Origin of the sequence: Enterobacter asburiae (genome assembly GCF_001521715.1) — a bacterium.
Taxonomy (GTDB): domain Bacteria; phylum Pseudomonadota; class Gammaproteobacteria; order Enterobacterales; family Enterobacteriaceae; genus Enterobacter; species Enterobacter asburiae.
On the sequence record NZ_CP011863.1, the window covers coordinates 2219553 to 2334895 of the forward strand.

Consider the following 115343-nt stretch of genomic DNA (forward strand, 5'->3'; position numbering starts at 1 on the left):
AAGACTTTGACGCAGCAACCCGTGACGAAGTGATGTGGGTTGCTGCTCAGAACGGTCATCGCCTGGGTTTTGCCTCCGTCTGGACGAACGATAACTTCCTGCACAACCTGTTTGTCGATCCGCAGTATCAGAGCATGGGCGTCGGGCATGAGTTGCTTGAACACGTACAGAAAACGTTTACCAGTACGGGTTCGCTTAAGTGTCTGGTGAAGAATACGCGGGCTATTGCGTTTTACCAGCGGCACGGCTGGCACATCGAGGCGACGGGTGATTCTCCGGACGGAGAGTACTATCTGATGCACTATCGGTTGGGTTAAAGTCGGGTGGCGGCTTCGCCTTACCCGACCTACGTGATGGTCCCATTTCTAGGCCGGGTAAGCGAAGCGCCACCCGGCAATTCGAGCTGAGGAATTACACCGCGCGGAACGCGATTTCGCCTGGGATGATTTCGCCCTGCCAGTAGAGCTGCGCCGCAACGCGTCCCGCCAGCTGGCGATACATTTCCGCGAATTCGCTGTCCGGGCGGCTGACCACCGTCGGCTTTCCGCTGTCCAGATCTTCACGCAGGGTAATGTGCAGCGGCATCTGTCCCAGCAGTTGGGTATGATACTTCGCGGCCAGTTTTTCTGCGCCACCCGTACCGAAGATAGGCTCATGGTGACCGCAGTTGCTGCAGATGTGCATGCTCATGTTCTCGACGATACCGAGCACCGGCACTTCCACTTTCTCGAACATCACGATGCCTTTTTTGGCGTCGATCAGCGCGATATCCTGCGGCGTAGTCACGACGACCGCCCCCGTGACCGGAATGTTCTGCGCCAGCGTCAGCTGAATGTCACCGGTGCCCGGCGGCATGTCCAGCACCAGATAATCCAGATCCGGCCACATTGTCTCCTGCAGCATCTGCAGCAGCGCTTTGCTGGCCATCGGGCCGCGCCAGACCATGGCGTTATCGTCGGTCACCAGGTAACCGATCGAGTTGGTCGCCAGACCGTGAGCCATAATTGGCGCCATGTGGGTCCCATCCGGTGAGGTTGGGCGCTGGTTTTCCGCGCCCAGCATGTTCGGAATAGACGGACCGTAGATATCCGCATCCAGAATACCGACCTTTGCCCCTTCCGCTGCCAGCGCGAGCGCCAGGTTTACGGCGGTAGAGGATTTCCCCACCCCGCCCTTGCCCGAACTGACGGCGATGATGTTTTTCACGCCGTTCACGCCAGGCTGGTTTTTCACGCGCTTCAGCGTAGCGATGCTGTGGCTCAACTTCCAGTCGATCGCCTTCGCACCGGTAATGCGCAGCAGCTCAGAGCTGGTCTGCTCTTTCAGCGCGTCAAAGGCGCTGGTCCAGACGAACGGCATCTGCAGCTCAATATGCAGCGTATCATCGAGCCAGGCAACGTGGTGTAACGCTTTCAGCGTAGTGAGATTGTGCTTCAGGGTTGGATGCTGAAAGTTAGCCAGCGTCCCGGCGACCATTGCTCGTAAGGCTTCCGGTGATTTGGCCTGGGATTGAGAACTCATCCCGACTCCTTTGTTCTTGTGAATAAGACCTTAGATGAACAAGTTTACCTGAAAGCCCGTGGTTTGTGCTTACTTAATAATGCCCCTTTTGGTAATATCAAAAACCCTTTTCACAGTTAAAAGAAGTAATGCCTACTATGACTCAAGTCGCGAAAAAAATTCTGGTAACGTGCGCCCTGCCGTACGCCAACGGCTCAATCCACCTCGGCCACATGCTGGAGCATATCCAGGCTGATGTCTGGGTCCGTTACCAGCGAATGCGCGGCCACGAGGTTAACTTCATCTGTGCGGACGATGCTCACGGCACGCCGATCATGCTGAAAGCGCAGCAGCTGGGGATCTCCCCGGAGCAGATGATTGCCGAAATGAGTCAGGAGCATCAGACCGATTTTGCTGGCTTTGACATCAGCTATGACAACTATCACTCCACGCACAGCGACGAAAACCGCGAGCTGTCGGAGCTGATCTACACCCGTCTGAAAGAAAACGGTTTTATCAAAAACCGCACCATCTCTCAGCTGTACGATCCGGAAAAAGGCATGTTCCTGCCGGACCGTTTCGTCAAAGGCACCTGTCCGAAATGTAAATCCCCGGACCAGTACGGCGATAACTGCGAAGTGTGCGGCGCGACCTACAGCCCGACCGAGCTTATCGAGCCGAAATCCGTGGTTTCCGGCGCCACGCCTGTGATGCGTGACTCCGAGCACTTCTTCTTCGACCTGCCGTCCTTCAGCGAAATGCTGCAGGCGTGGACCCGCAGCGGCGCGCTGCAGGAGCAGGTGGCGAACAAAATGCAGGAGTGGTTCGAATCCGGCCTGCAGCAGTGGGATATCTCCCGCGATGCGCCGTACTTCGGCTTTGAAATCCCGAACGCGCCGGGCAAATACTTCTACGTCTGGCTGGACGCGCCAATCGGCTACATGGGCTCCTTCAAGAACCTGTGCGACAAGCGTGGCGACACCGTCAGCTTCGACGAATACTGGAAGAAAGATTCCACTGCCGAGCTGTATCACTTCATCGGTAAAGATATCGTTTACTTCCACAGCCTGTTCTGGCCGGCGATGCTGGAAGGCAGCAACTTCCGCAAGCCAACCAACCTGTTCGTGCACGGCTACGTGACGGTGAACGGCGCCAAGATGTCCAAGTCCCGTGGGACGTTCATCAAAGCCAGCACCTGGCTGAACCACTTCGACGCGGACAGCCTGCGCTACTACTACACCGCGAAGCTCTCTTCCCGCATCGACGACATCGACCTGAACCTGGAAGATTTCGTGCAGCGCGTGAATGCGGACATCGTCAACAAGGTGGTGAACCTGGCGTCCCGTAACGCGGGCTTTATCGCCAAGCGTTTTGACGGCGTGATGGCGGCTGAACTGGCCGATCCTGCCCTGTACAAAACCTTTACCGACGCGGCGACAACCATTGGCGAAGCCTGGGAAGCGCGCGAGTTCGGCAAAGCGGTACGTGAAATCATGGCCCTGGCTGACCTGGCGAACCGTTATGTCGACGAGCAGGCGCCGTGGGTTGTCGCGAAACAGGAAGGCCGCGATGCTGACCTGCAGGCCATCTGCTCCATGGGCATCAACCTGTTCCGCGTGCTGATGATCTACCTGAAGCCGGTTCTGCCCCAGCTGGCAGCCCGTGCTGAAGCGTTCCTGAACACTGAACTGACCTGGGATGCCATGGCGCAGCCGCTGCTCGGCCACAAGGTGAACACCTTTAAAGCGCTGTACAACCGCATCGAGATGAAGCAGGTTGAAGCCCTGGTGGAAGCGTCTAAAGAAGAGGTGAAGGCGGCTGCGGCACCGGTCACCGGCCCGCTGGCAGACGATCCGATTCAGGAGACCATTACCTTTGACGATTTCGCCAAAGTCGACCTGCGCGTGGCGCTGATCGAAAACGCGGAGTTCGTGGAAGGTTCTGACAAGCTGCTGCGCCTGACGCTGGATCTGGGCGGCGAGAAGCGTAACGTCTTCTCCGGCATCCGTTCTGCGTACCCGGACCCGCAGGTGCTGATCGGTCGTCAAACCGTGATGGTGGCGAACCTGGCGCCACGCAAAATGCGCTTCGGCATCTCTGAAGGGATGGTGATGGCCGCAGGCCCTGGCGGGAAAGATATTTTCCTGTTAAGCCCTGACGAAGGCGCGAAGCCTGGCCAGCAGGTGAAATAACAAAAAAGCCGGAGATTATCTCCGGCTTTTTTTATGGCGTTTTGTTTTCTCCCTCTCCCCGTGGGAGAGGGTCGGGGTGAGGGCATCAGGCCGCACCCTACCGACTTTACGCCTTCGGGTGATGCACCCGGTGGGTCAGCCCGCGCAGGAAGTTACGCAGAAACTGATCGCCGCACTCGCGGTAGTTTTTATGATCCGGCGCGCGCATCATGGCGGTCACTTCCGGCACGGATACGCGGTATTTTTGTTCCGTCATGATCGCCACGATATCGTCCGTTTTCAGCGAGAACGCGATGCGAAGCTTTTTCAATACCGTGTTGTTGTTCACGCGACGCTCCAGCGCCAGCTCTGGCGCAGCCGGATCTTTGCCACGCTTATCGTAAATCAGGCCATTCAGGAAACCCGACAGAATAATGTCCGGGCAGCGAACGAAGCCCTCTTCGTCTTCTTTGGTCATCCAGGTATCGAAACCTGCAGACGTGGATTCCATGTCCGACAGCGCAAGAATGCGCACCATGTCGTTATTGTTTGCTTTCAGGGTGTAGCGCAGGCTACGAAGAATGTCGTTACTTAGCATAGAGCCTTCGAATGTCGATGATGCAATGGCGCGCAGTGTACCAGTTTTACAGGCCAATCGCCTCTTTCAAACTCTTCAGATAGCGACGGCTGACGGGTACCGTTTGCCCGGCACGCAGCACCAGCTCGGCCTGGCCGTTATCTTCCAGGCGGATCTCCTTCAGGTGCGCCATGTTCACCAGATACTGGCGGTGGCAGCGGATCAGCGGCGTGCGGCTCTCCAGCGTGCGCAGGGTCAGCTCGGTGAACCCTTCGTTCCCTTCCGCGCTGGTGACAAACACCCCGCTCAGGCGGCTGCTGACGAACGCCACATCATCCATCTGCAGAAGATAAATCCGGCTGTGCCCGGTGCAGGGGATAAACTTCAGCGGCTGCTGATTTTCCGGCAGCAGCGTGACGTCCTGTACGGTTCGCTCCTGGCGTAAACGGGTGAGCGTTTTTTCCAGACGCTTCTCTTCAATCGGCTTGAGTAAATAGTCAAACGCGTGCTCCTCAAAGGCCTTAACGGCATATTCGTCGAACGCCGTCAGGAACACGATGTAGGGGCGATGCGCCGGGTCGAGCATGCCGACCATCTCCAGCCCGCTGATGCGGGGCATCTGAATATCGAGGAACAGCACGTCCGGGCGAAGTTTGTGCACCGCACCGATGGCCTCAATGGCGTTCGCGCACTCCCCCACAATCTCTATATCAGGCTGCTCCTGCAGCAGAACGCGCAGGTTTTCCCGTGCCAGCGGCTCGTCATCCACGATCAGCACTCTTAACATGCGTTTTCCTCCAGCGGCAGTCGTACGGTAATACGGGTAAATCGGTCTGGCTCACAGGCGACGGTAATGCCGCAGTCGTCGCCAAAATGGGCGCGCAGGCGTTTATCCACCAGGCTCATCCCTAAACCGCCCGAGGCGGAAGGCTGGTAAAGTCCGGCATTATCTTCAATATCCAGCACCAGATGGTGGTTGAAACGGCTGGCGGCAATGGTGATCTCCCCCGTTCCCAGAAGCTGTGATGTGCCGTGTTTGATGGCGTTTTCGACAATAGGCTGCAGGGTAAAGGCCGGGAGATGCTGATACGCCAGCTCGTCCGGAACGGAGAGCGACACCTGGAGGCGCGACTGGAAACGCGCCTGCTCGATCTGCAGATAGGCATTCACGTGCTCAATCTCATCGGCGAGGGTCACGATCTCGGACGGCCGTTTCAGGTTCTTACGGAAAAAGGTCGACAGAAACTGCACCAGCTGCGCGGCCTGATCGCTGTCGCGGCGGATCACCGCTTTGAGCGTGTTGAGGGCGTTAAACAGGAAATGCGGGTTGACCTGGGCATGCAGCAGCTTAATTTCGGACTGCGTCAGCAGGGCTTTCTGCCGTTCATACTGCCCGGCCAGGATTTGCGCGGACAGCAGCTGGGCTATCCCCTCTCCCAGCGTGCGGTTGATGGAGCTGAACAGACGGTTTTTGGCCTCATACAGCTTGATAGTCCCCATCACCCGCTGATTTTCCCCGCGCAGCGGAATCACCAGCGTGGAGCCCAGCTTGCACTGCGGATGCAGCGAGCAGCGGTAAGGCACTTCGTTACCGTCGGCATACACCACCTCACCGGTTTCGATGGCGCGCAGTGTATAGGCTGAGGAGATCGGTTTACCCGGCAGATGGTGATCGTCCCCGGTGCCGGTAAAGGCCAGCAGCCGCTCGCGGTCGGTTATGGCCACCGCGCCGATATCCAGCTCCTTGTAGAGCACCTGCGCGACCTTCATGCTGTTCTCTTCGTTAAACCCCTGGCGCAGGATCCCTTCGGTCGAGGCGGCGACCTTCAGCGCCGTGGCGGAAAACGCCGAGGTGTACTTCTCAAACATGGCGCGCTTGTCGAGCAGAATGCGCATAAACAGCGCTGCGCCTACGGTGTTGGTTACCATCATCGGGGCGGCAATACTGCTGACCAGGTGCAGCGCATCCTCAAACGGACGGGCAATGAGCAGAATGATCGCCATCTGCGCCACTTCGGCCACAAAGGTAATGGCACCAGCGGTAAGCGGGCTAAAGACTTTATCCGGGCGGCCGCGTTTGATCATGTAGCTGTGCACCAGCCCGCCGAGCAGCCCTTCCACGATCGTCGAGATCATGCAGCTGAGCGCCGTCATCCCGCCCATGGAATAGCGATGCAGCCCCCCGGTTAAGCCGACAAGGCCACCGACGACGGGACCGCCCAGCAGCCCGCCCATCACCGCGCCGATCGCGCGCGTGTTGGCAATAGAGTCTTCGATATGGAGACCAAAATAGGTCCCCATGATGCAGAAAATAGAGAAGGTGACGTAGCAGAGCAGCTTATGCGGCAGACGTACGGTGACCTGCATCAGCGGGATAAACAGGCGCGTTTTGCTCATCAGCCAGGCAATGACCAGAAACACGCACATCTGCTGAAGCAACAGCAGCACCAGATTAAACTCGTACATACTCAAAACCGCACACGCTAAAAACGCGTAACATACACTGATGCGGGTTTACTTTCTTTGAAGCATCCCAAAAAAGCGCAAAATCGTGTCCGTTATCACACCTTTTTCTGAATATCGCGCATGCTTCGCATTGTTTGTTCAAAAATCAACCAATCCTTCCTGGTTCGCCAAAGTGGGTCTACAGTTAAGCTGGGAACGCGTAAGCCAGGGGGCGAATATGGCGCTTTACACAATAGGTGAAGTGGCACTCCTTTGTGATATCAATCCCGTTACCCTACGGGCGTGGCAGCGACGGTATGGATTGCTTAAACCGCAGAGGACCGACGGTGGGCATCGCCTTTTCAATGAGGCCGATATCGACCGCATCCGCGAAATTAAAAGCTGGATCGACAACGGAGTGCAGGTCGGCAAGGTGAAGTCCCTGCTGAGCCATGATGACCCGGACACGCAACACCTCTGGCGCGAACAACAGGAAACCCTGCTGCGACTCCTGCAGGCGGGCAATCTTCAGCGCCTGCGCGCATGGATAAAAGAGCAGGGCCGCGACTATCCGGCACAGACGCTGATCAGCCATCTTTTCATTCCGCTCCGTCGACGCCTTCAGTGCCAGCAGTCCACCCTGCAGGCGCTGCTCAGCATACTCGACGGGGTGCTGATCAACTATATTGCCGTCTGCCTTGCCTCAGCGAAGAACAAAGCCGGAAAAGATGCGCTGGTGGTCGGCTGGAACGTGCACGATACCACCCGCCTGTGGCTGGAAGCGTGGATTGCGACCCAGAAGGGCTGGCGCGTGGATGTCCTGGCGCACTCGCTGGCGCAGCTTAAGCCCGAGTTTTTCGACGGTCAGACCCTGCTGGTCTGGTGTGGCGAAGTGCCATCCGCCACGCAGCAGCAGCTGCTGACGGAATGGCGAGAGAATGGTTACCCGGTTTATTCCCTTGGCCCGGATGAGCCATAACGGCATTTAATGGTTCATTAACAGCTGCGCTTCACCGTATAATTGTTCCGTTAACAACAGGAGCACATGATGAAGGCAACCAAACTGGCCATTATTACCCTTTTTGTCCTGATGGCCGTGAGCGGTATCGGCGGCGTGATGCTGGCAGGATACTCGTTTATTGTTCGCGGCGGTGTCGGCTGAGGTACAGCGCCAGCCGCTCAAACAGGCGATCGACGACGATTGCCGCCAGCGCGACCAGCACAGCCCCCTGCACAATGTAAGCCGTATTAAACCCGCTCAGGCCGATTATAATCGGCGTTCCCAGCGTATTGGCACCGACCGTAGACGCAATGGTTGCCGTCCCGATGTTAATAATCACCGACGTGCGGATCCCGGCAATAATCACCGGTGCCGCAAGCGGCAGTTCAACCTTGCGCAGCCGCTGGCCGCGACTCATGCCCATCCCTTCAGCCACGCTCAGCACCGACGCCGGTACCGCCGCGAGGCCCGCCAGCGTGCCCTGCAGCACCGGCAATACGCCGTATAAAATCAGCGCAATAATGGCGGGCTGCTGACCAAAGCCCATCACCGGAACCGCTATTGCCAGCACGGCCACCGGGGGAAACGTCTGGCCAATCGCCGCTATCGTCTCCACCAGCGGACGAAACTCCTTGCCCGCAGGCCGCGTGACCGCGATGCCTGCCCCTACCCCCAACACAACCGCGATGGCGCTTGAGAGCGCCACCAGCCAGAGATGCGCCAGAGCGAGATTAATAAAGCTCTCCTGCTGATAAACCGGCCGCGGCAGGCCCGGGAAAAGAGCGTTAAACAGCGCCGCGCTGTGGGGCATCAAAAACAGTAAGGCGACAAAGAGCGCTACCAGCCAGAGGAGCGGATCACGCAGAGCCTTCACGCGTCACCTCCCCGGCCAGCAGATCGCGAAAATGTAAGGTTCCGCACGGCGTACCGCGCGAGTCCGAGACGGGCAATACCTCGCACTGGCGCGCGACAAACGCCGAGAGGGCATCCCGCAGGCTCATCTGCGCCTGCAGCGGTTCGCCGCTCACCGGTACCTCCTCCCGACGCATATAGTCGCTGACCGTCCGCAGGGAAAGCAGCCTCACGCCCAGCTCGCTGCGACCGAAAAACTCGCGCACAAAGTCGTTCTTCGGCCATGTTAATAGCTCAAGCGGCGAGCCCTGCTGCACCACTTCACCATGATCCATCAGCACCAGATGGTCTGCCAGGCGCAGGGCTTCATCAATATCGTGCGTCACGAGAACGATCGTGCGTCCGAGAATGCGGTGAATGCGGGTCATCTCTGCCTGCAGCGCCCCGCGCGTGACCGGGTCCAGCGCGCCGAAGGGCTCATCCATCAGCAGCACCTGCGGGTTAGCCGCCAGCGCGCGCGCCACGCCCACGCGCTGCTGCTGGCCTCCGGAAAGCTGGTGCGGATAGCGGTCGCGCAGCGCGGACTCCAGCCCCAGCAGAGACATGAGTTCATCCACCCGGTCAGCGATTTTCGCCCGCGACCATTTCTCCAGCTGCAGCACGGTGGCGATGTTCTGCGCAACCGTCCAGTGCGGAAACAGGCCGATAGACTGAATGGCATAGCCCATCCGGCGACGCAGCTCCAGCACCGGCAGGCTGCGGATCTCTTCTCCGGCAAAGCGGATCAGCCCGCTGTCATGCTCCACCAGCCGGTTGATCATCTTCAGGGTGGTGGATTTTCCCGAGCCCGAGGTGCCAATCAGCACGGAAAACGCCCCCTCGGCAAAGTTCAGGTTCAGATGGCTCGCCGCCGGGCGACCGGCAAAGGTTTTACTGACATCATGAAATTCAATCATTGGCTCTTCTCCTGAGCAGCGCGAGCCATAAGGCAAACAGCGCGTCGACGACAACCGCCAGCGCAATCGTGGGCACAACGCCCAATAACACCAGATCGAGAGCACTGCTCAGCAGACCCTGGAACACCAGCGCGCCAAAGCCGCCCGCGCCAATCAGCGCCGCAATCACCGCCATGCCGACGGTTTGTACCGCCACCACCCGCAGGCTGCGCAGCAGCAGGGGCAGCGCCAGCGGGAGCTGAATTTTCCAGAAACACTGCCGCGCGCTCATCCCCATCGCATGGGCGCTTTCCAGCACATCCGGCGCGACCTGGCCCAGGCCCGCGACCACGCCGCGCACCAGCGGCAGCAGCGCATACAGCACCAGCGCGATAAGCGCGGGCGTTAACCCCGTTCCGGCTATGCCGAGCGTTCCCAGCACCGGAAATGACTTCACCAGCCCCGCCAGCGGGGCAATCAGCAGGCCAAACAGCGCGACGGAAGGTATGGTCTGGATCACGTTGAGTACGGCAAAGATCCCGCCCTGGCGTGAAGGATGGCGATAGCACCACATGCCGAGCGGTATCCCGATCAGCAGAGCCGGGATCAGCGTGCCAAAAAGGATCGTCAGGTGTTGCGCCAGGGCGTCATCAAACACCTCCTGACGGTTGGCGTACTCTTTCAGCAGCGAGAGATTGTTCAGCTCACCGCTGAACAGCAGGAACAAGGGAATGCACCATATCTGCGCGTTGAGCACCCAGCGCCAGACGGCGCTGGAGATGAGTCGACGAATGGCATCGCTGCTGGCCAGCAGACACAGCGCCAGCCACAGCCAGAGGCCGCTGCCCACCGAGGTTCTCGCCAGCGGACTTTCCGCTGACGCCATATGCGTCGCCGCCTGCCCGGCCCCCAAAACAGGATGATAAACAGCCCTTCAGCGAGGAGCAGCGTCAGCCACTGCGCCGTGCGCCCTTGCCAGAGCGATAGCGCAACCCACGCGGCCAGCGCCGCCGCCAGCCACCGCGGCGTGAACGCCCACACTTCCCAGAGATAGCGCCCCTCCCCTGACATCAGGCGGTTAGGGGCGACATTTACAAACGGCAGCGCGACCGCCGCGATGGCCACGCAGGCCAACAGGAGCAGTACGCGGTTATGACATTTTATTGGCACAGCCCTTTCCCGTTACTTCACAAGCCCTTGTTGTTTCAGGAAGTCGGCGGCCACTTTTTTGGCATCCAGCCCCTCGACGGCAATGCTGGCGTTCAGCTGCTGCAGCGTTTTTTCATCCAGCTTTTCGAAGACCGGTTTGAGCCAGTCGGCAATATCCGGATAGGCTTTCAGCACCGCCTCACGCACGACCGGGGTCGGAGCGTAAATCGGCTGTACGCCTTTTGGATCGGTCAGGGTTTGCAGGCCGAGCGCCGCCACCGGGCCGTCTGTGCCGTAGGCCATTGCCGCGTTAACGCCAGAAGTCTGCTGCGCCGCCGCCTTAATGGTTACCGCCGTATCCCCGCCCGCCAGCGAGAGCAGCTGCGCCTGGTCGAGCTTGAAGTCGTAGGCTTTTTCAAACGCCGGGAGCGCGTCAGGACGCTCGATAAACTCCGCGGACGCTGCCAGCTTAAAGTCGCCCTTCTCTTTCAGATAGCGGCTGAGATCCGCCAGAGACGTCAGCTTACCTTTCTCCGCCACGTCCTTGCGCACGGCGATAGTCCAGGTGTTGTTGGCCGGGGCCGGCGTCAGCCAGACCAGCTTGTTCTGTTCCGCGTCGAGTTTTTTGACTTTCTCATACCCGGCTTTGGCGTTTTTCCATGCAGGATCGTTTTCATCTTTGAAGAAGAATGCCCCGTTGCCGGTGTATTCCGGATAGATATCCAGCTCGCCGGAGGTGATCGCCCCGCGCACGACGGGCGTGGTGCCGAGCTGAACTTTATTGACGGTTTTCACGCCGTGGCTTTCCAGCACCTGCAAAATAATATTGCCGAGCAGCGCGCCTTCGGTATCGATCTTTGAGCCCACTTTTACCGGCTCCGCGGCCTGTAACGGCAGGCTCAGCGCCGCCAGCAGCACCGCAGATCCCAACATCCCCTTTGCAATCGTCATTCCGCTATCCTCATTTTTTTATCGCCTTTTTCAGGGGCTTTAGAGAAAAGCGTAGCTTAAAACAGCGGATTTACCCGGCAAAATGCCTTTTTAGCATAACGTAAGACGCATCCCCCGGAAGTCGGGGATGCAAAGGAAGGAAGGTTACAGCAGCTCGAACTCGCCTTTATTCACGCGGGCGGAATCCACCCCGATAAAGACGTTAAACTTGCCTGGCTCCGCATCGTATTTCATCTGCTGGTTCCAGAACTTCAGCGCCTCCACGTCAATCGGGAAGCTGATGGTTTGGGTTTCGCCAGGCTTCAGATTGACCTTCTCGAAGCCGCGCAGCTGCTTAACAGGACGGCTCATCGACGCAGTCACATCCTGCACGTACATCTGAATCACCGTTGCCCCTTCGCGCTTGCCGGTGTTGGTCACCTCAACGCTGGCGGTAACTTTGCCGTCACGCTTCAGGGTCGGCGCCGACATTTTCACGTCAGAAACCTTGAAGGTGGTGTAGCTCAGGCCGTAACCAAACGGATACAGCGGGCCGTTAGCTTCGTCGAAGTAACGGGACGTGTACTTGTTCGGCTTGTCGGCGTTATATGGGCGACCGGTGTTCAGGTGGCTGTAGTAGACCGGGATCTGCCCCACGGAGCGCGGGAAGGACATCGGCAGCTTGCCCGACGGGTTGTAATCACCAAACAGCACGTCGGCGATGGCGTTACCGCCTTCGGTACCGGCGAACCAGGTTTCCAGAATGGCGTCAGCCTGCTGGTCCTCTTTCACCAGCGCCAGCGGACGCCCGTTCATCAGCACCAGCACCAGCGGCTTGCCGGTGGCTTTCAGGGCGGCGATCAGATCGCGCTGGCTCTGCGGGATGGTGATGTCGGTACGGCTGGAGGCCTCGTGCGCCATACCCTGCGCTTCGCCCACAACCGCGACAACCACGTCAGACTGCTTCGCGGTATTCACCGCCTCGTCGATCATCTCCTTCGGCGTGCGCGGATCGACCTTCACCGCTTCCTCGTACTGGTTGAGGAAGGTGACGATGTCTTTGTCGTTGGTGACGTTCGCCCCTTTGGCGTACACCACTTTCGCGTTATCACCCACGGCACTCTTAATCCCGGTCAGCACGGTCACGGACTGATCGGCCACGCCTGCCGCAGACCAGCTGCCCATCACGTCGCGCTTGCTGTCGGCCAGCGGGCCCACCACGGCAATGGTGCCGGATTTTTTCAGCGGCAGCGTGTCGAGGCGGTTTTTCAGCAGCACCAGGCTTTCGCGCGCCACTTCACGCGCTTCTTTGCGGTGCAGGCGGCTTTCGGCGTTGGTATCTGCCGGGTCAGAATCCTTCGGCCCCAGGTGGCTGTACGGATCGTTAAACAGCCCCATGTCGTATTTCACGTTCAGCACGTGGCGCGCGGCATCGTCCAGCTCCGCCATCGTTACCTTGCCGCTCTTCACCAGCCCCGGCAGGTATTTGCTGTAGTACTCGTCGCTCATGCTCATGTTGATGCCGGACTTGAGCGCCACGCGCACGGCGTCTTCCGGGTCGGACGCCGTGCCGTGTTTAATCAGCTCTTTAATCGCGCCGTGGTCGGAAACGGTGATGCCCTTAAAGCCCCACTGGTCGCGCAGGACGTCTTTCAGCAGCCAGGAGTCGGACGTCGCAGGCGTGCCGTTCAGCGAGTTCAGCGCTACCATCACCGCGCCGCTGCCCGCATCCAGCCCTGCCTTGTACGGCGGCATGTAGTCGTTGAACAGGCGCTGCGGGCTCATGTCGACGGTGTTGTACTCTTTTCCGCCTTCGACTGCGCCATAGGCCGCGAAGTGTTTGACGCTGGTCATCACCGAGTAGCGGTCCGCCGGGCTTTTGCCCTGCATCGCTTCCACCATGGTTTTACCCATCGTGGAGGTTAAATAGGTGTCTTCACCAAAGCCTTCCGAGCCGCGGCCCCAGCGCGGATCGCGCGAGACGTCCACCATTGGCGCCCAGGTCATGTTCAGACCGTCGTCCGCCGCTTCATAAGCCGACACGCGCCCAACGGTTTTCACCGCGTCGAGGTTAAAGGAGGAGGCTAAGCCGAGGCTGATGGGGAAAACGGTACGCTGGCCGTGCACCACGTCATAGGCAAAGAACAGAGGAATTTTCAGGCGGCTGAGATCCATCACCTGATCCTGCATCTTGCGGATATCCTGGCGGGTGACGGTATTAAAGATGGCCCCTACCTGCCCGTCTTTGATCATCTCGCGGATGGCCTCTTTCGGGTTATCCGGGCCGACGCTGATAAGACGCAGCTGGCCGATTTTCTCATCGACCGTCATTTTTTTGAGCAATTCAGTGACAAACGCGTCCCGTCCTTCAGGCGTGAGCGGGTGATTACCAAACAAATCCTCTGCCAGCGCAGGTTGCAGCGCCAGGCTGACGGCGACACCTACAGAACATAGCCATTTCATGTCGTTTTACTCTCTCATCAATAACCGCCGGACGATCTCGGCCATACCGTGCGAAAAGCGCAGTGTGCCACAAACCCTCGAAACGTTGCAGGGTTATTCTCTGATTTTTCTCGTGAATACTCGACCGCTTAACAGTTAATCGCGCTATGCTTTACAGCGAGAAATTTGCCCCACCACAAGGAGTGGAAGATGACTTCTGTTCGAACAAACGATAACACGGCTTTTATTAACGAACTGTCGCGCCTGGTTGGCTCCTCTCACCTGCTTACCGACCCGGCCAAAACCGCCCGCTACCGCAAAGGCTTCCGCTCCGGTCAGGGCGAGGCGCTGGCGGTGGTCTTCCCCGGCACGCTGCTGGAGCTGTGGCGCGTGCTGAGCGCCTGCGTCGCCGCCGACAAGATTATTTTAATGCAGGCCGCCAATACCGGCCTGACCGAAGGCTCCACGCCGAACGGCAACGATTACGATCGCGACATCGTGATTATCAGCACCCTGCGCCTCGACAAGCTGCACCTGCTGGATAAAGGCGAGCAGGTGCTCGCGTTCCCCGGCACGACGCTTTACTCCCTGGAAAAAGCGCTTAAGCCGCTGGGCCGTGAGCCGCACTCGGTGATTGGCTCCTCCTGTATTGGCGCCTCGGTGGTCGGTGGGATCTGCAACAACTCCGGCGGCTCGCTGGTCCAGCGCGGTCCCGCCTACACCGAGATGTCGCTGTTTGCCCGTATTGACGAAAACGGCAAGCTGACGCTGGTGAACCACCTGGGCATCGATCTCGGCGTGACGCCAGAACAGATCCTCAGCAAGCTTGACGACGATCGCGTGAAGGACGAAGACGTGCAGCACGATGGCCGCCACGCGCACGATCACGACTACGTGACCCGCGTGCGGGATATCGACGCCGATACGCCAGCGCGCTACAACGCCGACCCGGACCGCCTGTTTGAATCCTCCGGCTGCGCCGGGAAGCTTGCCGTTTTTGCCGTGCGTCTGGATACCTTCCCGGCAGAGAAAAAGCAGCAGGTGTTTTACATCGGTACCAATCAGCCTGAGGTTCTGACGGAGATCCGCCGTCATATTCTGGGCGAATTCACCCATCTGCCGGTGGCGGGCGAGTACATGCACCGGGACATTTACGACATCGCCGAGCGTTACGGCAAAGATACTTTCCTGATGATCGACAAGCTCGGCACCGACAAAATGCCGTTCTTCTTCACCATGAAGGGACGCACCGACGCGATGCTGGAGAAGGTGTCGCTGTTCAAACCCCACTTTACCGACCGCTTTATGCAGAAGCTGGGCAACGTTTTCCCGGCGCATCTGCCGGAGCGAATGAAAACCTGGCGCGATAGGTACGAGCACCACCTGCTGCTGAAAATGGCCGGAGACGGAATTGCCGAAGCGCAGTCCTGGCTGACCGAATTCTTCAAAACCGCCGAAGGGGATTTCTTTGCCTGTACGCCTGAAGAGGGCAGCAAAGCGTTTCTGCATCGTTTTGCCGCCGCAGGCGCCGCCATCCGCTATCAGGCGGTGCATTCCGAAGAGGTGGAAGATATTCTGGCGCTGGATATCGCCCTGCGCCGTAACGACACCGAGTGGTTTGAGCACCTCCCGCCGGAAATCGACAGCAAGCTGGTGCACAAGCTCTATTACGGCCACTTTATGTGTTATGTCTTCCATCAGGATTACATCGTCAAAAAAGGGGTCGATGCGCACGAACTGAAGGAGCAGATGCTCGCCCTGCTGCGCGAACGCGGCGCACAATATCCTGCGGAACATAACGTCGGGCATCTTTATAAAGCCCCTGACGCACTTAAGCAGTTTTATCGCGAGAATGACCCTACAAACAGCATGAATCCCGGCATTGGTAAAACAACGCGGAAGAAATACTGGAAAGAAGAGGCAGATGCGGTGCAGCGCGTAACGCAAGCGTCTGATTAATTCCTACAGCCAAATTTGAGAGATTGTTTAGCATGCCTTAATCGTAATAGAGTGACGCTCTGACGCCGGAGGAACGTTTCTCCGGCATTCTATAACGAGGAGCAGGCACATCATGTCGGCTATTGATGTTTTATCCGAGACCGAACTGGAAGTGCGCGATGCCCTTCCCGATGATGTGCATGCCATCGCCGCCATCTATGCCTGGCATGTGCTGCACGGGCGCGCGTCATTTGAAGAAGTCCCCCCTACCATCGACGAAATGCGTCAGCGTATGAAAAGCGTGGCTGAGAGCGGTTTGCCGTGGCTTATCGCGCTGTATCGCGGCATCGTGGTGGGCTACTGCTACGCCACGCCTTACCGCCCGCGACATGCCTACCGCTATACCCTGGAAGAGTCGATTTACGTGGATGCCAGCATCACCGGGCGCGGTTTTGGCTCGGCATTAATGGATGCGCTAATCGCCCGCTGCGAGCAAGGCCCGTGGCGGCAGATGATTGCCGTTGTGGGAGATGGGAACAATAATTCCGGCTCGCTGCGGCTGCATAAAAAGCACGGTTTCGTGATTGTCGGTCAGCTGCGCAGCGTGGGCTATAAGAAAGGCGACTGGCGGGATACGGTGATTATGCAGCGCTCGCTCAACGATGGGGACTGGACGCTGCCGGAATAAAAGCAAAACGGTAACTGGGTTACCGTTTTTTGTGTTTTCTCCCTCTCCCTGTGGGAGAGGGTCGGGGTGAGGGCATCAGCACGCACAAACGACTCAGTCGTTCTGCGCCGTCGCCATCTGTTCCGCTTTCTGCTTTTTATACGTCAATGCTGCGGCCGGAACGGGCTGCACTTTCCCGGTTTCAATCCAGGTACGCAGACGGCTCGCGTCCGCGAAGTGGGTATATTTGCCGAAGGCATCCATCACCACCAGCGCCACCGGCTTACCGTTAAACACGGTGCGCATCACCAGACAGTGTCCTGCCGCGTTGGTAAAGCCGGTTTTCGTTAACTGAATGTTCCAGTTATCGCGGTATACCAGATGGTTAGTGTTGCGGAACGGCAGCGTATAGGCCGGGTTCGCAAAGGTCGCCATCTCTTCACGGGTGGTGCTGAGCTGACCAATCAGCGGATACTGCTTGCTGGCAATCAGCAGTTTCGTCAGATCGCGGGCCGTGGAGACGTTGTTGATCGACAGTCCCGTCGGTTCAACATAATGCGTATTGGTCATTCCCAGCGCTTTGGCTTTCGCGTTCATCGCGCGGATAAAGGCGTCGTAGCCGCCCGGATAGTGGTGCGCCAGGCTCGCCGCCGCACGGTTTTCAGACGACATCAGCGCCAGCAGCAGCATATTTTTACGGCTGATTTCACTGTTCAGACGCACGCGAGAGTAGATCCCCTTCATCTCCGGCGTGTGGCTGATATCCACTTTCAATTTTTCGTCCAGCGGCAGATGTGCATCAAGCACCACCATCGCGGTCATTAATTTGGTAATCGAGGCGATCGGGCGCACCAGGTCCGGATGGCTGGCGTAAATCACCTTATTGGTGTTGAGATCGACAATCATCGCGCTGCCGGACGCAATTTGCGGCTGAGCAGCGGCGGCGGTCACCGCGGGCGTTTTAGCGACGGCCGGCACGGCAGCGGACGCGCCCAGCAGCAGCGCCAGGCTAAGTAAAGAGACTCGGAATTTCAGCATGGTGAGACTTCTGATAATTATTCACGCACGTAATGACGTACACCGCCTGTATCAACGGATAAACACAGGCTGGCTTCGGCATCATAGCGGTCACCGGGCGTTGTCGCCAGCGGATAATCGTGAACAGATGCTGCATTGCTGGCATTTACGCCAGCAATGCAGTGAACTCAGAAGAGACGGTATCCGTAACCCCAAAGAATAACCGTCAGCGCCAATAGCGCCTCCAGCACCAGCACCCCGATAGCGAGTGTTGAACTGGAAAAACTCAGGCCCTCTTCTTTATTGATATTCAGGAAGGTAGGAACCCCCAGATACAGCAGATACCCGGTGTAAAAGAGGGCAATGGTACCGATCAGCGCGCACAGCCAGACCAGTGGATAGAGCGCAACAATACCGCTTAAGAACAGCGGGGTCGCGACATATCCGGCAAAGACCATACAGTGCGCCAGCGATGGACGTTGCGGGTAGTTACGCGCCATCCAGTGAATGACGCGCCCCATTACCGCCACACCCGCCAGCATCAGGCCATAAAAAACGATGGCCAGATAGAGTCCGGTAAACCAGGAAAGCTGAACCACGGTGCCATCACCGAAGTTCCAGCCGATTTGTGTTGTTCCGATAAAGGCGCATATTACCGGCACCGCAGCCATCAGCAGCACATGGTGCGTGTAATGATGCGAGACCGTTTCGTTCTCACTTTTAATGACATGCATTTCACGATCGGGATGGGAGAAAAGTCCCCAGACATGGTTCATAGCGCCCCCTTGTTGTCGGCCCGTCAGCGATACCTTAAGTATAATGCAGGCTTTAGATTATTTTCTGTACAGTGGGAAATTTCCGTTGATTTCCCCGCTGTTGATTCATGGGGTATATGATTAAACGAGGTAAGCAGAGGGAGATAACATTCACGTAATGGATATTAACGCACTTATTGAACAATATGGATATGCCGCGCTGGTCATCGGTAGCGTGGCAGAAGGTGAAACCATCACGCTGTTAGGGGGCGTCGCCGCGCATCAGGGATTGCTGAAATTCCCGCTGGTCGTCGCAGCGGTCGCGCTCGGCGGAATGATTGGCGATCAGCTGCTCTACTTTCTCGGGCTGCGCTTCGGTCCCACGCTGCTTAAGCGTTTCGCAAAGCATCAGAAGAAAATCCGTCGTGCTCAACGGCTCATTCAGCGTCATCCCTATCTGTTCGTCATCGGCACGCGCTTTATGTATGGCTTTCGCATTATCGGGCCGATACTGATTGGCGCCAGCCATCTGCCGCCAAAAATTTTCCTGCCGCTCAATGTTCTTGGTGCGATTGCCTGGGCGCTGATCTTTACGACGCTCGGCTACGTCGGGGGCGAAGTGATTGGCCCGTGGCTGCATAATCTCGACCAGCACCTGAAGCACTGGGCGTGGCTGATTCTGGTGGTGGTGGCGGTGATTGGGGTCAGGCTGTGGCTGAAGCATCGGGATAAGACGCGGGATGAGGAGTAGCCGGATGCGGCCTGATGCCCTCACCCTAACCCTCTCCCACAGGGAGAGGGAACTAAAACACTCTCTCACAGGGAGAGGGGGAACCTACCCCTCCGGCTTAAACTGCGGGTTAGCCAGCATAAAGCCCCCGTCGACAATAAAAGATTGCCCCGTCGTGTAGCTGGCGTCGCTGTCGCACAGCCATGCCACCAGGCTGGCAATCTCTTTGGTGTGGCCCGGTCTTGCCAGCGGGATTTCCGGCATTGAGCCTTCCTTCACTTCGCTGTCGTCCATGTCGTTCATCGGTGTGGCAATGGCTCCCGGCGCGACGGCGTTCACCAAAATGTTGTGTTTAACCAGTTCCATCGCCATGGATTTGGTTAACCCGCCGAGCGCGTGTTTTGCTGCCGTGTAGGCGCTCGCCTCCGGCAGCGGCGTGTGCTCGTGCACCGAGGTAATGTTCACAATCCGCCCTCCTTTCCCCTGCTTCACCATCTGCCGGGCGGCAATTTGTGAACAGAGAAACGCGCCGTCCACGTCGACGGTGAAAATGTTCCGCCAGTCGTCAAACGGCATCTCAAGGAACGGCGCTTTGGTCATCGCACCCGCATTATTGACCAGCACGTCCAGCCGCCCGAAACGCGCAATCAGCGTTTCAATAGCCTTTGCGCCATCCGGCAGCGTGCTTAAATCAAGATGGATAGCCTCTGCGCGCTGCCCCTGCGCTTCAACTTCGCGGCAGGTTTCCAGCGCTCCTTTCTCATCCGAGTGCCAGGTGACGCCAATATCAAACCCGCGCTCTGCGAGCATCAGCGCCGTGGTTTTACCAATCCCGGAATCCGATGCGGTCACTATCGCTACTCTGGTCATACTCACCTCCTGAAAAACTGCAAAGAGGTAAGTATAGATAATGACCTTTTTTAGCCATGATGATAGCCACCGCCCAGCGCCGACGTCAGCTGCAGCGTGGCGTCGACATACTGGCCTTTCAGCAACAATCCGGCGAGGTCTTCCCTGAGTGCCGGGATCCTGGCTTCACTGACCCGCGAGCCCGCAACGATCCCCGCGCTGAAACGCGCCTGCGCCAGCGCCACAACCCGCGCCGCATCTTTTTCGACCTGCTGCTGATGGCGGTTCTTCGCCGTCAGCGTTTCGACTTCACTGGCCGTGCGCGCCACCTGATTGACCGCTTCGACCCCCGCTTTGTTGTAGTTTGCCACCGAGAGATTATTTTGCGCCTGGGCGATATCCAGACTGGCGTTCAGCCTGCCGCTGTCGAAGATCGGCAGCGTCAGCCTGGCGGTCACGCCCATCTGCTGCGCTGAAGCGCGAAACAGATCGCTCAGATGGAGGGCATCCTGCTGTAGGAACGCCATCAGGTTCACGTCAGGATAGAAAGCCGCTCTGGCGGCCTCCACCTCGCTCATGGAGGCTTCGATATACCAGTGCGCCTCCTGAAGATCCGGACGGCGTGCCAGCAGTTCATAACCGAGCGTCGGCGGTAGCGCGGCGTCGACCGTCGGCAACTCATGCCGCGTAAGCGTCACGGAGGAAGAGTTAGTCAGTGCGACCAGGCGCGCCTCTACGGCTTTCATCTTCCCGTTGACTTCTGCCAGCTGCTCTTCGGTTTTGTTGGCGTTGATATCGGTTTCCACACCCTCCACGGAGGAGGTGATCCCGTGCTGGTACAGTTCGCGGTCGGCGCCGATTATGTTGTCCTGCTCATGTTTGATCTGCGCGAGAACCTCCCTCGCGGCGGCCTGAGTTTGCCACTCCCAGTAGAGCCGCGCCACGCTGCTGGCCAGCAGCTGGCGGGTTTGCTCCAGCTCCGCTTTTTGCGCATTCACTTTGCCAATCCGGGCCTCGACCCGGGCGCGATTTTTCCCCCACAGATCGAGCTCCCAGCCAGCGGTCAGGCCGAAGGTGCCGTTGGTGTACCACGGCCCGGTGGTGCCTGCAGCCGGGTCGGTAAGGGCAAAAGGCCCCATCAGCCCTTCGGCGGACATTTTCTGGCGTTCCGCATCGGCGGAAAAATCAATCTGCGGACCGTCAGCGGCCATTGCGGCTTTGGCTTGGGCTTCGGCAAGCGTAATGCGCTGGCGGGCAATCTGCATATCCGGTGCATCGCTCAACGCTTTCGCAATCAGCCCGTTAAGCTGGGGATCGTTATACGCTTTCCACCACTCATTTTTCGGCCAGTCCTGATGATTCAGAACCGTATTCACCGACGCCGCAGCGGTTTGCGTTTTAATGGGAGACACCGTGGCATGTTCAGGCGCACAGGCTGCCAGAATAAAAACGAAGGGTGCGCTCAGAGATAAAATAAGAGAACGTTTCATTACGCCATACACTCAAAAAATAAAGGCGCACGTTACGCTTGATGTTGTTTGTGTTTTTAGTAATGCGTGGCAATCCGCAAATTGTCATATATTTAAATATACAGAAAAATATTCACCAAAATTATTATTTAACTTTAATTATGCAATTTAAAAATAATCAACCCGACAAGTTCACCTCCCGTGTCAGGTTGACCTGTTAATTACGCTTTCAGCGAAGCCCCTTTCGTCGCAATAACCTCTTTATACCAGTAGAAACTTTTCTTACGGCTGCGCGCCAGCGTGCCTTTTCCGCTGTCATCGCGATCGACGTAAATAAAGCCGTAGCGCTTAGAGAGTTCAGCTTTAGACGCGCTCACCAGGTCGATTGGCCCCCAGCTGGTATACCCCATCACCTCAACGCCGTCGTCAATCGCTTCACGCACCTGCACCAGGTGGTCGTTAAGGTAGCTAATGCGATAGTCATCCTGCACCACGCCGTTCGCATCCGGTTTATCCTTCGCCCCCAGGCCATTTTCCACGATAAACAACGGCTTCTGATAGCGATCCCAGAGCACGTTTAACAGGGTACGCAGGCCGATGGGGTCAATCTGCCAGCCCCATTCGGAACTTGCCAGATGCGGGTTAGGCACCATGCTCAGGATGTTGCCGCGCGCCTGCTGGTTGAGGGCCTCATCCGCGGTGACGCAGCCCGTCATGTAGTAGCTGAACGAGATAAAATCGACGGTCGATTTCAGCGCCTCGCGGTCGGCATCCGTGACCTCAAGCTGAATACCGTTGTCGCGGAAAAAGCGCTGCATATAGCCCGGGTAGGCGCCACGGCACTGCACGTCGCCAAAGAATTGCCACGCGCGGTTTTCCTGCAGCGTCTCCAGTACATCTTCCGGCTTGCAGGTCAGCGGATACATCAGGCCGCCCAGCAGCATGTTACCGATTCTGGCATCCGGGATAATCTCGTGGCAGGCCTTCACGGCCAGCGCGCTGGCCACCAGCTGGTGATGGATCGCCTGATACACCTCCCCTTTACTGCTGGTTTCCGGCAGGCCCACGCCGGTCATCGGCGCGTGCAGGGACATATTGATCTCGTTGAAGGTCAGCCAGAGCTTTACCTTCTCCTTGTAGCGCGCAAACACGGTACGGGCGTAGCGCTCGAAGAACCCAATGGTCTGGCGGCTGCCCCACCCGCCGTACTGCTTCACCAGTCCCCACGGCATTTCGTAATGCGACAGCGTCACCAGCGGGGTGATGTTGTGCGCTGCCAGCTCGTCAAACAGCCGGTCGTAAAACGCCAGCCCCGCTTCGTTAGGCTGTTGCTCGTCGCCGTTCGGAAAAATGCGGGTCCAGGCAATGGAGACGCGCAGGCAGCTAAAGCCCATCTCAGCGAACAGTTTGATGTCTTCCGAGTAGCGGTGATAGAAGTCGATGGCGACGTCCTTGATGCCGCTGTCGCCCGCCACGCGCTCAACCACCGGGCCGAAGACACCCTGCGGCTGAACGTCTGAGGTGGACAGCCCTTTTCCCTCCTCCAGATACGCGCCTTCTACCTGATTCGCGGCAACCGCGCCGCCCCATAAAAAATCGTCCGGGAAAGTTTTCATCACGTTCTCCTGTTATTGATGGCTTACGCTGAGTAACGGCGCACCGGCATTGACGGACGTTGCCGCCACGGTCACCACGTCACGATACTCATCGCTGTTACTGATAATGATCGGGGTCGCCAGGTCGTATCCGGCATCGATAATCGCCTGTCGGTCAAACTCCAGCAGCAGATCGCCGGGCTGCACCTTGTCGCCCACCTTCACGTGGGCGGTAAACGGCCTGCCGTCGAGCTTTACGGTATCGATACCCACGTGGATCAACACTTCAATCCCGCTGGTGCTGAGCAGGCCTATGGCGTGTTTGGTCTGGAACAGAGAGGCCACCACGCCGGCAAACGGGGCCACCACTTTGTTATCGGAGGGAATAATCGCGGCACCGCTGCCCAGCAGGCCGCTGGCAAACGTGGTATCCGGCACCTGGTCAAGCGCCAGAACGGTCCCGCTCATCGGGGATAAGACATCGTTTTCCCCTGCCGTAACCGCAGCTTCCGGCGCTGCGCGTCCCGGCATGCCCGCCGCCAGCGTCAGGCCGCAGCTCAGCACCAGCGCTACCGCGGTGCCGATCACGCCGCCCCACAGCGTGGCGTTTACCCCACCCGGCGGAATCATCTGGGCGATGGTAAAGATATTGGCGAAGCCGAAGGAGTAAACGTGGGTATCGCTGAAGCCGACAATCGCGCCGCCGATAGCCCCCGCCACGCAGCCAAAGATAAACGGGCGGCGCAGCGGCAGGTTTACGCCATAAACGGCCGGTTCGGTAATACCAAATATCCCTGCCGTTACCGATGAACCCGCGAGCATCTTCTGACGGGCATCGCGGGTACGCAGAAAGATCCCCAGCGCTGCCCCTACCTGACCAAACACCGCGGGCAACAGCATCGGCAACATGGAGTCATGCCCCAGCACCGCCAGGTTGTTAATCATCAGCGGCACCAGCCCCCAGTGCAGGCCAAAAATAACGCAGACCTGCCACAGCGCGCCCATCGCCGCGCCCGCCAGCCACGGTGCCAGAACGTAAATACTCTGATAGCCGTTCGCCAGCATCTGGCTCAGCCAGGTCGCCAGCGGCCCGATCGCGAGGAAGGTCAGCGGCACGGTTAATCCTAAGCAGATCAGCGGCGCGAAGAAGTTTTTCATCGAGGAAGGCAGCAGCCTGGTGCTCTGTTTTTCCAGCCAGCAGCTCACCCACGAGGCGAGAATAATCGGGATCACCGACGAGCTGTAGTTAAACCAGGTGACAGGAATGCCCAAAAAGGCGTCCGATACCGCGCCCGGCTGCTGGCTGGCGTTAAACGCCGCAATCATCATCGGATGGGTAAGCGCCCCGCCGATCACCATGGTAATAAACGGATTGCCGCCGAATTTTTTCCCGGCGGTATAGCCCAGCACCAGCGGGAAGAAGAAGAACAGCGCGTCGCTGGCGGCGAACCAGATTTTATAGGTGCCGCTTTCGATGGTGAGCCAGCCGCAGACAACCGCCAGCGCCAGCAGCCCTTTCAGAATACCGGACGCGGCCAGAATGCCGATAAACGGGGTAAAGATACCGGAGACGATGTCGATCAGGCGGCCCAGCAGATTCCCTTTTTCGCCCCGCTCTTCCACGACAGGTGCGTCATCGGTAAGGCCTGCCTCATTGCGCACCGCCTGCCAGACGTCGTGAACGTGGTTGCCAATCACCACCTGGAACTGGCCGCCGCTTTCGACCACCATGATCACGCCCGGGTTTTTCTTTAGCCCTTCGGCATCCGCCCGTTGATTCTCTTTCAGTTTGAAGCGAAGCCGGGTCGCGCAGTGTACAAGACTGACGATGTTCTCTTTTCCGCCAACGTGGCCGAGAATATCCTTCGCTAAAGCCTGGTATTCCATCTCGATTTCCTTACATCCGATGCCTGCAGGCACCTGTTGACTGAGTATAAAAAATAAAAAAACCCGAGAACGACCTTCTGACGAAGGCCGCGCTCAGGTTTTGCCTGCGAGATGCAGTAACAATCCTGTTTTGAGGCTTAACGCCCCTCTTTTCTCACCCGCTCAATATGAATGGCGAGGAACATAATTTCTTCGGTCGTCAGCTCACGCTGATAGCTTTTGTTCAGGTGCTGGGCGATTTTCTCGGCGCATTTCCACGCTTTCGCGTAGTTGTCTTTTACCGCGGTATGCAGCGAGACGTCGTCATCTTCCACCACGGTGCGGGTCAGCATCCGCTGGGCAAAAAACTTCAGGTGGGTGACAAAACGCTGATAGCTGAGCGAGTCTTCATCGTACTCAAGCTGCAGCTGATACTTCACCAGCTGCAGGATCTCCTGCATCACCCGCGTCACGTGCATCACTTCCGGCATTTCGCTGTTCAGCTGCGCGGTGACCAGATGCAGCGCGATAAACCCGGCCTCATCCTCCTCCAGCTCGACGTTCAGGCGTCTGGCGATAATGGCCCGCGCCTCCTGCCCTAATTCGAACTCCTTCGGATACAGCCGTTTAATATCCCACAGCAGCACGTTTTTGATGGCCAGCCCGTTCTTCTGCCGCTCAATCGCAAAGTAGCAGTGGTCGGTGAGGGTGATATACAAACTCTCCTGCAGCTTGCCCAGCCGCTGCGCCGCCAGCCCGATGATGCGGTCGCAGGTGGTCATTACCTCCAGCGGAATTTGACTCAGCAGCTCCCCAAGCCGACGCACCAGTTCATCGCTTTGTAACGCAAACACCTTTTCAACCAACGCGGTATCCAGCGCTTCGCCGACGCGCTTCTGAAAGGCCAGCCCACGGCCCATCACCACCTGTTCGCGCCCGCGCTCATCCTGAACAACCACCACGTTATTATTGAGTATCTTGGCGATTTTCATCTGAACCCCAGAAACAAAAAAACCTGACCTCCGGCAGATGCCAGAAAATCAGGTTTTGCCTGCCTAAGCAGTAACAATCCAGTTCTGGCACTCTATCAGTTTCATTCATAGCCTCAATGCATCACGCGTCAGAAACGTGACGCGGATCGAACTTGCTACGGTGATATCAGAAGCTCACCACCGTTTTCAGCTCGGTAACCCAGGCATCCTGGGTGCGACTGACCCCGCCGGGATGGTGCCAGTACTGAATGCCCGGCTGCAGTTCAAGCCACGGCACTGGACGAAAACGGTAGTAAAACTCGCCGTTCAGGGAGTGGCCCGGCACCGGACGATACGCCGGATCGTTATAGTCCGACACGCCGCTCAGGCTGTTCATATAGCGCTGATTGCGGGCGTACTGGCTACTCATATCAATCCAGGTCAAGCCAAAGCCAATCCAGTCTTCCGGTCGCGCGTCAAACAGCCCGCGGTAGCGCAGCGAGGCGGCGTAAACCTGGTGCATGTAGTTGGTACTCTGATCCGCAAGGCTCATGCTGAAAGAGGTGCTCAACCCACGATTCGGATCGTCCTGATGCTGCGTAAGCTGCTGGTTTAGTCCGGCGTACATGAACCAGGTCCGGCTGTGGGTTTCAAACCCGTCCGGATCCGTCGCGCCCGCCCCGCCGGATTTGCCGCGATAGAGATCGGTTTGCGGCGCGTTGTAAACACCACGCCCAGGTTGTACGCGCCCGGCAGGCCGTTAACCAGCGGACGCGCTTCGATTTCAACCGGCAGTAAAACCCCTTTGCTGCCCTTCGTCGACCAGCTCCAGGCGTGGCTGCGGCTGGAGGCGTCCGGGTTTTGCTCCATCACGCCGCCCTTCAGGGTCAGCGTCGGCGTTAATTTATACGCAAGCGTGGTGCCCCAGGTGTGAACGTTCCAGTTGTTCCACGTCAGCGAGTTGGCTGACTTCCCGCCGCACTGCGAAAGCAGCTGGAAATCACAGGGGATGATTTGATCGAAGGTTTGCACCTTGTTCATCATCCCGATGCGCCAGGTCAGACGCCGGTCGTCAAAGCTGCGGGCAAAGGTCAGCCAGCCCAGACGGGTAATGGACTGCCCGCCCCAGCTCTCCTGGGTCAGGTCGTTAAAGTTGACGCGAGGGTCCTGCACGCGTTTGGTGGTGAGGTCGTCATTGTGGTTACGGTTGACGATGTTCCCTTCGATACGCGCATCCGGGATAGCGCTCCAGCGCTCAAGATCCTGGTTGAAGGTCAGCGCAAACTGGTCGATATAGGCCACGTGGGAGTCGTGGTTATATCCGCCACCGCCGTTCCAGCCAATTTCATTCAGGTATCCGAGGTTATAGGTAAAACCGTTATCGTTAAGGATTTTACGTATGCCGAGCATTTCGCCCAGAACAGGCTCCGGCGGAGCCTCAAACCCTAATACCGTTCCGTTCCAGTCCTGCGCCATTGACAGCGGGGATATCGTCAATAAGGCGAACGCATAGAGTTTATTTTTATATGCCATAATAACAACCTGTGATTGAGTATTTTGTGCGTAACCGGCCGCAGGAAACTTTTCTATTTCCTGTCGATATTTCATTTTTTTAAAATCAGTAAAAAGCGCTAAGCCAAATTTCTCTCCTGCGTAAACGAGAGGCAAAAAAAAACCTAAGCGCTCCACAGCGAAAATGCTGTGAAACGCTTAGGTTTTGCCTGTTAGACAGTAACAATCCTGCGTTGAAAACAGTGGCACCTTAACACCGTCGCGCCACGTTGAAAACCTGAACTTTTTTCTGATTTAAAAAAGTGTGAGCAATTTAACGCTTATTATTTTGACTGAATCACCCGGGCAATATCAGACGAAGTCTGTAATGTCCGAATCTCCTGAAATAATCCCAGCGCTTCATCGTACTCTTTGCGTAAATAACTCAGCCACTGTTTAATTCGCGCGACGTGATACAAACCGGTATCGCCTTGCTTTTCCAGTCGGCTGTATTTTTGCAGCAGCGTAACGACGTCTGCCCACGGCATTCGCGGCTCGTTATATTTTACCACCCGGCTGAGGTTGGGCACATTCAACGCGCCGCGACCGATCATCACCGCATCGCAGCCGGTGGCCTGCAGACAGGCCTGCGCGCTCTCGTAATCCCAGATTTCACCGTTGGCGATCACCGGAATGGTGAGGCGCTTGCGGATCTCGCCGATCGCCTGCCAGTTAATGCGCTCGGCCTTGTAGCCATCGTCTTTGGTGCGGCCATGCACCACCAGCTCGGTGGCCCCGGCCTGCTGCACCGCATCGGCGATTTCAAACTGCCTCGCGTCGCTGTCCCACCCCAGGCGCACCTTCACCGTCACCGGCAAATGCGTAGGCACGGCCTCACGCATGGCTTTCGCGCCGCGGTAAATCAGCTCAGGATCTTTCAGCAACGTCGCTCCGCCGCCGCTGCCGTTGACCAGCTTCGACGGGCAGCCGCAGTTGAGATCCACCCCGTAAGAGCCCAGCTCAACCGCGCGGGCGGCGTTTTCCGCCAGCCATTCAGGATACTGGCCGAGCAGCTGAATACGCACCAGCGTGCCGGAAGAGGTCCGGCTCTGGTTGTGCAGCTCGGGGCACAGGCGGAAGAAGGATTTTACCGGCAACAACATATCGACCACGCGCAGAAACTCTGTCACGCAGAGATCGTAATCATTCACCTCGGTCAGAAGCTCGCGCACGAGGGAGTCGAGCACGCCTTCCATTGGGGCCAGTAAAACACGCATAGCAGTACCTGTGAAAAAAGACGCGCTATAGTAGCCGCTCTCTATATCGCTGGGAAGCGCTTCTGTTCAGGGAAAAAGTCAGCTGGCGTTGCCCCGACAACGGCGCGAAACGCCGCCGCAAATGCCGCCGAGCCAGAAAACCCCAGCATCCAAGCCACCTGCTTAGCCGGGTATCCGTTTGCGAGCAGGTCCAGCGAGGCACAAATCCTTGCTCGCTGTCGCCAGGCCCGGAAGCTAAAGCCGGTATCTTTGATAAACGCGCGTGAGAATGTGCGTTCAGACATCGCGACCTGTTCCGCCAGCCTTTCCATCGAAACGTCCCAGAGATTGCTGGCAATGATGTCACAGGCGACGCGATGTAACCGCTCATCCACCGGCATTGGTAATTCGGCCGAAATCTGCTGCGCCTCGCTGAGGATTTCGAGCAGCAAAACGGCCATGCTGCGCTGACTGGCTGGCCGGTATTGCGCACTGAACAGCCCGGCAATGAGCTCTTTGAACAACGCTGTCGCCGTAATCACGTGAACCTCTTCTTTCCGTTTAAAAGGCTCGCATTGCGATATCAGCGCCGGGCTAAACCAGACCGCGCGGAGCTCCGTTGTGGATAACACGCTGTAGGTGTGTTCCTGAAAGGGAGGGATCCACAGCGCGCGCTGTGGCGGTATGACCCAACGCTTATTGCCGGTTTCGACCAGCATCACCCCTTTGATGGCAAACAAAAGCTGCCCCTGTGGATGCTGGTGAGGGGGATCCACTTCGCCGCGCGTATAGCTAATTGCCCCTCTGGACCATCCGATGGCATCGTCGTGAATTGGCGTTTTATCGATAAAGGTTGGCATTTCACATTCCTCCCTTCCTCTTATGATGCTGCTTGTACACGTAACCGGAAAGAGACGCAATGCACATTCAATTTATCATTCATGAACATTTCGAAGCGCCAGGCGCATATGAAATCTGGGGGACAAAGCGCGGCTGTAGTATGAGCTACTCCAGAGTTTATCAGGGCGATCCTTTACCCGAGGATCTGGAGAGCACAGACTTGCTTATCATCATGGGAGGCCCGCAGTCACCTGCCACCACGCTTAAGGAGTGCCCCTGGTTTGATGCGCAGGCGGAAATGCGGCTCATCGGCCGCGCAATAGAGGCGGGTAAAACGGTGATTGGCGTTTGTCTGGGCTCGCAGCTTATCGGTGAAGCGCTGGGCGCAGCGTTTTGCCATAGCCCGGAAAAAGAGATCGGCAAATTTCCCGTCAGGCTCACGGATGCAGGCAAGGCCAACCCGCTGTTTAAGGATTTTGGCCACGAGCTGAACGTCGGTCACTGGCATAACGACATGCCGGGGTTGACGCCGCAGGCTAAGGTGCTGGCTTACAGCGAGGGCTGCCCCCGTCAGATCGTGCAATATGGCGAACGGGTTTACGGTTTTCAGTGCCATATGGAACTGACGCCGGAGGTGGTTGAGCTGCTGATTGAACATTCGCCGAACGATCTCCGCCGCGCGGCTGAATTTCGTTTTGTCGAAACGGCGGAAAAACTTCGCTCGCATGATTATCGCGAAATGAATCAGGTGCTGTTTTCCTTTCTGGATAAACTCGCCGCCCAACGCGAGGCCTGACTCAGAGGTATTTCACTGGCTCGTCACTTCGCCACCGCACTCCCTTTCCTCTAAACTGTAGCCTGCCCCTGTGCGGTGATACCGGACGTTCCATCCTGGAATGTCTGGTATGCTCAAATTTCATGATGTGATCCGTGGCACATTTTTAGGTTTAATTGTATGATGAATTCGTTTCAGCAAGGACTATCACCATGAGCAAATCATTGAACATTATCTGGCAATATCTGCGCGCATTCGTTCTGATATACGCCTGCCTGTATGCCGGGATATTCATCGCGTCGCTGCTGCCCATCGTCATTCCCGGCAGCATTATCGGTATGCTGATCCTCTTTGTTTTGCTGGCGCTGCAAATCCTGCCCGCAAAATGGGTCAATCCCGGCTGCTTCGTCCTTATTCGCTACATGGCGCTGCTTTTCGTGCCTATCGGCGTCGGGGTCATGCAGTATTTTGATTTGCTCAAGGCCCAGTTCGGCCCGATTGTGGTCTCCTGCGCGGTCAGTACGCTGGTGGTTTTCCTTGTGGTGAGCTGGAGTTCGCATCTGGTGCATGGCGAACGTAACGTGGTCGGGGAGAAAACAAAAAAATGATGGCCAATATCTGGTGGTCGCTGCCGTTAACCCTGGCGGTGTTCTTCGCCGCGCGCAAGCTTGCCGCACGTTTTAAAATGCCGTTGCTGAACCCGCTTCTGGTGGCGATGGTGGTGATCATTCCGCTCCTGCTGCTCACCGGCATTCCTTACGAACGCTACTTTGCCGGCAGCAAAATTTTAAACGACCTGCTGCAGCCTGCCGTTGTGGCGCTCGCCTTTCCTTTATATGAGCAGCTCCACCAGATCCGCGCCCGCTGGAAATCCATCATCACCATCTGTTTTGTGGGCAGCCTGGTGGCGATGATCACCGGCACGTCGGTAGCGCTGTTGATGGGGGCCTCCCCGCAGATTGCCGCCTCTATTCTGCCTAAATCGGTGACCACGCCTATCGCGATGGCAGTGGGTGGCAGCCTTGGCGGGATCCCGGCCATCAGCGCGATGTGCGTCATTTTCGTCGGTATTCTCGGTGCGGTGTTTGGTCACACCCTGCTGAACGGGATGCGTATTCACACTAAAGCGGCACGGGGACTGTCAATGGGGACCGCCTCCCACGCCCTGGGCACCGCCCGCTGTGCGGAGCTGGATTATCAGGAAGGGGCGTTTAGTTCCCTGGCGCTGGTGATCTGCGGGATTATCACCTCCCTGCTGGCCCCGTTCATTTTCCCGCTGATTCTGGCGGTGATGGGCTAAAATTTGCGATGCGTCGCGCAAATTTCATTTTGATTTCATAAGTTGCATACATAATGAGAAGTGGATCACATATAAAGCCCTGGCGGCTCCGTAAACTACCGATCCATTAACCTTTATGAGGCAAACGCCATGCACCCACGTTTTCAAGCTGCTTTCGCCCAGCTTGCAGAGAATTTGCAGTCAGCCCTGGCTCCCGTTCTGGCAGATGCACACTTCCCCGCCCTGCTGACCGCGGAGCAGGTCACGATGCTGAAACAAGCAACGGGACTGGACGAAGACGCGCTGGCTTTCGCACTGCTTCCTTTGGCTGCCGCCTGCGCGCGGGCCGATCTCTCCCACTTTAACGTCGGGGCCATTGCGCGCGGCGTCAGCGGAACCTGGTACTTCGGCGGCAATATGGAGTTCCTGGGCGCGACCATGCAGCAGACCGTTCACGCCGAGCAGAGCGCCATCAGCCACGCCTGGCTGCGCGGTGAAAAAGCCCTGAGCGCCATTACCGTTAACTACACCCCCTGCGGCCACTGCCGTCAGTTTATGAACGAGCTGAACAGCGGGCTGCAGCTGCGCATCAACCTGCCAGGCCGCGCGCCGCACACGCTGGGGGATTATCTGCCTGACGCGTTTGGCCCGAAAGATCTGGAGATCAAAACGCTGCTGATGGACGAGCAGGACCACGGTTACGCCCTGTCCGGCGATGACCTGAACCAGGCGGCCATTCGCGCGGCCAACAAAAGCCACACTCCGTACAGCAAGTCCCCGAGCGGCGTGGCGCTGCAGTGCCGCGATGGCCGGATCTTTAGCGGCAGCTACGCGGAAAACGCCGCGTTTAACCCAACCCTGCCTCCGCTGCAGGGCGCGCTTAACCTGCTGAGCCTGAACGGCTATGACTATCCGGACATTCAGCGCGCTATTCTGGCAGAAATTGCCGATGCGCCGCTGATTCAGTGGGATGCGACCGCCGCGACGCTTAAAGCGCTGGGCTGCACGACGATTGACCGCGTACTGCTTGCGTAATCCTTCCGGCGGGCAGAAATGCCCGCCAGTTTGCTGAAAAACCCCTCAGTTGAGTCGCTGTTTCTTGCGCTAACCAGGCGGGTAAAGTAGCCTGAGTTAAATTTCATCCACGAACGAGCCATCTCCATGTTAAAGCGCGTTTTTTACAGCCTGTCTGTCCTGGTCGGCATACTGCTGTTGATCGTGCTGGGTCTCGACCGCTGGATGAGCTGGAAAACCGCCCCCTACATCTTTGATGACCTGCAGGATCTGCCCTATCGTCAGGTTGGCGTGGTCCTCGGCACCGCCAAGTATTACCGCACCGGCGTGATTAACCAGTATTACCGTTACCGCATTCAGGGCGCGCTGAACGCCTACAACAGCGGCAAGGTGAACTACCTGCTGCTGAGCGGCGATAACGCCCTGCAAAGCTACAATGAACCGGTGACGATGCGTAAGGACCTGATTGCCGCGGGCGTGGATCCTGCCGATATCGTGCTCGACTACGCCGGATTCCGCACCCTGGACTCCATCGTGCGCACGCGTAAAGTCTTCGACACCAACGACTTCATCATCATCACCCAGCGCTTCCACTGCGAGCGCGCGCTGTTTATCGCGCTGCATATGGGCATTCAGGCGCAGTGTTACGCGGTGCCGTCGCCAAAAGATATGCTGAGCGTGCGCGTGCGCGAGTTCGGCGCGCGTTTTGGCGCCCTGGCCGATCTGTATATCTTCAAACGCGAACCGCGCTTTTTAGGCCCGCTGGTGCCGATTCCGGCGATGCACGAAGTGCCGGAAGACGCGCAGGGTTACCCGGCCGTCACGCCCGAACAGCTGCTGGATATGCAGAAAAAAGAGAAATAGCAGGGCCGCCTTTATACTTTCTTTACGCCGGGCCTGACGCTTTTTATCCCCCCTTTACATCGGCTCTTTTAAGCTGAGTTCACTGCCGCTACGGCTTCATTGAAGAATGACTATGAACTCAATAATGAATGCGTTTTTCCTCAAAAGTCTCCGTCCGTATTTTAACTTTCCCGGTTTATCACTTCCTGGCGCACTCAATTCCGGTCTCTGGCTTGATGAAAAAATTGACGCCCTGCAGCACAACATTTCAGTGGAAGTGGCAGATTATCTGGAACGTTACCCGCAGACGAAACATGTAGACGTTTACCTGAACGATATCAACGGCACGATGCGCGGCAAGCGTCTGTCGGTGGAGAGCATGCTGAGCCTGGAAAAAGGCTGTTATTTTCCCCTTTCGGTCTACTCGATGGATCAGAAAGGAAAAATCGCCGCCCCGCTTCATGATGAGCCGGACCGACTCTGCGTTCCGGTCGCCGGCTCCCTGCGCCCCTGTCCGCAGGATCCTCAGCACAACGCGCAGATCCTGCTGACGATGAAAGACAGCGACAATACCCCCTGCCCGCTTGAGCCGCGCGTGATACTGCAGAACGTGCTGGCCCGCTTCCATCAGCACGGCCTCTTCCCGGTGATTGCCCCGGAAATCGAGTTCTATCTGACGGGGCATGACGATCGGGATCCGCAAAATCAGGGCTGTTTTCACATGGATACTACGACAGCCCACGCGGCGCTGTTTGACGAGCTGGAACAGCTGGCGCACCTGCAGCGCATCCCGATGTGCGGGATCGTGGCGGAAGCCGAGTCCGGTCAGTACGAATTAAACCTGAAGCACAGCCATCGCGTCGTTGAGGTCTGCGATAACGTGCTGGCGCTTCGTCGCCTGACCCGATACGTTGCCGAAAAGCACGGCCTGCAGGCCAACTTCATGGCTAAGCCTTTCAGCCAGCTTTCCGGCAGCGGCCTGCACTTCCATTTCAGCCTGAATAACAGTCGCGGCGAAAACGTCTTTGCTTCCCCGGTGGACGCGCTTAACAGCATGATGCGTTTGTGCATCGCGGGGCAGCTGGCGCTGATGCCCGCCTCTGTCGCCATTCTTGCGCCGGGCGTTAACGCGTTTCGTCGTCTGCGTAAAAACCTGACGGAGCCCGTATTTAACTCCTGGGGTTATAACACCCGCTCCGCCGCCCTGCGTATTCCCTGCTCGGATGACCACAACCGTCGTATCGAGTACCGGCTGGCCGGGGCCGATGCCAATCCGTATCTGGTGGCAGCCACTATCCTGACCGGCATGCTGTACGGGCTGGAAAACACCGACGACGAGGATTTGCCCGAACCGCAGCACGATCGTCCCGAACTGCCGCTGTTTCAGCAGGAGGCGATTGAGACCTTTGCCCGCTGTCAGTACCTCACCGACAGCCTGGGCGACGCTTTTTCCGAACAGTGGGTCGCCTGCAAGCTCTCCGAACTCGACTGGTTTGAGCGCATTGTGACCCGAGAGGAGTCACAGCTGGCATAAGGCATAAAAAAGCCCGCTCGATGAGCGGGCCGGATAACGCGAGGAGCAATTACTTCTTACGCGCATACTTCAGTGAATCCAGCGCAACCGCGAAGATAATGATGGCGCCTTTGATAATGTACTGCCAGTACGGGTTCACGCCGATATAGGTCAAGCCGTAGTTGATGACGGTGAAGATGATCACACCGGTCACCACGCCCAGTACCGTACCCACGCCGCCGCTGAAGGAGACGCCGCCCACCACGCAGGCTGCGATTGCATCCAGCTCGTACATGAAGCCAAGGTTGTTGGTTGCAGAGCCGATACGGCCCGCTTCCAGCATCCCGCCGAAGGCGTAGAACACGCCGGACAGGGCATAAATGATGAGCAGGTTCAGGGCAACGTTCACGCCGGACACTTTCGCCGCTTCCGGGTTCCCGCCGATAGCGAAGATGTTTTTACCAAAGCGAGTTTTGTTCCACAGGATCCAGACGAAGGCCACCGCAATCAGCGCATAGAAGGTGATATACGACAGGCGGAAGCTGCCCAGCGCGATAAACCCTTGCGTAAAGGTCGAGAAGCCGCTGTCAAAACCCGAGATTGGGGAAGCACCGACAAAGTCGTAGTACAGGGAGTTGATACCGTAAACGATGATCATCGTACCCAGCGTGGTGATAAACGGCGTCACGTTCAGGTAGGCGATGATAATACCGTTGATCAGACCAATCACCGCACCGATGGCGCAGACAATCAGGATCACCACGAAAATCGGCATGGTGGCCATTTCCGGGAAGACCTTATTGGCGTTTTCCATCGACTGCAGCAGGGTTGCCGCGATAACCGCCGCCAGCCCTACCTGACGACCGGCAGAAAGGTCCGTCCCCTGGGTTACGATCAGGCCCGCCACGCCCAGCGCAATGATAATACGCACGGAGGACTGGGTCAGAATGTTACTCAGGTTCAGCAGGCTTAAGAACGTAGGGTCCTGGAAAATGATGATAGCCAGCAGTACTAAAAGAACAACGTAAATACCGCCTTCTTTCAGGTAAGTGAGAAAACTTTTTTTATTTAACGCACTCATGAGGAGCCCCTGATCTTAAAGGTGCAAAGACGCAAGACGCAAAATTTCGTTTTGCGTTGTCGTTTTGGTGTCAACAATACCGGCAACGAGACCATTGCTCATAACCAGAATACGATCCGTGATCCCTAACAATTCCGGCATTTCGGAAGAAATAATAATGATCCCTTTATTCTTTTTCGCCAGCTCGGCAATCAGCTGATAAATTTCAAACTTCGCGCCGACGTCAATACCGCGGGTCGGTTCATCCAGCATCAGAATTTCTGGCTGGGTTAATAACCAACGTCCGATAATGACTTTCTGCTGGTTACCGCCTGACAGCGAACCAATTTGGGTGCGGTGTCCCGGCGTTTTCACGCGCATGGAGTCAATAACCCATTGGGTATCGCTCTTCATGCGGGAGTTATCCAGCAGTCCGACTTTGTTTTTGTAATTGCGAATGTTAGAAATTAACGAGTTAAAGTTAATATCCAGATAAGCATAAATACCGGTCGAACGACGCTCTTCCGTCACCAGCGCAAAACCATTATTAATGGCTTCGTTGGCGTTGTGGTTGTTAATTTTCTTTCCGTGCAGCGTAATGGTGCCCTGAGTTTTCTCACGGATGCCAAACAGGGTTTCCACGATGTCGGTGCGTTTTGCGCCAACCAGACCGGCAATCCCCAGGATTTCGCCCTTGTGCAGGTCGAAGGAGACATCGCGAATAGACGGCTGACGTAACGAGGTCAGATTGCGCACTTCCAGGATCACTTCGCCCGGCTTGTTTTCTTTGTCCGGGAAGCGCTGATTAAGGGAACGGCCGACCATCATGGCGATGATCTTGTCCATGTCCAGCCCTTCCAGCGGCTGCGTGGCAATCCACTGACCGTCGCGCAGGATGGTAATCTCATCGCACAGCTGGAAGATCTCTTCCATTTTGTGGGAGATATACACAATGCCGCAGCCGCGATCTTTTAGCTTACGAATAATGGTAAAAAGGTGATTAACCTCTTTTTCCGTTAATGACGATGTCGGTTCGTCCATGATGACGATTTTCGCATCATAGGAGAACGCTTTGGCGATTTCGATCATCTGCATCTGGGAGACGGATAATGTTCCCACGCGGGCGCGCGGATCGATATCAATATCCAGCTCATCAAAAATCGCTTTGGTGTCGCGATACATTTTGTCCTGATCGACAAAGACACCCTTGGTTGGATAACGTCCCAACCACATGTTATCCATGACTGAACGCTGCAGCACCAGGTTTAATTCCTGGTGAACCATCGAGATACCGTTTTCCAGTGCTTCTTTCGCTGAATGGAAATCGATCTCTTTCCCCTGAAAAAGAATGCTGCCAGAATCTTTTTGATAGATCCCAAAAAGACATTTTAATAATGTTGATTTACCCGCACCGTTCTCCCCCATCAGGGCATGAATAGAGTGAGGACGAACTTTTAAATTAACATTATCGAGTGCCTTAACGCCGGGAAATGACTTGTTGATACCGCTCATTTCCAACAGGTATTCACCGGATGACTGAGTATTTGTGCTGACCATAATTATACCTTGTTGGCCTCGCATATCGCGTTATAAAAGGGCGCAACGAATTGCGCCCAGTGGAGACAGTACCGCTAACTTATTTACCGATAAACTCAGCCAGGTTGGACTGGTCTACGCCCACGTAAGGTACGCGAACGATTTTGTTTTCAATTTTCCAGCTGGTACCATCAGCCGCGCCTTTGCCATCGGCCAGGTTTTTCGCCAGATCGAAGGTCGCTTTCGCCTGGTTGTTGGCATCGTTTAGAACGGTACCGGCCATCGCACCGGATTTAACCAGCGCCAGCGCTTCAGGCAGTGCATCTACGCCGAACACAGGAATGGAGGATTTGTTGTGTGCTTTCAGCGCTTCTACCGCACCCATTGCCATGGCATCGTTGTTGGCGATAACCACTTCGATTTTGTTCGCATTAGGGCCGGACAGCCACGCGTCCATCTTATCTTTCGCCTGAGCGGTATCCCACATCGCGGTATCTAACGCCAGCTGCTGGGTTTTCAGACCCTTGTCGTTCAGCTCTTTGATAACGTAAGTGGTACGGGCTTCAGCATCCGGGTGGCCGGGTTCGCCTTTCAGCAGCACGAACTGAATCTGACCGTCTTTGTTCAGGTCCCAGTTCGGGTTCGCCGCCCAGTGTTTGGCGATCAGATCGCCCTGAATAATACCTGACTCTTTGGAGTCGGTACCGACGTAATACGCTTTGTCGTAGCTATCCAGCGCTTTACGGGAAGGTTCTTTGTTGAAGAAGACGATTGGCACGTTCTGGCCGCGCGCTTTTTCAATAACCGTGCCTGCTGCAGCCGGGTCAACCAGGTTGATGGCAAGGGCTTTCACGCCTTTCGCCAGCAGAACGTCGATCTGGTCGTTCTGTTTGGACTGGTCGTTCTGGGAGTCGTTCATCAGCAGCTGAACGTCTGGCGCTGCTTTCGCATCTTTCTCAATCGCTTTACGCACAACAGACATGAAGTTGTCGTCGTATTTATAGATGGTCACACCAATACGGGTATCCGCAGCGTGCGCTGCTGCACCAAAAAGCATGCTTGCCATTACGGCAGACAGGGTCAACACCTTCTTATTCATGGTATCTCCGGTTTTTTTTATGCAGGGTAGTTCTTGTGAATAACGATCGGCAGGCAGGTGTTAATAAAACGTTACTGACAGCCGAAGTTCACTTATAAAATTTCTATCTTCCGTGTTCGGTAACGCTCCAGAAATGCGTTTTATTCGTTGTTTGCGGCACATTGGCTATAGTGAAAGTGAATAATCACCGTTACATAGCGTTTCAGCCCCTAAAACGCTGACATCATAGTCAGCGCCTTGTTAAGATACTGTGAATTTACTCACAGATTGAAAACGGTTACATCACCTGATGTAATCAGTTAGTGATCGGAACCACAATTTGCCGGGCCGCGACGGAGTGCCGACGCACTAAAGTCGGCATGAAACAGTGTGTTGCGCCCGGATCCAGCAGCCCTGCCGCCCCCTGTAACGCCAGTTCAGTCGCCAGTTTCGCCATAGAAGCAATGGGATAACGCACCGTTGTCAGCTGCGGATCGGTGTAACGGGCAATCGGAATATCATCAAAACCAATGAGTGATAAATGCTGTGGCACCGCAATGCCGTTATCTTTCAGCGCCGTCAGAGCTCCTGCCGCCATGCTGTCGTTATAGGCAAACACCGCAGTAAGCTGCAGGTTGCGGCCCAGCAGCTCCACCATTGCCGCCTCGCCGCCCTGCATGTCCGGCGTACCGGTGCCCGTCCAGCTTTCTGACGGCGTAATGCCGTGCTCTTTCAGGGCGTTTTGCCACCCCTCGCGCCGCAGGTCGTCATCTTCAATATGATGGCTGGAAGCCAGATAGCCGATCCGCTGATGCCCGTTGTTGATGAGCATTTTCGTCGCCATCATGGCGCCGCTGACGTTATCCAGCCCGACGCAGCGGTGGGCATAGCCGGGAACGATGCGGTTGATCAGCACCATGCCCGGGATCTGATCCATAAAGCCGGTTAGCTCTTCATCGCTCAAGGCTTTTGAGTGGACAATCAGGGCGTTACAGCGCTGGCGGATCAGCACTTCGATGGCGTGTCGCTCCTTTTCCGCCTCATGATAACTATTGCCGATCAGCACATATTTCTGATGCTGCTGGGCGACCACGTCGACCGCTTTGACCAGCGCGCCGAAAAAAGCATCTGATACATCCATCACCACCACGCCGATGGTGTCGCTGACCTGCGTCGCAAGCGCCTGGGCATTGGCATTTGGCCGATACCCGAGCTGGGTCACGGCTTTCATTACGGTTTCACGGGTTTCAGGGCTGACCAGCGCGCTATTGTTCAGCACGCGTGAGACAGTAGCCACAGAAACGCCCGCCTGACGGGCGACGTCACGAATGGTGATCATATTCACCATCCTTCAAAGGATTGCAGCAACTCACAGACACCCCCTGTGTTTAGCAAGGTGGCTATTTTGGCAGCGAGAGAAAGGGGACTACGTGAAGAAGCTCACACTCATGAAAACGCTTACATCCGTTTTGTTAATGATTGTGATCCAGATCGTTATCTGGATGTGTTCCTCAATGATACCCCTGAAGCATGTGCGGTTAACTGACGCCACACCCACTCCAGCGGTCCCTGGCGAAAATAACGTAGCCAGAGAACAGAAAACGCCAGGTTAATTACCCAGACCGGAATAACAAACGCCAGCAGCGTGAGGCGGTCGAATTTCATAAACAGGCCAAGATGATAGAAAAGCGTGGTGCAGATAAGCGTTTGCAGGAGGTAATTGCTCAACGCCATGCGGCCTACGCAGGCGATAGCGCTGACGATCCACAGGCGGGAAAGCGTTGGCCAGAAGCCATAGATCAATGCCGCGTAGCCGATGGTCTGGAACGGTGCGCTCAGCTCGCGCGGCACCTGGAGCAGGAACGCGCACCAGCGGTAATCCCAGTGGATGTGCCACTGCGTGATTATCGCCGGGAGGTTAATCAGCACGCCGATCAGCACCAGCCCGACACCCGTTCGCCGATAGTGACGCAGGCTGAACTCCCCTTTCAGCCAGCCGGTGCGCATCAGTGACGCGCCCATCAGCATCATGCCCGCCAGCTGCCAGCCGTATTGCGCGCCCAGCGCAAGGAGGTTATCCCCCAGCATATCCGCGCGGTTGCTTATCGCTTCCGTACCGCCCTTCAGCTTCCAGTACTGTTCGTACTGCAGGTTAGCGGCATCCGGGATCCAGGAACGGTTCGTCGCCTCGCCGGAGATCATCCCCAGCAGCAGCAGGACCCCAAGCCCCATGACATAGAGCATCACGCCGGTGTTAAACAGGCTTTTTACGCTGTGCGCATCGCGAATCAGACGCCAGCAGATGAGCCCGACTAACCCATACGCGAGAAGAATATCGCCGTCCCAAAAGAACAGGCCGTGGATAAAGCCGAGAAGAACCAGCAGCGTCAGGCGCGACTGTATCCAGCGCGTACCGCGTTTGAGGAGCAGTTGCAGACCAGCGCCAAACAGCAGGGCAAACAGCGTGAGGAATTTAACCTGCGCGAAGAGATCGAGGAGAGCCCAGGTCCAGGCATCACTGCGCGTGATGTCGCCATACCAGGCGGGATTGAGATAAGCCGCCTTCGGCAGGCCGAAGGCGCTGATATTAAGCAGCAGGATACCGAGAATGGCGACGCCGCGAACAAAATCGAGCGTGACGTTTCGCTCCATGGTTCCTGCCCTGTAAGACTTAGTTGTGGTGACGCACGGCGCGCAGGAACTCCTGGCGGGTATTCTGGCTCGATTTGAACAGGCCGCCCAGCGACGTGGTGGTCGTTGCACTGGTCGCATCACGCACGCCGCGCGCCTTCACGCAGTAGTGAACCGCGTCGATAGAGACGGCCACGTTATTCGTGCCCAGCAGCGTTTGCAGCGCGGTCAGGATCTGCTGCGTCAGACGCTCCTGCACCTGCGGACGCTGAGCAAAGAACTGCACGATGCGGTTGATCTTCGACAGGCCAATCACCGTATCTTTTGGGATATACGCCACGGTCGCTTTACCGTCGATGGTCACAAAATGGTGTTCGCAGGTGCTGGTCAGCGTGATATCGCGTACCGTCACCATCTCATCCACTTTCATCTTGTTTTCAATGACGGTGATTTTCGGGAAGTTGGCGTAATCCAGCCCGGAGAAAATTTCGTCGACGTACATTTTCGCGATGCGGTGCGGCGTCTCCATCAGACTGTCGTCACTCAGATCGAGATTCAGCAGCTCCATGATATCGGTCATATGACCGGCAATCAGACGCTTGCGGGTTTCATTGTCCAAATCCTGTACGGGCGGACGCAGTGGCGTTTCAAGACCGCGCGCAACCAGGGCTTCGTGGACCAGGGCAGCTTCTTTACTGAGTGATGACATTTTGTTCTCCTGCAGGTGTGGCGTCTTTTGCCCTCGTTGTGGCAAAAGTATGCGCTCATTGTGCGTGAGGCGGCGCACATAATCCAGTATTCACGACGATAATTATTGCAATTGCTGTTGCCTTTCAGCGTGACGATTCCAGACCAGGACTCCCCGACGAACAGCGCAACGCCCGCCAGCCCCAGCGCGGGCTCCAGCCGGTGGATAAGCCAGGTTGATAACGCCGAGGTCATCGGGCCAATCAACTGACCAATCGCATACCCGGTGGTGAGCAGGCCGGCCATATAGCGCGTGTGGTTTGGCGCCAGCTCGCGACCGTATAAAAGAGAGAGCTGCACGGCACACAGGAAACCGCCCCCCACCAGCAGCCCGCCCGTCAGCAAACCGCCAATCCCCGGCAGCAGCCAGGCCGCCAGCACGCCAGCTCCCTGTAACCAGAGCACGATAGCCAGCCTGCGGTTAGCCGTTGAGGTGTGGCGTAAAAGAATACTGAGCGCAATGCCCACCACGGCGGCGATGCCAAAAATCGGCCAGACAAACTGGGCAAACAGGCTGCCGGGAAAACGCACCGCCGCCATTTGCGACAGGAATGTCGCCGGGAGGATATAGCCAAACCCGGCCAGGCTGTAGCTCCAGACCAGGCGCTTTAAATCCGCCGTCAGCACCAGCGGCTCCGGCGCGGTGCCTGGGCGATGGAGCTGGCCGGATCGCGGAAGGTAGCGCGCCACCAGCGCAATCAGCACCAGCGCCAGCACGCCGTAGATTTGCCATGCCGCTCCGGCCGAAAGGGATTTCGCCTGGATATAAACGGCGAGCAGCCCGCTCAGGGCAATGCCCGCCCCCGGCCCGGCAAACACGGCGGCGCTCAGGCCCGGTTTACCCAGCTGCCCCAGCCGTTCGTTGGTCCAGGCGGCAATGAGTACCATCGACCAGCCGCTCATACAGCCAATCACGAAGCGCAGCAGGCCGTGCACGACGGCGTTATCCGCCGCCGCGGAGAGCAGCGTCAGCGCAACCGCGCCGGTAATGCCAAGCCAGAGGCGCGTTTCCACAAAGCGGTGCGCGCGCATTGCATCCCATGCGCCCACCAGATAGCCCAGATAATTCATCGCCGCGACCAGACCCGCGCTGGTCAGCGTAAGCTGCCCGGCAGCAATCATGAGCGGCACCTGAGGCGTAAAGGCAAAGCGCCCTATCCCCATTGCCACCACCAGAACGACAAACCCACTGAGCGCAATACGCAGCGCCATGACCGCTCCAATTGTTAAATAAAAGTAAATTTATGATGCAGCATCTCGCCGTCTGGCGAAAGTGAAAGTTACTCACAGGTCAATGAAAAGGCTGTATTATGGTTTTTATGAATACGCATTCTCATTAAGGAGCCCTGCATGGAACTGCTCGAAGAGCACCGTTGTTTTGAAGGTCGACAGCAGCGCTGGCGGCATGACTCCACCGTCCTGAACTGTGCGATGACGTTCAGCATTTTCCTGCCGCCGACGGAAAATCCGCCGGTTCTGTTCTGGCTTTCAGGCCTGACCTGCAACGACGAAAACTTCACCACCAAAGCGGGCGCGCAGCGTGTTGCCGCCGAGCTGGGTATTGCGCTGGTGATGCCTGATACCAGCCCGCGTGGCGATGATGTGGCCGACGATGCAGGATACGACCTGGGCAAAGGCGCCGGGTTTTATCTCAATGCGACCGAGCAGCCCTGGGCGCGCCACTACCGCATGTATGACTACATTCGCGACGAGCTGCCCGCGCTGATTCAGTCCGGGTTTGCGGTAAGCGACCGCTGCGCCATCAGCGGACACTCCATGGGCGGACACGGGGCGCTAATCATGGCGCTAAAAAATCCGGGAAAATACGTCAGCGTGTCGGCATTTGCGCCAATTGTGAACCCAACGCAGGTGCCGTGGGGGCAAAAAGCCTTCGCGCACTATCTGGGTGAAGATGAAGCAAAATGGCAGGAATGGGACAGCTGTGCACTGATGCTGGCCAGCAGCTCGGCAACTGCGATCCCGATGCTTATCGATCAGGGCGATGCGGACCAGTTCCTCGCCGGACAGCTGCAGCCTGCGGTGCTGGCAGAAGCGGCACGCCAGAAGGACTGGCCGCTGACGCTGCGCATACAGCCGGGGTATGACCACAGCTATTACTTCATCGCATCCTTTATTGAGGATCATCTCCGCTTCCATGCGGAGCATTTGTTTGGGTAAGTGCGGCTGCGTGCGCTCTGATGCCCTCACCCTGGCCCTCTCCCACAGGGAGAGGGAACAAATACTAAAAACGGCAACTTACGTTGCCGTTTTGCTTTTACCCTGGCCGCATCAGAACTTATAATCCACGCCGACAAAGTAGCGACGGCCATCTTCCGTATAGCTGTAATCGTCACGGCTCAGATCTTTATCCAGCAGGTTCTGCACGCCCGCGCGCAGCTTCACGCTTTTCGTCGCCTGCCACGCGGCGCCGGTATTCCAGATGACATAGCCACCCGGCGTTGCTGCACTGCTGGTCAGCGCGCGTTTCTCACCGGTGTAGTTGCCCTGAACGTAGAACGACCAGTCCTGCGTTGCCTTCCAGTCAACGGTACCGTTGGCGGTATGGAACGGCAGATCGGACAGCGGCTTGTTGCCGCCGTTGCTGATATCGCGACCGTCGTTGTAGGTGTAGTTCAGCGTCACCTTCCAGTCTTCGGCAACCGGGAACTTCACCTCGGTTTCCACCCCGCGGATGCGCGCCTTGTTAACGTTGTAGTAGCGGAAAATCGGCTCACCGTCCGCATTCAGGCCAACGTAGTTAGGGTAACCCTGGGCCTGTTTTGCATTGGCCGTACGGCTGATGCTGATGCGGTCATCCACGTTATTCTGGAAGGTGGTGACGCTGGCCTGCACGCCCTCTAACCAGCCCTCTTCCCCGCTGTAGTACAGGCCGAATTCGAAGCTCTCGCTGGTTTCCGGTTTCAGATCCGGGTTACCGACAATCTCACAGGCACCGCGACACGAGCCGGTGACCCAGTCCGGGCTCAGCTGCAGCAGCGACGGCGCTTTAAACGCGGTGGCCCAGCCCCCTTTCACCGTTACGGTATCGGTCGCGTTGTAAACCAGATAGGCTCGCGGGCTCCAGTGATCGCCGTAGGTATCATGGTCGTCCATACGGATGCCGGTGGTCAGCGCCAGAGGTTCAAAGAGACGCCACTCGTCCTCAAGGAACAGGGCATACTGGCTTGTCGAGGTACTGCTGCTGGAACCGCCCGTCAGGTTGACCGGATCTTTCAGCTTATCGTGACGCCATTCGCCGCCGAAGGTCAGCAGCTGGTTGATTTCGCCCAGCGGCAGCACGTATTTTCCGTCCACCGCGTTGCTCTCGGAGGTGATAGGATTGCTGTTGCCCGGGTTTTTGTTATCCACCTTTTCGCCGTAAACCTTCAGCTCGCTGTTGCCGACGCCCCAACGGCCGTTGTGGCTGAGTGAGTAGTTCTGACGCTCAAGGCGGTTTTTGTCGAGGGAATCCGAGTCGCGATCCTGACGGTCGAAGCCGTAGCCCGCCGTAAAGTCGTGATTTTCAGAGGGTGTCCAGGAGAACTCCACATTCGCATCGCGGCTGGTGAAGCCTTCAATGCGCGGCGTTTCACCGCTCGCCGTGGTGGAGGACTTCTGCTGACCGTCTTTCTCACGCTTCGCGAGGCTACCGTAGGCTTTCAGCCCCAGCAGGCCGTCCACCAGCGGACCGCTGGTATAGAACTGGCCGTTGTACGTGTCTCCACGGTCGCGGTGCTCCTGAATCGTGGAATCAGCGCTCAGGGTGCCCGTCCATTTCTGGCCGATTTTTTTGGTGATAATGTTCACCACGCCGCCCAGCGCATCGGAACCGTACAGAGAAGACATAGGTCCGCGCACCACTTCGATGCGTTCGATGGCGTCAACCGGCACCCAGTTGAGGTCGAAATCATTATGGCGGAACACCGCGTTACGCGAGTTGACGCGCTTGCCGTCGATCAGGATCAGCGTATAGCTGCTGTCCAGTCCACGAATACTTACCCCTTTACGGTTGTCCCCTTCGCTCGTGAGCTGAACGCCCGGCACCTCCCGTAACACATCTTTCAGATTCTGAACGGGTTTGCGCTGCAAATCTTCCTGGGTAATCACGCTGATGCTTGCCGGTGCGTCTTTCAGGTTTTGCTCGGTCGCGGAGGCCGTTACAACCATTGTGTCGCCGGATTCCGCTGCGATAACAGGCAGGGCCAGGGACATTGCGGACGCACAAAGTCCTCCCCTGACGAAGGGATTCAACCTAAACATTCCATATCTCCATGAGGTAAATACAACTAAATCAAATCATCATTGCTCACAGCGTCTTCCTTGCCGCCCACATCTGCGGTGGGTCGGTGACACGCTTATTTTTGATAACGATAAAGCAAACGATAATTATTATCAATTAAATTGTTAAGAAATATATCTTTGTTTCAGGAGGCGGGCATAAAAAAACCCGCTCGAATGAGCGGGTTAAAAGAGAGGAAGTGCGGTTATTGTTTAAATCGTTCCGGGAATTCCATTTCACTGTAGCGAACGAATTTTGTTCCTTTCGTCAGCTTGTAGCCAAACCAGATGACGAGGAACAGCGGAATACCAATGTAGGTCGCCGTCACGGCGCCCCAGTCAATGGTGTCCGCCAGGAACGCTTCATAGTTCTGTCCAAGCGTAATGATCAGGCACAGAATGAAGGCGAAAATAGGACCCAGCGGGAAGAAGCCGGAGCGATACGGCAGCGAGTTAATATCGTGACCCTGCTTGACGAAACCGCGGCGGAAACGGTAGTGGCTAATGGCAATCCCCAGCCAGGCAATAAAGCCCGTCATCCCGGACGTGTTAAGCAGCCACAGGTACACCGTCTGGTTGCCAAACATGGAGGTCAGGAAGCACAGACCGGCAATCACCGTCGTAGCGTACAGCGCGTTACGCGGCACGCCGCCACGGGACAGCTTCGCGAAGATACGCGGTGCTTTACCGTCGCATGCCAGCGTGTAGAGCATACGGGTGGACGCGTACATCCCGGAGTTACCGGCTGAAAGCACAGCTGTCAGGATAACGGCGTTCATCACTGCCGCGGCTGAAAGCAGGCCGGCATGCTGGAAGACCAGCGTGAACGGACTGACGCTAATGTCTTTTACGTCATTACGCAGCAGGCTTGGATCGGTGTACGGGATGATCAGGCTGATAATCAGGATCGCGAACACATAGAACAGCAGAATACGCCAGAATACCTGACGGACCGCACGCGGAATATTTTTCTCCGGGTTCTCTGACTCACCGGCGGCGATACCAATCAGCTCGGTCCCCTGGAAGGAGAAGCCGACAATCATCGCCACGCCAATCATCGCCGACAGTCCACCGGCAAACGGCGCATCGCCTATCGTCCAGTTACTCCAGCCCACAGGTTCAGCGCCTTTGAAAATACCAACGATCATCGCCACACCGACGACAATAAAGATGATGACGGTTGCCACTTTGATCAAAGAGAACCAGTATTCCGCTTCGCCGAAACCGCGCACGGAGATGTAGTTCAGCAGGAAGATGACGGCCAGGAACAGGGCGCTCCAGATCCAGCCCGGCGTATCCGGGAACCACCAGTTCATCACCAGCTGTGCGGCGACAAGGTCAACGGCGATAGTGACCGCCCAGTTGTACCAGTAGTTCCAGCCCAGCGCGAAGCCGAAGCCTTCTTCAACGTATTTTTGACCGTAGGTCGAGAACGAACCGGATACCGGCATGTACGCGGCCAGTTCGCCGAGACTGGTCATCAGGAAGTACACCATCAGGCCAATCAGGATATAAGAGAAGAGTGCCCCACCCGGGCCTGCTGCCGAAATCGTTGCGCCAGAGGCAACGAAAAGACCTGTACCGATTGAGCCGCCAATGGCGATCATCGTCAGGTGACGCGCCTTGAGTTCACGACGTAGCGTGGGCGCTTCTGTGGTTTTAATTTCTGAAACCATATGAAAATGCTGTCCATTTAATAAATGAGGCGCGATTGTAGCAGACGATCCGCGTTCCTTCCGGCAGAAATACTCAGTTATAAGAGAGCTTCATGACTCGGCCAGGATTATAAGTAAAGCATAAAAATGTGGGGTGACAGGCGCGCGTAGCCCCGGTAAGCGAAGCGCCACCGGGGAACGTTAAATGGCGCAGTAGCGCAGAAAACGCTGCAGAGAGCTGGAAAGGTGTTTCTGGCGGTGATGGATGCACCATAGCGTGCGCACCAGCTTCGGCAATGGAACCGGGATTTCAACCAGCGACCCCGTCTCAAGCTGTTCGGCAATGACGCGCCGGGAAAGACAGCTGATCCCCAGGCCATGACGCACCGCGTGCTTGATCGCCTCTGAGTTCCCCAGCTCCATCCCTAACTGGAAATGCGGCAGATGGGAAAGCAGCAAATAATCGACAATTTCACGCGTGCCGGAGCCCTGCTCGCGCAGGATCCACTGCGCCTGCGCCAGGCGCTCCAGCGTCACCTCGCCCTGCAATAACGACGAGGCCGGAGACGCAAACACCACCAGCTCATCTTCCAGCCAGGGCTCGGCAATGATATCGACGTTATGACAAGGTCCTTCGATGAGGCCGATATCCACGCGGAAATCGATCACCGCGTTGATAACGTCCTGGCTATTGCCCACGCTCATCTCCAGCGGCAGGGTCGGGAAATCCCGGCGGTAGCGGGCAATCACTTCCGGCAGAATGTAGTTCCCAATGGTGCTGCTGGCATAGACGCGGATCGCGCCGTTGTCTTCGCGGAACAGCTGTTCGATTTCGATAGCCTGCTCCAGCAGCGCCAGCGCGCGTGGATAAAGAAGACGGCCGTGCTCGTTGACCACCAGACGCTTCCCTACCCGGTCGAAAAGCTGAACGCCCAGCTGTCCTTCAAGATCGGTCAGCGCCGCGCTGACCGCAGACTGCGAGAGCGCCAGCATTTGTGACGCCTGGGTCGTCGAGCCGCTTTTCAGCACCTCGGCAAACACTTCCAGCTGACGCAATGTAATGTGCATGGTTGCTTACCACTTATATAGATTGATTATAAGTATATAATCAATTTTATTTTTAAGCCAGAGCGCCGTAACCTTTAGCCAGACAAAGGAGAAGGTTATGTCAGAAATCACCCTACAACATCATCGTACAGTGTGGCACTTCGTGCCGGGCCTCGCGCTTAGCGCAGCAGTGACCGCCGTAGCATTATGGGGCGGCAGCATCCCGGCTATCGCAGGCGCGGGTTTTAGCGCGTTGACGCTGGCCATTTTGCTGGGCATGGTCGTGGGAAATACCGTTTACCCACATATCTGGAAATCCTGCGACGGCGGCGTGATCTTTGCCAAACAGCACCTGCTGCGTCTCGGGATCATCCTTTACGGCTTCCGTCTCACTTTTTCGCAGATTGCGGACGTGGGCGTGAGCGGAATTGCCATCGACGTCCTGACCCTGACCAGCACCTTTTTGCTGGCCTGCTTTATCGGCCAGAAAGTCTTTGGCCTGGATAAGCAAACCAGCTGGCTGATCGGTGCCGGGAGCAGTATCTGTGGGGCCGCGGCGGTGCTGGCAACAGAGCCCGTGGTTAAAGCCGAAGCCAGCAAGGTGACCGTGGCGGTGGCGACGGTGGTGATCTTCGGTACGCTGGCGATCTTCCTCTACCCGGCGATGTATCCGCTGGTGGCGCACTGGTTTAGCCCGGAAACCTACGGCATCTATATCGGTTCGACCATGCACGAAGTGGCCCAGGTGGTGGCGGCAGGACATGCCATTAACCCGGAAGCTGAAAACGCGGCGGTGATTGCCAAAATGCTGCGCGTGATGATGCTGGCACCGTTCCTGATTTTCCTCGCGGCGCGGGTTAAGCAGCTGGCACCGGCAGGCGGCAGCGAGAAAAGCAAAATCACCATTCCGTGGTTTGCGATCCTGTTCATCGCGGTTGCTATCTTTAACTCCTTCCACCTGCTGCCGAAAGCCGTTGTCGATATGCTGGTGACGCTGGATACCGTGCTGCTGGCGATGGCCATGGCGGCGCTGGGGGTCACTACACACGTCAGCGCGCTGAAAAAAGCCGGTGCCAAACCGCTGCTGATGGCGCTGGTGCTCTTCATCTGGCTGATTGTCGGCGGCGGAGCCATTAACCTCGCGGTGCACAGCCTGATGGCATAAACCATCTCGTCCTTCTCCTGCTAACCCGCTATCATAAGCGTTTCGGGTTAGCAGGAGTTTTTTTATGAAATATGTTGGAGCGCACGTCAGCGCTGCAGGTGGCCTTGCGAATGCCGCCATTCGCGCCGCCGAAATCGAGGCGACCGCTTTCGCCCTGTTCACCAAAAACCAGCGCCAGTGGCGCGCCGCAGCGCTCACCGCTGAGGTGATTGATGATTTCAAGGCCGCTTGTGAGAAGTACCACTACGGGCCAGGCCAAATCCTTCCCCACGACAGCTACCTGATCAACCTCGGTCACCCGGTTGAAGAGGCGCTGGAAAAATCCCGCGAGGCGTTTCTTGATGAAGTACAGCGCTGCGAACAGCTGGGGCTGACGCTGCTGAACTTCCATCCGGGTAGCCATCTGATGCAAATCGATGAAGATGCCTGCCTGGCGCGCATTGCCGAGTCCATCAACATCACGCTGGACAAGACCAAAGGCGTCACCGCGGTGATTGAGAATACCGCCGGTCAGGGCAGCAACCTCGGCTTTAGGTTTGAACATCTGGCGGCGATCATCGACGGCGTGGAGGATAAATCCCGCGTTGGCGTATGCATTGATACCTGCCACGCGTTTGCCGCCGGCTATGACCTGCGCACCACCGAGGCAACGAAAAACACGTTCGATGAGTTCGAGCGCATAGTGGGCTTTAAGTACCTGCGCGGCATGCACCTGAACGATGCGAAAAGTGCGTTCGGTAGCCGCGTTGACCGCCACCACAGCCTGGGAGAAGGCAACATTGGCCACGATGCGTTCCGCTTCATTATGCAGGACGCCCGCTTCGACGGTATTCCGATGGTGCTGGAAACAATTAATCCGGACATCTGGGCAGAAGAGATTGCCTGGCTGAAGGCACAGCAAACCGCTGAACAGGCGGCATAAAAAAAGCCGGGTGCATAATGCAACCCGGCTTTTTTGTTGTTTATCGCTTACGCTGCTTTCGCCACAACTTCCGCTTCCGGACGTTTCAGCACTGCGTATGACAGACCCGCCACCAGCGTACCGGCAACGATGGCCAGCAGGTAGCCCAGGACCGGGGTGATGGCGCCAGGGATCAGCAGCACGAACAGACCGCCGTGTGGTGCCATCAGCTTCGCGCCAATCGCCATGGAGATTGCACCCGTTACCGCGCCACCCGCGATACAGCACGGCAGAACGCGCATTGGGTCACGAGCCGCGAACGGAATCGCGCCTTCGGTAATGAAGCACAAGCCCAGAACCAGCGCCGCTTTGCCGCCTTCCTGCTGTGCTTTATCGAACTTACGACGGGCAATAATCGTCGCCAGGCCGAGCGCCAGAGGAGGCACCATACCTGCCGCCATGATGGCTGCCATTGGTGCGTAGGTCTGGGTACTCAGCAGGCCAACACCAAAGGCGTACGCCGCTTTGTTTACCGGACCACCCATGTCGGTACACATCATGCCGCCGAGGATTGCGCCCAGCAGAACCGCGTTCGCGGTACCCATGGTTTGCAGCCAGTGGGTCAGACCCGCCAGGATGCCCGCAACCGGCTTACCAATCAGGTAAATCATCGCCAGACCGACCACCAGGCTGGAAATCAGCGGGATGATCAGAATCGGTTTCAGCGCTTCCATACTCTGCGGCAGCTTGAGCTTCGAGCTGATGAGCTTCGCGACGTAACCGGCCAGGAAGCCCGCGATAATACCGCCGATAAAGCCAGAACCGGTACTCACGGCCAGCATACCGCCGATAAGACCCGGCGTCAGGCCAGGACGGTCAGCGATGGAGAAGGCAATAAAACCGGCCAGAACGGGGACCATCAGCGCGAACGCGGATCCGCCGCCAATCTGCATTAACGCAGCGGCAAGCGTGCCTTGCTCTTTAAAGGCGGTAATACCAAATGCGAACGAGAGAGCAATACACAGACCGCCCGCAACCACCATCGGCAGCATGTAAGACACACCGGTCAACAGATGGCGATATGCGCCCGCAGACTCTTTCTTACCTTCCGTCGCGGTTTGACGCGCGCCGGTTGCCTGATACGGCTTCGCTTCCACCAGCGCTTTATCAAACTCCTGCGCGGTCTTTTTCAGCGCCAGGCCGGTAGACGTACGGTACATGGGCTTACCGGCAAATTTCGCCAGGTCCACTTCGATATCCGCCGCCACGATCACCAGATCGGCCTCGGCCACTTCTTCTGGGGTGATAGCGTTGCCGGCACCGACGGAGCCACGCGTTTCAACTTTTACCCACCAGCCGCGTTTTTTCGCTTCGGTTTCAATGGCTTCAGCTGCCATAAAGGTGTGAGCCACGCCCGTCGGGCAGGCCGTCACCGCAACAATGCGTTTCGGACCCGCAGCCGCAGCCGGTGCCGTCGCGACAGGCGCGCTGTAGACAGACGCGTGACCTTTCGCTTCGCTCAGGAACAATTCCGGATGTGCAACCGCGCGATTAATATCGCCCAGCCACACTTTTTTGCCGTTCAGCGCACTGTCAGCCGGGATTTTGTCGCCCAGTACAATGGCCAGTTCTGCATCGCCTGGATTATCGATAATGTCCAGATGTGCTTTTTGTGCCGCCGCGCCCAGCAAGGTCTTCGCCATATAGGCGCGGGCCTGTCCGAGACCGGAGTCAATGATCAGCAGCGTTTTCATTATTCCTCTCCTGCTGTTAGTTAAAAGGTTTTAAGTCAACGCGCGCCATCATCGCGGCTAACTGGGTACGATCGGTAATGCCGACATTGCTCTGGCTTACGGCCAGGGCAGCAACGGCGGTGGCAAGACGTAAAGTATGTTCACTGGATTCACGCATCAGTAGACCATAAATCAGGCCGCCAACCATGGAATCCCCTGCGCCAACGGTGCTGACAACTTCCATTGACGGCGGTTTGGCGATCCATTCGCCAGACGCGTTAACCCACAGCGCGCCTTCTGCACCAAGAGAGATCACCACGTGAGCGATACCCTGCTCGCGCAGCGCATGGGCAGCGTCAATCACATCTTTTAATTCTGGCAGCTTACGACCCGCCCAGATCTCCAGCTCGCGGCGATTCGGCTTCACCAGCCACGGCGAGGCTTTCAGACCGGCAACCAGCGCGTCGCGGCTGCTGTCAAAAATGATGCACGGGCACTGGCTGCGCAGGCGCGTCATCCAGTCGGTAAACGCTTCCGGGCTGACGCCGGACGGCAGGCTGCCGCTGACGCAGACCATGTCAAACTGACCAAGCCAGGTCAGAGAGTCGTTAACAAAACGCTCCCAGTCTGACGGCGTCACTTCGAAGCCAGAGAAGTTCAGATCGGTCACTTCACCGTCTTTTTCCGTCAGCTTGACGTTGATGCGGGTACGGCCCTGAACAACCTGAAAACGGTTGGCAATGCCCAGCTCGCTGAACAGCTGCTGGAAACCATCCTGGTTATCTTTACCGAGGAATCCACCCACGGTGACGTCGATACCGAGATCCTTGAGCACTTTCGCGACGTTAATCCCTTTACCCGCAGCATGCAGGCCAGTGGTACGCACGAGGTTGACTTCGCCGCGCTCAATTTCCGGGCAAAATCCTACCAGGTCATAAGCCGGGTTCAGCGTAATAGTCGCAACACGTCTGCTCATTATGCGCCCTCCCCCAGACCCGCCGCGATGGCATCGCCAATCGCTTTCAGCGCCTGTTCAGCATCGGCACCCTGCGCGGTGAAACGCAGACGGTGGCCTTTCTTCACGCCCAGCGCGACAACTTTCATCAGACTACGGCCGTTGGCCGGTTTGCCCGTACCATCAAGATTTGCCACGGTGATCTCACTCTCGAATTGTTTAATGGTATTCACCAGCATGGTGCCCGGACGGGCATGCAGGCCGTGCTCGTTACGTACCACGAACTCAGCGGTCTGCACGTCTTCAGTCGGCGCATCATCACTGGTCAGCAGTGCCAGCACGGTGGAGGCATCAGCGTTCAGCAGTTTTTCAGCTTTGTTGTTCAGCAGCAGATCGCCCAGACGCTTCAGCACGGAAACCGGCTGATCGTCGTTCATCGCCACGGTCACCAGCATGGCCGCGCGCTCGCCTTCTACGTCAAACGGATTGGCCGCGCGGCTCACGGCGATAGCGCTGCGCAGGTTGCCTTCAGCACTGTCGTTCAGCCAGATACCCTGACCCAGATTCAACGGCTTATCGTTAATCACGCGCGTCACAAACGTGGCATCCGCCGCGCCGGCTTCTTTCAGACGACCCGCGTTCAGCGCCTGCAACGTCACCAGATCGGAGGCAACCACGTCCAGCGTCAGCGTTTCATTATCCAGCTTCAGCGCTTCGCTCTGTTTTTCGCCCATCAGCAAGGCGCGCAGCTCTTCAGCTGTGGTTGCGGACTTAAGCTGTTCAGCCACGTCGTCATCGCTCAGGACATGCGTCAGCTGACGCAGCAGGCCTAAGTGTTCGTCGCTGCTGGCCGCGATACCGATAGCCACGTAGGCCACCTGACCGTCGCCCCAGAGCACGCCCTGCGGGAACTGATAAACCTGAACGCCGGTTTTCAACACCTGATCGCGGGTGTCGGTTGTGCCGTGCGGAATGGCAATGCCATTGCCGAGGAAGGTTGAGGTCTGCTGCTCGCGGGCCAGCATGCCGTTGACATAGCCGTCCGCGACGTTACCCGCCTGCACGAGCGCAGCGGCAACCTGGCGAATAGCCTCTTCTTTATCCCCGGCCTGAGCGCCCGGGTGGATATCCTGAACAGATAACTGGAACATGGTTCTCCACTCCTGCTGAACTTGAATCGTTTCAGCCTTAATGAGAAAAAATGCGCTAGCCTGCTCCGTTTGTTAAAACAAGATAGCGCTGAAACGTTTCAAAAAGTCTTGCGCTTTCTGCAATGTCTTGCAAGTAAACTCGTATTTCTGATATCAGAATTTAGAGATACAGCACATTTCTTCTTCGTTCAGCTGAATTTTGCTGAAGTTCAACAAGACAGTTTCAGCTAAGGTCAGCCGGGCGGGACGTAAGTTGAAATGCCATTTTGATTTTTCGTGGCATCATTGACCGCACCCACTGTTTATTTTTTAGCTGACGGCGTAAACTCCGCCCCTCTCTGCTACTCGCTAATTATAAAACATGCATAACACCCCTGCGGCCGTCTCGCCGAAGCCCTTTGATTTGACCTCCGCGGCGTTCCTGGTTGTTGCCTTCTTCACGGGCATTGCCGGTGCGTTACAGACGCCGACATTGAGCTTATTCCTGACAAATGAGGTTCACGTCCGTCCAGCGATGGTGGGCTTCTTTTTTACCGGAAGCGCCATCATCGGCATCCTGGTCAGCCAGTTTCTGGCGGGACGATCCGACAGAAAAGGCGATCGTAAAAGCCTGATCGTTTTCTGCTGTCTGCTGGGGGTCATGGCCTGCGTTCTGTTTGCCTGGAACCGCAACTATTTCATTCTGCTCTTCGTCGGGGTATTCCTGAGCAGCTTTGGCTCAACGGCGAACCCTCAGCTGTTCGCCCTTGCCCGCGAACACGCGGACCATACCGGACGTGAAGCGGTGATGTTCAGCTCTGTCCTGCGTGCTCAGGTGTCGCTGGCATGGGTGATTGGCCCGCCGCTAGCCTACGCGCTGGCGATGGGTTTTGGCTTTACGGTGATGTACCTGAGCGCGGCCGTCGCGTTTGTGGTGTGCGGAGCGCTGGTGTGGTTCTTCCTGCCGTCCATGCGCAAAGAGCCCAAAGTGGCAACGGGCGTGCTGGAAGCGCCGCGCCGTAACCGCCGCGATGCCCTGCTCCTGTTTGTTATCTGTACGCTGATGTGGGGCACCAACAGCCTGTATATCATCAATATGCCGCTGTTTATTATTGATGAACTGCACCTGTCGGAGAAGCTGGCGGGCATCATGATGGGGACCGCGGCCGGGCTTGAGATCCCGACGATGCTCATTGCGGGCTATTACGCAAAGCGCTTCGGAAAGCGTTTTTTAATGCGCATCGCCGCCGTCGCCGGTCTGTTGTTCTATGTCGGTATGTTGACGGTACATACGCCGGGGCTGTTGCTGGCTTTACAGCTGCTGAACGCCATCTATATTGGCATTCTCGCCGGGATAGGCATGCTCTATTTTCAGGATCTGATGCCGGGTCAGGCAGGCTCTGCCACCACCCTTTATACTAATACCACCCGCGTGGGCTGGATTATCGCGGGCTCAATGGCCGGTGTCGTTGCCGAAATCTGGAACTATCACACGGTATTTTGGATTGCGCTGGTGATGTGTACGCTGACGATCGGCTGTCTGGCGAGAATTAAAGACGTTTAGGGCGCGGTGAGCGCTTCCAGCTCAAGAAGGTACGTCATCGCCTGCCCTCGCGTGCTGCCACACATTTCGGCAGTGGGCTGAAGCCCGGAGCAGACTTTCGGGCGCAGCGGTGAGCCAAAGATCATGCACAGGTTCGTTTCCGAGAGCTGAACGCAGCGGGTATTGGCAGGCTTGCCCTCCGGCATTCCTGGAATGGGGCTTGAAATGGACGGTGCAGTACAGCACGCGCCACAATCGGGACGGCAATCCATAAATGCTCTCTTTCGCTGACGATCGCCCGCGCAGTCGGGCATCGCGCGCACAGTAACACCTTTTGCGTATTGATAGCAAAAGCCACGAATTCCTCTTGCCTGAAAGGCCGCGCGCGAGTAATTTGGCGCGATATTTTTTACCTCCCGTAAACAGGATTACTGCAATGCCAAGAGCGAACGAAATTAAGAAAGGTATGGTGCTGAATTACAACGGCAAACTGCTGATTGTGAAAGATATCGACATTCAGGCACCAAGCGCCCGTGGTGCAGCAACGCTGTACAAAATGCGTTTCGCCGACGTGCGTACCGGCCTGAAGGTGGAAGAGCGCTTTAAAGGTGACGATATCGTCGATACCGTGACCCTGACCCGTCGCTACGTTGATTTCTCCTACATCGACGGCAACGAATACGTGTTCATGGACAAAGAAGATTACACCCCGTACATCTTCACCAAAGATCAGATTGAAGAAGAGCTGCTGTTCATCCCTGAAGGCGGCATGCCTGACATGCAGGTCCTGACCTGGGACGGCGTGCTGCTGGCGCTGGAGCTGCCTCAGACCGTCGATCTGGAAATCGTTGAAACCGCACCAGGTATCAAAGGTGCATCCGCAAGTGCCCGCAACAAACCGGCTACCCTGACCACCGGCCTGGTTGTGCAGGTGCCGGAATACCTCTCCGCTGGCGAGAAAATCCGCATCCATATCGAAGAAAAACGCTATATGGGTCGCGCTGACTGATTGCAGCGTTTGTCGGGTGGCGGCTTCGCCTTGCCCGACCGACAAAACACAAAAACCGGCTCTCAGGCCGGTTTTTTTATAGCCCGGTAAGCGTAGTGCCACCGGGCAACAGAGCTTACAGAAGCTCCGGATACTTCGTCATCTTCAGCGCCAGCTCAACGCCGCGCACTTCCGCCATCCCTTTAAGACGGCCAATCGCCGAATAGCCCGGGTTGGTTTTCTTACGCAGATCGTCCAGCATCTGGTGACCGTGATCCGGACGGAACGGAATAGGACGCACATCGCCCGCCTGCTTGCGACGCGCCTCTTCCGCCAGAATGGCGTCTACCACCGCAACCATATTCACATCGCCGCCCAGGTGCGCCGCCTCGTGGAAGGTTTTTGGGTTCTCTTCTCGGCAGGTCGCACGCAAGTGCGTGAAATGAATGCGATCGCCAAAGGTTTCAATCATCCGCACCAGGTCGTTATCCGCGCGCACGCCGTAGGAGCCGGTACACATGGTAAAGCCGTTATAGATGCTGTTTACCGTATCCTTCAGCCACTGCATATCTTCAATAGTGGAAACAATGCGCGGCAGGCCGAGGATAGGACGCGGTGGATCGTCCGGGTGCACGGCGAGGCGTACCCCTGCCTCTTCAGCAACAGGCACGATAGCGCGCAGGAAGTACGCCATGTTTTCACGCAGCTGCTGCTTATCAATATCGCCGTATTCCGCCAGGCGCGCGCGGAACTGATCCAGGGTATACCCCTCTTCAGCTCCCGGCAGGCCCGCAATGATATTACGGGTTAGCTTTTCGATGTCCGCGTCGTTGGCTGCATTGAACCACGCGAGCGCCTGCTGCTGCTCTTCCGCGGTGTAATCCGCTTCGGCGCCGGGGCGTTTCAAAATGTGCAGCTCAAACGCCGCGAAGGCGATCTGGTCGAAACGCAGCGCTTTCGAGCCGTCCGGCATCTGGTATTCAAGGTCGGTACGCGTCCAGTCGAGGATGGGCATGAAGTTATAGCAAACCGTATCAATGCCGCAGGCCGCCAGGTTGCGAATGCTCTGCTGATAGTTAGCAATCCAGGTCTGGTACTCCCCTGAATGGGTTTTGATGTCTTCGTGAACCGGGATGCTTTCCACCACAGACCAGGTTAACCCCTTCTCCGCCAGCAGCGCCTGACGCTGTTGAATTTCCTCTACCGGCCATACCTGACCGTTTGGAATATGATGCAGCGCCGTGACGACACCCGTTGCGCCAGCCTGGCGCACATCATCAAGAGAAACCGGATCGTTCGGCCCGTACCAACGCCAGGTTTGTTCCATTGCCTCACCCTCTTAAGTTGTTATACCAATATGCGTTACTGCAATGACGACTACCATACATGTTTGCCGCCAAGGGTCAACATACCGCCACACATTGATTGATCAAACTCACAGAACGGGGATATTTACGGCTCACCAATTTTATTTGCTGTCATATAACTTTACACTGGCATTGTTAATTAATGGTTAATCAGGTGTGTATCTCATGAAGACAATTGCCTCCACCGCCCTTCCAGCCCAGGTTCAGCAGCCTCGCTACGATCGTCAGCAACTGCGCTCCCGCATCGTCCATTTTGGCTTTGGCGCGTTTCACCGTGCGCACCAGGCATTGTTAACAAATCGGGTGCTGAATGAAAAAGGCGGCGACTGGGGTATTTGTGAGATTAGCCTTTTCAGCGGCGACGTGCTGATGAGCCAGCTGCGCGCGCAGGATCACCTGTTCACCGTGCTGGAGAAAGGGGCAGAAGGCAATGAGGCAATTATCGTCGGTGCCGTCCATGAATGCCTGAACGCAAAGCTGGACTCCCTGCCCGCCATTATTGAGAAATTTTGCGAGCCTCAGGTCGCTATTGTGTCGCTCACCATCACGGAGAAAGGCTATTGCATCGATCCCGCGACCGGGAAACTCGATCTGCACAACGCCCGGATAATTCACGATCTTGAAAACCCCTCAGAGCCGCATTCCGCCCCCGGGATCCTGGTCGAAGCGCTTCACCGCCGCCGCGAGCGCGGCTTGCCTGCGTTTACCGTGCTCTCCTGCGACAATATCCCTGATAACGGGCACGTGGTGAAAAACGCGGTGCTGGGCATGGCGCAAAAGCGTTCCGCAGCGCTGTCTGAATGGATTGATAGCCACGTTAGCTTCCCGGGGACGATGGTCGACAGGATTGTTCCCGCCGCGACGGACGCCTCACTGGCGGAAATCACCGACGCGCTCGGCGTTGAAGATCCGTGCGCCATCAGCTGTGAACCGTTTATTCAGTGGGTGGTGGAAGATAATTTTGTCGCCGGCCGTCCGGAGTGGGAGGTCGCGGGCGTTCAGATGGTGCAGGATGTTCTGCCCTGGGAGCAGATGAAATTGCGCATGCTCAACGGCAGCCACTCTTTCCTGGCGTATCTGGGGTACCTCGCGGGCTATGCCCATATTAATGAATGCATGGAGGACGCTGCGTTCCGCGAAGCCGCCCGTCGGCTGATGCTGGACGAGCAGGCGCCCACATTACGCATTAAGGATGTCGACCTCACCGCCTACGCAGATAGCCTGCTGGAGCGCTTTGCCAACCCAGCACTCCAGCATCGGACCTGGCAAATCGCGATGGACGGTAGCCAGAAGCTTCCGCAAAGAATGCTGGACGGGATCCGCGTTCATCTTGAGCGAAAAACACCGTGGCCGCTGCTGGCCCTGGGCGTGGCCGGCTGGATACGCTACGTCAGCGGTACCGACGACCGCGGCAACGCGATTGATGTTCGCGATCCCCTCAGCGATAAAATTCGCACGATGGTCAATGCCAGCAGCGACGCCGAGCGCGTTAACGCCCTGCTGGGGCTGAGCGAGATCTTTGGTCACGATCTCGCGCAAAACACCGCGTTTGTGGAGGCTGTTAGCCAGGCATACCAGCGCATCACCCGCCACGGCGCGCGTCAGGCTGTTATCGAAACGTTAAATATTTAACGATTATTGCGCTTAACGCGAACGGATGAGATCTCCGTTCGCCCTTCCCCTTCTCACCGGTCACGTTTTTCGCCAGGATAGAGAGAATAGTGTTATAGCATCACCATTCTTATCTGGAGCGCACGTGACCAAAACCAACCTCATCACCGGTTTTCTCGGCAGCGGTAAAACCACCTCAATTCTCCACCTGCTGGCGAATAAAGATCCTGCCGAGAAATGGGCCGTGCTGGTCAATGAATTTGGCGAGGTAGGCATTGACGGCGCGTTGCTGTCATCCAGCGGCGCAATGATTAAAGAGATCCCCGGCGGGTGCATGTGCTGCGTCAATGGCCTGCCGATGCAGGTCGGGCTCAATACGCTGCTGCGTCAGGGCAAACCTGACCGCCTGCTGATCGAACCCACCGGGCTGGGCCATCCGAAGCAGATCCTCGATTTACTGACCGCCCCGGTTTACGAGCCGTGGATCGACCTGCGCGCAACGCTGTGCCTGCTCGATCCGCGTCAGCTTCTGGATGACAAAGCGGTGGCCAATGAGAACTTCCGCGATCAGCTCGCTTCAGCTGACGTTATTGTCGCGAATAAAGCAGATCGCGCCACGGCTGAAAGCCAGGCCGCGCTGGACGCGTGGTGGCAACATTTCGGCGGCAACCGCACGCGGGTGCAGACCACCCAGGGGAATATTGATAGCGCCCTGCTTGACCTTCCTCGTCTGAACCTCACCGAGCTGCATGCCAGCGCGGATCATTCGCACAGTCATCCGGTTAAGCAGGGTTTAGCTGCTCTCAGCCTGCCGGAACATCAGCGCTGGCGTCGTAACCTGAACAGCGGCCAGGGATATCAGGCCTGCGGATGGATATTTGATGCTGAAACCGTTTTCGACACCATCGGGATCCTGGAGTGGGCCCGACTTGCTCCCGTCGATCGCGTGAAAGGGATCATGCGCACGCCAGACGGGCTGGTGAGGATCAACCGTCAGGGCGAGGATTTCTTTATTGAAACGCAAAATGTGGCGCCGCCTGACAGCCGAATAGAGTTAATTAGTGCGGTTAACGCCGACTGGAATGCCCTCCAGTCCAGCCTGTTGAGGATTCGTTTAAGTTCGGGCGGCTAACGTTGCCCCAGTTTTCACTCTATGCAGAACGTTATGACAACTCGATTTCCCCTGATATTACTGCTTAATGTCGCCGGTCTGGCGCTTTTCTTCTCCTGGTATATCCCGGCGGATCATGGTTTCTGGTTCCCGCTGGATTCTGCCATTTTTCACTTCTTCAACCAGGAGCTGGTGAAGAGCAACGCATTCCTGTGGCTGGTGGCAATTACCAACAACCGCGCCTTCGACGGATTCTCGCTGCTGGCCATGGGCTGCCTGATGCTCTCTTTCTGGCTGAAAGAGGATAAAGCCGGACGTCGGCGTATTCTCATTATCGGTCTGGTAATGCTGCTGTTTGCCGTCGTCATTAACCAGCTGGCAACCGCGATTATTCCGGTTAAGCGTTCAAGCCCAACGCTATTCTTCACCGATATTTATCGCGTCAGCGAACTGCTGCATATTCCAACAAAAGATGCGTCGAAGGACAGTTTCCCCGGCGATCACGGTATGATGCTGCTTATTTTTTCCGCAATTATGCTTCGCTATTTCGGCAGAAAAGCCTTTGCCATAGCCCTGATTATTTTTGTGGTTTTTGCCTTCCCGCGCGTAATGATTGGCGCTCACTGGTTCACCGATATTGCCGTCGGTTCGCTCTCCGTGGCGCTGATTGCGCTGCCGTGGTGTTTGATGACCCCATTGAGCGACAGGATAATAGCGCTGTTCGATCGCTATCTTCCCGGCAGAGCGCAACAACAATTAAACAAATAACTAACCTAAATTAACGTGAGCTATCAGGGATCGACATGATCCCTGATAGGGCTCTCGCAGCGATCTTTCCCCACTGTCATATTCTCGTCATCATATTCATGATAAAAATGAAGCAATTGCATACTGGCGTAGCGGATCCGTCGCTATTTTGAGCAAATCTATGTTTTTACTTTCTGTATCACATTTTCTTATAAAAAAAAGGCTTTTTTTTCTCGCAATACCCCAGGCAATCGGTTAATCTCGAACTCGTTTTGCCCCATAGAGATAATTATTTCACTGGCGAATAATTTTGTGCGCTGTGCCACAAATGTGACCAGAAAGAATTGTCTCAATGTGAACAGATAATTAGTCTCGTCACGTTTGGCATTTTTATAACGATATTTGTCGTTAAGGACTTCAAGGGATAATAAACAAAATGGTCAAATCTCAACCGTTTCTGAGATATATCTTACGGGGGATCCCGGCGATAGCAGTCGCGGTACTGTTGTCTGCATGTAGTACATCGAACACCGCAAAGAATATGCATCCTGAGACGCGTGTTGTGGGAATGGAAGATTCCTCGTCACTGCAAGCCTCTCAGGATGAATTTGAAAATATGGTACGTAATCTGGACGTGAAGTCCCGCATTATGGACCAGTATGCTGACTGGAAAGGCGTGCGCTATCGTCTTGGCGGCAGCACAAAAACAGGTATTGATTGTTCCGGTTTTGTACAGCGTACGTTCCGTGAGCAATTTGGGTTAGATCTTCCGCGTTCAACCTATGAACAGCAGGAGATGGGCAAGTCGATTTCACGAACCAAACTGCGCACCGGTGATTTAGTCCTGTTCCGTGCCGGTTCTACAGGTCGACATGTTGGCATCTACATTGGTAATGACCAGTTTGTACATGCCTCCACCAGCAGCGGTGTGACCATTTCCAGCATGAATGAACCGTACTGGAAGAAGCGCTACAACGAAGCACGCCGCGTACTGACCCGCAGTTAATATGACTATCGTATCGTTGGTTATCCCTTGGCTGGCGATATGATGAAAAAAAGCACTGCTTCGGCAGTGTTTTTTTTTGCCCGTTACACTGAATACATCCAGCGGCATTTCAGGAATCACGACGTCTATGTTCACCCGCTATTTCTCCAGCAATCGCAAAATACTGATCCTCAGCATCATCACAGGCCTGATCGCCGCCCTGCTCCTGGGTTCGTTGCAATTTTTCTGGAGCTACCACAAGCGGGAAGTCAAATTCGACACCCTGATCCACGATGTGAGCATCTATATGGAGAGCTACTTCGATGAGTTAAAAAATTCTATCGATATGCTCCAGCCGCTCACGTTAAACAACTGCCACGACGTCAATCAGGAACTTACCTCGCGCGCTGCCTTTAGCGTTAACGTTCGCGCATTTCTGCTGGTCAGAGACAAAATGGCGTTCTGCTCTTCTGCCACGGGGCCGATGAATGTCCCCATGGAGGAGCTGATCCCCGAGCTGCACATCGACAAACAGATTGATATGGAATTGCTTCCAGGCACCCCGATGTTGCCCAATAAGCCCGCGATTGCCATCTGGTACCGTAACCCGCTAGTGAAGGACGGCGGCGTGTTCACCTCGGTGAATCTCAATCTGACGCCTTATCTGCTCTACACCGCGCGCCAGGACGAATTTGCCGGCATTGCCATCATTATTGGCGATCATGCGCTGTCAACGCGCTCCAGCACGCTGGTCCTTGCGCATGATCTACATGAAACTCCGGCCCGTACCGCGACGCTGAAAGACGTTCCCCTGACCATAAACCTGTATGCGGACGCCTGGACCAGCGATGAAATTCTCTACGCCCTGTTCTTCGGGCTGGTATGCGGAATTTGTGCCGGATCGCTCAACTACTATATCCTCAGTATTCGCCTCAACCCGGGTAAAGAGATTTTAAGCGCGATTAAGCGCGGTCAGTTTTATGTGGTTTATCAGCCCGTCGTCGATGCTAAATCGCTCCAGATGACCGGGCTTGAAGTGCTGATGCGCTGGAAACACCCGACAATGGGGGAAATTCCGCCGGACGCGTTTATCAACTTTGCCGAAGCGCAGAAGCTGATTGTCCCGCTGACGCTGCATCTCTTTGACCTTATCATTCACGATGCACCCGTGTTACAAACTCTGTTACCTCCGGGAGCAAAGGTGGGCATCAACATTGCGCCGGGGCATCTGCATGCGGAAAGCTTCAAAGACGATATGCGCACCTTCAAAGCGCTACTGCCGCAGGATTACTTCCAGATCGTGCTGGAAATTACCGAGCGCGACATGCTCAATCATCGGGAAGCCAACAGCCTCTTTGAATGGCTACACAACGAAGGGTTTGAGATAGCCATTGATGATTTTGGCACCGGCCACAGCGCGCTGATTTATCTTGAGCATTTCACCATGGACTACCTCAAGATCGACCGCGGCTTTGTTAATGCAATTGGCACTGAGACCGTGACGTCGCCGGTGCTGGATGCCGTCCTGACGCTGGCAAGACGACTGAATATGTCGACCGTCGCCGAAGGGGTGGAAACGCCGGAACAGGCCGCCTGGCTGCGCGAACACGGCGTTAATTTCCTGCAGGGATACTGGATTAGCCGCCCGATGCCGCTGGCGCAGTTCCGCGAATGGCGACCTGATATTTCGCCCGAGGGTGATTAATTTCACATTGCCCGTAGCGTCACTTATTATTCAGCTTAACCGAGTCGGACTGTAAAAGAGGGAGCCGCCGCGAGATGCTTATGCGCTTCATGTTGCTGATGTTGGCACTAACGAGCCTGTCCAGCCAGGCGCAGGCCATCAAAGAAAATATCGCCTTCGCGGTGATTGGCGAGCCGAAATATGCGGTCAATTTTACGCACTTCGATTACGTTAACCCTGCCGCGTCGAAGGGCGGAAAGGTCACGCTTTCCGCCACGGGAACATTCGACAACTTCAACCGCTTCGCCCTGCGCGGCGTGGCCGCCGCGCGAACGGAATCGCTTTACGATACGCTCTTCGTCACGTCCGATGATGAGCCCGGCAGCTATTATCCGCTGATTGCCGAGAACGTGCGTTACGCCGATAACTTCGCCTGGGCGGAAATCTCGCTGAATCCGCGAGCACGTTTTCACGACGGTACGCCGGTGAAGGCCAGCGACGTGGCGTTCACCTTTCATAAATTCATGACCGAAGGCGTCCCCCAGTTCCGCATCGTGTACAAAGGGGCTTCCGTCAGAGCCATCGCGCCGCTCACCGTGCGCATCGAGCTGAGCGAACCGAACAAAGAGAATATGCTCAGCCTGTTCTCGCTACCGGTGATGCCTGAATCGTTCTGGAAAAATCATAAGCTAAGCGACCCGCTTTCCACGCCGCCGCTGGCAGGCGGCCCATACCGCATCACCGACTGGCGCATGGGGCAATATGTCGTTTACTCTCGCGTGAAAGATTACTGGGCAGCAGACCTGCCGGTAAACCGCGGGCGCTGGAATTTCGACACCCTTCGCTATGATTACTACCTCGACGATAACGTGGCGTTTGAAGCGTTCAAAGCCGGCGCCTTCGATTTACGCGTAGAAAGCAGCGCCAAAAACTGGGCGACCCGCTATATCGGCAAAAATTTCGCCAAAGGCTATATCGTCAAAGACGAGCACAAAAATGAGTCTGCCCAGGACACCCGCTGGCTGGCGTTTAATATTCAGCGTCCGGTATTTAATGACCGCCGGGTGCGCGAAGCCATTTCCCTGGCCTTTGATTTTGAGTGGATGAACAAAGCGTTGTTTTACGGGGCTTACAGCCGCGCCAACAGCTATTTCCAGAACACCGAATATGCCGCTCGCGATTACCCGAAAGCCGACGAGCTGGCACTGCTGACGCCGCTAAAAGCAGAGGTTCCGCCGCAGGTGTTCACTACCGTGTTTCAGCCGCCCGCTTCGAACGGTGACGGTTACGACCGCGTCAACCTGCTGAAAGCCAGCAAGCTGCTGGATGATGCGGGCTGGCACCTGAAAAATCAAAAGCGTGTGGATGCCAAAACGGGTAAGCCTCTCAGCTTTGAGCTGCTGCTCTCGTCCGGGGGCAACGATCAGTGGGTACTGCCGTTTAAGCACAACCTTGAGCGGCTGGGCGTGACCATGAACATTCGCCAGGTCGATAACGCACAGATCACCAGCCGCATGCGCAGCCGTGATTACGACATGATGCAGCGCCTGTGGCCCGCGCAGCCGTGGCCCAGCTCGGACCTGCAAATTTCCTGGGCCTCCAGCTACATTGACTCCTCATACAATGCGCCAGGGGTAAAAAGCCCGGCGATCGACGCGCTGATTGCGAAAATAGTGGCGGCGCAGGGGGATAAAGAAAAGCTCCTGCCGCTCGGGCGCGCCCTCGACAGAGTCCTGACCTGGAACTACTACATGCTGCCGATGTGGTATATGGGTGAAGATCGCCTTGCGCGCTGGGACAAGTTCTCCGTGCCTGCCGTGCGCCCTGTCTACTCCCTGGGCTTTGATACCTGGTGGTATGACGTTAACAAAGCCGCCAGACTTCCCGCTGAGCGGCGATAAGGAATCATCATGGGTGCCTATCTTATCCGTCGTCTCCTGCTGGTCATCCCCACCCTGTGGGCCATCATCACGATTAACTTTTTTATCGTGCAAATCGCCCCCGGCGGCCCGGTCGATCAGGCGATTGCCGCCATTGAATTTGGCAACAGCGGCGGCATGCCCGGCGGCGGCGGTGAAGGGATGGGTGCGAGCCATGCGCGAACCGGCGTAGGGAATATCAGCGAAAGCCATTATCGCGGCGGACGCGGGCTGGATCCGGAGGTGATCGCCGAGATCACCCACCGCTACGGCTTTGACAAACCGATTCACGAGCGCTATTTCAAAATGCTCTGGGATTATATCCGCTTTGATTTTGGCGACAGCCTGTTTCGCAGTGCGTCAGTGTTAACGTTGATCAAGCAAAGCCTGCCGGTGTCGATAACGCTGGGGCTGTGGGGAACGCTGATTATCTATCTGGTCTCTATACCGCTCGGGATCCGCAAAGCGGTGTATAACGGCAGCCGGTTTGATATCTGGAGCAGCACGTTCATCATCATCGGCTATGCCATCCCGGCGTTTCTGTTTGCCGTCCTGCTGATTGTCTTTTTTGCCGGGGGAAGCTATTTCGACCTCTTCCCGCTGCGGGGGCTGGTCTCCGCCGATTTCAGCTCCCTGCCGTGGTATCAGAAAATCACCGACTATCTCTGGCATATCACGCTGCCGGTGCTGGCCACGGTCATCGGCGGGTTCGCGGCCCTGACCATGTTGACCAAAAACGCCTTTCTCGATGAAATTCGTAAGCAGTACGTCGTTACCGCCCGCGCCAAGGGCGTGAGCGAGAAGCAGATCATGTGGAAACACGTGTTCCGCAACGCCATGCTGCTGGTGATCGCCGGATTTCCGGCCACGTTCATCGGCATGTTTTTTACCGGCTCTCTGCTGATAGAGGTGATGTTCTCGCTCAACGGCCTGGGGCTGCTGGGCTATGAAGCTACCGTGTCGCGCGATTATCCGGTGATGTTTGGCACACTCTATATTTTCACCCTGATTGGCCTGCTGCTGAATATCATCAGCGATATCAGCTATACGCTGGTCGATCCCCGAATCGATTTTGAGGGCCGCTGATGCCGCGTTTAAGCCCCGTCAACCAGGCCCGCTGGGCCCGCTTTCGCCACAACCGCCGCGGCTACTGGTCGCTGTGGATTTTTGCCGTGCTGTTTGCCTTAAGCATGTGTTCGGAGCTGATCGCCAACGACAAGCCGTTGCTGGTGCATTTTAACGACCGCTGGTACGTGCCGGTTATCGCCAACTACAGCGAAAGCGACTTCGGCGGCCCGTTTGCAACACCGGCGGAGTATCAGGATCCGTGGCTTCGCCAGCAGATTGAGCAGCACGGCTGGGCGCTCTGGGCGCCGGTGCGCTTTGGCGCCAACAGCATTAACTTCGCCACCACGACGCCCTTCCCTTCCCCGCCCTCCGCGCAAAACTGGCTGGGAACGGATGCTAACGGCGGCGACGTGCTGGCGCGCATCCTTTATGGCACGCGAATTTCTCTTCTCTTTGGGCTGATGCTGACGATCTTCTCAAGCGTGATGGGCGTCGTGGCGGGCGCCGTTCAGGGCTACTACGGCGGGAAAATTGACCTGTGGGGCCAGCGGGTTATTGAAGTCTGGTCAGGCATGCCTACGCTGTTTCTGATCATCCTGCTTTCCAGCGTGGTGCAGCCCGGCTTTTGGTGGCTGTTAGGTATCACCGTCCTGTTCGGCTGGATGGCGCTGGTGGGCGTGGTGCGGGCGGAGTTTCTGCGCACCCGTAATTTCGACTACATTCGCGCCGCGCAGGCGCTTGGCGTGAGCGACCGCGGGATCATCTTCCGCCATATGCTGCCCAACGCGGTGGTAGCAACGCTCACCTTCCTGCCGTTTATTCTGTGCAGCTCCATCACCACCCTCACCTCGCTGGATTTTCTTGGTTTCGGGCTACCGCTGGGTTCCCCGTCGCTCGGCGAACTGCTGCTGCAGGGCAAAAACAACCTGCAGGCGCCGTGGTTAGGCATCGCCGCCTTTCTTTCCGTGGCCGTGCTGCTTTCGCTGCTGATTTTTATAGGCGAAGCCGTGCGCGATGCCTTCGATCCGAACAAGGCGGTATAAAATGACCCAGCCTCTTCTGAGTATTGATAACCTGTCGATTGCTTTTTCAACGCAGGGCGAGACGCGCACCGTGGTCACCGACCTGTCGCTGCAGATCCAGACCGGGGAAACGCTGGCCCTGGTGGGCGAGTCGGGTTCAGGCAAGAGTGTTTCAGCACTCTCCATCCTGCGGCTGCTGCCTTCTCCGCCTGTGAGCTACCCGCAAGGGGATATTCTGTTTCACGGCAGCTCGCTGCTGCATGCCGACGAACATACCCTGCGCGGCATTCGCGGCAACAAAATCGCCATGATCTTCCAGGAGCCGATGGTTTCCCTCAACCCGCTGCACAGCCTGGAGAAACAGCTCTATGAAGTGCTCTCCCTGCACCGGGGGATGCGCAAAGAGGCCGCGCGGGGAGAAATTCTGGACTGTCTGGAACGAACGGGCATACGCAATGCGGCCAAACGGCTGAATGATTTCCCGCATCAGCTCTCCGGCGGGGAACGCCAGCGCGTGATGATCGCTATGGCCCTGCTCACGCGACCCGAGCTGTTGATTGCCGACGAGCCCACAACGGCGCTGGACGTGACGGTACAGGCGCAAATATTGACGCTGCTGCGGGAACTGCGTGACGAGCTGAACATGAGCCTGCTGTTTATCACGCACAACCTGAGTATTGTGAGAAAGCTGGCCGACAGCGTCGCGGTGATGCAAAACGGACGATGCGTTGAACAGAATAGCGCGTCCACGCTGCTGAGCGCGCCGCAGCACCCCTATACGCAGCGCCTGCTCGACAGCGAACCCTCCGGCGACCCGGTTCCACTCGCGGCTGACAGCACACCGCTGCTGCGCGTTGAGGATCTGTCCGTGTCGTTTCCGATCCGCAAAGGTATTCTGCGGCGCATCGTCGACCAGAATCCGGTGCTGAAAAACATCCGCTTCTCGCTGCGCCCGGGAGAATCCCTGGGGCTGGTGGGCGAATCCGGTTCGGGCAAAAGCACCACCGGTCTGGCGCTGCTGCGCTTAATTGCCTCCCAGGGCGAGATCCTCTTTGACGATATGCCGCTGCACCGCTGGAACCGCCGCCAGATGCTGCCCGTGCGGCCCCGCATGCAGGTGGTGTTTCAGGATCCCAACTCCTCGCTTAACCCCCGGCTCAGCGTGTTACAGATTATCGAAGAGGGTCTGCGCGTGCATCAGCCCGGCCTGAGCGCTCAGCAGCGCGAGCAGGAAGTTATGCGGGTGATGGCCGAAGTGGGCTTAGATGCCGGGACACGCCACCGCTATCCGGCTGAATTCTCCGGCGGGCAGCGCCAGCGTATCGCCATTGCCCGCGCGCTGATCCTGAAGCCGGAGCTGATTATTCTGGATGAACCGACGTCGTCGCTGGACAGAACCGTTCAGGCGCAGATCCTGGCCCTGCTGAAAGGGCTGCAGGAAAAGCACCGGCTGGCCTATATCTTTATCAGCCACGATCTTCAGGTGGTGCGGGCGCTATGCCATCAGGTGATTGTATTGCGACAGGGAGAAGTGGTCGAGCAGGGAGAGTGCCAGCGCGTATTTAGCGCGCCAACGCAGCGCTACACGCGCCAGCTGTTGTCGGCAGACTAGCGATCAGAACGGGTACTGGCCGGAGAAAGGCTCCGCGATGGCAACGCCAAAATTCTTCAGACGGCAGGTGGCGGCAAACTCGTCCTGACTCTTCACAAACAGGCACGGCTCACCTTCACACTCCAGCACGGAGCTGTCCACTTCGATATCCGTCAGGGCCTGACTGAGACGCTCCATCACCCGCCATGCATTTTCGTCGCTCGGGCTCAACAGCTTGAGTGCCACCAGGCAGTTTTCACAGCCCGCGACGTTTTGCGGAATCGGTTCAACTTTCGAACCTGCAAAACCCGCCGACCAGCGATAGCTCTGGGGCAAGCGATGGACAATGGAGAGTTGTAATGTATTCACGTTCGTTCCCCGGAAGCAAAATTTACTTCACAATTTATTTACATTTATAGTAACACATCATCGCCAGCCTGCACTATTCAGCGCTTTTTTATCCGTTTCCTGGCTCGCGTCGGCGCTATATGTACCCGTTTCTGCGATCTAACTCAACCTTTTTGAATACAATGATGTGACTTTTTACACAAATAGATTTTACATAAAATAAACAAACACGGAATAAACGAACGGGAGTTTGGTTGATATGCATCAACAAAAAAGGCCCTGCCGGGCCTTCTCTGTGTTTTAGTGGGCCGCTTTTCGCGGTCGACTGGCGTAAAGATAGAAGAGTATCGAGCTGGTTGCGCAAAAAGCCATCGCCCACAGCATGGGCCATGCCGTCGTAAAGGTAGCCATCGAAAGCAACGCGCCAACGATAGCGCCGATGCCGAAGCGGAACGTCCCCGCCAGGGAAGAGGCTGTACCCGCCATATGCGGAAACTCATCCAGGATCACCGCCATCGCATTAGATGACACCATCGACACGCAGCCGACAAAGGCCGCTACGCCGACCACCAGCGCCCAGAAGCCCACGCCCAGAAACGCGCTCACCACCAGCCAGATAGCCATCACAAACTGGATCCACAGCCCGGCGCGGAACATGTTCAGCGCCCCCACCCGCCGGACAAAACGGCTGTTGATGATGGTCATGATGAACAGGAAGACGATGTTGAGCGCAAAGTAATAGCCGAAGTGCTGCGGCGAAACGTGGTTCAGCTCGATGTAGACAAACGGCCCGGCGCTCAGGAAGGAGAACATCCCGGCGAAGCTGAACCCGCTTGCCAGCATATAGCTGAGCACGCGCTTGTGGCGAAACAGCGAGGCAAAATTGCCGATTGTGGTTCGGATGTGGAATTTCTGACGGCGCTCGAGGGGGAGCGTTTCATCAATAAAGAAGAAGATCATCGCCGAAGCCAGCAGCGCGGCCAGGGCCAGGATCCAGAAAATCACGTGCCAGCTAAACCACACCAGCACCGCACCACCGGCCATGGGTGCCACCAGCGGCGCAATCGTCGTCACCAGCATCACGAACGACATCATCCGGGAGAACTCTTCCTTCGGGTAGATATCGCGCATCAGGGCGTTAATCACCACGCTTGCCGCAGCCGCCGCCAGACCGTGGAAGAAGCGCATGATAATCAGATGATCGATGGTCTGCGCCAGCGCACAGGCAACCGCTGCGGCCGCAAAGACCAGCGTCCCGCCCAGAATAACGGGCTTGCGTCCAAGGCTGTCCGCCATCGGGCCATAAAACAGCTGGCCGAGGGCAAAGCCGAGAATATAGGTGCTGAGCGTCATCTGCGCGCTGCCCGCCGGGACGCCAAACTGCGCAGAAATCACCGGCAGCGCGGGCAGGTACATATCAATAGACAGCGGCATCAGCATGGCCAGCAGGCCAAGAATGAAGACGATTTTGAACGACGAGTGTGGCCTGGTGGTCACAGAGCTCTCCTGAAATTAGTGCGAAGGCAGACCGACGCTGGCGATCTCTTCTTCCGTTAACGGGCGATATTCGCCCGGCGCCAGGTCGGGATCGAGTTCGATCGCACCAATCCGCTCACGATGCAGGCCAACAACGCGGTTCCCCACCGCGGCAAACATACGTTTCACCTGATGGTAGCGCCCTTCGCTGATGGTCAGACGGACTTCCGTCGGCGTAATCACCTCAAGCACGGCGGGTTTGGTCAGATCTTTTTCATTATGCAGCTGAACGCCCTTCGTGAATTGCTCTGCCGTGTCATCCGACACCGGCGACTCCAGCGTGACCAGATAGGTTTTCTCGCAGTGGTGACGCGGGGAAGTAATGCGATGCGACCACTGCCCGTCGTCGGTCATCAGTACCAGACCCGTGGTGTCGATGTCGAGGCGGCCTGCGGCGTGCAGCTTGTGCGCCACCGGTTCGTCGAGGAAATAGAGTACCGTCGGATGATCCGGATCGTCCGTTGAGCAGACGTAGCCTTCCGGCTTATTGAGCATGAAGTAGCGCGGACCGTGCTGCTGGGTCAGCGGATTGCCGTCATACTCCACCTGATGGTCAGGCTGAAGTTTGAAAGCGGTGTCTTTCACAATGTCGCCATCCACGGTAACGCGGCTGGCGCGAATTTCACGCCCGGCAATAGCGCGGCTTACGCCGAGTTGCTGAGCGATAAACTTATCAAGTCGCATGAAATCTTTTTAGCCTTAATGGTGCTGGAAGTCGGACAACAGGTCCGAAAAAAGAAGCAGTCTGGAACGGTTCAGTATAATGGTCTGGTTGCGCCACTCAAGGGAAAAAGTTTCGTGGCATACTATCTATACCCTAAATAATTCGAGTTGCATGAAGGCGGCAAAGGAGTGAATCCCCGGGAGCTTACATAAGTAAGTGACCGGGGTGAACGAGTGCAGCCAACGCACAGGCAACTTGAAGTATGACGGGTATATGTGCGGAATAACGAAACCGAGACCCTATGACTTTTACACTTCGCCCCTATCAGCAGGAAGCCGTTGACGCCACCCTCGCCTGGTTCCGTAAACATCGCGAGCCAGCGGCGATTGTGCTCCCGACCGGCGCAGGCAAAAGCCTTGTCATCGCCGAACTGGCGCGTCTGGCGCGCGGTCGCGTGCTGGTGCTGGCGCACGTCAAAGAGCTCGTCGCGCAAAACCACGCCAAGTATTGTGCGCTTGGGCTGGAAGCCGATATTTTCGCCGCCGGGCTGAAGCGCAAAGAGAGCCACGGTAAAGTGGTCTTTGGCAGCGTGCAGTCGGTGGCGCGCAATCTGGACCTGTTTCGCAGCGAATTTTCGCTGCTGATTGTCGACGAGTGCCACCGCATCAGCGATGACGACGACAGCCAGTATCAGCAAATCCTGGCTCATCTGAAAGCGGTGAATTCCCACCTGCGCCTGCTGGGCCTGACGGCGACCCCGTTTCGCCTGGGGAAAGGCTGGATCTATCGCTACCATTATCACGGCATGGTGCGCGGCGATGACAAGGCTCTGTTCAGCGACTGCATTTACGAACTTCCGCTGCGCTACATGATCAAACATGGCTACCTGACGCCGCCTGAACGGCTGGATATGCCGGTGGTGCAGTACGATTTCAGCCGTCTGCAGGCGCAGAGCAACGGCTTATTCAGCGAAGCGGATCTCAACCAGGAGCTGAAAAAGCAGAAGCGTATTACACCGCATATCATCAGCCAGATAGAGGAGTTCGCCGCGACGCGCAAAGGGGTGATGATCTTTGCCGCCACCGTTGAGCACGCGCGAGAAATCACCGGGTTATTGCCCGCCGGTGACGCGGCGTTAATCACCGGCGAGACGCCCGGCCCGGAGCGCGACAGCCTGATTGACGCGTTTAAGGCCCAGCGGTTCCGCTATCTGGTAAACGTGTCGGTATTGACCACCGGCTTTGACGCCCCGCACGTCGACCTTATCGCCATTTTGCGCCCGACCGAATCGGTCAGTCTGTATCAGCAGATTGTTGGCCGCGGCCTGCGTCTGGCCCGGGAAAAACAGACTGCCTGATTCTGGATTATGCCGGTAACCCGCACGATCTCTATACGCCTGAGGTCGGCGCGCCAAAAGGAAAAAGCGACAACGTGCCCGTGCAGGTCTTTTGCCCTGCCTGCGGTTTTGCCAACACCTTCTGGGGAAAAACCACCGCCGACGGTACGCTGATCGAACACTTTGGCCGCCGCTGTCAGGGCTGGTTTGAAGATGATGACGGGCATCGCGAGCAGTGCGATTTCCGCTTCCGGTTCAAAAACTGCCCACAGTGCAACGCCGAAAACGACATTGCCGCCCGCCGCTGCCGGGAATGCGACACGGTGCTGGTTGACCCGGACGACATGCTGAAAGCAGCATTAAAGCTGAAAGATGCTCTGGTGCTGCGCTGTTCCGGCATGGCGCTGCAGCCCGGCGCCGATGAAAAAGGCGAGTGGTTGAAAATCACCTATTACGATGAAGACGGGGCGGACGTCAGCGAGCGCTTCCGGGTTCAGACGCCTGCCCAGCGAATGGCCTTCGAGCAGCTGTTTATCCGCCCGCATACCCGCACGCCTGGCGTGCCCCTGCGCTGGATAACCGTGGCCGATATCGTGCGCCAGCAGATGCTATTGCGCCATCCGGATTTTGTCGTCGCCCGTAAGAAAGGCCAGTTCTGGCAGGTGCGCGAGAAGCTCTTTGACTACGAAGGTCGCTTTCGTCGCGCCAACGAATTGCGCGGTTAGCGGGACTTTTCATTGATGTGAGGGGCATTTGAGTATAAAATGCCGCCCGCTTCACATCCGTGAGGCAGAACACTCACCTGCTGCTGGGTCGCCTGTAGCAGGGTTTTAAATACAGAGAGAAATCAATGTTCACTATCGAAGCAGAAGTACGTAACGTGCAGGGTAAGGGTGCGAGCCGCCGCCTGCGTAACGCTAACAAGTTCCCGGCTATCGTTTACGGTGGCGAAGCTGCTCCAGTTGCAATCGAACTGGATCACGACAAACTGTGGAACCTGCAGACCAAAGCTGAATTCTACAGCGAAGTTCTGACCATCGTTGTTGGCGGTAAAGAAGAAAAAGTGAAAGTTCAGGCTGTTCAGCGTCACCCGTTCAAGCCAAAACTGTCTCACATCGACTTCGTTCGCGCGTAATCGCAAACACGTCGAAAAAAACCCCGCTTCTGCGGGGTTTTTTTATGGCTGCTATTTCCCGCCCGAGGTGCGGCGCTGAAGCTGATCGCGCAGGTTCGGCGGCGTGCCTTTAATGGTCAGCGTATCGGTGGCCGGATCCCAGAAGATGCGTTCACCCAGCAACATCGCGTCAAAGTTGATGGTTAACCCGCCGCCGCTGCCGGCAAACTTGGTTAACTGACGCAGCGTGCTGCGATCCGCCGGGAAGCTCTCTTCAAGCTCATAGCCTTTCTCCGCGGTGAATTCCTGGAAGCTGACTTCGCTGACGCCGGCCAGCTCTTTTGACAGGGACTCCAGCTCGATCTCCTCCCCTGCCTGCAGCTGTTCGTTGCAGTAGCTGTAAACCTGCTGGCGCACGGTCTGGCGCTCAGATTTATCGAGCTGCGCTTCAGCCGTGAAGTCGTCAACCGCCTGGAGAAGCCCTTTGTTCTGTGCTTTGGCGTTAAGACCTTCGCTGGCACCGAGGAAATCCATAAAGAAATCTGCCACTTTGCGGCCCACGCGCCCCTTCAGGAAAGTCAGGTAGCGGGTCGACTCCGGGTTGGTTTCCCATTCGGTCAAATCAATACGCGCCACGATATCCGCATGGTTGATATCCAGATAATGCGTTGAGCTGATATCCAGCTGCTCGTTCACGCGCATGCTGCTTAGGTTATTCAGCACGGTAACCAGCAGATACTCTACCGCCAGGTAGCGATAGTGGCAGAACAGCACGATCCCGCCGTCGGCGAACGGATATTTCGCCAGCTCGTCGCGCAGACGCCCGGTGGCGGCGCGGCTAAACGCCAGGAAATCCTCTTCGCCCTGACGCTGCAGGCGCAGGCTATCAGCCAGTTCACTCTCTTCGCTGAACAGGCCATAGGCTTTATTTTTGGCGCTGTAGACGCGATGCAGCTCTGCCATCATCTCCACCACGGTCGCCGTAGGTTCCAGTAACGAATCGCGCAGCACCACTTCAAGGGTTTGCTCATCACGCTTGATAAGCTGGTGCAAGGCAATCTGGTTGATTTCCAGACTCATGATAAACTCTCCTTTTAGACCGGGCGGTATTCAACCACCACCAGGACATGTGTGCAACAACAGATAAAAAAGGGGAAAAAAAGCTGTTGCTACGGTAATATGTTGCCCTTTCATCAACAAACTGATTTTGATTTATGCCACAACATTCCCGCTACAGTGATGAACACGTTGAACAACTGCTCAGTGAGCTGGTCAACGTACTGGAAAAACATAAAACGCCGACCGATCTCTCCCTGATGGTTTTGGGAAATATGGTCACCAACCTGATTAACACCAGCGTTGCTCCGGCTCAGCGTCAGGCGATCGCAAAATCGTTCGCTCAAGCTTTACAGTCGTCCGTCAGCAACGACCCGGCCCATTAAGGGATACGAACAACAGTTTATGGTGACGAATCGTCAGCGCTACCGTGAAAAAGTCTCCCAGATGGTCAGCTGGGGGCACTGGTTTGCCCTGTTCAACATTCTGCTGGCGACGGTCATTGGCTGTCGTTATCTGTTTGTCGCAGACTGGCCAACAACGCTAACCGGGCGTATCTACTCCTGGATGAGCGTTGTGGGTCACTTTAGCTTTTTGGTTTTCGCCACCTATCTGCTGATCCTGTTCCCCTTGACGTTTATCGTCATGTCGCAGCGTCTGATGCGGTTCTTGTCCGCCATTCTTGCGACGGTGGGGATGACGCTGCTGCTTATCGACAGTGAAGTGTTCACCCGCTTCCACCTGCACCTCAACCCCATCGTCTGGGAACTGGTGATTAACCCCGACCAGAACGAAACTGCCCGTGACTGGCAGCTGATGTTTATCAGCGTCCCGGTGATCCTGCTGATTGAGATGCTGTTCGCTACCTGGAGCTGGCAAAAGCTCCGCAGCCTGACCCGGCGACGCCATTATGCGAAGCCCGTCGCCGCGCTCTTTTTCGTCTCTTTTATCAGTTCGCACATCATGTATATCTGGGCGGATGCGAACTTCTATCGCCCTATTACCATGCAGCGCGCGAACCTGCCGCTCTCGTACCCGATGACGGCCCGTCGCTTCCTCGAGAAACACGGCCTGCTTGATGCGCAGGAGTACCAGCGCCGTCTTATCGAGCAGGGCAACCCGGAAGCCGTCAGCGTTCAGTATCCTCTGAGCGACCTGAACTACCGCGATATGGGGCGCGGGCAAAACGTCCTGCTGATCACCGTCGATGGCCTGAACTATTCCCGTTTCGAGAAGCAGATGCCGGCGCTGGCCGCTTTCGCGAGTCAAAACGTCTCGTTTACTCAGCATATGAGCTCCGGTAACACCGCCGATGCGGGCATCTTTGGCCTCTTCTATGGCATTTCAGCCGGCTACATGGACGGCGTACTGTCTACCCGCACGCCTGCGGCGCTGATCACCGGGCTGAATCAGCAAGGCTATCAGTTAGGGTTGTTCTCCTCCGATGGCTTTAACAGCCCGCTCTACCGCCAGGCGCTGCTGTCCGATTTCTCACTGCCGACGGCGCAAAAACAGTCCGATGCGCAGACCGCCAGCCAATGGATAAACTGGCTGCAGCGCTACGCCCAGGAAGATAACCGCTGGTTCTCATGGGTTGCCTTTAACGGCACAACGCTTGCTGACAGCAATAAGAGTGACTTTGCGCGCCGCTACGGTCGCGCGGCTGGCGACGTTGATACGCAGATAGGCCGCGTGCTTGACGCGCTTCGCGAGTCGGGCAAGCTGGACAACACCGTGGTGATCGTGACCGCGGGCCATGGCATCCCGCTAGGTGACGAGACGAAGAGTATGAGCTGGTCTCGCCCGAATCTGCAGGTTCCGCTGGTGATCCACTGGCCTGGCACCCCGGCGCAGCGCATCAATATGCTCACCGAGCATAAAGATGTGATGACTACCCTGATGCAACGCCTGCTGCACGTCAGCACGCCAGCAAACGAATATTCGCAGGGGCAGGATCTCTTCAGCGCCGCGCGCCGCCACAGCTGGGTGACGGCGGCGGGGAATAATACGCTGGTAGTCACCACGCCGAAGCTGACGCTGGTTCTGAACAGCAACGGGAATTATCAGACGTATAATCTGCAGGGTGAACGGTTGAAAGATCAGAAACCGCAGCTGAGCCTGCTGCTTCAGGTCCTGACGGATGAGAAGCGCTTCATCGCTAACTGATTAATAATAAACCAGTTAGCGACAGATTCCCTTGCATTCAAAACGGAATCGAGTAGTATTCTTTTTATGCGTCGGCACGTAGCGCAGCCTGGTAGCGCACCGTCATGGGGTGTCGGGGGTCGGAGGTTCAAATCCTCTCGTGCCGACCAAAAACACATTGAAAACCAGCCTCTTACGGCTGGTTTTTTCATGTTTAAAATTTGTACGGGGAAGCATTGGGGAAAAATGGGGGAATAACCCCCGACATTTACACGCTATATTACAGGCGATTTATCGTCTTTAACTTGGTTAAGTGTATGTGTAAGAACGCCGTGTACCGTTACGTCATTCAGAGCTTCCCCTTCTATCGCTTCACCATCTTGAGTGATCAGCGCGTGGCCCATTAGCTTCACGAACTGGTTTCTCCCGTCCATGCTAACCAGCAACGTATCCCCTCCTTCTGGCTTCAGACTGACGTTAATAACGGCCCAGCCGCATGAAGTTTCAATAACCCGGCAGTTGTTATCTACACCGCAGATAACATCTATCGTCATGCGCTGCTCCTGGTAATCCATGGCTGGCGATGGAAATCCCATTAGAAAACCCTCCCCATGTTACGCAGGATCCAGTATCGGTTCTCACTTCCGTTTGTCGTCTTATCGGCGAAGTCCGGCTGGTATCGCTCGATCCATGAATTTGCATCCGCTTGGCTGAAATGCCAGTGCCTCTCCTGCAGTTCAGCGATGAATTTGTCTGTATGCAGGCAGAGATAGCCCTTCGGGTTTTGCTGTATGGCCGCAATAAAAGCAGCACGAATATCCGGTTGACGAGGCATGAACACACCCTCACTCACTTATTGACTGTATGCATATACAGTAGTATTTTTATAAAAACAGATCAAGCACAGGCAATTTTTCACTTATAAGAGGATCGGTATGTTTGTTGAGCTGGTTTATGACAAGCGAAATGTTGAAGGGCTCCAAGGAGCCAGAGAGATCATCCTGGCTGAGCTAACAAAGCGAGTGCACCAGATTTTTCCTGATGCAGAAGTGAAGGTAAAGCCGATGCAGGCGAACGGCTTGAATAGTGACGCCAGCAAAAGCGATCGGGAAAAGTTGAATCGCATGCTGGAGGAGATGTTTGAAGAGGCCGATATGTGGCTGGTTTCTGAATTTCCGACAGTTCGCCAGGCTGGGCTCTAATATGGCCGGGCAGCGACAGTATTAGCTGACTGCCCGACCATGGCTTGGCTGATTTATCCCACAGGAAATTTTTTATATAGCGTGCATACTGCAACGTCATAAATTATTGCAACCTGCTTCCTGTCTACGCCGTTCGCTATCAACCGCCCTGCCTGAGCCCATTGCTCTTGGGTGAGCTTCGGACGCCTGCCGCCGATTCTCCCTTTCTCACGAGCTGCAGCCAGACCTGCCCGGGTGCGTTCCACAATCAACTCCCTCTCCATTTCCGCCAGGGCTGACATGATATGGAAGATGAAGCGCCCCATCGGGCTTGATGTATCGATACTGTCGGTGAGGCTCTTAAAGTGGATACCGCGCTGCCGAAGTTCGTCCACCAGCAGCACCAGATTACGCATGCTGCGCCCAAGCCGATCCAGCTTCCAGACCACCAGCGTATCCCCCTCATTTAATGCCTTGAGAAGCTTTTTTAGTGCTGGCCGGTTTGCTACCGTTCCGCTCATTTTTTCTTCGAAAATTTGTTCACATCCTGCGCGTTCGAGCGCTTGCCGCTGAAGATCCGTATTTTGGTCATTTGTTGACACCCTTACATAGCCAATTTGCATATTTTTCACCCAGTTATTTCAGCAAAAAAATCAGGTGAAGTTATCGGCCAGGCCGCTTGAGAGCAATCTATAAAACGTCGGTTTGGGAAGTAGCGCCACGAGAAACGCCTACAGCACCTCCGGGGATATGCTTTCCGTTGGTGATTTTGGAGTGGGGACTGTATTACCAAATGGGGCAAGTATTCGCACACAGAATGACGCTACCCCATCTGGTTTTTATGGTTCTACGCAGGATGGATATTCAGAAATTGGTGTTTCTACTGACCTGACTACTTTGATCATCAACCGAGGTTCCAGGCCAACTCGTATTCATCAGTCTTATAACCTCAGGCGAACATGGTTCTCGTATTACAGTGGCTCGTCCTGGTCATATCATGAGGCTTACACCACGGGCAATACCACCAGAGCCAGCGATGGCACGCTCAAAGCAGCATCGCCTGTGGTTAAAGTGTTTTCGGATGGATCATGCCAGACTAACGATGAATCTGATGGCTGCTCTGTCACTCGTCTGGGCATCGGTGAATACCTGGTTGAAGGGTGTGAGGGGCTTAACTCTGATGCGGCCTGGGGTGGCATCGATGGCGGTTTTGATATCCCAACCGACAGAAACAAACAGCCTCTTATCTGGCTGGATTATGAGGTTAACGCGGATGGTTCTGTGCTGGTAAAAACCTATCATCGAACACATCCTGGCGCGCCTGCATTCGCCAGGAACGAGTTGCAGGGTATCAGCGATGGCGATCCGGTGGATATTCCACGCGACCAGTTTGTGTCCGTCCGTGTCGAAATGCCTGCCGATTCTTTATACAACCAAAAACTCAGGGACGACGAACTGGCAATGACTACGGATGAAGGTGAATAAAGGTCGGTTTGGGAAACAGCGCCACAAGGAACGTTGGAACGGCTGCCGGAACCGTGGCGGCCGGGGATGATTCGCGGTTGAATACTGTCGATAAAAAAACAGGGGGAAATGTTTCCGGCAGTTTGATGGTAACTCAGGGCAATAGTATTGGGGTATCCACGCAGGAAGGTGGTGATAAGGCTGTTAAGCTATACAACATTACAGGGGATGGGACTGTCGGAAGTTATGTAAACGCTGTGGGAGGGCCTGGTATAACGGAAACTGGTCTCTTGGTGGCGTTCGGGGAAGCGGGACTAATTTAGACAGAGCGCAGTTAAATGTTAATAGCGGAACTGGTACGGCGGGTTCATTTTTATTTTACCCCGATGAGAGATTCAAATCATCTTCGTGTGGAGCTGATGGAGCTGGTTATGGTGGCTCATGGTCAGACATTAACACATGGCAAAGAAATATCTCTTTTTTTAGGGGTAACGTATCCGTTAACAATGATGCTGGGTTTATTCCTTTTGCCCGTTGGCATAGTCAATGCAGTGGTGGATATTCTTCAACAGTAGGGCTTGGTTCTATAGCTACCGGGCCTAGTTCGTGGGCGGATGTAGCAATAACAACACTCGGGGATGGTGGTTCTGCCGGACAGCGTATATTTCAATTCACGACAGCAAACGGCGATATATACGCCAACGCTGGTGGAAATCTTTCCGGTAACTATATTTTCCAGAAGCAGCCTAACTGTGACATTACGCTGAAGCACGATATTAAATATGATGATGGTTATCAGTCATACGAGAATATCAAGAAATTCCTGCCAGCAACTTACGTCTACAACGATGACCCTCGTGAGAGAGTTCGCCGAGGTGTAATCGCTCAGGACGTCATGAAGATTGATAGTGAGTACGTCAAGCTGGTCCCTGCTGCGCCAAAGTTTGATAGCGAAGGAAGCAGGGTTGATGCTGATGATACGTTGGCGCTTGATACGAACGTCATTATGCTTGATACCGTGCTGGCCCTGAACTACGTCATCAAGAAGCTGGAGGCTACACAGAACGAGCTGGAGGAGCTTAAGCTAAAAATAGCGGCATCATGAAGCCTGAGCATTCAGCTGCAGCCCGTTCCGGTAAATGACGGGCTGCATTTTTTCAGTGGCCTTACTCTTTTACAGGGGCTCTCGTTGTATATTTCTGTCGTTGATTCCAGATGCTGTCTGCGGGCATTTCCACTCGAATACTGACAAACTGGTCACGCGGAATATCGACCGGAGCGCCATCATCAACACCCAGTAATTCATTTCTGGCGAATGTTGGCGCGTCTGGATACGTGCGGTGATAGGTTTTCACTAACACTGAACCGTCAGCATTAACGTCATAATCCAGCCAGATCAGGGGCTGTTTGTTGCGGTCTGTGGGGATATCAAAACCACCATCAATGCCGCCCCATGCGGCGTCCGAGTTTAGCCCTTCACAACCTTCAACCAGATATTCACCTTTGGCTAGACGGGTTACAGTACAGCCCTCTGATTCATCGTTGGTCAGGTATCTGCCATCGGAAAAAAGTTTAATCACAGGCGAGGCAGCTTTCAGTGTCCCATCACTGGACTTTGTGGTATTGCCGTTATGATAAACCTCTAGCCACCCAGAATTAACCCCATCAGCCATTGTCATCCATGTGAATCTTTTTCCTCCCATCGAGAATGCAGAAAATGATTGCTGGGAAACATCATTTGGGCCATTTCCCCAACTGCGCTCAGATATTCTAATACCCATAGAGTAATATTGTGGCCCGCCTGAAGTTGATGGAGACATCATAATAAACCTGCTGCCTAATGATTTATCCCACACGTCAGTAATTACCTGCGCTGAACTATTCCCCAGGCCAAACGCTCCCACCTGCATTACGTTTCCTGCAGCTGTTCCCACGTCCTTCGTGGCGCTACTTCCCAAACCGAGGTTTGCGCGAGCGTCAGCTTCGGTCTTTGCCCCAGTCCCGCCCTGTGCAATAGAAAGCGCAGTAGTGAGCCCTTTCAGCTCGGTGATATCGCTGTTGGACCCCTTTCTGGCAAGCGCGCCAATACTTGGAATATTAACGGAGGTTCCGTTGATGGTAACGGTGATGGTCTGGTTTGCTGAGGTAGTGGCGAACGTCTCCCACGCGCCAATGTTCTCGTCATACTCTTTGATAAGCTGCGACATCGCCTGTGCCAGTCCGTCGACAGAGATGTTGTCGGACACCAGTATTCCATACTTCTGGCCGCTCAGCGCCGGGGAAGCAGCAGGCGTAACCGTCATTGACGTGGCGCTGTTCACAGATGAAATCTGGAACATCTGCACCGGGTTAGACATGACGATGATCGTCTGGCCAGCGCGGACCTGGCTGGCTGGCGCAGTCCAGTTCGTACCCGTTCCGGTGGCGGTATTTCCGTTGATAGCAATAGTGCCAGTGTTATAAAGCATGAACTACCTCACGATAATAACGATCGTTTAAAGCGATCAATAATGTAAAATTGATCGCTCTTATCAATCTGACTATTTTTTAAACTCGAATAAAATGGATATTCCCGCAGATACAGGAATGTAGAAATGAAACGATTATTCGCCATGGCACTTTTGCTGGCGGCTGGCTGTGCCGATAAAGACAGAGACTATGCCTTTAAAATGGATTACCCGGTGGATGCGGCGCGCTTATCTCTGGGGGGAGATATTCACGTAAATATCGACTGTGCCACGAGGGAAGTTAACGTAATTTCAGACAGCAGCAATGGCATTTTCAGCCGACATATAAATAAGCGGCTAAGCAATATCTGTTATAAGAAAACGGATAAGCTTGATGTGGTATACCGCTTCGAACCTGCAAAAGGTGTGAAGCAAAACATGATCGCTACTCAATACCCGCGCGTCCCACCCATATCAAATTCCGACAAACTGAGCGATGGGAATTCGTAGCCCTCGCCCCTGAAGTGTCTGGCTCCAGTTGCGCTGATTTTTTGTGATGTACCTCCCCTGCAGCTGTGAGCCTGTCCATTTGAGTACGATTCCTGAATAACCAACGACAGTTCCGTCGTCACTGAGGTTGCCTGGGCAGTTGTTAACCAGAATCCACGGATTAAAACCCAGGTTTATCGCAAAGGTATTGTTCTGCAGATCGTAATTGGCAGGAACGTCGAAAAACCCCACCACGCGCGGCATTTTCGATGCCGAGGCGGCGCTCCAGATAAGATTCCCCGCGCTGTCGAAAACATCCAAATATCCGCTCTGCATTCCAACGTTTCTGGACGTGCGTATCATACTGCCCGCATTGTCTTCCAGAAGGTCAGCGCCTGGTAAGCCATACTTGTTAGTATCCAGCTGCAGCCAGCGCAAATTCCCATCATTCCAGAATTGCGGCTGGGTAATACCCAGCGTGCTTCCGTTTCCGAACGGGCTATCCACGCGGTAATAACCTTTGTCAGTCACTGCGCCGAGCGCACGCTGATCATAAAAAAGTGTCGACCTGTTTTGTGAATCAACCAGCAATTTTCCAGCGCTGTTATAAACTTCGAATCCACTCATTGAAAGTTATAAACCTCCATATTAAGAGTTATCGAAATACTGCCGCCGCTCGGTAAATAAAAAACGGTAAAGCCACCATTAAAAGCCCGGCAATAATATTCATTTATTACTCCTGCCGAACTCGCCGATACGATTGATATAAATGACCCGTCCTGCGTTACCCCGGAAAAGGAAACGTCCTTGGCCGTTTCCCCCGCTGCAAATGTTACAGACGTGCTTCCAATATATCGGATAGCATAATCACTTAAATCAACGGCAATACGGCCTGCACCGTCCCAGCATTGCAAACCCTGTGGCATCACCATAACCCCATTCTGACACGCAGCACGTTGTTGCTGTCGTAGATGCGAATGAGAGTGCTGGATATCAGCATCCTCCCGCCCCGGCCACTCCGTTAATTTCGAACGTTCCTCCCTTATCAAGCTTCCAGCCTGCAGATCCAGCCACATAATTATTCGACTGGATATAGTTGCCGATTTTGGCGTTCTCAATGGTACCGTCCTGGATGAAGCTGGCCCTGATGAACGTCTGCCCATTCTGGATCACAAATGGCAACGCCACGCTGTTTCCTGCTGCCGTAGTGACGGCGAAGCGGTCAGCCAGGAAGATAACCTGCGACTGCATGCCGGATGGCGTATTCTCCACGCCGATACCCATCCCCGCGGCGTAATACTGCCCGTTGCTGGAGACACCAACCTTGATGTTGTACATCGCGCTGAGTTCGCCATTAACGTTGGCTATAGCCTGAGCGTTAGTGGTGATGGCGGAGGTATGCCCGTTCACGGTCGCCGTAATGCCATTTATCTGCGTGGCCGTAGCCTGCTGATAGTCGGAGAACGTCTGATTCAGGCTGTTGATGGATGCCTTGTTGCCGTTGACGTCCGTCTGCAGGCTCAGCAGAGAGCGCGCTGTTGCCTCCCTGTCGTTGACAATCACCTCATCAATACGGTCCAGACTCGCGCTGTTGCCGGCGACCGATGCAGACAGGGTTTTACGCGCAGCCACCTGCGCCAGCCCGTTCTGGATAATGGCAATCGCTGAGTTCTTGACCCCGCCCGTCATGCCGTCCATAGACACACTGATGCTGTCGATTCGCTGGCCCAGCGCGGTATCAGCCGTCGCAACGGTCTGCTCAAGCTCAGAGAGGGAAGACGACACTTCACCGACCGTGCTCGAAAGCTCATTAACGCTGGTCTGAACCTTCCCGACGTCCTGGGCATTTTTGGCGATATCCTTCGCCTGCTGCTCCAGTTCGTCGTTGGCCTGTTTGATGTCGTCAGCCATGCCAGCAATTTTTTCATTGCTGTCCACCGCGTTCTCGATCAGGTCCTTGAAGGTTTCCGACTCTTTCATATCCTCCAGAATGTCATTGGTTATTTCGCTGACATCTATCGAGGACGTGCCCATGACCCAGTCGGTCCAGTCCCCGGCGTTACCGATACGGTCAATCAGGCGCGCGCGGTACCACTGGCGAACGCCGGCAGGCATGGGACCATGCTGATAATCTGAAGCCGGGTACGGCACCAGGACCAGCAGTTCAGGATTGGCGTAGTCGGCAGTTGTGGCGCGCTGAATCTCTGTATAGGCCGTGTCGCCTGAGCCATCCGGAAATTTCCAGGTCAGGTCGATATGCCAGACCACATCTTCGGTCGCCAGGAAGTTGAGCGGAGTACCCGGTTTTCCCGTTTTACCTGAGAGATAAGTTGTTTCACCGTATCCCCATGGTGACGACGTATCCTGCGCATTCAGCGCCCGTACGCGCACGTCATAGCCGCCCGAATAAATGCCCTGAACCGAGAAACCCTGCGCGCTGGTAACCGGAACGTTTATCCAGTCTCCGTTGTCCTTGCGCCACTGTGCGACGTAACGGATTGCGCCCTCCACCTTATCCCATGACACGTCCAGGCTTGCTACAGTCAGCCCCTGAGACACATGATCGCTCTCAGTCACCACGATATTCTTCGGAGCAGACAGGACGCTTATCGGCGTGACGGTAATCGGGGGCGACTCGACCCGAACGCCGTCATCGATGTAACGATATTTGTTTGGATCGTGCTGAACGGCCGTAATAGTGAAACCGCCTGTGCTATCGTCGTTAGCCGCGATTGAGGTGACCCTGAAATACTGTATTGCGAGGTTATCACTGTCTATCGCCCAGACAGCGCCCGCCACAGGAACCTGACTGAATGCTGTAGCCACCGTCACCGTTTTTTTATCGGCGCTCACCGCGCTGATTGTCCGCGTCTGGGCTTTTCCGTCGGGAAGGTTAACCACCAGCCGGTCTTTCGCCGCGTAGTCTATTTCTCGATCGAGGGTAATCTGGCGGCCATTGACCGCGCTTATGCGGCCCCCGTTCTCCTTACCAGAGCGGAAAGGATCGGCGACACCGATAATTTCAGCGGGCAAAGGGATATAACCGTCCAGCCCCACGCCAAACGATACAGTCCCGTCTTTGGCATTGGAGAGCAATACCCAGCGACCGCGTCGGTGCGCTTCACTTTGCGAGGTGCAGCCGATTGCGGTCAGGGACGTCTGCCGGACGTCGTAACGTTCTACAAGCGCAGAATCGTAAACCCCCTCAACGGTATCGCTGTAATGGTTCTGCGGATCGGACCAGGACACCAGACAGGAGCTGTAGCGATTCTTGTATGAGCCGCCCGCATAAGTAAACAGCCCATCGATAACGTTTGAGACGTTATAAACCCAGTCAACATCGTCCTGCGGGACGTCTGCCTGGACATAAATCTGATCGTTGCCCCAGAAGGTTATTCCACGAAATACCGCGGCGAGATCGTTAAGTACCTGCCAGGCGTCCTCCTGGCTCTGAATGAAAACGTTGCAGGTGAAACGCGGTTCGGTGCCACCGGCCCCGTCGGAAACCATTTCGTCACAGTACTGGGCGATTGAATACAGCGCCCACTTATCCACCATGGACGCATCCACGCGCGTGCCCATGCCGTAAATTTCATCCAGAACCAGATCGTAAAATATCCAGGCAGGGTTATTGGACCAGGCCATTTTGAACCCGCCGGACCATGAGCCAGAATAGGTTCGGGTTGTCGGATCGTAATTATCCGGAACCTTAATCAGCTTGCCCTTTATCTTACAGGTCACTTTCGGTGCGCTGCCGTTGAACTGGCTGCTGTCCACTTCGACATACAGGAGCGCGGTTAATGGATAACGAAGCTTGCTGTCGATGACTTCCGCATACGAAAACACCTTGAAGGCGTTAACCAGTTTCGAATTTGATCCGCTGGCATCAGCCGTAATACGCCTGACCCTGACAGACCAGCCGGACGTGGATTTTGGCAGATCGATACGGTGGTCACGCTGATATTCCGTCGTGGTCTTTCCGTCAAACTTGCCGTTTACAACCGTTTTCCAGGCACCGCCGTCCGTTGATAAATCGATCGCATATTCGGTGACCGTGCCCACCATATCGCCGTTATCTTTATAGAGATACTGGACCGGAAGGCTGAGCTTGATGCGGATGGCATCCAGGGAAAGATTGGTAAACTGGCGTGTCCAGGGCGCGGTAGTGGTGACAGTTGTACCCACCGCCAGCTCGTTATCGACCTGGGGCATCCCGGCAATATAGGTCTGGTCCTGTGTGCCCTTGCGGAACTCCCATTTCACGCCGCTGAAGTTGTATTCCCCGCTGTCGTTTGCCAGCGGCGTATCGTTGAGAAAAATGTTCTGAGCGGTCAGGTCGCCCTGTATTTCCCCCTCAGAAACGGCAATGAGCATTTTTAATTTTGCGACCGACAGCAGATCGTCAGGCTGCTCAACCGGAGTATGTGAACTGCCACCTCCCCCTTTGGCACCCTGCAGGATGGTTTCTTGTTTAAGAAGCTGCATTTTTTCACCCATAAAAAAAGATGCCGAAGCACCTTTAAGTTAGTGGCCGCTGGCCTACTGCTGATCGCTCGAGTACATACCGGCGCTGACTATCGCTCCCCCTGCCTCGATCAGACCGTAGGCCAGGGGGACAGGATGCCCCATAGCGACCGTATTGACCGGCGCCCCGAAGGCGTAGTTAGGCGTGTTGTCCGTGCTGGAGGATTTACCCGCGCCGAAGGATGGCTGGGGCGTGAGCATCTGGACAACACCACCCAGCATCATTGACACCCCGACCCCGGTCAAAATTGACGTGGCGCTGATGGCTGTTGCACTCATCGCCGCCCCCCAGGCTGCCATACTCGCACCCGCGGTAAAGAATGCAGCGACCAGCGCAACGGCACCGACAACTATCTGCAGGACGCCCGAACTTTTGGCCCCCTCATAAACGGGCACGATCCGGTACACGCTTCCACCGCGGGTCATATCAAACTCTTCCAGCCCGATATTGTTGTCACCGTTAAAAAAGGCGAAACGGATCCCCTTCATATGAGCTTCCGACATATATTTTTTGAATCCGGGAACCTGTGAACACATGGCCCTGAGCATTTCGCGCAGGTCGGCAACATCAAACTGAATGCGTTTACCGAATTTTTTAGCCATTTTCCCTTCGAGAATAAGCGTCTTAACCATGCATTCGATCCTTATGCCTGACCACCCGGACCGTTCTGTCGCGATAATATTTTCCATAAGGCGTTCGCGAAGAAAGGTGCCCGAACAGATGATGCAGAATGATGTTGTCACCCACATATACCGCGGCGTGATTAGTCACCGATGCCTGCACGCTCATCATGATGATGTCCCCTGGCTGCATTGCACCGGCGGCAATCTCAACAAATCCCTCACGCTCCCAGTTGTCGTCGTAGAGCCGTTCCTTGCCGCTCTCCCACCATTCGTAAGGTACCGAATAGTTCCCGAGTCCAATGCCGTATTCGCGCAGATAAAATTCACGGATAAGCGACCAGCAGTCCGCGTAACCCAGTACCCACTGCCGCCCGGCATAATCCCTGTCTTCACGCGGGGAGATCGTACAAAAATCCCCGTCCGGCCAGGACATGATCCCCCACTCAATACCCGACCAGTCGCACTGGATCCTGTCCAGCTCTGAGGGCACCAGCCGGACCACATCCGGATGGGAATGAATGAGCATGATGATCTCACCGCGCGCGCGGGCAGCGAGTTGATCTTCCGGGGAGAGCGTGAATGTCTCCTCGGGCTTATCTGCAATGTTGCGGCAGGGAATAAAGATTTGCTGCTGGCCTGACTGAACAATCAGGCCGCAGGCTTCTTTGGGATATTCAGCAGCGACGTGCTGACGGATAGCATCCAGCAATTTTTCACGCATCTTTATTTCCCCTGCAGGTTAGCGGCCGGAAAACCACCGAACGGCAGCGGCGCATCGGGGCCGTGACGATCCTGACAATCCTGCCGGCGGCCGCCACAAACGTCTTTCGACGGGTCATCGGTCGGCGTACCGTCTTTGGTAAAGTATTTCGTGCCGTTGTAATCGCATCCGGTCCCGCTTCGGTACCAGCCCCGCATACACCAGGTGCAGACAGGCGTAATCTGCCGTGTCGGCAGCTGCAGGCTCTGAATATCGAAAGGAGAACACAGCTCGAAATCAACCTGTACCCGCGTCTCTGCGGTTTTAGCATTGACGTAAAAGAGCTGTACGCGCTCATCGGCAGGGCTGGCACCCGGATTACCTTTTTTCCAGTTGGCGGCATCGAGATACTTCGAAAGCGTGGTATGGATTTTGACCTTAGCCCTGACCATATCGTCATATTCAAGACACAGCGCGGTGACATAGTTTCCGACGTTCCCGACGGACAGCGTGGGCGTTGGCTGGGAACCTGTACTCGATAACTCCATCCCCTTAAGTTCGTAGGGATGGGGATCGTACTGGTTTCCCTGCCAGATAATGGCGGGCAGATTTTCTGCGGCGAAGGCTGCCCACCCCTCTTCCTGAATATTGTGCGCATGAAAACGCAGTACCTGATCCATACCGAATTCAGTGCCGTCGATCTCAATCAGCTGAATAACGCTGCCGGGCTCAAGCTGTTGGATGTCTGCCGTAAAACTCATACTCCCCCCATAAAAAAAGCCGCCCGGAGGCAGCTTTCAGTGTTTGTCGAGAAAATCAGGGCGCGAACGCCTGTTCAAAAGTGAAGGCCACAGTGGCTTTTTTCCCGGTAGGGAAAGAAACGCTGAACGAATCGGCTTTCATTCTGAACAGCTTTTTTTCACCCCATGGCGTGGTCCACCAGAACGATTTAGTAACGTGAGACATCAGAAAAGCGCGCAGCGCAGCCGCCTCCTGTCTGGTGCCCGTCCAGTCCAGGTTCCAAGTTTCCTGTTTGTCGTTGATCCCCATCCCTGCTATCTGTTTGTAGCCATCCCCGAACTGGGCCTGCAGCGTTCGGGCTGTTTCAGTTCCCTGCGCTGTTTTTCTGGTGCGCCAGGTAAACGTGTCTGTCACGGAGTCCTCCTCGAATAAAGCACGCCGCCTGCGGACATTTCTTTTTTCAGTCGCTCGGTGATTGTCTGCTGAACAATCGCCTGCAGCTGTTTCGCCGTCCCCGTGGCGTTCGCCTGATTTATGCTCCCGTCACTCCCCTGCTGGCTGATGCTGACTGGGGCATAAACACTGATCCCGCCCATGCCAGCACCGGCTGCGCTCCCGCCGCCGACCAGACCACCCGAGGCATACCCGCGCATCAGGCGATAGAGATTAGCCACGCCGATGCGGCTGGTTGATTCTTTGGTGAAGACGAATTCCCCGCGGTGAACGATACCGGCTGGCTCGTACTTGCCGCCGTGCCCGGTAAAACCGCCCACGTCAAAACCCTGTGGCCGGTATGACGGGACCGCGAATGACTGACCTGCAGAGGAGGTTTTCGCCCCGCCGCTAACCCAGCCCATTGCGCTCTGGATGGTGTAAGCCACCAGCAGCTGGTTGATAACGGACACTATCATTTTAAGGATCGAGCTGGTGAAGTCCCGGAAGCTCGCCTTCCCGGTTGTCGTCAGGCTGGTAAGCTGGCCCGCCAGCCCGCTGAACGTAGCCTGCGAAATCTGCTGAACAGAGCTGAAAACGTTTGTCGCTGAATCCTGATATTCGGCCCAGCCCTGTTTCGCACCGGCCAGCCAGTTTGCGCGCAGGGCATCTTCAGCCTCGAACGTCGCCCTTTGCTCTTCGAGAACCTTTTGCTGCGCCTGAGGGTTGTACGAATAGCTTTCGCTGAGACGCTGCAGAGTTGTTTGTCGCCCGGCTTCCCGGGTGGATACCCCCTCAGACTGAGCCTGCAGGCCCGCCCTGGCGGCTTTTTGCTGCTGCTCAAACTTCACGGCCTGATCGGCCAGCTGGTTGAGTTTTTGCTGGCTGGCAACCTTATCGCCCAGATCGGCCAGCTGCCGCTTGTACTCGAGCGTTTCTTCCTTGTGCGCCAGCAGGGATTTTTCCTGCGCTGTAAGCTGACGACGCCCCGCGGCCTCCTGCAGAACGGTGAACTGATTTTCAGTCTGCCAGAGATCCTGACGCTGTTTGCTTATGACGTCGTTCACGCTGGTATGCTGCTCAAGCGTTTTAAGCTGGGACTGAAGGGTGAGAAGTTCGGCCTGCGCCTTTTCCTCGGCTTTATCCCCGGCGGGCGTTGAGTAGCTTTTGCCTTTCGGCGTTTTTGGATCCTTCCACTGCTTTTCAATCCCGGCGCGGGCAGCGGCAATGTCCTTTTCAGTCCACAGCGTGGCGACACCGTCTTTCGCATCCTGGCGGTTTTTCTCAATAAGCTGACTCAGCTTTTTCTCTGCTGAAGCCCGCTTTTCTGCCGCCGTCGCGCCGGACTCCACCAGCTGATTAAACTGCTGCTGGTTGCGGATTGCCTGAGCCTGCTGGTCCGTCCGCATTTTTTCCCGCGCGGCTGCCAGCCCTTCCTGGGCATATTGCTGATCGGCAAGATCGTAAGCCTGCTTTTTCAGCTCCACCTGCTGGCGCGCGTTTCTCAGCCTTTCCGCATCCGCTTTCTGCAGAACGTTGTTACCGGCATAATCCGGGTCGACTTTAAGATTGCGGGACAGCGCGCGGTACTCTTTCTCTGCTGCCTGCCATTCAGCAAAAGAGTCCTGGCGCTTCATCGCGGAGTCAGGATTACGCCCTATGCCAAGCATCGCATCCCATGCGCCGGAGGCGGCATTCTTCACCCAGTTCCAGGCTTTTTCGAGGGAGCCAAGATTATCCTCGACCGCCCCGGCGCGCTGAATGACCGCGTCGGAATATGCCCGCATGGCCAGCTCGGCAGCTTTCTGCGAATCCCCCAGCGCCTGAGCAGAAGCTATCTGTTCATACTGGGTGGCCGTCAGAAAGTGAAGGGAATCGTTGAGCGTAGCGACCGCGTTAACCGGATCATCCTTCAGGCGTTTAAACTGATTTATGGTTTCGTCAACGGCCTGCCCGGTAGCCTGCTGCAGCCTGGCGGCAACATTGCTGACCATGCTGACGTCATTACCGCTGAACGCGCCGCTGCCAACGACCTGCGCCAGCACGCCTGCAGCGGCATGCTGCGTGATGCCATTACCGGCCAGCGAGCGCGCCAGCGCCTGAAGCTGCCCTGACGTTTTCCCCGCGTAGTTCCCGGTCAGGATCAGCTGCCTGTTAAATTCCTCAGACTCTTTGCTGCCGTCATACCAGGCCTTACCCAGCCCGAATACCGCCGCGGCAATCCCACCAACCAGGCCGGCGATCCCCAGGCCGCGCAGCGACAGCAGCTGGTCTATCCATCCTGCCCGGTTCGCCAGCGTGATCCCGGAGCCGCGCAGCGCACCGAAGTTACCGCGCATGACCTCGCCGATAAGTACACCCAGCTCCTGCCGGGCAGCAGCACTTTGCAGCCCCAGACCATGCGTGGCCACTTTGGCAGCTTCAAGCTTGCGGATATAGACCTCAGCCGCATCGCTGGCACCGACCTGCGCCGCCTTCATGCGCAGCAGCTCGGTACCGGAGAGCTTTTGCTCTGCAACCTGTTGCTTCAGCTGGCTGAGGAATCGCGTGCGCGCTGCGGCCGATTTTTCCTCCACAATCTGCAGCTCTTTTTGCCGGGCCGTGGTGCGGGAAATAAGGGCGAGATAATCCTGCTGGGTTATGTTGCCCTGTGCCCTGGCTGCGCGAAAGCGCGCCTGCACGTTCGAAAGCGACTGTGTTTCACCATTGAGCTGGCGAACGCCGTCAATCTGGCGGAAAAATGATGCCGCCAGTTCATCCTGTCGGCGGGCAAGCGCTGCGGCCTGCCCGTCATTCTCACGCATGCGTTGGTTAAGTTCGGTCACGCGGCGATGAGTTTCATCAACGGACCTGGAAACGTTCTGCCAGTCTTTTGTCAGCCCTTCCGTTGCGGCCGACTGACGGGCTTTCATATCTGCGGCGGCCGCCGCGCCAGCGTCGCCCACACTCTTTAGTGCAGCGCTCTGACGGTCCGCAGCACGCTGCATTCGCGCCTGAACTTTATCAGACTCATCCGCCATTCCTGTCAGTTGCCCTTTGATTCGGGCGACCTGCTCGCTGAAGGTTGCGCGGTCAACATCCAGCTTAATAACCAGATCGCTAATCTGCTGGGCCATATCGGATACCTCCTGTGATCCCCTCAGCGGCGGTCATCAGCGTGTCATCATCCGGCTCGTCATCGCTGATGACGACATCCGAAGGAGAAAGCAGGCTGAAATGTGCGGGGGTAAGTTCCGGGTCGCGGAAGAAAAGAGTGGAGATGGAATAAAGCAGCTCTGAGAAATGCGCATCGAGCTGCGCGTCCTGAAAATAATGCTCCCGGTAGAACTGGTGCCAGTCGCCCAGCTCACTGGAAGTCATTCCAGCCAGCATGGCGCGCCAGTCGGGTCGCCCGAACTCGCGCGCCAGATTCAGGACAAACTTCAGCTCGCTGGCAAGGGCTTTTCCGCCGTAACGGGTTCAGCGCTTTCCGCCTCCGCGGAGGCATCCGGATCGGCAAGGTTGTCATCATCAACCGGAACGAGCATGCCGGAGAGCAGCTTTATTTCCATTTCTGCTTTACCGATCGCCTCCGGCGGCCAGCTGCTAAGCACCTGCTGATAAAGCGTTTCCACATCCGTGCCAGTCGGATCGTTATGCCACAAAGACATCGCGATCAAACGCGCACCGCAGCGAATATTTGAGCCAATCAGCCTGGCCGTCATTTCCTGATCGCTGATGCCGTCGCTGTCAGCGCTGACGGCCTTTTCCTCTGCGGCCATAAACGTGATGTACTCAATACGCTGCAGCGCCGACAGCTCGAAGATGGTCAGGGATTCTGTTTGCCAGGTGAACTTCTCTTTTTTCAGAAACATGCGTCCTTCCTTACGCTGCAGTTACGGTGACTTTGCAGACCGCTACGAAATTACCATCGCTGGTCATAACAATAACGTCAGCGGTGCCTGCCGCCACGCCGGTGACAGTGATCGCGTTGCCGCTAACGGTGACCGTTGCTTTTGCCCCGTCGGAGGTTGCCACGCGGAACGAGGTATCTGAGGCACTGGCAGGGTTAACCGTCACATTGAGCGTTGTGGTTGCGCCCACGACCACGCTTGCCGTGGCTTTATCGAGCGTAACGCCGGTCACGGGGATATTCGGGGTCCCGCTTTCTTCAGCCAGCTCCGGCTTGCCGGTATTGGTGATTTTCGCTGTACGGGTAATGACCTCTTTTGCCGGAATGGCTTTACCCAGGCTGCTGCACCAGCCGCGGAAAACGTCGACGGTACCGTTCGGGTATTTGATTTTGTAATAGCGTACTGAGCCATCAATAAACCATGCGACCAGGTCTTTTTGCCCTTCTTCGCCCGGCTTCCAGGCGAGGGTGAACGAGGTATCGCCAGCAGATTTTGCCCCCTGGGCCGTCGCGTTCCAGTCGGCATCCTCGTCGTCGAGGTAAGTGTCGTCATACGATTCGGCGGTCATTTCGCCCGGCGTCAGCTCTTTGATTTTCGCCAGGCGATTCCAGTCGATATCAGAGAGTGGGTTAGCGAAAGCGTTGCCCGTTCCGGTGTAAAGCCAGAGCGTCGTACCGGCGCCTTTTACAGGGGCAAGTGGATTTGGTGTTGGCATGTTTTCCTCACATTTCGTAAGTGATTGAATATTTCATATCGGCGGAGGTCCACAGCCCCATCGCATCATCGCGCTGGTAATCGAAGCCTTGTGGAACCATGAGCGTTAACAGTGAATCGAGGCCGGGAATATCAGCGAGGGCCGGATAGATATGGCTTTCCATCCATTCATCCAGTTCGGAATCTGGTACCTGCGAGGACAGGAAGACCTCGATATGTAACGTTGCCGCCCACATATCGGCATCAAGTTCTTCGCCGGTATACTCCGCATCGGTCAGATAGACCGCGACGGCAGGAAAATCCGCCTCCTCAATGACAGCCGGGCGCCCGTCAAAAAACATGACGTCGATCCCGATGGCCTCTTCAAGCACATCAATAATTTTCTGGCGAATGAGAGTGTGTTTCATCGTGTCAGATGCAACCTCAGTTGTTGCCTGAGGGCATAGCCAAGTTGTTTTGGCATTTCCTCTTCAAGCATGCGTTTCTTCTCTGCTTCGAAAGCAGTAGTGAGGGGCGCGGACAATGGGATTTTGACCACGTCGATGGGATAACGACTTTTTCCTGCAATGCGCTTCATTACGTGCCAGCGGCCGTTCGCCAGGCGCTGGATAAAGGCGTCGCGAAAAACATAACGGCCAATTCTCAGCACGCTACTTTTTCGAACCAGCGGGCCTTTTCGGTTCGTCGCCCTGACCTGCGCGGCACCGAGTTTGATGGCGGGAAGGTTGCCCCGGTTAACCTTAATTCGGGCCGCTGAGTGCCCTGAAGCCGAGGCTTTGTTGATTCTCACCCTTTGTCTGACCAGCTTTACAGGTATCCCCGAAACGCGGTTATCACCGGCTACCGTTTCTTTCGCCACCCTTCGGACGGCAACCGAGACGCCATTAGCAGCAACCCGGTTCACAGCCCATGCGCTGGCATTGGGAACCATATTTCTGTCCAGGCTATCCAGGTTAGCAATCGCCTGCTCAAGACCTTTTATCGACATGAATGCTCCTTAACGACGCCGCGATCCGCCGGGAGGTGATCCACTACCCAGCCATACATGGCAGGAACCGCAATCATCCGGGCCCACGCGATCAACCCAAAATTCACGCCCGTTTACCTTCAGCGTGTCCAGACGTTCCAGCCCGCTTACATCCGATGAGTTCACAAAAAACGTCGGCTTGGTTCCGTCAATTCTGATCCCCGCTTCTGCGAAACCGATGTTCTCTGGATCGTCAAAGACCCCGCGGAGCGTGACGCCGGATAAAGATCCAGAGGTTATCCTTGCCTCTGCGCCCATCACTCCACGTATAGTGGTATCCGCGCGCGCCATCGCTTCATCAAAAAGATTATCGAAATCAGCCATTAGGCCCCCTGTCAGACTTCCCGGGCCAGCCCCTGAGAAATCAGTTCGTCAGCCTCCGCGTCGGTCACGCGAATAACGACACCAGGCTCAACAATAGAGAGGGACTCATTGCGTGTGGCGTGAAGTGCATCAATGTGCAAGGTCACCAGTGTCTCAACCGCCACCAGCTCGCCGGGCTCATTTGACGCAGGATTCTCGGTAATAGAGCCAGAGGTGTTCTCTGGGCCGGGCTGGCCCGAGGTGCTGCCAGCAGTAGTGCTGGCAACGGACACCTCAGCGCCCTCTTCTCCGTTTTCGTCGAGTTCCTCTTCGAGCTCAGAAATACGTAACGTAAGCTCCTGGATGGTGCCTGTGACGTTGACCTCACGATCAAGCTTTACGCCCAGCTCTTTCAGTCGGGCGATCAGGGTTTCTTTTTCTGTCATGGGAAATACTCCAGAAATGTGGCCCAACAGGGCCACTGTGGAAAGTTATGCCAGCTTGACTGAAACGAACGCGTCCGGATCTGGCAGCAGCATCAGCGGAGCTGACTGAATCATGGTGAACTCGCGAGCCGGGTCGCCCGTTTGCACCCAGTTTTTCGGATAGCGCGTTGAAGCATTAATGCCTTCGCGCTGTGCATCTGCATCCAGAATGCAGCCATAGGTACGCAGACCGCGCGCCTGGGTATTTCCCAGCACCATTGTCAGATCCGGCAGGTAGTTCTTTTTGACGTCATCCTCGATGTACTGACCGGAGTACACAACGATGGCCACGTCGCCATACATCCCCTTATATGAGACGGCCATTCCCAGGTCTTTTACGGCGGTTTCGAGCTCAGAGCTTGAACCGCGACGCGTATCCAGCTTTTCCTTCACCGCGTCAAAGGAGCGGAACAGCGCCCAGCCCTTTGGATCGAAGACGATAATGTTGACCACACCGCTGGCGTTAAGCGCGTACGCTTCAATATCATCGGTCGGGTCGTACGTTTTTTTGTCGCGAGAAGACCAGGCAGCTGCACCCGCCTGGGTGATGTTGTTACCGGCACTGCGTCCCATATCAACTTCAACCGGCTCAAACGCTTCCCCGGTCATGGTGTATTTACCACTGAGGACTGCAGCAACGGCCTGCTTTTCTTCTACCTGCGCAATTGCAAGCTCTTCATCTTTCATGTTCTGAAGAATGATGCGTCGGCGGCGATAGGCAGGGTCGGCCAGATTCTGTGGATCTTCATCAGGCAGGCGGCGGAGGGTCATCAGCGGATTCACTTCGTGTTTTGGCTTCACATACCCCGGCGTAAATTCCGACGTGCTGCCACCACGGGAACGAATCACTTTCCCGGAGACAATCGGCGATACGTACAGCGCCATATTGACCATGCCCGGAATTTGCGACAGGTAGACTTTTTCTGTACTGAAGGGATAAGTTTCGCGAAAGAAGATGCGCAGGAAGAGCGGATCGAACTTGAATTTCTTCTCATTGACCGCCAGAAGCTGGGCTGTTGTGTAAACTGACATAGAATTTTCCCGTAAAAAAAGCCGCATATGCGGCTTTTATGAAAGTTGAGGGTGATTAAACGATGCTGATCGCCGTACCGGCGAACGCATTACGCTTGATATTTTCGTCGGTAACGGCAGATGGCCAGAGCACATCTTCGATGCGGAAAGAACCGGATTTATAGAAGGCCAGTTCAGCACTGTTCTGGTCAGCGGTAACCGCCAGAATGCCGGTTGCTGCACCTGCATGCTCGCCGTCCCAGACGGTTAGCTTGCCAGACGTAGCATCGAGCATGAGCGGGGTCATTGCCGGGGTGGATGCTGTCAGTTCGCCCGGTGCATACGCGGTGTGTGCCGGATCGCTGTTACCGAGCGGCTGGTGATGAGTAAATACTTCGGTGATTGCCATGTTAGCCTCTTAAACGGGGGTGTTTAACAAATCGTCGCCGGCTTCAGCAGAGGCATTCCCTGCTGAAAGAGCGCCTGGTGCGGTTTCCATCAAACGATCCAGCGCAGTATCGGTACGCGCCTGGGCGCTTTGCGGCGCAGCGGCCAGAATGCGCTGCGCACTCTCGACCGTCATGCCCGGCGTTTCGGCCAGCGCGCGGGCCTGTGATTCGCGCCCTTTTGCCTCTTCGCAGTTCAGAATTCCCATAATGCGACCGTTCTCGGCGGCTACGGCTGCCGAAACCTGAGCGCTGAGGTCTGCCGGGGCCGTTAAGGCAGCGGTTGTTGTGTCTACGGTGGTGACCTGCTCAGCCGGTGCAGTAGTCTGTGTAGCTGCCTGGTCAGCTGGCTGATTTGTCGCTGCAGATGCAGAAGGTGATGGCATAGTTCCTCCAGTGGTTGTTTTTTTGCGTCTGTCGAGTGCTTCACGCATCACGCCGAGCGCATCGGTATTGTTAACAAGTTCATCCGCCAGACCGTTATCCACGGACTCCTGGCCGGAGAAGACTGCCGCTTCGGTGTCCAGTACGGCCTGAACTGACATGCCGGTATAAGCGGAAACCTTTTCGGCAAACATCTGACGAGTGGCATCGATACGCGTCTGAAAGTCAGCGCGAACGTCCTTTGGTAGTTTTTCGTAGGGATTGCCGTCGACTTTATGATCGCCGCTGTAAATCAGCGTGACCTCAACGCCGTTAGTTTTCAGCGCAGCGCCATAATTACTGTGCGCCATCATGACGCCGATGGAGCCGGTTCTGGCCGTTTGCGTGACAAGCCGTCGCGATGCAGAACTGGCAATTAGCTGCCCTGCGCTGCAGTTCATATCATTTGCCAGCGCCCAGACGGGCTTGATATCCCGCATCCGGGCAATAATATCGGCACAGTCAAAAGCACCGGACACCATCCCGCCCGGCGTGTCCATATCCAGCAGGATACCGTCCACGCCGGGATCGCTGATTGCCTGCTGCAGGCGGGCAATGATCCCGTTATAGCCCGTCATACCGGAATAAGGCTGCAGTGACCGGGTTTTGCTGACCAGCGTGCCGGAAACGGGAAGCACCGCGATCCCGTTTGTTACCTGATAGCTCCGCGCTGGCCGGGGCCCCATTTCCTCATCATCGCCAAACAGCGCCAGCGGCTCTGCAATTTGTTCCGCACCGAGCGTGACGCCAGAAGCGGGATCCGTCAGACGGGTGATACCCAACTGGCCTGCCAGCGCGCAAAAGAAAACCCGCGCGTAGGCGGGTTCAAGCATCAGCGGCTCATTGAAGGCCATGCTGGCAATGTGCGGGAGATTACGCAGCTCTGGCGTCATCTTTATCCTCCTCGTTTGATTTTTTCAGCCCTGCGTCGAAAGCAGCAGCCGCCCATGCCGGAGGTTTAAGTCCCGCCTGGCGGCGCTCCATAGTTTCACGTACCTGCTGAGAAAATATTTCCTGATAGTCATCTCCGCGTTTGGCACACTCCTTCTCATATGTGCTGAGACCGGCCTCGATCAGCATTACGGCCTCCTGCACCTCCTTCAGCCCATCAATAGCCATGCGCCCCGAGCCAATCCAGTTGGCGTTACCCCATGCGGTTCTCGCCTCCTGGAAGCTAAACCTGGCTTTGGATGGGAGCGTGACAACCCGGCGCGCAATCGCCTCTTCGAGCCAGCAGACGAACATCTGACAGGCCTGCCGGGCCGCGACAAACTTCCGACGCCCCATAAAGAACGCCCAGGATTCATTGGCGCTGGCGCGCGCTGTCGAATAGCTCATCTGAGAGTAGTTGCGTGAAAGTTGCTCATACGACACACCAAGACCAGCCGAGATATAGCGCAGAAGGGATTGTTCAAAGGTGGAATAACCGTTATCGGTATCCTGCGCTGACTGAAGGTTCAGTGAATCGCCCGGCAAAAGATGAGGCACTTTCGCGCCACCGAGGCGAACCGGCGCCGCGGCGTAATAAGATGCCATTTCGCCCAGCCAGCCCGTCAACTTATTTTGCTGCTTGCTATCCGCGCCGAGGATAAAGTCCATCGCCGTATCGGTATCAAGCTCACTTTCGATGGTGGCCGCATACATGGCCTTCACTATCGCGCTCTGGAGCTGAGTATTTTGCAGGGTGTCGAGCATTTTCATCTGCTCCATCACGCTGTAAAACACGTTTGCGCCGCGGGTCTGTCCATCCTCAAGCGGTTCAAAAATATGGATGAATGATGGCCTTCCGCCCGGCAGTTCCCGTGGTATATAGGTCCATTTTTGCGACATCCAGCCAGGATAGCTGTCTTCGCTGACGTAGTACCCCAGCGCTGCGCCGCTATCACTGATTTTGACACCCGCGCGACAGTTACGCGTGTCACCTGTATTACCGGGATTACTCACGCGTTTTGGACTAACCATTTTAAATTGCGTGCGAAAAAGTCGCGATGAATCACTGTCCCAGGTGGGCTGAACGCACAACTCACCGTTAAAAGCGTGCGTCGCGACACCTTCGCGGATCATCATGGTAAAGGTTCGCTTGCGCTCGGCATCAATCCCGCAAAAGTCATCCTCCGCATATTCATACCAGGCGGCCTCCACCTCCCTGGCAAACGCTCGGCTTTCCTCTTCTTTAATGCCGAGATATCGCCAGCTCGGGCAGTAACTCAGTCTAAAAAAAGACCCGACGATGTGATCCTGGTGCAACTGCACGGCGTTTGCCGCATAACCATTGTTTCGGACCAGATCATCAGCACGGGCATTCCCCCGGGCGAAGTTCGGCAGAAGTGCGGCGTCAGCACTTTCACTCTGGGGATTCCAGGCATTCAGCTGCCCACCGAATCCGCCGCCACCGGCGTGATAGCCTGCATATTCCCTCAGGGAGGTTTTCCCGTCGGGGCCAACTAAAGAAGGAATTTTCATGCGTAGAACCTTGCCGGCCCGCGGCGTCGTGAAGTGGTACCGACCTGTGACTCTAGATCGGCAATGTACTTTTTCAGATCGCTGACTGACGTCGCCGTAAATTCCACCCTTCGACCGTCTTTCTGTACCGTCGCAACCCGTTTTCCCATCATCAGATCATGTAAAGCTGCGCGCGCGGCATCCAGTTCAGCCTGTGTTGCCATTATTCATCTCCCGCTAACGCCCTGGCATAATCCGCCAGAGATTTGTTATTTTTACGGCCAGTGTCTTCTTCCCGTAAGCTGGCCAGAAGAGAATCCAGATCCAGTTGCCAGCGGGAGATACTTATCCGCAGAGCTGCGAGGGCATAGACAAAACAGTCAAGCGCCTCATTTCGTCGTTTTTTACTGTCCCAGACGATTTTTTTCTTCCCGTCTACCCACTTCTCAACCTGCTCTTCAGCCGTAAGCTGCTGAGCCTCAGCTAAATCATATATTTCAGGGTTATTAGGGAAGTGAACCGCACCCGCCAGCGGCTCGTCGCCTTCTGCCACCAGCGTGAAACGGTTATAAATCTGCTCTTTCGCGGTGTCTGTTCCTACCTCAGTGAGATAAACGCCATTCTTGTTACGCTTGCGAGGCATATTCGCCACGGGCTTGCCGTAAACAGATGCGCCTTTAACAGGAATGACACGAAACAGACCATGCTTTTTCGAGCGGTTATAAACAATCGTTGGGTCTATGCCGCCGATATCCCAGCAGATGCGGGAAATAAGCATCTCAACGCCGTTAGGCCTCGGATAGGTTTTGTTGATCGCCTCGTCCAGCCTGAGAAGCGTGGATTCATCATCATGGCGACCCATAATGATAATTTTGTCGATAAGCCAGCTTTCCTCGCCAGGCCCCCAGCCCCAAACACGCATTTCGTAACGGTCAAGCTGGGAGTCAATACCGGCAGTAAGATAGGCCACGCGCTCCGGCACCCTGGCACCGAAGTGCTCAATGCGTTCGGCCATCACCTCAGCATCAGGACGCTCACCAATTTTAGGCTCCCACGTTTCACCAAGCGTTGTGTTGACGAACGTCTTACGCTTTCCCGTGTCCCCTTTGGTCTTGATCCAGTCCTTGACGATTTGCACCCAGGTTGTGAAGGGGCTATAGGCCGTCCAGATGTGAAAGGTTACGCTGTCAGGCGGATCAATTTCGGCACCCGATGATGAAAACCAGCAAAGTCCGTCGCGCGTCCAGATCCCGGTTTCATCACAGATGTACCGCGCCTGCGAAAAATCGAGCTCCTGCTGTTTAATTACGCAGGCATTGTGTTCACACAGATATATAACGCTGGCAGGATCGCCCGGCGTCCATTTGAACCCGAATGGCGTCTCTTTATCGCCGAATTTAAGGAACTGCTCCTCCCCACAATGTGGGCAGGGAACATAGAAGCGCAAGAAATGCTCCGACTCCTTGGCGGCACGTTCAATCTGGCATGTCCCTTTAATTTTGGGTGTGGATCCTCGTATCGATTTAGGCCAGACCGACCCTTCAATACGTTTATCCCCCAGGAACGTTGGAGAGCCCTCTTTCTCGATATCCTCGTCAAATGCCGCCAGCTCGTCATAACCCGCCACATCAACAGATTTTTCACGGTAGTTTTTTGCAGCTTTACCACCGAGGCACCAGAAACCTCGCCCATTCGAGAAACGTTTCATACTCAACGTGTTGTCCCGGTGCTTTTTACCGTACCAGGGCGCCAGCGCCAGCAGTGAGGGGATGTCCCTGATTGTCGGTTCGACGTGGGATTTCATGAAGTTTTCTGCATCACCGTCGGTAGGTAACCAGATAAGCGAGTTACGCTGTTTATGCTGGATGAAATACGCATACACGCCGAGCAGCATTTTTGAATAGCCTACTCGGGCAGACTTAACGACATTGACCTCGCGGATATAGTCATTACCCATCGCATTCATTATCGCACGCTGAAACGGCAGCGTTTCCCAGCGCCCTTCCTGATAAGCAGACTCTTTCGGGAGGTAATAATTTTCGTCTGCCCACTCTACCGCCGTTTGCGGCTCTGGCCGGTACAACGAACGGAGCCCCGAGCGCGCGGAGTGCTGTAGCCCCTTAACCTGACTGTTCGATATATTCACTCAGCAACCCCGGTATCATTTCATCCAGCGCAGCTGCTTTGTTCATGGCTTTTATGATGTCCTTCTTGAGGAAATCAATATGTCGATTTTCCAGTTCCGGAAAGCGCCGCTGAACCGACAGAGGTATTCCATCAAGGATACTGGCAATTTCTCCGGCTATCCGCGACAGCACGAACGTGCAGAATGCGGTCTCCACCACCTCAGCGGACTCTTTTGCATTTTTTAGTTCCTGAGCATCAGCCTGGGCTCGGGTAAGCCTATGGCGCTCATAATCAATCGTGCCAGGCACAAGGTCTGATTCTGAATCAACTCTCAGCTGTTCAACCTCTTTGCGCAGCTTTTCGTTTTCTATCGCTGCGTCACGGGCGGAATACCATTCGATTACGGCGGCAGAGTCATAAAGCACTTCATTACCTTTTCCACCACCGCGCGCAACTGGCATTCCCTGATCCTGCCAGTTCTGGATCGTGCGGATGCTGACACCAAAAATCTCTGAAAGGCGTTTTTTATTGACCTCCATGACGAACTCCAGGCGAAACACAGCGTAAGGAAACTATGCCGGGTAAAATGACTACTACCGGGCTTTAACACTTCCTTTCTTGTGGTGGGTTATACCCAGTAAAGACAGATACTTAGCAAGAAGAAGAACGGAAAAGGCAAAATCCTGAAAATTTTCATAAATAGCGAGAACCTGCGAGGTCGCCGCCCCGTAACATGTCAGATAACCGGAAAGGACCCGCTGAGCTCTGAGTAACCATTTTGGAGAGCGTCAATCTCCTCCCTGATGAGCCCATAGTTCTTGCCCAAGTGCAATACTTCAGGTTGACCTATCCCATGCCAAAATTATTGATTTGTGTGAGAATGCCCATGGACTCATTAGCAAAACACGAGTAAAAATAACATTTCACTTAGAGAGGTAACTCATGGATATTAAAAATAAAATCAATACAGTATTACTTTGCGACATCGCCATTCATCTTGGCATCGATACTGACCTTGATCCGGAAATCGTCAAATATGCGATTACTTCCGGTCAAGATTGGATACTTGACGCAAAATACTCAGGCGCATTCTCCGAAGGTTCTGAAAAAGCAGAGCGCGATTTTGTAGTCGAATTATTGTATGCATATAGAGGGCTTTCTAAATCTTACCGTTTGCTTAGCTTAACAGAGCAAGCTGAGCTGAAGAAGAAACACCGCCTGAATATTATTGATGACAATATTCAACTACCTGGCTTCGATGGAAACAACGAATATGTATACGAAGGTATCATCGAAGCATTCCAGAAAATTGATCGCTTCCCTGAACAAAATCTCCCTCTTAATAATACCCATTCACATACAGTGCATCATTACAATGCACTGATCGAGGCATGTAAAAAAATTAATGCCTTAGATCGCCAATGGGAACTGAGTGCTGAAGAGGTTAGTGAAATTTTATCTCATGCCCCGCTAACTATTTAATATTGGTTTACTTTTCATCCTCGAGCGAGAATAAATTACGCGTCATACTTATTAGGGGATAGAGTTTTGTACTCTTTCCCCTTCAATTTCTCTTATTCCTCTAAAGTTATTATTACCCTTCTCAATAACAGACAACAATGGCTTAATCCACAGAACAGCTTGACAGTATGTCATTGAGCTGGTGGCAGCGGCACGATCATCGGCTGTGTCAGGTCCGATGGTATCGGCGTGCATTGCGCTGGAACGTAAACGGTACGCGTATTCGAGCAGCCCACCAGCAATGTCAGCAGGAACAGGCAGATCACAGGTTTTTTCACGGCGAAGAATCTCCCGGTATTCGATTACGGTTTCTTCGGTGCTGGTGTCGATCAGGGAGTTAAGCCTGTTGGCATGTTCAGCAACCTGATTGAATCGATTGAAGTTGAATGCCTGGGTGGCGATCACCTGCCCCTGCAGAGAGTTGTCACTTCGCAGAACATCGTTATCGCTCTGAAGGCTACTGGCGTCGGAGCAACTCTTAACGAGTGCGACCGAAAGGCCAGCAATAACGATAACGCCGATAAGACCCGGATTAATTTTCATTGATCCAGCCCCAGCACGCCAGCGCACTTTCCTGATCGCGCCGCTCGACCTGCCCATAACAGCCATTCTTCTGGCCTTTAGTCAGACGGCAATCACGTCCACCGTCCCTAATCCACCAGCGAATCGCCTCGCATGCCCCGTGGCGGTCACCGGCATTGATGCGCTTGTAGAACGTGGAAGGGAAGCACTTACCCGGCCCGATGTTGTACGGGCAGAAAGATGCGATCCCGGCCTTCTGCGGTTCGGTAAGCGGTACCGTGATATTGCGGTTAACCCACGCCAGAGCCTTATTGCGTTCAATGGCGTTCACCTGATTGCATTTGGCCTGTGTCAATTTCATGCCCTGCACAACCGGTTTACCATCAACCATCGTGGCGCCGCGGCAAATCGTCCAGATACCACCGCCATCTTTGTACGCCGTGAGGCTGTTACCCTCTTTCTCATTCAGAAACTGATCGAGAATGACGGATGCTGGCGCACCAGCGAGTACCAGCCCCAGAACAGCAGCACTCAATTTTGCTCTGGTTCCCATCACTCACCTTCCTTTTGTAATGCCTCAACGACCACGCTTGCAGCTGCAGGACGTTCGTGAAGCGGTTTGTCACCAACGCCTTTCAGGTAGTCATTGACCATTTTTGTTCGCTTCTCATCCTCTTTACGCCTGCGGTGTGCATCTACACGCCCGTTGATGTAGGAGGCAAGCGAGATAAGCAAACCAGCAGCGCCAAAGAACATGAACACCAGATCCTGAGTGGTAAATCCAATGGCAGAAGCCAGAGCTGCTACCCACGCAAAGAACTGCGTGAAGATGTTCCCTGAATCATTCATTTTCATGGTCTCTCACCTCGCTGTGTGCGGGTGTTATTGAGGTAATAAAAAAGGCCGCTATCGCGACCTCACGTTTATTCCCCTGCCAACGCCCGTATTTCCCCCAACGTCTGATTAAACCTTTCCTCTTCGAGTTCAACGCCAATAGCCTGGCGGCCAAGTTCCAGCGCGACTTTCACGGTCGAACCGGACCCCATGAAGAAATCAGCCACCACATCACCAGGCTTACTGCTGGCGCTGATGATCTGCCGCAACATATCAGCGGGTTTTTCGCATGGGTGTTTACCTGGGTAAAACTGAACGGGTTTATGTGTCCAGACGTCGGTATAAGGAACGGATACGGAAACAGAGAAATGCCGCCGAAGTGATTTGTACTCTTCGAGCAGCTCTGAATATTTGCGATTCAACGAATGCCACATAGCCACCAGCTGGTGGTGTGGTGTTGCCAGTTCGCCGTTCTGGTGCTTTTCGATGGCTACCTGCGTGAAAAGGGACTGAAGCTTCCGGTAGTCTGATTCATTCGGTAATTGCCACTGGCTACCGCTGAACCAGTGAGACACCATGTTCTTCTTTCCAGTCGCATCGGCTATTTGTTTTGAGGTTATGCCAAGCGCTTCACGTGCATCCCGGAAATAAGAAATTAGGGGAGTCATTACATGCTGCTTCAGCTCGCTTCCCTTCTCAGCATACCCGTCGCTCTTTGGTTTATACGGCCCCTGGTAATGCTCAGCGAACAGGATGCGCTCTGTTGCAGGGAAGTAAGAGCGCAGGCTCTCTTTATTACAGCCATTCCAGCGACCCGACGGTTTAGCCCAGATGATGTGGTTCAGGATGTTGAACCGCTCACGCATCATGATCTCAATGTCTGCCGCCAGGCGGTGACCGGAGAAAAGATAAAGACTGCCAGCAGGTTTAAGCACTCGCCAGAATTGTGCGAGGCACATATCAAGCCAGCGAAGATAATCCTCATCCCCTTTCCATTGATTGTCCCAGCCGTTGGGTTTCACTTTGAAGTACGGGGGATCCGTGACTATCAGGTCAATGGAGTTATCAGGGAGAGTGGCGATGTATTGCAGGCTATCAGCGTTGACTAACTCAACACTGTTTATATTTACAGTATTTTTCATAGATCAATAAGCGTAACTCTGATAGGCTCTCTTTGCTTTTGCGCTAAAGCAATGGGCCTTGGTTAGCTTGTGACCTGAAAGCATGAGCTGATGGCTGGCCGGGTGCTACAACACCCTCCAGCCGCCCATTTCCACAGCAGATTCCCTCCAGTCCGGAGGCGTTTAATAAAACAGATCAGAATCACTGATAACTCTTACCACCAGCTTTTTTTCGTTTCCTTGCATATATCCTAATTTATTGATCGGCGTCTCTTACATCCGTATAGGTTTAGGGAAGGTGCGAATAAGCGGGGAAATTCTTCTCGGCTGACTCAGTCATTTCATTTCTTCATGTTTGAGCCGATTTTTTCTCCCGTAAATGCCTTGAATCAGCCTATTTAGACCGTTTCTTCGCCATTTAAGGTGTTATCCCCAGTTTTTAGTGAGATCTCTCCCACTGACGTATCATTTGGTCCGCCCGAAACAGGTTGGCCAGCGTGAATAACATCGCCAGTTGGTTATCGTTTTTCAGCAACCCCTTGTATCTGGCTTTCACGAAGCCGAACTGTCGCTTGATGATGCGAAATGGGTGCTCCACCTTGGCCCGGATGCTGGCTTTCATGTATTCGATGTTGATGGCCGTTTTGTTCTTGCGTGGATGCTGTTTCAAGGTTCTTACCTTGCCGGGGCGCTCGGCGATCAGCCAGTCCACATCCACCTCGGCCAGCTCCTCGCGCTGTGGCGCCCCTTGGTAGCCGGCATCGGCTGAGACAAATTGCTCCTCTCCATGCAGCAGATTACCCAGCTGATTGAGGTCATGCTCGTTGGCCGCGGTGGTGACTAGGCTGTGGGTCAGGCCACTCTTGGCATCGACACCAATGTGGGCCTTCATGCCAAAGTGCCACTGATTGCCTTTCTTGGTCTGATGCATCTCCGGATCGCGTTGCTGCTCTTTGTTCTTGGTCGAGCTGGGTGCCTCAATGATGGTGGCATCGACCAAGGTGCCTTGAGTCATCATGACGCCTGCTTCGGCCAGCCAGCGATTGATGGTCTTGAACAATTGGCGGGCCAGTTGATGCTGCTCCAGCAGGTGGCGGAAATTCATGATGGTGGTGCGGTCCGGCAAGGCGCTATCCAGGGATAACCGGGCAAACAGACGCATGGAGGCGATTTCGTACAGAGCATCTTCCATCGCGCCATCGCTCAGGTTGTACCAATGCTGCATGCAGTGAATGCGTAGCATGGTTTCCAGCGGATAAGGTCGCCGGCCATTACCAGCCTTGGGGTAAAACGGCTCGATGACTTCCACCATGTTTTGCCATGGCAGAATCTGCTCCATGCGGGACAAGAAAATCTCTTTTCTGGTCTGACGGCGCTTACTGCTGAATTCACTGTCGGCGAAGGTAAGTTGATGACTCATGATGAACCCTGTTCCATGGCTCCAGATGACAAACATGATCTCATATCAGGGACTTGTTCGCACCTTCCTTAGCGATAAATGTTAATTGCCAGTTATTGCTGGCTTAAACATTCAATGGAGGAAAAATGTTATCAGCTAAAGATGATGCGTACATTTTAAAATCAGACGGGGCAAAACTTGGTCCCTACAAAGCTAAGTTTGCTGGTGATACGGTCATTGTGAATGACCCAATGGCAGATATCGAAGATGGTGATACTGTCATGCGTATCTTGCCCAATGGAAAAGAAGAGCATAAAGAAATTCACAAAGCTAACTTCTATGACCATGGTATTGGTGGATTTGGCCCTCACTTTCAGCTTAAGGTCGGTCCTAAAAAAACAGTCCCTGCCTTTTCATCACAGCAAATCAATATTCATGGTGGTCATGTTCAGATCGGAAATCATAACCGCCAAGAGATTACCACTAGCATCGAGACCTTGAACAATCTCATCAATAGTTCCCAGGCTACTACCGAGCAAAAGGAAGAAGCAAAGGGGCTGCTGCGCAAGTTGGCCGAGCATCCACTTATTACGGCCATAGCCGGTGGCGCTATCGGTCTTTTTTAAAAATACAAAAACCCGCTCAGTGGCGGGTTTATATACTTTTGGCAAGATATCAAATTAGCTTCAAATATCGCTTATTTTGTTGCATTTTGCAAGCCTAATTGAGGGAGTTAGTGAAAGTTACCTCACATTTCCGCCACTTTCAGTTCTTGGTACTCTTCGTACCGTGACAAAATTTCGCTTAGTGCCTGGCTATCCATATCAGTAAACGACGCTTTGAAAGCCGCCCAGTGGCCTGAATACACTCTGAGCCAGGTGGAACGCTCAACGCTGACCATGCGCGCCAGAGCTGCACCAGCATACTCCTGATAGGTATCGTTATTACGCGAGGCAGCAACTTCTTGCGCCGCCAGCCAGACAAGCCCTACCAGTTTTTTAGTGACACGGTCCTGGATTTTTTTGCCGCTATGCTGACGCTGAAACTCTTCCCATACGTGCTGGCACATTAACCTCTGGTACCGGAAAGCAAGGTCATGCCCATAGCAGTACCGCACCCATGCCTGCAAATGCTCCCCAAGACCATTGACCGAACGACGCCATGCTGAACAAGCGAACTCCGCATCCTTAATAGGCGGTAAAGGTCGGCGACGGCTCCTTGTCTCAAGAACATAAAGCGGAGTAGCCAGAGTTTTTACAACCTTCGATCCACAACCTTCCCCACCCTCCATGACGATTTCAGGATGGTGCCGAGGGTATTTATTCTTATCTGCTGGTGGATGCTCACTGAACGCCTGCAGCTGTCCTTTTGTCGATCCTGATAAATCCGCCAGCGCGCGGCGCAGTTCAATCCGCGTATATTCCAGTTCTTGTAAATTCATTATGCTTAGCGCTCCATACAATTACGCTTTTGTTATTACGCCGATCGCCAGTGCTCGATTCATAAACCGGAATAGCAGCTCCAGCTGGGTACCGTGTTTTTTCTCGAACGCTGCAACATCAGCATGTAATTTGTCGTGACACTCTCTGCACAGAGGGATCACAAACAAATCGTGGGCTTTAGTGGCGGTACCGCCCATGCCGTGACCAATGACATGGTGTGGATCATCCGCTGGCCGCCGGCAACCTTCGCAGGGCTGGGTTTTAACCCACCGGGTATAGTCCTCATTCACCCACCTTCGGTGTTTTGGGCGCAACATGAATGATTCAGGGGATTCAGGATCCGCATGCAGAGCCAGAACCTTTGGCTGTTCATAGGCTACTTCCTGATTTGCTCCATGCTTTAATTTCGCAGCCGTGACCGCAGGGGTGACCTTCTTCTGCAAAATGCTTTTTGCCGGGGGCATCGGCACAATGTCACTTTCTCTATATACGGATAAAAACGGCTCATCCGGTAATCGAAGCGCAAGCTGGGCCATCCTTTCCGTGATTGCATCAGCAATGCCTGAATAAACGGCCCACCAGCACAATTCACCGAGGGATAATTCACGCTCGTTGTTATAGCCAAGCGATGACAGGATGGAGCTGATCAGCCAATTAATAAGATTACGCCGGGCCAGTTCTGCCAGCGCCGCGGTGGTTTGCTCGCGCAGCTGGTTATCGCAATGCCAACAGAGCAACATTGATCCGGGGGGATGTCGCATCGTTACCAGTTCATGATGGTGATAATCAGTGTGCGGGTACTGGCATTCCTTCACGTTACGCTCTAACCAGGATTCCAACGCGGTCAAACCGCCTGCTGCACGGATTACTCTCTCGTCGGTGAAGAATTCCTCGAGGGACTTATCTTCTGCCAGCGGCTGCCTGGCATCAGGGACGAGGCCCGACGGAAGCCCAGCCATGCTTTTTGGCTGAGGCTCCACCAGCACACGCCCCTGTTGAAACAGAGACATCAGTTCGCTGCCCGGCTTTAACAACACCAGCCCAAGGCGCGGAACAGTCTCGGCTGTAAACAGTCCTCTCACGCGGCATGCCCCTTAGCGATGTGTGCCGTCCAAAGGCCGCCGATCCACTCTATGCCTTTGGGTGTAAAACGTGCCTGGCTAAAGGCGTAGTTTGTTTCGCTCGTGGTGCCAGTTTTCACTTCAAACCGCCCGGCAGCAATGTGCTGGTGCCGCGGTGTCAGCACTCCACTGAGCCGGTACAAAATGCCGCTCTCAATGAGGAACAAGCGGAAATCGGTCTCTTTGGCCTGCAACAGCTTTGCCACCTGGCGGAAAGACATTGAGCCTTTAGCAGTACAATACCGATCGACAAACTCAACTTTCGGCGCGGCAGCGGCTAACTGCTGGGCCAGCTGTTCTTTCTGCTCGGCCAGATCCGCGGCGAGACGTAATGCCTCCGGCAATGTTTGCGGGACACTTACGGCCTGGCTGTTCTCCAGCTCTTGCCAGCGATCGACAACAGCGGCGGTAAATTCTGGCGACAGCCTGGCGACAATCACCAGAGAATCACGTTTGTTGAACCAATACTCCTCGTAGGTTTGCCCGTTTTGCGGGTGTGTGTAGGGGGTGTGCGCCAACGGCGCGGTTAAAATACCAGCAGATGCAAGGCGCTCAGCTGAGCGCTTCACATCACCATGTTTGCTCTGCACCAGCCTGGCAATTTCACGGCTGGACATTGTCACAACACCCTTTGCGGTTAACTGATTCATGCTATTTCTCCATATCAGGCGGCTGCACCCGCCTTTTGATTTGCACATAATTCAGGAAGATTTGCTTCTACCAGCGCACGAGCGAACGGCGGCGGTACTGCGTTACCGCAGCGCGCTACCTGCTTGTCTTTGGCGTAACGATTGCCGCGATAGTCCTGATCGATAACGTAGCCGTCAGGGAAGCCCTGCGCCTTATAAAGCTCATGCGGTTGCAGCATGCGCATTCCGATATCGACGATCTGGTACTTAACCCCCTCGATCGTCACCAGCCATTCATCCTCGCTATCACCGCAGTAGGTTTCGAGGAATGTCCGGACCTCGCCAACGTGCTGGCCACCAGCGGTAATCGTCGGCATAGGTGTATCCATGGTCTGACCGTCGCGGCAGGTTCCGCGCAGCTTCACCAGGTGCGACGCAACTACCGCGTGATGATCAACAGTTGTGACTGAGTGGGCAGGCTCATCCATACCAACACCCGGCCCCGTGTAATTCCCACCATAGTGCTTCGCCAGGAACGCGCTCACCGTTGCAAACTTATTACCACCAGCAGTGACCGTGCCGAGCGGGTTATTCAGTTGAAGAACACGCGGTTCTTGCCCTGGTCGTTCGCCGTACCCCATCTGGATCAGTGTTGGAGTTACCAGCTGCGACTTACCGCCACCACCTGCAGTAATCGTCGCGCTCGGTTCGTCAGCCCTGTGTCCAACACTGGCGCCAAACTGGCGGGCGATGACCGGCGCAACCACGCACGCGCGGGACTGCTTGAGGATTGTATGAGCGGGTTTATCCAACGGGCGCGGCTTTGCCTGGTACTCACTGCCGCCATTGCCAGCCAGGAACGGTGTCAGGGCAGCCTCAACTACGCCAAGCGCATGCCCATTCCCGCCCGGGCGTGCCGAGGTACCAGCGGTGACAGTTGGAACCGGCTCGGTCACTGGCTGCCCGGTGGCCCCGGTGCGGAATTTAGTCAGGTGCGGTACCGCCAGCGCATAGCCGTGGGTTTTCGTGATGGTCTGTAAAGGAGCCTCAAGCTCCTGCCCACGGAAACAATCATATTTGCCGTGTGAGGTGGTGTGGTTGCACTTAACGATAAACGGCGAAGCATTCTCGATAACGAAACGCTGGATGCCGCGGGCTATACGTTTGAGCGTATTTTCCGCCAGCGGCTTTTTGCGGTCGAAGATGGACCGGGCCGGGATATTCCAGTCAATGCACTCCGCCGCGGTACGCCATGGCGCCAGCTTGCCGCTTTGTACTTCCAGTGATTTTGGATCCCCATGAGTCGCTTCAGGCCAATGAATCTTGCGGCCGTCACAGCGCATGACCATGAAGAAACGCTTTCTGATCGTCGGCGCGCCGTAGTCACAAGCGCGCAGCTCACGATAATCGACCTCATAGCCAAGCCCGGCGATCAGCTGTTGCGCCTGCTGGCCGTGCGGCTCAATGGCAAGAAATTCACAAACCTCAGCCAGTGCTGGGTGATTCGCCGCGATACCAGTCGACAGCATGCCGACAAATGCCTCGAATGTTTCACCTGCACGCTCAGGATCCGGGCGTAATTCTTCATCCAGCAGCGGTCCCCATGTCTTAAATTCTTCGACGTTCTCCAGCATCATGACGCGGGGACGTACTGCCAGCGCCCAGCGCAGGACAATCCACGCCAGCCCGCGAATCTCTTTCTTAACCGGCTTAGCGCCCTTCGCTTTGGAAAAGTGGCGGCAGTCAGGGCTAAACCAGGCCAGACCGACAGGTTTACCGCTGGTGGCTGCGCTTGGGTCAACGTCAAACACCGACTCGCAATAATGCAGCGTGTCCGGGTGATTCGTCTTATGCATCGCAATAGCGTTTTCATCGTGGTTGATAGCGATATCCACGCTACGCCCGATCGCCAGTTCAATGCCGGTACTCGCCCCGCCACCACCAGCAAAGTTATCAACGATAATTTCACGCATTGACGGCCCCCTGCATGCTGTTGAAGAGACCACCAGCGGTCGTGATAATTTCACTCGTCGGCATACGTTCGAGCCACAGCTGGTTGATATTGGCTTTCAGCTTGTTCTGTTGTGAAACAGGTAGAGCGTCAGCCCCTTCAATCTGGTTAAACACCAGTCCGACCTCAAGAGGCCAAACGCGCGATTCGTTTAACGCCTTGTTCTTTGATTCCTGCGTCTCACGGACATGGGCGCGGATCCCCCGAATATTTGACCATTTGGCTTTATCCAGGCTTTCCATGGTCGCGATAAATTCACTGTGGTTGATGCCGTATTCTTTCGCAGATTCAACGGCAACCGTGCGAAGCCGCTCTGACATGTCTTGTTTCACGTCATCGCTATCAAAGGGCAATGTTTCCAGCCATGCATTAACACCCACCAGGATGCTCTCGCTGATCAGCTTTTTCGCTCTGTCGATCGTCAGCGGTGAAACATTGGTAAATTCAGGGTTTTCCAGAGAGTCGGCAGCCCAGGTATGACCAAACTTTGACTCGCTGAAGGTGTACTCATCTTTCTCGCCGAACGCCGCGACAACACAGGCCCAAGCCTCTACACCACTGGTTTCCAGAATGGCTTTTTGGGTTAAGGGCAGTTCTGCCTCTGATTTCTCCGGCACTGCCTCAGTGTCCAGCTCCGGCGCCGCATCAGT

At 55.6% G+C, this 115343-nt stretch carries 105 protein-coding genes, 1 tRNA gene and 6 pseudogenes (2 of these 112 cut by a window edge); 38 read left to right on the top strand and 74 right to left on the bottom strand.

Annotated elements, in window-relative coordinates:
- Positions 1–317 carry the 3' portion of a GNAT family N-acetyltransferase gene (locus tag ACJ69_RS10865; protein WP_232248317.1) on the top strand. The gene continues 139 nt to the left of window position 1, outside the view, so 317 of the gene's 456 nt are visible here — the last part of the coding sequence; its start codon lies beyond the left edge, outside the window; its stop codon occupies positions 315–317.
- Positions 318–411: 94 nt separating this feature from the next.
- Here the strand turns inward: ACJ69_RS10865 and apbC are convergent, their stop codons facing one another.
- Positions 412–1521: an iron-sulfur cluster carrier protein ApbC gene (gene apbC, locus ACJ69_RS10870; RefSeq protein ID WP_029740176.1), complete on the bottom strand. Its 1110-nt coding sequence runs from the start codon at positions 1519–1521 to the stop codon at positions 412–414.
- Between the two features lie 137 nt (positions 1522–1658).
- Between apbC and metG the strand changes: the two genes are divergently transcribed.
- Positions 1659–3692, top strand: a complete 2034-nt coding sequence (gene metG / locus ACJ69_RS10875) for a methionine--tRNA ligase (RefSeq protein ID WP_059347036.1) — start codon at positions 1659–1661, stop codon at positions 3690–3692.
- Between the two features lie 106 nt (positions 3693–3798).
- On the opposite strand, the gene ACJ69_RS10880 is transcribed toward metG, so the two are convergent.
- Genes ACJ69_RS10880 through ACJ69_RS10890 form a run of 3 tightly spaced genes read right to left on the bottom strand, consistent with a single transcriptional unit; the run spans position 3799 to position 6714 of the window.
- Positions 3799–4269, bottom strand: coding sequence for a YehS family protein (locus ACJ69_RS10880; protein ID WP_023312442.1), 471 nt, complete (start codon positions 4267–4269; stop codon positions 3799–3801).
- A 46-nt stretch (positions 4270–4315) separates the two neighbouring features.
- The gene (btsR, locus tag ACJ69_RS10885; protein WP_023312443.1) at positions 4316–5035 is read right to left on the bottom strand and encodes a two-component system response regulator BtsR; all 720 of its coding nucleotides are present in this window, start codon (positions 5033–5035) and stop codon (positions 4316–4318) included.
- Positions 5029–6714 (bottom strand): sensor histidine kinase, encoded by a 1686-nt coding sequence (locus tag ACJ69_RS10890; RefSeq protein WP_023312444.1) that lies wholly within the window; start codon positions 6712–6714, stop codon positions 5029–5031. The genes btsR and ACJ69_RS10890 overlap by 7 nt, the downstream gene beginning before the upstream one ends.
- 217 nt (positions 6715–6931) lie before the next feature.
- Between ACJ69_RS10890 and mlrA the strand changes: the two genes are divergently transcribed.
- Positions 6932–7672: an HTH-type transcriptional regulator MlrA gene (gene mlrA / locus ACJ69_RS10895; protein WP_029740179.1), complete on the top strand. Its 741-nt coding sequence runs from the start codon at positions 6932–6934 to the stop codon at positions 7670–7672.
- A gap of 69 nt (positions 7673–7741) precedes the next feature.
- Positions 7742–7855: a protein YohO gene (locus tag ACJ69_RS24915; protein ID WP_008500895.1), complete on the top strand. Its 114-nt coding sequence runs from the start codon at positions 7742–7744 to the stop codon at positions 7853–7855.
- Here ACJ69_RS24915 and ACJ69_RS10900 read toward each other — a convergent pair.
- The 5 genes and pseudogenes from ACJ69_RS10900 to bglX form a co-directional block, all read right to left on the bottom strand.
- Complete coding sequence (locus tag ACJ69_RS10900) at positions 7830–8567, bottom strand: ABC transporter permease (protein WP_033146011.1); 738 nt, start codon at positions 8565–8567, stop codon at positions 7830–7832. The two genes, ACJ69_RS24915 and ACJ69_RS10900, sit on opposite strands and share 26 nt — an antisense overlap.
- Complete coding sequence (locus ACJ69_RS10905; protein WP_059347037.1) at positions 8551–9501, bottom strand: ABC transporter ATP-binding protein; 951 nt, start codon at positions 9499–9501, stop codon at positions 8551–8553. Before ACJ69_RS10905 ends, ACJ69_RS10900 begins: the two co-directional genes overlap by 17 nt.
- A pseudogene (locus tag ACJ69_RS10910) lies at positions 9494–10650 on the bottom strand (ABC transporter permease). Before ACJ69_RS10910 ends, ACJ69_RS10905 begins: the two are co-directional and overlap by 8 nt.
- A 12-nt stretch (positions 10651–10662) precedes the next feature.
- A complete protein-coding gene (osmF, locus tag ACJ69_RS10915; protein ID WP_059347038.1) occupies positions 10663–11580 on the bottom strand; it encodes a glycine betaine ABC transporter substrate-binding protein OsmF in 918 nt (305 codons plus the stop codon).
- A 144-nt stretch (positions 11581–11724) separates the two neighbouring features.
- Positions 11725–14022, bottom strand: coding sequence for a beta-glucosidase BglX (gene bglX / locus ACJ69_RS10920; RefSeq protein ID WP_059347039.1), 2298 nt, complete (start codon positions 14020–14022; stop codon positions 11725–11727).
- Positions 14023–14211: 189 nt separating this feature from the next.
- Between bglX and dld the strand changes: the two genes are divergently transcribed.
- Positions 14212–15960, top strand: a complete 1749-nt coding sequence (gene dld / locus ACJ69_RS10925; RefSeq protein WP_059347040.1) for a D-lactate dehydrogenase — start codon at positions 14212–14214, stop codon at positions 15958–15960.
- A 112-nt stretch (positions 15961–16072) separates the two neighbouring features.
- The gene (locus ACJ69_RS10930) at positions 16073–16627 is read left to right on the top strand and encodes a GNAT family N-acetyltransferase (protein ID WP_047647278.1); all 555 of its coding nucleotides are present in this window, start codon (positions 16073–16075) and stop codon (positions 16625–16627) included.
- A 93-nt stretch (positions 16628–16720) separates the two neighbouring features.
- Here ACJ69_RS10930 and pbpG read toward each other — a convergent pair whose 3' ends face one another.
- Entirely contained in the window at positions 16721–17644 is a 924-nt protein-coding gene (gene pbpG, locus ACJ69_RS10935) for a D-alanyl-D-alanine endopeptidase (RefSeq protein WP_023312453.1), read from the bottom strand.
- Positions 17645–17811: 167 nt separating this feature from the next.
- Positions 17812–18399, bottom strand: coding sequence for a Yip1 family protein (locus ACJ69_RS10940; protein ID WP_023312454.1), 588 nt, complete (start codon positions 18397–18399; stop codon positions 17812–17814).
- Between the two features lie 157 nt (positions 18400–18556).
- Between ACJ69_RS10940 and ACJ69_RS10945 the strand changes: the two genes are divergently transcribed.
- Positions 18557–19129: a DedA family protein gene (locus ACJ69_RS10945; RefSeq protein ID WP_047647274.1), complete on the top strand. Its 573-nt coding sequence runs from the start codon at positions 18557–18559 to the stop codon at positions 19127–19129.
- 84 nt (positions 19130–19213) lie between these two features.
- Here ACJ69_RS10945 and ACJ69_RS10950 read toward each other — a convergent pair whose 3' ends face one another.
- From ACJ69_RS10950 to ACJ69_RS10985, 8 genes and pseudogenes are all read right to left on the bottom strand, one after another.
- Complete coding sequence (locus ACJ69_RS10950) at positions 19214–19978, bottom strand: SDR family oxidoreductase (RefSeq protein ID WP_080750219.1); 765 nt, start codon at positions 19976–19978, stop codon at positions 19214–19216.
- 50 nt (positions 19979–20028) lie between these two features.
- Positions 20029–21447: a multidrug resistance outer membrane protein MdtQ gene (gene mdtQ / locus ACJ69_RS10955; RefSeq protein WP_059347041.1), complete on the bottom strand. Its 1419-nt coding sequence runs from the start codon at positions 21445–21447 to the stop codon at positions 20029–20031.
- A gap of 200 nt (positions 21448–21647) precedes the next feature.
- Positions 21648–23042: a glycoside hydrolase family 1 protein gene (locus ACJ69_RS10960; protein WP_054830294.1), complete on the bottom strand. Its 1395-nt coding sequence runs from the start codon at positions 23040–23042 to the stop codon at positions 21648–21650.
- A 12-nt stretch (positions 23043–23054) separates the two neighbouring features.
- Positions 23055–25021: pseudogene (gene bglF / locus ACJ69_RS10965) on the bottom strand (PTS beta-glucoside transporter subunit IIABC).
- Between the two features lie 24 nt (positions 25022–25045).
- Positions 25046–25879, bottom strand: coding sequence for a BglG family transcription antiterminator LicT (gene licT / locus ACJ69_RS10970; protein ID WP_032658940.1), 834 nt, complete (start codon positions 25877–25879; stop codon positions 25046–25048).
- Between the two features lie 166 nt (positions 25880–26045).
- A pseudogene (locus ACJ69_RS10975) lies at positions 26046–27334 on the bottom strand (carbohydrate porin).
- 359 nt (positions 27335–27693) lie between these two features.
- The gene (dusC, locus tag ACJ69_RS10980) at positions 27694–28626 is read right to left on the bottom strand and encodes a tRNA dihydrouridine(16) synthase DusC (RefSeq protein ID WP_059347042.1); all 933 of its coding nucleotides are present in this window, start codon (positions 28624–28626) and stop codon (positions 27694–27696) included.
- A 41-nt stretch (positions 28627–28667) separates the two neighbouring features.
- Positions 28668–29465 carry an AraC family transcriptional regulator gene (locus ACJ69_RS10985; RefSeq protein WP_054829875.1) on the bottom strand — a complete coding sequence of 266 codons (798 nt, stop codon included), beginning with the start codon at positions 29463–29465 and terminating at the stop codon, positions 28668–28670.
- A 59-nt stretch (positions 29466–29524) separates the two neighbouring features.
- Between ACJ69_RS10985 and ACJ69_RS10990 the strand changes: the two genes are divergently transcribed.
- The 6 genes from ACJ69_RS10990 (at position 29525) to ACJ69_RS11015 (ending at position 34890) form a co-directional block, all read left to right on the top strand.
- Positions 29525–30241, top strand: coding sequence for a type 1 glutamine amidotransferase (locus ACJ69_RS10990; protein ID WP_059347043.1), 717 nt, complete (start codon positions 29525–29527; stop codon positions 30239–30241).
- Positions 30242–30432: 191 nt separating this feature from the next.
- On the top strand, positions 30433–30828 hold the full coding sequence (locus tag ACJ69_RS10995) for a CidA/LrgA family protein (RefSeq protein ID WP_023312463.1): 396 nt from the start codon (positions 30433–30435) through the stop codon (positions 30826–30828).
- The gene (locus ACJ69_RS11000) at positions 30825–31520 is read left to right on the top strand and encodes a CidB/LrgB family autolysis modulator (protein ID WP_047647262.1); all 696 of its coding nucleotides are present in this window, start codon (positions 30825–30827) and stop codon (positions 31518–31520) included. Before ACJ69_RS10995 ends, ACJ69_RS11000 begins: the two co-directional genes overlap by 4 nt.
- Before the next feature lie 129 nt (positions 31521–31649).
- A complete protein-coding gene (cdd, locus tag ACJ69_RS11005; RefSeq protein ID WP_059347044.1) occupies positions 31650–32534 on the top strand; it encodes a cytidine deaminase in 885 nt (294 codons plus the stop codon).
- A gap of 126 nt (positions 32535–32660) precedes the next feature.
- Positions 32661–33377 carry an outer membrane permeability protein SanA gene (gene sanA / locus ACJ69_RS11010; RefSeq protein WP_008500918.1) on the top strand — a complete coding sequence of 239 codons (717 nt, stop codon included), beginning with the start codon at positions 32661–32663 and terminating at the stop codon, positions 33375–33377.
- Between the two features lie 124 nt (positions 33378–33501).
- Entirely contained in the window at positions 33502–34890 is a 1389-nt protein-coding gene (locus ACJ69_RS11015) for a glutamine synthetase family protein (RefSeq protein WP_054829877.1), read from the top strand.
- A gap of 49 nt (positions 34891–34939) precedes the next feature.
- Here the strand turns inward: ACJ69_RS11015 and mglC are convergent, their stop codons facing one another.
- From mglC to ACJ69_RS11050, 7 genes and pseudogenes are all read right to left on the bottom strand, one after another.
- Entirely contained in the window at positions 34940–35950 is a 1011-nt protein-coding gene (gene mglC, locus ACJ69_RS11020) for a galactose/methyl galactoside ABC transporter permease MglC (protein ID WP_008500921.1), read from the bottom strand.
- Positions 35951–35965: 15 nt separating this feature from the next.
- Positions 35966–37486, bottom strand: coding sequence for a galactose/methyl galactoside ABC transporter ATP-binding protein MglA (gene mglA, locus ACJ69_RS11025; protein ID WP_059347045.1), 1521 nt, complete (start codon positions 37484–37486; stop codon positions 35966–35968).
- A 79-nt stretch (positions 37487–37565) separates the two neighbouring features.
- Positions 37566–38564 carry a galactose/glucose ABC transporter substrate-binding protein MglB gene (gene mglB, locus ACJ69_RS11030; protein WP_023312468.1) on the bottom strand — a complete coding sequence of 333 codons (999 nt, stop codon included), beginning with the start codon at positions 38562–38564 and terminating at the stop codon, positions 37566–37568.
- A gap of 295 nt (positions 38565–38859) precedes the next feature.
- The gene (galS, locus tag ACJ69_RS11035; RefSeq protein ID WP_029740403.1) at positions 38860–39882 is read right to left on the bottom strand and encodes an HTH-type transcriptional regulator GalS; all 1023 of its coding nucleotides are present in this window, start codon (positions 39880–39882) and stop codon (positions 38860–38862) included.
- Positions 39883–40037: 155 nt separating this feature from the next.
- On the bottom strand, positions 40038–41195 hold the full coding sequence (yeiB, locus tag ACJ69_RS11040; protein WP_059347046.1) for a DUF418 domain-containing protein YeiB: 1158 nt from the start codon (positions 41193–41195) through the stop codon (positions 40038–40040).
- 19 nt (positions 41196–41214) lie between these two features.
- On the bottom strand, positions 41215–41883 hold the full coding sequence (folE, locus tag ACJ69_RS11045; protein ID WP_008500927.1) for a GTP cyclohydrolase I FolE: 669 nt from the start codon (positions 41881–41883) through the stop codon (positions 41215–41217).
- Positions 41884–41985: 102 nt separating this feature from the next.
- Positions 41986–43133 (bottom strand): annotated as a pseudogene (locus tag ACJ69_RS11050) (YbfB/YjiJ family MFS transporter).
- Positions 43134–43271: 138 nt separating this feature from the next.
- On the opposite strand from ACJ69_RS11050, the gene fghA reads away from it, so the two are divergent.
- Complete coding sequence (gene fghA / locus ACJ69_RS11055; RefSeq protein WP_059347047.1) at positions 43272–44099, top strand: S-formylglutathione hydrolase; 828 nt, start codon at positions 43272–43274, stop codon at positions 44097–44099.
- 111 nt (positions 44100–44210) lie between these two features.
- On the opposite strand, the gene cirA is transcribed toward fghA, so the two are convergent.
- The 3 genes from cirA to yieE form a co-directional block, all read right to left on the bottom strand.
- A complete protein-coding gene (gene cirA, locus ACJ69_RS11060) occupies positions 44211–46181 on the bottom strand; it encodes a catecholate siderophore receptor CirA (protein ID WP_059347048.1) in 1971 nt (656 codons plus the stop codon).
- A gap of 224 nt (positions 46182–46405) precedes the next feature.
- A complete protein-coding gene (locus ACJ69_RS11065) occupies positions 46406–47875 on the bottom strand; it encodes an amino acid permease (protein ID WP_029740408.1) in 1470 nt (489 codons plus the stop codon).
- A gap of 180 nt (positions 47876–48055) precedes the next feature.
- A complete protein-coding gene (gene yieE, locus ACJ69_RS11070) occupies positions 48056–48922 on the bottom strand; it encodes a DNA-binding transcriptional regulator YeiE (RefSeq protein ID WP_023312476.1) in 867 nt (288 codons plus the stop codon).
- A 97-nt stretch (positions 48923–49019) separates the two neighbouring features.
- Here yieE and ACJ69_RS11075 point away from each other — a divergent pair, with 97 nt between their 5' ends.
- On the top strand, positions 49020–50066 hold the full coding sequence (locus ACJ69_RS11075; RefSeq protein WP_059347049.1) for a YeiH family protein: 1047 nt from the start codon (positions 49020–49022) through the stop codon (positions 50064–50066).
- Between the two features lie 64 nt (positions 50067–50130).
- Positions 50131–50988, top strand: coding sequence for a deoxyribonuclease IV (gene nfo / locus ACJ69_RS11080; RefSeq protein ID WP_024908173.1), 858 nt, complete (start codon positions 50131–50133; stop codon positions 50986–50988).
- 47 nt (positions 50989–51035) lie between these two features.
- Here the strand turns inward: nfo and fruA are convergent, their stop codons facing one another.
- From fruA to fruB, 3 genes are read right to left on the bottom strand one after another with little or no spacing between them, the layout of a single operon-like run.
- The gene (gene fruA / locus ACJ69_RS11085) at positions 51036–52721 is read right to left on the bottom strand and encodes a PTS fructose transporter subunit IIBC (RefSeq protein ID WP_029740970.1); all 1686 of its coding nucleotides are present in this window, start codon (positions 52719–52721) and stop codon (positions 51036–51038) included.
- A gap of 16 nt (positions 52722–52737) precedes the next feature.
- Positions 52738–53676, bottom strand: a complete 939-nt coding sequence (gene fruK, locus ACJ69_RS11090) for a 1-phosphofructokinase (RefSeq protein ID WP_008500936.1) — start codon at positions 53674–53676, stop codon at positions 52738–52740.
- Entirely contained in the window at positions 53676–54806 is a 1131-nt protein-coding gene (gene fruB / locus ACJ69_RS11095; protein ID WP_059347050.1) for a fused PTS fructose transporter subunit IIA/HPr protein, read from the bottom strand. The genes fruK and fruB overlap by 1 nt, the downstream gene beginning before the upstream one ends.
- A 361-nt stretch (positions 54807–55167) precedes the next feature.
- Between fruB and setB the strand changes: the two genes are divergently transcribed.
- Positions 55168–56349: a sugar efflux transporter SetB gene (gene setB, locus ACJ69_RS11105; RefSeq protein WP_059347051.1), complete on the top strand. Its 1182-nt coding sequence runs from the start codon at positions 55168–55170 to the stop codon at positions 56347–56349.
- Here the strand turns inward: setB and ACJ69_RS11110 are convergent.
- Positions 56346–56600, bottom strand: coding sequence for a YkgJ family cysteine cluster protein (locus ACJ69_RS11110; protein ID WP_023312483.1), 255 nt, complete (start codon positions 56598–56600; stop codon positions 56346–56348). The two genes, setB and ACJ69_RS11110, sit on opposite strands and share 4 nt — an antisense overlap.
- Before the next feature lie 164 nt (positions 56601–56764).
- Here ACJ69_RS11110 and yeiP point away from each other — a divergent pair, with 164 nt between their 5' ends.
- On the top strand, positions 56765–57337 hold the full coding sequence (yeiP, locus tag ACJ69_RS11115) for an elongation factor P-like protein YeiP (RefSeq protein ID WP_008500940.1): 573 nt from the start codon (positions 56765–56767) through the stop codon (positions 57335–57337).
- 115 nt (positions 57338–57452) lie between these two features.
- Here yeiP and uxuA read toward each other — a convergent pair whose 3' ends face one another.
- Entirely contained in the window at positions 57453–58643 is a 1191-nt protein-coding gene (gene uxuA, locus ACJ69_RS11120) for a mannonate dehydratase (protein ID WP_054829878.1), read from the bottom strand.
- Positions 58644–58848: 205 nt separating this feature from the next.
- Here uxuA and ACJ69_RS11125 point away from each other — a divergent pair, with 205 nt between their 5' ends.
- From ACJ69_RS11125 to yejF, 9 genes are all read left to right on the top strand, one after another.
- On the top strand, positions 58849–60315 hold the full coding sequence (locus ACJ69_RS11125) for a mannitol dehydrogenase family protein (protein ID WP_059347052.1): 1467 nt from the start codon (positions 58849–58851) through the stop codon (positions 60313–60315).
- 124 nt (positions 60316–60439) lie between these two features.
- Positions 60440–61426, top strand: a complete 987-nt coding sequence (locus ACJ69_RS11130; protein ID WP_059347053.1) for a CobW family GTP-binding protein — start codon at positions 60440–60442, stop codon at positions 61424–61426.
- A gap of 33 nt (positions 61427–61459) precedes the next feature.
- Positions 61460–62173 carry a phosphatase PAP2 family protein gene (locus tag ACJ69_RS11135; protein ID WP_029740964.1) on the top strand — a complete coding sequence of 238 codons (714 nt, stop codon included), beginning with the start codon at positions 61460–61462 and terminating at the stop codon, positions 62171–62173.
- Positions 62174–62588: 415 nt separating this feature from the next.
- Positions 62589–63158: a bifunctional murein DD-endopeptidase/murein LD-carboxypeptidase gene (mepS, locus tag ACJ69_RS11140; RefSeq protein ID WP_008500946.1), complete on the top strand. Its 570-nt coding sequence runs from the start codon at positions 62589–62591 to the stop codon at positions 63156–63158.
- A 127-nt stretch (positions 63159–63285) separates the two neighbouring features.
- Entirely contained in the window at positions 63286–64842 is a 1557-nt protein-coding gene (locus ACJ69_RS11145) for a cyclic di-GMP phosphodiesterase (RefSeq protein WP_059347054.1), read from the top strand.
- A gap of 74 nt (positions 64843–64916) precedes the next feature.
- Positions 64917–66722: an extracellular solute-binding protein gene (locus ACJ69_RS11150; RefSeq protein WP_059347055.1), complete on the top strand. Its 1806-nt coding sequence runs from the start codon at positions 64917–64919 to the stop codon at positions 66720–66722.
- Positions 66723–66731: 9 nt separating this feature from the next.
- The gene (locus ACJ69_RS11155; RefSeq protein ID WP_029740961.1) at positions 66732–67826 is read left to right on the top strand and encodes a microcin C ABC transporter permease YejB; all 1095 of its coding nucleotides are present in this window, start codon (positions 66732–66734) and stop codon (positions 67824–67826) included.
- A complete protein-coding gene (locus ACJ69_RS11160) occupies positions 67826–68851 on the top strand; it encodes an ABC transporter permease (protein WP_023312492.1) in 1026 nt (341 codons plus the stop codon). Before ACJ69_RS11155 ends, ACJ69_RS11160 begins: the two co-directional genes overlap by 1 nt.
- A gap of 1 nt (position 68852) precedes the next feature.
- Entirely contained in the window at positions 68853–70442 is a 1590-nt protein-coding gene (gene yejF, locus ACJ69_RS11165; protein ID WP_059347056.1) for a microcin C ABC transporter ATP-binding protein YejF, read from the top strand.
- A 3-nt stretch (positions 70443–70445) separates the two neighbouring features.
- Here yejF and ACJ69_RS11170 read toward each other — a convergent pair whose 3' ends face one another.
- The 3 genes from ACJ69_RS11170 to rsuA all read right to left on the bottom strand — a co-directional run bounded on the left by ACJ69_RS11170 (position 70446) and on the right by rsuA (position 72989).
- Complete coding sequence (locus ACJ69_RS11170; RefSeq protein WP_008500952.1) at positions 70446–70790, bottom strand: YejG family protein; 345 nt, start codon at positions 70788–70790, stop codon at positions 70446–70448.
- Positions 70791–71069: 279 nt separating this feature from the next.
- Positions 71070–72266: a Bcr/CflA family multidrug efflux MFS transporter gene (locus tag ACJ69_RS11175; protein ID WP_054829879.1), complete on the bottom strand. Its 1197-nt coding sequence runs from the start codon at positions 72264–72266 to the stop codon at positions 71070–71072.
- A 15-nt stretch (positions 72267–72281) separates the two neighbouring features.
- Positions 72282–72989, bottom strand: coding sequence for a 16S rRNA pseudouridine(516) synthase RsuA (gene rsuA, locus ACJ69_RS11180; protein ID WP_029740957.1), 708 nt, complete (start codon positions 72987–72989; stop codon positions 72282–72284).
- 281 nt (positions 72990–73270) lie between these two features.
- Between rsuA and ACJ69_RS11185 the strand changes: the two are divergent.
- Positions 73271–75030 (top strand): annotated as a pseudogene (locus tag ACJ69_RS11185) (DEAD/DEAH box helicase).
- A gap of 125 nt (positions 75031–75155) precedes the next feature.
- On the top strand, positions 75156–75440 hold the full coding sequence (rplY, locus tag ACJ69_RS11190) for a 50S ribosomal protein L25 (protein ID WP_029740955.1): 285 nt from the start codon (positions 75156–75158) through the stop codon (positions 75438–75440).
- Between the two features lie 51 nt (positions 75441–75491).
- On the opposite strand, the gene yejK is transcribed toward rplY, so the two are convergent.
- Positions 75492–76499, bottom strand: coding sequence for a nucleoid-associated protein YejK (gene yejK, locus ACJ69_RS11195; RefSeq protein ID WP_008500957.1), 1008 nt, complete (start codon positions 76497–76499; stop codon positions 75492–75494).
- A 134-nt stretch (positions 76500–76633) separates the two neighbouring features.
- Here yejK and ACJ69_RS11200 point away from each other — a divergent pair, with 134 nt between their 5' ends.
- The 3 genes from ACJ69_RS11200 to ACJ69_RS11210 all read left to right on the top strand — a co-directional run bounded on the left by ACJ69_RS11200 (position 76634) and on the right by ACJ69_RS11210 (position 78790).
- Positions 76634–76861, top strand: coding sequence for a YejL family protein (locus tag ACJ69_RS11200; protein ID WP_008500958.1), 228 nt, complete (start codon positions 76634–76636; stop codon positions 76859–76861).
- A gap of 19 nt (positions 76862–76880) precedes the next feature.
- A complete protein-coding gene (yejM, locus tag ACJ69_RS11205; RefSeq protein WP_029740953.1) occupies positions 76881–78641 on the top strand; it encodes an LPS biosynthesis-modulating metalloenzyme YejM in 1761 nt (586 codons plus the stop codon).
- Between the two features lie 72 nt (positions 78642–78713).
- Positions 78714–78790, top strand: a tRNA-Pro gene (locus ACJ69_RS11210).
- A gap of 105 nt (positions 78791–78895) precedes the next feature.
- Here the strand turns inward: ACJ69_RS11210 and ACJ69_RS11215 are convergent.
- The gene (locus tag ACJ69_RS11215; RefSeq protein ID WP_054829880.1) at positions 78896–79216 is read right to left on the bottom strand and encodes a hypothetical protein; all 321 of its coding nucleotides are present in this window, start codon (positions 79214–79216) and stop codon (positions 78896–78898) included.
- Positions 79216–79455, bottom strand: coding sequence for a hypothetical protein (locus ACJ69_RS11220; protein WP_032623296.1), 240 nt, complete (start codon positions 79453–79455; stop codon positions 79216–79218). The genes ACJ69_RS11215 and ACJ69_RS11220 overlap by 1 nt, the downstream gene beginning before the upstream one ends.
- 100 nt (positions 79456–79555) lie before the next feature.
- Between ACJ69_RS11220 and ACJ69_RS11225 the strand changes: the two genes are divergently transcribed.
- Positions 79556–79822, top strand: coding sequence for a DinI family protein (locus tag ACJ69_RS11225; protein ID WP_020690100.1), 267 nt, complete (start codon positions 79556–79558; stop codon positions 79820–79822).
- Between the two features lie 53 nt (positions 79823–79875).
- On the opposite strand, the gene ACJ69_RS11230 is transcribed toward ACJ69_RS11225, so the two are convergent.
- A complete protein-coding gene (locus ACJ69_RS11230; protein ID WP_059347057.1) occupies positions 79876–80424 on the bottom strand; it encodes a recombinase family protein in 549 nt (182 codons plus the stop codon).
- Positions 80425–80551: 127 nt separating this feature from the next.
- Between ACJ69_RS11230 and ACJ69_RS24180 the strand changes: the two genes are divergently transcribed.
- Complete coding sequence (locus ACJ69_RS24180) at positions 80552–81286, top strand: phage tail fiber protein (protein WP_071886566.1); 735 nt, start codon at positions 80552–80554, stop codon at positions 81284–81286.
- 742 nt (positions 81287–82028) lie between these two features.
- On the top strand, positions 82029–82370 hold the full coding sequence (locus ACJ69_RS25975; protein ID WP_407027167.1) for a tail fiber domain-containing protein: 342 nt from the start codon (positions 82029–82031) through the stop codon (positions 82368–82370).
- Positions 82371–82431: 61 nt separating this feature from the next.
- Here ACJ69_RS25975 and ACJ69_RS11250 read toward each other — a convergent pair whose 3' ends face one another.
- Positions 82432–83733 (bottom strand): phage tail fiber protein, encoded by a 1302-nt coding sequence (locus tag ACJ69_RS11250; RefSeq protein WP_059347061.1) that lies wholly within the window; start codon positions 83731–83733, stop codon positions 82432–82434.
- A 126-nt stretch (positions 83734–83859) separates the two neighbouring features.
- Here ACJ69_RS11250 and ACJ69_RS11255 point away from each other — a divergent pair, with 126 nt between their 5' ends.
- The gene (locus ACJ69_RS11255) at positions 83860–84222 is read left to right on the top strand and encodes a hypothetical protein (protein ID WP_054830174.1); all 363 of its coding nucleotides are present in this window, start codon (positions 83860–83862) and stop codon (positions 84220–84222) included.
- Here ACJ69_RS11255 and ACJ69_RS11260 read toward each other — a convergent pair.
- From ACJ69_RS11260 to ACJ69_RS11365, 22 genes and pseudogenes are all read right to left on the bottom strand, one after another.
- A complete protein-coding gene (locus ACJ69_RS11260) occupies positions 84187–84828 on the bottom strand; it encodes a hypothetical protein (protein WP_048965316.1) in 642 nt (213 codons plus the stop codon). The two genes, ACJ69_RS11255 and ACJ69_RS11260, sit on opposite strands and share 36 nt — an antisense overlap.
- Entirely contained in the window at positions 84825–85133 is a 309-nt protein-coding gene (locus ACJ69_RS11265; RefSeq protein WP_047749202.1) for a hypothetical protein, read from the bottom strand. Before ACJ69_RS11265 ends, ACJ69_RS11260 begins: the two co-directional genes overlap by 4 nt.
- A pseudogene (locus ACJ69_RS11270) lies at positions 85127–88698 on the bottom strand (host specificity protein J). The gene ACJ69_RS11265 and the pseudogene ACJ69_RS11270 overlap by 7 nt, the downstream one beginning before the upstream one ends.
- Before the next feature lie 42 nt (positions 88699–88740).
- Positions 88741–89358 (bottom strand): tail assembly protein, encoded by a 618-nt coding sequence (locus tag ACJ69_RS11275; RefSeq protein WP_059347062.1) that lies wholly within the window; start codon positions 89356–89358, stop codon positions 88741–88743.
- Positions 89351–90070, bottom strand: coding sequence for a C40 family peptidase (locus ACJ69_RS11280; protein WP_059347063.1), 720 nt, complete (start codon positions 90068–90070; stop codon positions 89351–89353). Before ACJ69_RS11280 ends, ACJ69_RS11275 begins: the two co-directional genes overlap by 8 nt.
- Positions 90071–90072: 2 nt before the next feature.
- On the bottom strand, positions 90073–90810 hold the full coding sequence (locus ACJ69_RS11285) for a phage minor tail protein L (protein WP_032677934.1): 738 nt from the start codon (positions 90808–90810) through the stop codon (positions 90073–90075).
- Positions 90811–90865: 55 nt separating this feature from the next.
- Positions 90866–91204 carry a phage tail protein gene (locus ACJ69_RS11290; protein WP_001704112.1) on the bottom strand — a complete coding sequence of 113 codons (339 nt, stop codon included), beginning with the start codon at positions 91202–91204 and terminating at the stop codon, positions 90866–90868.
- Entirely contained in the window at positions 91201–94338 is a 3138-nt protein-coding gene (locus ACJ69_RS11295; protein ID WP_059347064.1) for a phage tail tape measure protein, read from the bottom strand. The genes ACJ69_RS11290 and ACJ69_RS11295 overlap by 4 nt, the downstream gene beginning before the upstream one ends.
- A complete protein-coding gene (locus tag ACJ69_RS11300) occupies positions 94322–94594 on the bottom strand; it encodes a phage tail assembly protein T (RefSeq protein WP_023292728.1) in 273 nt (90 codons plus the stop codon). Before ACJ69_RS11300 ends, ACJ69_RS11295 begins: the two co-directional genes overlap by 17 nt.
- A 50-nt stretch (positions 94595–94644) precedes the next feature.
- Entirely contained in the window at positions 94645–95076 is a 432-nt protein-coding gene (gpG, locus tag ACJ69_RS11305; RefSeq protein ID WP_059347065.1) for a phage tail assembly chaperone G, read from the bottom strand.
- Positions 95077–95086: 10 nt separating this feature from the next.
- Complete coding sequence (locus ACJ69_RS11310; protein WP_023292730.1) at positions 95087–95830, bottom strand: phage tail protein; 744 nt, start codon at positions 95828–95830, stop codon at positions 95087–95089.
- A 7-nt stretch (positions 95831–95837) separates the two neighbouring features.
- Positions 95838–96236, bottom strand: coding sequence for a phage minor tail U family protein (locus ACJ69_RS11315; protein ID WP_054830175.1), 399 nt, complete (start codon positions 96234–96236; stop codon positions 95838–95840).
- Complete coding sequence (locus tag ACJ69_RS11320; RefSeq protein ID WP_023292731.1) at positions 96233–96817, bottom strand: phage tail protein; 585 nt, start codon at positions 96815–96817, stop codon at positions 96233–96235. Before ACJ69_RS11320 ends, ACJ69_RS11315 begins: the two co-directional genes overlap by 4 nt.
- Before the next feature lie 9 nt (positions 96818–96826).
- Positions 96827–97180 (bottom strand): head-tail joining protein, encoded by a 354-nt coding sequence (locus ACJ69_RS11325; RefSeq protein WP_048029717.1) that lies wholly within the window; start codon positions 97178–97180, stop codon positions 96827–96829.
- Between the two features lie 11 nt (positions 97181–97191).
- Positions 97192–97605 (bottom strand): DNA-packaging protein FI, encoded by a 414-nt coding sequence (gpFI, locus tag ACJ69_RS11330; RefSeq protein ID WP_054830176.1) that lies wholly within the window; start codon positions 97603–97605, stop codon positions 97192–97194.
- A gap of 45 nt (positions 97606–97650) precedes the next feature.
- The gene (locus ACJ69_RS11335) at positions 97651–98676 is read right to left on the bottom strand and encodes a major capsid protein (protein WP_023292734.1); all 1026 of its coding nucleotides are present in this window, start codon (positions 98674–98676) and stop codon (positions 97651–97653) included.
- Between the two features lie 55 nt (positions 98677–98731).
- Positions 98732–99064, bottom strand: a complete 333-nt coding sequence (locus ACJ69_RS11340) for a head decoration protein (protein ID WP_039025130.1) — start codon at positions 99062–99064, stop codon at positions 98732–98734.
- 9 nt (positions 99065–99073) lie between these two features.
- A complete protein-coding gene (locus tag ACJ69_RS11345; protein ID WP_059347066.1) occupies positions 99074–100417 on the bottom strand; it encodes a S49 family peptidase in 1344 nt (447 codons plus the stop codon).
- Positions 100398–101987 carry a phage portal protein gene (locus tag ACJ69_RS11350; protein WP_059347067.1) on the bottom strand — a complete coding sequence of 530 codons (1590 nt, stop codon included), beginning with the start codon at positions 101985–101987 and terminating at the stop codon, positions 100398–100400. The genes ACJ69_RS11345 and ACJ69_RS11350 overlap by 20 nt, the downstream gene beginning before the upstream one ends.
- The gene (locus tag ACJ69_RS11355; protein ID WP_023292738.1) at positions 101984–102190 is read right to left on the bottom strand and encodes a phage head-tail joining protein; all 207 of its coding nucleotides are present in this window, start codon (positions 102188–102190) and stop codon (positions 101984–101986) included. The genes ACJ69_RS11350 and ACJ69_RS11355 overlap by 4 nt, the downstream gene beginning before the upstream one ends.
- Complete coding sequence (locus tag ACJ69_RS11360) at positions 102190–104112, bottom strand: phage terminase large subunit family protein (RefSeq protein ID WP_059347068.1); 1923 nt, start codon at positions 104110–104112, stop codon at positions 102190–102192. Before ACJ69_RS11360 ends, ACJ69_RS11355 begins: the two co-directional genes overlap by 1 nt.
- Positions 104087–104632 carry a terminase small subunit gene (locus ACJ69_RS11365; RefSeq protein ID WP_023292740.1) on the bottom strand — a complete coding sequence of 182 codons (546 nt, stop codon included), beginning with the start codon at positions 104630–104632 and terminating at the stop codon, positions 104087–104089. The genes ACJ69_RS11360 and ACJ69_RS11365 overlap by 26 nt, the downstream gene beginning before the upstream one ends.
- A 403-nt stretch (positions 104633–105035) precedes the next feature.
- Between ACJ69_RS11365 and ACJ69_RS11370 the strand changes: the two genes are divergently transcribed.
- Positions 105036–105575, top strand: coding sequence for a YfbU family protein (locus tag ACJ69_RS11370; RefSeq protein WP_046886056.1), 540 nt, complete (start codon positions 105036–105038; stop codon positions 105573–105575).
- Positions 105576–105626: 51 nt separating this feature from the next.
- On the opposite strand, the gene ACJ69_RS11375 is transcribed toward ACJ69_RS11370, so the two are convergent.
- The 5 genes from ACJ69_RS11375 to ACJ69_RS11395 all read right to left on the bottom strand — a co-directional run bounded on the left by ACJ69_RS11375 (position 105627) and on the right by ACJ69_RS11395 (position 109511).
- On the bottom strand, positions 105627–106157 hold the full coding sequence (locus tag ACJ69_RS11375) for a hypothetical protein (RefSeq protein WP_059347069.1): 531 nt from the start codon (positions 106155–106157) through the stop codon (positions 105627–105629).
- Positions 106147–106689: a lysozyme gene (locus ACJ69_RS11380; RefSeq protein ID WP_059347070.1), complete on the bottom strand. Its 543-nt coding sequence runs from the start codon at positions 106687–106689 to the stop codon at positions 106147–106149. The genes ACJ69_RS11375 and ACJ69_RS11380 overlap by 11 nt, the downstream gene beginning before the upstream one ends.
- Entirely contained in the window at positions 106689–106991 is a 303-nt protein-coding gene (locus ACJ69_RS11385; RefSeq protein ID WP_048338962.1) for a hypothetical protein, read from the bottom strand. Before ACJ69_RS11385 ends, ACJ69_RS11380 begins: the two co-directional genes overlap by 1 nt.
- 68 nt (positions 106992–107059) lie before the next feature.
- Positions 107060–108112 carry a DNA methyltransferase gene (locus tag ACJ69_RS11390; RefSeq protein ID WP_054830177.1) on the bottom strand — a complete coding sequence of 351 codons (1053 nt, stop codon included), beginning with the start codon at positions 108110–108112 and terminating at the stop codon, positions 107060–107062.
- A 418-nt stretch (positions 108113–108530) separates the two neighbouring features.
- Positions 108531–109511, bottom strand: a complete 981-nt coding sequence (locus ACJ69_RS11395; RefSeq protein ID WP_000019402.1) for an IS5-like element IS5 family transposase — start codon at positions 109509–109511, stop codon at positions 108531–108533.
- Between the two features lie 125 nt (positions 109512–109636).
- Here ACJ69_RS11395 and ACJ69_RS11400 point away from each other — a divergent pair, with 125 nt between their 5' ends.
- Positions 109637–110116 (top strand): hypothetical protein, encoded by a 480-nt coding sequence (locus tag ACJ69_RS11400; RefSeq protein ID WP_048993919.1) that lies wholly within the window; start codon positions 109637–109639, stop codon positions 110114–110116.
- 122 nt (positions 110117–110238) lie between these two features.
- On the opposite strand, the gene ACJ69_RS11405 is transcribed toward ACJ69_RS11400, so the two are convergent.
- The 5 genes in view from ACJ69_RS11405 to ACJ69_RS11425 are tightly spaced (at most 21 nt apart) and all read right to left on the bottom strand, a layout consistent with a single transcriptional unit that may run on beyond the window.
- Positions 110239–110931 (bottom strand): bacteriophage antitermination protein Q, encoded by a 693-nt coding sequence (locus ACJ69_RS11405; protein WP_048993917.1) that lies wholly within the window; start codon positions 110929–110931, stop codon positions 110239–110241.
- Between the two features lie 21 nt (positions 110932–110952).
- On the bottom strand, positions 110953–112014 hold the full coding sequence (locus tag ACJ69_RS11410; RefSeq protein ID WP_057072061.1) for a DUF968 domain-containing protein: 1062 nt from the start codon (positions 112012–112014) through the stop codon (positions 110953–110955).
- Positions 112011–112703, bottom strand: coding sequence for a phage regulatory protein/antirepressor Ant (locus ACJ69_RS11415; protein ID WP_016247390.1), 693 nt, complete (start codon positions 112701–112703; stop codon positions 112011–112013). The genes ACJ69_RS11410 and ACJ69_RS11415 overlap by 4 nt, the downstream gene beginning before the upstream one ends.
- 14 nt (positions 112704–112717) lie before the next feature.
- Entirely contained in the window at positions 112718–114655 is a 1938-nt protein-coding gene (locus tag ACJ69_RS11420) for a DNA cytosine methyltransferase (RefSeq protein WP_054829656.1), read from the bottom strand.
- Positions 114648–115343: the 3' portion of a phage N-6-adenine-methyltransferase gene (locus tag ACJ69_RS11425; RefSeq protein WP_071886569.1), read on the bottom strand. Its footprint extends 651 nt past the window's final position; only the last 696 of its 1347 coding nucleotides appear in the window; its start codon lies off the right edge, out of view; the stop codon is at positions 114648–114650. The genes ACJ69_RS11420 and ACJ69_RS11425 overlap by 8 nt, the downstream gene beginning before the upstream one ends.

Excerpts from the sequence above, each read along its gene's own strand:
- apbC (WP_029740176.1), bottom strand. The coding sequence starts at position 1,521 with ATGAGTTCTCAATCCCAGGCCAAATCACCGGAAGCCTTACGAGCAATG.
- metG (WP_059347036.1), top strand. The coding sequence starts at position 1,659 with ATGACTCAAGTCGCGAAAAAAATTCTGGTAACGTGCGCCCTGCCGTAC.
- ACJ69_RS10880 (WP_023312442.1), bottom strand. The coding sequence starts at position 4,269 with ATGCTAAGTAACGACATTCTTCGTAGCCTGCGCTACACCCTGAAAGCA.
- btsR (WP_023312443.1), bottom strand. The coding sequence starts at position 5,035 with ATGTTAAGAGTGCTGATCGTGGATGACGAGCCGCTGGCACGGGAAAAC.
- ACJ69_RS10890 (WP_023312444.1), bottom strand. The coding sequence starts at position 6,714 with ATGTACGAGTTTAATCTGGTGCTGCTGTTGCTTCAGCAGATGTGCGTG.
- mlrA (WP_029740179.1), top strand. The coding sequence starts at position 6,932 with ATGGCGCTTTACACAATAGGTGAAGTGGCACTCCTTTGTGATATCAAT.
- ACJ69_RS24915 (WP_008500895.1), top strand. The coding sequence starts at position 7,742 with ATGAAGGCAACCAAACTGGCCATTATTACCCTTTTTGTCCTGATGGCC.
- ACJ69_RS10905 (WP_059347037.1), bottom strand. The coding sequence starts at position 9,501 with ATGATTGAATTTCATGATGTCAGTAAAACCTTTGCCGGTCGCCCGGCG.
- osmF (WP_059347038.1), bottom strand. The coding sequence starts at position 11,580 with ATGACGATTGCAAAGGGGATGTTGGGATCTGCGGTGCTGCTGGCGGCG.
- bglX (WP_059347039.1), bottom strand. The coding sequence starts at position 14,022 with ATGAAATGGCTATGTTCTGTAGGTGTCGCCGTCAGCCTGGCGCTGCAA.
- dld (WP_059347040.1), top strand. The coding sequence starts at position 14,212 with ATGACTTCTGTTCGAACAAACGATAACACGGCTTTTATTAACGAACTG.
- ACJ69_RS10930 (WP_047647278.1), top strand. The coding sequence starts at position 16,073 with ATGTCGGCTATTGATGTTTTATCCGAGACCGAACTGGAAGTGCGCGAT.
- pbpG (WP_023312453.1), bottom strand. The coding sequence starts at position 17,644 with ATGCTGAAATTCCGAGTCTCTTTACTTAGCCTGGCGCTGCTGCTGGGC.
- ACJ69_RS10940 (WP_023312454.1), bottom strand. The coding sequence starts at position 18,399 with ATGAACCATGTCTGGGGACTTTTCTCCCATCCCGATCGTGAAATGCAT.
- ACJ69_RS10945 (WP_047647274.1), top strand. The coding sequence starts at position 18,557 with ATGGATATTAACGCACTTATTGAACAATATGGATATGCCGCGCTGGTC.
- ACJ69_RS10950 (WP_080750219.1), bottom strand. The coding sequence starts at position 19,978 with ATGACCAGAGTAGCGATAGTGACCGCATCGGATTCCGGGATTGGTAAA.
- mdtQ (WP_059347041.1), bottom strand. The coding sequence starts at position 21,447 with ATGAAACGTTCTCTTATTTTATCTCTGAGCGCACCCTTCGTTTTTATT.
- ACJ69_RS10960 (WP_054830294.1), bottom strand. The coding sequence starts at position 23,042 with ATGAAAACTTTCCCGGACGATTTTTTATGGGGCGGCGCGGTTGCCGCG.
- licT (WP_032658940.1), bottom strand. The coding sequence starts at position 25,879 with ATGAAAATCGCCAAGATACTCAATAATAACGTGGTGGTTGTTCAGGAT.
- dusC (WP_059347042.1), bottom strand. The coding sequence starts at position 28,626 with ATGCGTGTTTTACTGGCCCCAATGGAAGGCGTGCTCGACTCCCTCGTG.
- ACJ69_RS10985 (WP_054829875.1), bottom strand. The coding sequence starts at position 29,465 with ATGCCAACCTTTATCGATAAAACGCCAATTCACGACGATGCCATCGGA.
- ACJ69_RS10990 (WP_059347043.1), top strand. The coding sequence starts at position 29,525 with ATGCACATTCAATTTATCATTCATGAACATTTCGAAGCGCCAGGCGCA.
- ACJ69_RS10995 (WP_023312463.1), top strand. The coding sequence starts at position 30,433 with ATGAGCAAATCATTGAACATTATCTGGCAATATCTGCGCGCATTCGTT.
- ACJ69_RS11000 (WP_047647262.1), top strand. The coding sequence starts at position 30,825 with ATGATGGCCAATATCTGGTGGTCGCTGCCGTTAACCCTGGCGGTGTTC.
- cdd (WP_059347044.1), top strand. The coding sequence starts at position 31,650 with ATGCACCCACGTTTTCAAGCTGCTTTCGCCCAGCTTGCAGAGAATTTG.
- sanA (WP_008500918.1), top strand. The coding sequence starts at position 32,661 with ATGTTAAAGCGCGTTTTTTACAGCCTGTCTGTCCTGGTCGGCATACTG.
- ACJ69_RS11015 (WP_054829877.1), top strand. The coding sequence starts at position 33,502 with ATGAATGCGTTTTTCCTCAAAAGTCTCCGTCCGTATTTTAACTTTCCC.
- mglC (WP_008500921.1), bottom strand. The coding sequence starts at position 35,950 with ATGAGTGCGTTAAATAAAAAAAGTTTTCTCACTTACCTGAAAGAAGGC.
- mglA (WP_059347045.1), bottom strand. The coding sequence starts at position 37,486 with ATGGTCAGCACAAATACTCAGTCATCCGGTGAATACCTGTTGGAAATG.
- mglB (WP_023312468.1), bottom strand. The coding sequence starts at position 38,564 with ATGAATAAGAAGGTGTTGACCCTGTCTGCCGTAATGGCAAGCATGCTT.
- galS (WP_029740403.1), bottom strand. The coding sequence starts at position 39,882 with ATGATCACCATTCGTGACGTCGCCCGTCAGGCGGGCGTTTCTGTGGCT.
- yeiB (WP_059347046.1), bottom strand. The coding sequence starts at position 41,195 with ATGGAGCGAAACGTCACGCTCGATTTTGTTCGCGGCGTCGCCATTCTC.
- folE (WP_008500927.1), bottom strand. The coding sequence starts at position 41,883 with ATGTCATCACTCAGTAAAGAAGCTGCCCTGGTCCACGAAGCCCTGGTT.
- fghA (WP_059347047.1), top strand. The coding sequence starts at position 43,272 with ATGGAACTGCTCGAAGAGCACCGTTGTTTTGAAGGTCGACAGCAGCGC.
- cirA (WP_059347048.1), bottom strand. The coding sequence starts at position 46,181 with ATGTTTAGGTTGAATCCCTTCGTCAGGGGAGGACTTTGTGCGTCCGCA.
- ACJ69_RS11065 (WP_029740408.1), bottom strand. The coding sequence starts at position 47,875 with ATGGTTTCAGAAATTAAAACCACAGAAGCGCCCACGCTACGTCGTGAA.
- yieE (WP_023312476.1), bottom strand. The coding sequence starts at position 48,922 with ATGCACATTACATTGCGTCAGCTGGAAGTGTTTGCCGAGGTGCTGAAA.
- ACJ69_RS11075 (WP_059347049.1), top strand. The coding sequence starts at position 49,020 with ATGTCAGAAATCACCCTACAACATCATCGTACAGTGTGGCACTTCGTG.
- nfo (WP_024908173.1), top strand. The coding sequence starts at position 50,131 with ATGAAATATGTTGGAGCGCACGTCAGCGCTGCAGGTGGCCTTGCGAAT.
- fruA (WP_029740970.1), bottom strand. The coding sequence starts at position 52,721 with ATGAAAACGCTGCTGATCATTGACTCCGGTCTCGGACAGGCCCGCGCC.
- fruK (WP_008500936.1), bottom strand. The coding sequence starts at position 53,676 with ATGAGCAGACGTGTTGCGACTATTACGCTGAACCCGGCTTATGACCTG.
- fruB (WP_059347050.1), bottom strand. The coding sequence starts at position 54,806 with ATGTTCCAGTTATCTGTTCAGGATATCCACCCGGGCGCTCAGGCCGGG.
- setB (WP_059347051.1), top strand. The coding sequence starts at position 55,168 with ATGCATAACACCCCTGCGGCCGTCTCGCCGAAGCCCTTTGATTTGACC.
- ACJ69_RS11110 (WP_023312483.1), bottom strand. The coding sequence starts at position 56,600 with ATGGATTGCCGTCCCGATTGTGGCGCGTGCTGTACTGCACCGTCCATT.
- yeiP (WP_008500940.1), top strand. The coding sequence starts at position 56,765 with ATGCCAAGAGCGAACGAAATTAAGAAAGGTATGGTGCTGAATTACAAC.
- uxuA (WP_054829878.1), bottom strand. The coding sequence starts at position 58,643 with ATGGAACAAACCTGGCGTTGGTACGGGCCGAACGATCCGGTTTCTCTT.
- ACJ69_RS11125 (WP_059347052.1), top strand. The coding sequence starts at position 58,849 with ATGAAGACAATTGCCTCCACCGCCCTTCCAGCCCAGGTTCAGCAGCCT.
- ACJ69_RS11135 (WP_029740964.1), top strand. The coding sequence starts at position 61,460 with ATGACAACTCGATTTCCCCTGATATTACTGCTTAATGTCGCCGGTCTG.
- mepS (WP_008500946.1), top strand. The coding sequence starts at position 62,589 with ATGGTCAAATCTCAACCGTTTCTGAGATATATCTTACGGGGGATCCCG.
- ACJ69_RS11145 (WP_059347054.1), top strand. The coding sequence starts at position 63,286 with ATGTTCACCCGCTATTTCTCCAGCAATCGCAAAATACTGATCCTCAGC.
- ACJ69_RS11150 (WP_059347055.1), top strand. The coding sequence starts at position 64,917 with ATGCTTATGCGCTTCATGTTGCTGATGTTGGCACTAACGAGCCTGTCC.
- ACJ69_RS11155 (WP_029740961.1), top strand. The coding sequence starts at position 66,732 with ATGGGTGCCTATCTTATCCGTCGTCTCCTGCTGGTCATCCCCACCCTG.
- ACJ69_RS11160 (WP_023312492.1), top strand. The coding sequence starts at position 67,826 with ATGCCGCGTTTAAGCCCCGTCAACCAGGCCCGCTGGGCCCGCTTTCGC.
- yejF (WP_059347056.1), top strand. The coding sequence starts at position 68,853 with ATGACCCAGCCTCTTCTGAGTATTGATAACCTGTCGATTGCTTTTTCA.
- rsuA (WP_029740957.1), bottom strand. The coding sequence starts at position 72,989 with ATGCGACTTGATAAGTTTATCGCTCAGCAACTCGGCGTAAGCCGCGCT.
- rplY (WP_029740955.1), top strand. The coding sequence starts at position 75,156 with ATGTTCACTATCGAAGCAGAAGTACGTAACGTGCAGGGTAAGGGTGCG.
- yejK (WP_008500957.1), bottom strand. The coding sequence starts at position 76,499 with ATGAGTCTGGAAATCAACCAGATTGCCTTGCACCAGCTTATCAAGCGT.
- ACJ69_RS11200 (WP_008500958.1), top strand. The coding sequence starts at position 76,634 with ATGCCACAACATTCCCGCTACAGTGATGAACACGTTGAACAACTGCTC.
- yejM (WP_029740953.1), top strand. The coding sequence starts at position 76,881 with ATGGTGACGAATCGTCAGCGCTACCGTGAAAAAGTCTCCCAGATGGTC.
- ACJ69_RS11215 (WP_054829880.1), bottom strand. The coding sequence starts at position 79,216 with ATGGGATTTCCATCGCCAGCCATGGATTACCAGGAGCAGCGCATGACG.
- ACJ69_RS11220 (WP_032623296.1), bottom strand. The coding sequence starts at position 79,455 with ATGCCTCGTCAACCGGATATTCGTGCTGCTTTTATTGCGGCCATACAG.
- ACJ69_RS11225 (WP_020690100.1), top strand. The coding sequence starts at position 79,556 with ATGTTTGTTGAGCTGGTTTATGACAAGCGAAATGTTGAAGGGCTCCAA.
- ACJ69_RS11230 (WP_059347057.1), bottom strand. The coding sequence starts at position 80,424 with ATGCAAATTGGCTATGTAAGGGTGTCAACAAATGACCAAAATACGGAT.
- ACJ69_RS24180 (WP_071886566.1), top strand. The coding sequence starts at position 80,552 with ATGCTTTCCGTTGGTGATTTTGGAGTGGGGACTGTATTACCAAATGGG.
- ACJ69_RS11250 (WP_059347061.1), bottom strand. The coding sequence starts at position 83,733 with ATGCTTTATAACACTGGCACTATTGCTATCAACGGAAATACCGCCACC.
- ACJ69_RS11255 (WP_054830174.1), top strand. The coding sequence starts at position 83,860 with ATGAAACGATTATTCGCCATGGCACTTTTGCTGGCGGCTGGCTGTGCC.
- ACJ69_RS11260 (WP_048965316.1), bottom strand. The coding sequence starts at position 84,828 with ATGAGTGGATTCGAAGTTTATAACAGCGCTGGAAAATTGCTGGTTGAT.
- ACJ69_RS11265 (WP_047749202.1), bottom strand. The coding sequence starts at position 85,133 with ATGGTGATGCCACAGGGTTTGCAATGCTGGGACGGTGCAGGCCGTATT.
- ACJ69_RS11275 (WP_059347062.1), bottom strand. The coding sequence starts at position 89,358 with ATGGTTAAGACGCTTATTCTCGAAGGGAAAATGGCTAAAAAATTCGGT.
- ACJ69_RS11280 (WP_059347063.1), bottom strand. The coding sequence starts at position 90,070 with ATGCGTGAAAAATTGCTGGATGCTATCCGTCAGCACGTCGCTGCTGAA.
- ACJ69_RS11285 (WP_032677934.1), bottom strand. The coding sequence starts at position 90,810 with ATGAGTTTTACGGCAGACATCCAACAGCTTGAGCCCGGCAGCGTTATT.
- ACJ69_RS11295 (WP_059347064.1), bottom strand. The coding sequence starts at position 94,338 with ATGGCCCAGCAGATTAGCGATCTGGTTATTAAGCTGGATGTTGACCGC.
- ACJ69_RS11300 (WP_023292728.1), bottom strand. The coding sequence starts at position 94,594 with ATGCTGGCTGGAATGACTTCCAGTGAGCTGGGCGACTGGCACCAGTTC.
- gpG (WP_059347065.1), bottom strand. The coding sequence starts at position 95,076 with ATGTTTCTGAAAAAAGAGAAGTTCACCTGGCAAACAGAATCCCTGACC.
- ACJ69_RS11310 (WP_023292730.1), bottom strand. The coding sequence starts at position 95,830 with ATGCCAACACCAAATCCACTTGCCCCTGTAAAAGGCGCCGGTACGACG.
- ACJ69_RS11315 (WP_054830175.1), bottom strand. The coding sequence starts at position 96,236 with ATGAAACACACTCTCATTCGCCAGAAAATTATTGATGTGCTTGAAGAG.
- ACJ69_RS11320 (WP_023292731.1), bottom strand. The coding sequence starts at position 96,817 with ATGTCGATAAAAGGTCTTGAGCAGGCGATTGCTAACCTGGATAGCCTG.
- ACJ69_RS11325 (WP_048029717.1), bottom strand. The coding sequence starts at position 97,180 with ATGGCTGATTTCGATAATCTTTTTGATGAAGCGATGGCGCGCGCGGAT.
- gpFI (WP_054830176.1), bottom strand. The coding sequence starts at position 97,605 with ATGACAGAAAAAGAAACCCTGATCGCCCGACTGAAAGAGCTGGGCGTA.
- ACJ69_RS11335 (WP_023292734.1), bottom strand. The coding sequence starts at position 98,676 with ATGTCAGTTTACACAACAGCCCAGCTTCTGGCGGTCAATGAGAAGAAA.
- ACJ69_RS11340 (WP_039025130.1), bottom strand. The coding sequence starts at position 99,064 with ATGGCAATCACCGAAGTATTTACTCATCACCAGCCGCTCGGTAACAGC.
- ACJ69_RS11345 (WP_059347066.1), bottom strand. The coding sequence starts at position 100,417 with ATGACGCCAGAGCTGCGTAATCTCCCGCACATTGCCAGCATGGCCTTC.
- ACJ69_RS11350 (WP_059347067.1), bottom strand. The coding sequence starts at position 101,987 with ATGAAAATTCCTTCTTTAGTTGGCCCCGACGGGAAAACCTCCCTGAGG.
- ACJ69_RS11355 (WP_023292738.1), bottom strand. The coding sequence starts at position 102,190 with ATGGCAACACAGGCTGAACTGGATGCCGCGCGCGCAGCTTTACATGAT.
- ACJ69_RS11365 (WP_023292740.1), bottom strand. The coding sequence starts at position 104,632 with ATGGAGGTCAATAAAAAACGCCTTTCAGAGATTTTTGGTGTCAGCATC.
- ACJ69_RS11370 (WP_046886056.1), top strand. The coding sequence starts at position 105,036 with ATGGATATTAAAAATAAAATCAATACAGTATTACTTTGCGACATCGCC.
- ACJ69_RS11375 (WP_059347069.1), bottom strand. The coding sequence starts at position 106,157 with ATGAAAATTAATCCGGGTCTTATCGGCGTTATCGTTATTGCTGGCCTT.
- ACJ69_RS11380 (WP_059347070.1), bottom strand. The coding sequence starts at position 106,689 with ATGGGAACCAGAGCAAAATTGAGTGCTGCTGTTCTGGGGCTGGTACTC.
- ACJ69_RS11385 (WP_048338962.1), bottom strand. The coding sequence starts at position 106,991 with ATGAAAATGAATGATTCAGGGAACATCTTCACGCAGTTCTTTGCGTGG.
- ACJ69_RS11390 (WP_054830177.1), bottom strand. The coding sequence starts at position 108,112 with ATGAAAAATACTGTAAATATAAACAGTGTTGAGTTAGTCAACGCTGAT.
- ACJ69_RS11395 (WP_000019402.1), bottom strand. The coding sequence starts at position 109,511 with ATGAGTCATCAACTTACCTTCGCCGACAGTGAATTCAGCAGTAAGCGC.
- ACJ69_RS11400 (WP_048993919.1), top strand. The coding sequence starts at position 109,637 with ATGTTATCAGCTAAAGATGATGCGTACATTTTAAAATCAGACGGGGCA.
- ACJ69_RS11405 (WP_048993917.1), bottom strand. The coding sequence starts at position 110,931 with ATGAATTTACAAGAACTGGAATATACGCGGATTGAACTGCGCCGCGCG.
- ACJ69_RS11415 (WP_016247390.1), bottom strand. The coding sequence starts at position 112,703 with ATGAATCAGTTAACCGCAAAGGGTGTTGTGACAATGTCCAGCCGTGAA.
- ACJ69_RS11420 (WP_054829656.1), bottom strand. The coding sequence starts at position 114,655 with ATGCGTGAAATTATCGTTGATAACTTTGCTGGTGGTGGCGGGGCGAGT.